104 protein-coding genes and 1 pseudogene (2 of these 105 only partly in view) are annotated in these 114611 nt (G+C 63.9%); 70 read left to right on the top strand and 35 right to left on the bottom strand.

From position 1 onward, the window contains the following. A protein-coding gene (gene aceE, locus GJV18_RS04785) for a pyruvate dehydrogenase (acetyl-transferring), homodimeric type (protein WP_160343565.1) crosses the window boundary here: on the top strand, positions 1–457 show its end. The gene continues 2189 nt to the left of window position 1, outside the view; only the last 457 of its 2646 coding nucleotides appear in the window; its start codon lies beyond the left edge, outside the window; it ends in the stop codon at positions 455–457. An 11-nt stretch (positions 458–468) separates the two neighbouring features. Continuing rightward, positions 469–2133, top strand: coding sequence for a dihydrolipoyllysine-residue acetyltransferase (gene aceF / locus GJV18_RS04780; protein ID WP_160343564.1), 1665 nt, complete (start codon positions 469–471; stop codon positions 2131–2133). Positions 2134–2599: 466 nt separating this feature from the next. Here aceF and GJV18_RS04775 read toward each other — a convergent pair whose 3' ends face one another. Then, positions 2600–3127 carry a hypothetical protein gene (locus tag GJV18_RS04775; protein WP_160343563.1) on the bottom strand — a complete coding sequence of 176 codons (528 nt, stop codon included), beginning with the start codon at positions 3125–3127 and terminating at the stop codon, positions 2600–2602. Positions 3128–3205: 78 nt separating this feature from the next. Here GJV18_RS04775 and GJV18_RS04770 point away from each other — a divergent pair, with 78 nt between their 5' ends. From GJV18_RS04770 to GJV18_RS04755, 4 genes are all read left to right on the top strand, one after another. Next, positions 3206–5860, top strand: a complete 2655-nt coding sequence (locus GJV18_RS04770; protein WP_160343562.1) for a putative bifunctional diguanylate cyclase/phosphodiesterase — start codon at positions 3206–3208, stop codon at positions 5858–5860. Between the two features lie 117 nt (positions 5861–5977). Further along, complete coding sequence (gene msrA / locus GJV18_RS04765) at positions 5978–6625, top strand: peptide-methionine (S)-S-oxide reductase MsrA (protein ID WP_160343561.1); 648 nt, start codon at positions 5978–5980, stop codon at positions 6623–6625. 25 nt (positions 6626–6650) lie between these two features. Continuing rightward, positions 6651–6848, top strand: a complete 198-nt coding sequence (locus GJV18_RS04760) for a putative motility protein (protein WP_160343560.1) — start codon at positions 6651–6653, stop codon at positions 6846–6848. Positions 6849–6936: 88 nt separating this feature from the next. Next, positions 6937–8193, top strand: coding sequence for an HD-GYP domain-containing protein (locus tag GJV18_RS04755; protein WP_160343559.1), 1257 nt, complete (start codon positions 6937–6939; stop codon positions 8191–8193). Between the two features lie 104 nt (positions 8194–8297). Here the strand turns inward: GJV18_RS04755 and GJV18_RS04750 are convergent, their stop codons facing one another. Then, positions 8298–9146 (bottom strand): 23S rRNA (adenine(2030)-N(6))-methyltransferase RlmJ, encoded by an 849-nt coding sequence (locus GJV18_RS04750; protein ID WP_160343558.1) that lies wholly within the window; start codon positions 9144–9146, stop codon positions 8298–8300. A 112-nt stretch (positions 9147–9258) separates the two neighbouring features. Between GJV18_RS04750 and GJV18_RS04745 the strand changes: the two genes are divergently transcribed. The 12 genes from GJV18_RS04745 to GJV18_RS04690 all read left to right on the top strand — a co-directional run bounded on the left by GJV18_RS04745 (position 9259) and on the right by GJV18_RS04690 (position 26817). Then, positions 9259–10302 (top strand): NAD(P)H-dependent flavin oxidoreductase, encoded by a 1044-nt coding sequence (locus GJV18_RS04745; protein WP_160343557.1) that lies wholly within the window; start codon positions 9259–9261, stop codon positions 10300–10302. Positions 10303–10486: 184 nt separating this feature from the next. Continuing rightward, positions 10487–12289 (top strand): acyl-CoA dehydrogenase, encoded by a 1803-nt coding sequence (locus GJV18_RS04740; protein ID WP_160343556.1) that lies wholly within the window; start codon positions 10487–10489, stop codon positions 12287–12289. A 130-nt stretch (positions 12290–12419) separates the two neighbouring features. Beyond that, on the top strand, positions 12420–14165 hold the full coding sequence (locus tag GJV18_RS04735) for a potassium/proton antiporter (protein ID WP_160343555.1): 1746 nt from the start codon (positions 12420–12422) through the stop codon (positions 14163–14165). A gap of 40 nt (positions 14166–14205) precedes the next feature. Then, on the top strand, positions 14206–17559 hold the full coding sequence (gene mscK, locus GJV18_RS04730; RefSeq protein ID WP_160343554.1) for a mechanosensitive channel MscK: 3354 nt from the start codon (positions 14206–14208) through the stop codon (positions 17557–17559). A 70-nt stretch (positions 17560–17629) separates the two neighbouring features. Then, positions 17630–19090 (top strand): protein adenylyltransferase SelO, encoded by a 1461-nt coding sequence (gene selO, locus GJV18_RS04725; protein ID WP_160343553.1) that lies wholly within the window; start codon positions 17630–17632, stop codon positions 19088–19090. Between the two features lie 316 nt (positions 19091–19406). After that, positions 19407–20345, top strand: coding sequence for an esterase/lipase family protein (locus GJV18_RS04720; RefSeq protein ID WP_160343552.1), 939 nt, complete (start codon positions 19407–19409; stop codon positions 20343–20345). A gap of 117 nt (positions 20346–20462) precedes the next feature. Further along, positions 20463–21488, top strand: coding sequence for a lipase secretion chaperone (locus GJV18_RS04715; RefSeq protein ID WP_160343551.1), 1026 nt, complete (start codon positions 20463–20465; stop codon positions 21486–21488). A 156-nt stretch (positions 21489–21644) separates the two neighbouring features. Then, complete coding sequence (locus GJV18_RS04710) at positions 21645–23441, top strand: SLC13 family permease (RefSeq protein WP_160343550.1); 1797 nt, start codon at positions 21645–21647, stop codon at positions 23439–23441. Positions 23442–23562: 121 nt separating this feature from the next. Next, positions 23563–24840 (top strand): bifunctional O-acetylhomoserine aminocarboxypropyltransferase/cysteine synthase, encoded by a 1278-nt coding sequence (locus GJV18_RS04705; RefSeq protein WP_160343549.1) that lies wholly within the window; start codon positions 23563–23565, stop codon positions 24838–24840. A gap of 116 nt (positions 24841–24956) precedes the next feature. Beyond that, positions 24957–25391 (top strand): thioredoxin TrxC, encoded by a 435-nt coding sequence (trxC, locus tag GJV18_RS04700; protein WP_160343548.1) that lies wholly within the window; start codon positions 24957–24959, stop codon positions 25389–25391. Between the two features lie 93 nt (positions 25392–25484). Beyond that, a complete protein-coding gene (locus GJV18_RS04695; protein ID WP_160343547.1) occupies positions 25485–25928 on the top strand; it encodes a YiiD C-terminal domain-containing protein in 444 nt (147 codons plus the stop codon). Between the two features lie 88 nt (positions 25929–26016). Further along, entirely contained in the window at positions 26017–26817 is an 801-nt protein-coding gene (locus tag GJV18_RS04690; protein ID WP_160343546.1) for a universal stress protein, read from the top strand. 65 nt (positions 26818–26882) lie between these two features. Here the strand turns inward: GJV18_RS04690 and GJV18_RS04685 are convergent, their stop codons facing one another. After that, entirely contained in the window at positions 26883–27653 is a 771-nt protein-coding gene (locus tag GJV18_RS04685) for a ParA family protein (protein ID WP_160343545.1), read from the bottom strand. 412 nt (positions 27654–28065) lie between these two features. Between GJV18_RS04685 and GJV18_RS04680 the strand changes: the two genes are divergently transcribed. From GJV18_RS04680 to GJV18_RS04585, 20 genes are all read left to right on the top strand, one after another. Continuing rightward, positions 28066–28818: a beta-ketoacyl synthase chain length factor gene (locus GJV18_RS04680; RefSeq protein ID WP_160343544.1), complete on the top strand. Its 753-nt coding sequence runs from the start codon at positions 28066–28068 to the stop codon at positions 28816–28818. Continuing rightward, positions 28791–29606 (top strand): lysophospholipid acyltransferase family protein, encoded by an 816-nt coding sequence (locus tag GJV18_RS04675; protein WP_178113414.1) that lies wholly within the window; start codon positions 28791–28793, stop codon positions 29604–29606. Before GJV18_RS04680 ends, GJV18_RS04675 begins: the two co-directional genes overlap by 28 nt. Next, complete coding sequence (locus tag GJV18_RS04670) at positions 29581–29841, top strand: phosphopantetheine-binding protein (protein ID WP_160343543.1); 261 nt, start codon at positions 29581–29583, stop codon at positions 29839–29841. Before GJV18_RS04675 ends, GJV18_RS04670 begins: the two co-directional genes overlap by 26 nt. 12 nt (positions 29842–29853) lie before the next feature. Further along, entirely contained in the window at positions 29854–30114 is a 261-nt protein-coding gene (locus GJV18_RS04665; protein WP_160343542.1) for an acyl carrier protein, read from the top strand. Next, positions 30114–30659, top strand: a complete 546-nt coding sequence (locus GJV18_RS04660; RefSeq protein WP_160343541.1) for a COG4648 family protein — start codon at positions 30114–30116, stop codon at positions 30657–30659. Before GJV18_RS04665 ends, GJV18_RS04660 begins: the two co-directional genes overlap by 1 nt. Further along, positions 30656–32323: an acyl-CoA synthetase family protein gene (locus tag GJV18_RS04655; protein ID WP_160343540.1), complete on the top strand. Its 1668-nt coding sequence runs from the start codon at positions 30656–30658 to the stop codon at positions 32321–32323. Before GJV18_RS04660 ends, GJV18_RS04655 begins: the two co-directional genes overlap by 4 nt. Before the next feature lie 93 nt (positions 32324–32416). After that, the gene (locus GJV18_RS04650) at positions 32417–33151 is read left to right on the top strand and encodes a glycosyltransferase family 2 protein (protein ID WP_160343539.1); all 735 of its coding nucleotides are present in this window, start codon (positions 32417–32419) and stop codon (positions 33149–33151) included. Beyond that, positions 33148–34092 carry an LpxL/LpxP family acyltransferase gene (locus GJV18_RS04645; protein ID WP_160343538.1) on the top strand — a complete coding sequence of 315 codons (945 nt, stop codon included), beginning with the start codon at positions 33148–33150 and terminating at the stop codon, positions 34090–34092. The genes GJV18_RS04650 and GJV18_RS04645 overlap by 4 nt, the downstream gene beginning before the upstream one ends. Beyond that, a complete protein-coding gene (locus GJV18_RS04640; RefSeq protein ID WP_160343537.1) occupies positions 34073–35614 on the top strand; it encodes an HAL/PAL/TAL family ammonia-lyase in 1542 nt (513 codons plus the stop codon). Before GJV18_RS04645 ends, GJV18_RS04640 begins: the two co-directional genes overlap by 20 nt. A gap of 89 nt (positions 35615–35703) precedes the next feature. Continuing rightward, complete coding sequence (locus tag GJV18_RS04635; protein ID WP_160343536.1) at positions 35704–36129, top strand: acyl-CoA thioesterase; 426 nt, start codon at positions 35704–35706, stop codon at positions 36127–36129. A gap of 617 nt (positions 36130–36746) precedes the next feature. Next, positions 36747–37331: an outer membrane lipoprotein carrier protein LolA gene (locus GJV18_RS04630; RefSeq protein WP_325065254.1), complete on the top strand. Its 585-nt coding sequence runs from the start codon at positions 36747–36749 to the stop codon at positions 37329–37331. Next, positions 37315–39714, top strand: coding sequence for an MMPL family transporter (locus GJV18_RS04625; protein WP_325065240.1), 2400 nt, complete (start codon positions 37315–37317; stop codon positions 39712–39714). Before GJV18_RS04630 ends, GJV18_RS04625 begins: the two co-directional genes overlap by 17 nt. Before the next feature lie 14 nt (positions 39715–39728). Further along, entirely contained in the window at positions 39729–40973 is a 1245-nt protein-coding gene (locus GJV18_RS04620; protein WP_160343535.1) for an NAD(P)/FAD-dependent oxidoreductase, read from the top strand. 2 nt (positions 40974–40975) lie between these two features. Next, a complete protein-coding gene (locus GJV18_RS04615; protein WP_160345979.1) occupies positions 40976–41476 on the top strand; it encodes a DUF3261 domain-containing protein in 501 nt (166 codons plus the stop codon). Continuing rightward, a complete protein-coding gene (locus GJV18_RS04610; protein ID WP_160343534.1) occupies positions 41476–42675 on the top strand; it encodes a beta-ketoacyl-[acyl-carrier-protein] synthase family protein in 1200 nt (399 codons plus the stop codon). Before GJV18_RS04615 ends, GJV18_RS04610 begins: the two co-directional genes overlap by 1 nt. Then, positions 42672–43136 carry a hotdog family protein gene (locus GJV18_RS04605; protein WP_160343533.1) on the top strand — a complete coding sequence of 155 codons (465 nt, stop codon included), beginning with the start codon at positions 42672–42674 and terminating at the stop codon, positions 43134–43136. The genes GJV18_RS04610 and GJV18_RS04605 overlap by 4 nt, the downstream gene beginning before the upstream one ends. Further along, the gene (gene fabG, locus GJV18_RS04600; protein WP_160343532.1) at positions 43133–43861 is read left to right on the top strand and encodes a 3-oxoacyl-ACP reductase FabG; all 729 of its coding nucleotides are present in this window, start codon (positions 43133–43135) and stop codon (positions 43859–43861) included. Before GJV18_RS04605 ends, fabG begins: the two co-directional genes overlap by 4 nt. Continuing rightward, the gene (locus GJV18_RS04595) at positions 43861–45096 is read left to right on the top strand and encodes a beta-ketoacyl-ACP synthase (RefSeq protein WP_160343531.1); all 1236 of its coding nucleotides are present in this window, start codon (positions 43861–43863) and stop codon (positions 45094–45096) included. Before fabG ends, GJV18_RS04595 begins: the two co-directional genes overlap by 1 nt. Positions 45097–45168: 72 nt before the next feature. Then, a complete protein-coding gene (locus tag GJV18_RS04590; RefSeq protein ID WP_160343530.1) occupies positions 45169–45612 on the top strand; it encodes an excinuclease in 444 nt (147 codons plus the stop codon). After that, positions 45602–45931: a c-type cytochrome gene (locus GJV18_RS04585; protein WP_160343529.1), complete on the top strand. Its 330-nt coding sequence runs from the start codon at positions 45602–45604 to the stop codon at positions 45929–45931. Before GJV18_RS04590 ends, GJV18_RS04585 begins: the two co-directional genes overlap by 11 nt. A gap of 122 nt (positions 45932–46053) precedes the next feature. Here the strand turns inward: GJV18_RS04585 and hemE are convergent, their stop codons facing one another. The 11 genes from hemE to GJV18_RS04530 form a co-directional block, all read right to left on the bottom strand. Then, positions 46054–47121: a uroporphyrinogen decarboxylase gene (hemE, locus tag GJV18_RS04580; RefSeq protein ID WP_160343528.1), complete on the bottom strand. Its 1068-nt coding sequence runs from the start codon at positions 47119–47121 to the stop codon at positions 46054–46056. A gap of 231 nt (positions 47122–47352) precedes the next feature. Next, positions 47353–48771: an FAD-dependent oxidoreductase gene (locus tag GJV18_RS04575; RefSeq protein ID WP_160343527.1), complete on the bottom strand. Its 1419-nt coding sequence runs from the start codon at positions 48769–48771 to the stop codon at positions 47353–47355. Between the two features lie 106 nt (positions 48772–48877). Beyond that, positions 48878–53326, bottom strand: a complete 4449-nt coding sequence (gene gltB / locus GJV18_RS04570; protein ID WP_160343526.1) for a glutamate synthase large subunit — start codon at positions 53324–53326, stop codon at positions 48878–48880. A 229-nt stretch (positions 53327–53555) separates the two neighbouring features. Continuing rightward, positions 53556–55121, bottom strand: coding sequence for an AAA family ATPase (locus GJV18_RS04565; RefSeq protein ID WP_160343525.1), 1566 nt, complete (start codon positions 55119–55121; stop codon positions 53556–53558). Between the two features lie 10 nt (positions 55122–55131). Further along, the gene (gene aroB / locus GJV18_RS04560; RefSeq protein WP_160343524.1) at positions 55132–56235 is read right to left on the bottom strand and encodes a 3-dehydroquinate synthase; all 1104 of its coding nucleotides are present in this window, start codon (positions 56233–56235) and stop codon (positions 55132–55134) included. A gap of 50 nt (positions 56236–56285) precedes the next feature. Then, the gene (gene aroK, locus GJV18_RS04555; RefSeq protein ID WP_160343523.1) at positions 56286–56804 is read right to left on the bottom strand and encodes a shikimate kinase AroK; all 519 of its coding nucleotides are present in this window, start codon (positions 56802–56804) and stop codon (positions 56286–56288) included. A gap of 4 nt (positions 56805–56808) precedes the next feature. Continuing rightward, a complete protein-coding gene (gene pilQ, locus GJV18_RS04550) occupies positions 56809–58908 on the bottom strand; it encodes a type IV pilus secretin PilQ (protein WP_160345977.1) in 2100 nt (699 codons plus the stop codon). Between the two features lie 52 nt (positions 58909–58960). Next, entirely contained in the window at positions 58961–59488 is a 528-nt protein-coding gene (pilP, locus tag GJV18_RS04545; RefSeq protein ID WP_160343522.1) for a type 4a pilus biogenesis lipoprotein PilP, read from the bottom strand. Beyond that, a complete protein-coding gene (gene pilO, locus GJV18_RS04540; RefSeq protein ID WP_160343521.1) occupies positions 59485–60111 on the bottom strand; it encodes a type 4a pilus biogenesis protein PilO in 627 nt (208 codons plus the stop codon). Before pilO ends, pilP begins: the two co-directional genes overlap by 4 nt. Beyond that, on the bottom strand, positions 60108–60680 hold the full coding sequence (locus tag GJV18_RS04535; protein WP_160343520.1) for a PilN domain-containing protein: 573 nt from the start codon (positions 60678–60680) through the stop codon (positions 60108–60110). Before GJV18_RS04535 ends, pilO begins: the two co-directional genes overlap by 4 nt. Then, positions 60680–61744: a pilus assembly protein PilM gene (locus GJV18_RS04530; protein ID WP_160343519.1), complete on the bottom strand. Its 1065-nt coding sequence runs from the start codon at positions 61742–61744 to the stop codon at positions 60680–60682. The genes GJV18_RS04535 and GJV18_RS04530 overlap by 1 nt, the downstream gene beginning before the upstream one ends. A 182-nt stretch (positions 61745–61926) precedes the next feature. Here GJV18_RS04530 and GJV18_RS04525 point away from each other — a divergent pair, with 182 nt between their 5' ends. Continuing rightward, entirely contained in the window at positions 61927–64320 is a 2394-nt protein-coding gene (locus GJV18_RS04525; RefSeq protein WP_160343518.1) for a penicillin-binding protein 1A, read from the top strand. Between the two features lie 86 nt (positions 64321–64406). Here GJV18_RS04525 and GJV18_RS04520 read toward each other — a convergent pair whose 3' ends face one another. The 4 genes from GJV18_RS04520 to rpmE all read right to left on the bottom strand — a co-directional run bounded on the left by GJV18_RS04520 (position 64407) and on the right by rpmE (position 68389). Continuing rightward, positions 64407–65675: a malic enzyme-like NAD(P)-binding protein gene (locus tag GJV18_RS04520; RefSeq protein WP_160343517.1), complete on the bottom strand. Its 1269-nt coding sequence runs from the start codon at positions 65673–65675 to the stop codon at positions 64407–64409. A gap of 241 nt (positions 65676–65916) precedes the next feature. Beyond that, positions 65917–67350 (bottom strand): M48 family metalloprotease, encoded by a 1434-nt coding sequence (locus GJV18_RS04515; RefSeq protein WP_160343516.1) that lies wholly within the window; start codon positions 67348–67350, stop codon positions 65917–65919. Beyond that, positions 67347–68147: a thermonuclease family protein gene (locus GJV18_RS04510; protein WP_178113413.1), complete on the bottom strand. Its 801-nt coding sequence runs from the start codon at positions 68145–68147 to the stop codon at positions 67347–67349. Before GJV18_RS04510 ends, GJV18_RS04515 begins: the two co-directional genes overlap by 4 nt. 26 nt (positions 68148–68173) lie before the next feature. Beyond that, positions 68174–68389, bottom strand: coding sequence for a 50S ribosomal protein L31 (gene rpmE, locus GJV18_RS04505; RefSeq protein WP_160343515.1), 216 nt, complete (start codon positions 68387–68389; stop codon positions 68174–68176). Positions 68390–68554: 165 nt separating this feature from the next. Here rpmE and GJV18_RS04500 point away from each other — a divergent pair, with 165 nt between their 5' ends. The 10 genes from GJV18_RS04500 to GJV18_RS04455 all read left to right on the top strand — a co-directional run bounded on the left by GJV18_RS04500 (position 68555) and on the right by GJV18_RS04455 (position 81419). Further along, the gene (locus tag GJV18_RS04500; protein WP_160343514.1) at positions 68555–70774 is read left to right on the top strand and encodes a primosomal protein N'; all 2220 of its coding nucleotides are present in this window, start codon (positions 68555–68557) and stop codon (positions 70772–70774) included. A 138-nt stretch (positions 70775–70912) separates the two neighbouring features. After that, the gene (gene argS, locus GJV18_RS04495; protein ID WP_160343513.1) at positions 70913–72652 is read left to right on the top strand and encodes an arginine--tRNA ligase; all 1740 of its coding nucleotides are present in this window, start codon (positions 70913–70915) and stop codon (positions 72650–72652) included. Then, a complete protein-coding gene (locus GJV18_RS04490) occupies positions 72653–73318 on the top strand; it encodes an SPOR domain-containing protein (RefSeq protein WP_160343512.1) in 666 nt (221 codons plus the stop codon). Between the two features lie 140 nt (positions 73319–73458). Then, positions 73459–73989 carry an ATP-dependent protease subunit HslV gene (gene hslV, locus GJV18_RS04485; protein WP_160343511.1) on the top strand — a complete coding sequence of 177 codons (531 nt, stop codon included), beginning with the start codon at positions 73459–73461 and terminating at the stop codon, positions 73987–73989. A 28-nt stretch (positions 73990–74017) separates the two neighbouring features. Continuing rightward, on the top strand, positions 74018–75358 hold the full coding sequence (gene hslU / locus GJV18_RS04480) for an ATP-dependent protease ATPase subunit HslU (protein WP_160343510.1): 1341 nt from the start codon (positions 74018–74020) through the stop codon (positions 75356–75358). Between the two features lie 48 nt (positions 75359–75406). Then, positions 75407–75778, top strand: coding sequence for a gamma-butyrobetaine hydroxylase-like domain-containing protein (locus GJV18_RS04475; RefSeq protein WP_160343509.1), 372 nt, complete (start codon positions 75407–75409; stop codon positions 75776–75778). Positions 75779–76175: 397 nt separating this feature from the next. After that, positions 76176–77855, top strand: a complete 1680-nt coding sequence (phaC, locus tag GJV18_RS04470; protein WP_160343508.1) for a class II poly(R)-hydroxyalkanoic acid synthase — start codon at positions 76176–76178, stop codon at positions 77853–77855. 159 nt (positions 77856–78014) lie between these two features. Continuing rightward, positions 78015–78872 (top strand): poly(3-hydroxyalkanoate) depolymerase, encoded by an 858-nt coding sequence (gene phaZ, locus GJV18_RS04465; RefSeq protein ID WP_160343507.1) that lies wholly within the window; start codon positions 78015–78017, stop codon positions 78870–78872. Between the two features lie 198 nt (positions 78873–79070). Beyond that, positions 79071–80747, top strand: a complete 1677-nt coding sequence (phaC, locus tag GJV18_RS04460; RefSeq protein ID WP_160343506.1) for a class II poly(R)-hydroxyalkanoic acid synthase — start codon at positions 79071–79073, stop codon at positions 80745–80747. A 57-nt stretch (positions 80748–80804) separates the two neighbouring features. Beyond that, positions 80805–81419, top strand: coding sequence for a TetR/AcrR family transcriptional regulator (locus GJV18_RS04455; RefSeq protein ID WP_160343505.1), 615 nt, complete (start codon positions 80805–80807; stop codon positions 81417–81419). Between the two features lie 74 nt (positions 81420–81493). Here the strand turns inward: GJV18_RS04455 and GJV18_RS04450 are convergent. From GJV18_RS04450 to GJV18_RS04440, 3 genes and pseudogenes are all read right to left on the bottom strand, one after another. Then, positions 81494–82216: pseudogene (locus tag GJV18_RS04450) on the bottom strand (phasin family protein); the annotation flags it as partial. Positions 82217–82227: 11 nt separating this feature from the next. Continuing rightward, the gene (locus GJV18_RS04445) at positions 82228–82662 is read right to left on the bottom strand and encodes a phasin family protein (RefSeq protein WP_160343503.1); all 435 of its coding nucleotides are present in this window, start codon (positions 82660–82662) and stop codon (positions 82228–82230) included. Positions 82663–83132: 470 nt separating this feature from the next. After that, entirely contained in the window at positions 83133–83411 is a 279-nt protein-coding gene (locus GJV18_RS04440) for a polyhydroxyalkanoic acid system family protein (RefSeq protein ID WP_160343502.1), read from the bottom strand. Between the two features lie 174 nt (positions 83412–83585). Between GJV18_RS04440 and ubiE the strand changes: the two genes are divergently transcribed. The 10 genes from ubiE (at position 83586) to GJV18_RS04390 (ending at position 91384) form a co-directional block, all read left to right on the top strand. Further along, positions 83586–84356: a bifunctional demethylmenaquinone methyltransferase/2-methoxy-6-polyprenyl-1,4-benzoquinol methylase UbiE gene (gene ubiE, locus GJV18_RS04435; protein WP_160343501.1), complete on the top strand. Its 771-nt coding sequence runs from the start codon at positions 83586–83588 to the stop codon at positions 84354–84356. Then, positions 84356–84973, top strand: coding sequence for a ubiquinone biosynthesis accessory factor UbiJ (locus GJV18_RS04430; RefSeq protein WP_160343500.1), 618 nt, complete (start codon positions 84356–84358; stop codon positions 84971–84973). The genes ubiE and GJV18_RS04430 overlap by 1 nt, the downstream gene beginning before the upstream one ends. Continuing rightward, positions 84970–86556 carry a ubiquinone biosynthesis regulatory protein kinase UbiB gene (gene ubiB / locus GJV18_RS04425; protein WP_160343499.1) on the top strand — a complete coding sequence of 529 codons (1587 nt, stop codon included), beginning with the start codon at positions 84970–84972 and terminating at the stop codon, positions 86554–86556. The genes GJV18_RS04430 and ubiB overlap by 4 nt, the downstream gene beginning before the upstream one ends. Positions 86557–86623: 67 nt before the next feature. Then, positions 86624–87025 (top strand): phosphoribosyl-AMP cyclohydrolase, encoded by a 402-nt coding sequence (gene hisI, locus GJV18_RS04420; RefSeq protein ID WP_160343498.1) that lies wholly within the window; start codon positions 86624–86626, stop codon positions 87023–87025. Positions 87026–87032: 7 nt separating this feature from the next. Beyond that, positions 87033–87365: a phosphoribosyl-ATP diphosphatase gene (locus GJV18_RS04415; protein WP_160345973.1), complete on the top strand. Its 333-nt coding sequence runs from the start codon at positions 87033–87035 to the stop codon at positions 87363–87365. Between the two features lie 27 nt (positions 87366–87392). After that, positions 87393–87623 (top strand): twin-arginine translocase TatA/TatE family subunit, encoded by a 231-nt coding sequence (gene tatA / locus GJV18_RS04410; protein ID WP_160343497.1) that lies wholly within the window; start codon positions 87393–87395, stop codon positions 87621–87623. 3 nt (positions 87624–87626) lie between these two features. Beyond that, on the top strand, positions 87627–87962 hold the full coding sequence (gene tatB / locus GJV18_RS04405) for a Sec-independent protein translocase protein TatB (RefSeq protein WP_160343496.1): 336 nt from the start codon (positions 87627–87629) through the stop codon (positions 87960–87962). Continuing rightward, positions 87959–88750 (top strand): twin-arginine translocase subunit TatC, encoded by a 792-nt coding sequence (gene tatC / locus GJV18_RS04400; RefSeq protein ID WP_160343495.1) that lies wholly within the window; start codon positions 87959–87961, stop codon positions 88748–88750. Before tatB ends, tatC begins: the two co-directional genes overlap by 4 nt. Further along, positions 88747–89454 (top strand): 16S rRNA (uracil(1498)-N(3))-methyltransferase, encoded by a 708-nt coding sequence (locus GJV18_RS04395; protein ID WP_160343494.1) that lies wholly within the window; start codon positions 88747–88749, stop codon positions 89452–89454. Before tatC ends, GJV18_RS04395 begins: the two co-directional genes overlap by 4 nt. A gap of 133 nt (positions 89455–89587) precedes the next feature. Further along, the gene (locus GJV18_RS04390) at positions 89588–91384 is read left to right on the top strand and encodes a GGDEF domain-containing protein (RefSeq protein WP_160343493.1); all 1797 of its coding nucleotides are present in this window, start codon (positions 89588–89590) and stop codon (positions 91382–91384) included. Here GJV18_RS04390 and dtd read toward each other — a convergent pair. Both dtd and pip read right to left on the bottom strand, forming a co-directional pair. After that, on the bottom strand, positions 91373–91810 hold the full coding sequence (gene dtd, locus GJV18_RS04385) for a D-aminoacyl-tRNA deacylase (protein WP_160343492.1): 438 nt from the start codon (positions 91808–91810) through the stop codon (positions 91373–91375). The two genes, GJV18_RS04390 and dtd, sit on opposite strands and share 12 nt — an antisense overlap. Beyond that, on the bottom strand, positions 91807–92778 hold the full coding sequence (gene pip, locus GJV18_RS04380; RefSeq protein ID WP_160343491.1) for a prolyl aminopeptidase: 972 nt from the start codon (positions 92776–92778) through the stop codon (positions 91807–91809). The genes dtd and pip overlap by 4 nt, the downstream gene beginning before the upstream one ends. Before the next feature lie 98 nt (positions 92779–92876). Here pip and GJV18_RS04375 point away from each other — a divergent pair, with 98 nt between their 5' ends. After that, complete coding sequence (locus tag GJV18_RS04375; RefSeq protein WP_160343490.1) at positions 92877–93308, top strand: hypothetical protein; 432 nt, start codon at positions 92877–92879, stop codon at positions 93306–93308. 3 nt (positions 93309–93311) lie between these two features. On the opposite strand, the gene GJV18_RS04370 is transcribed toward GJV18_RS04375, so the two are convergent. Further along, positions 93312–93866, bottom strand: coding sequence for a methyltransferase family protein (locus tag GJV18_RS04370; protein ID WP_160345972.1), 555 nt, complete (start codon positions 93864–93866; stop codon positions 93312–93314). Positions 93867–93965: 99 nt separating this feature from the next. On the opposite strand from GJV18_RS04370, the gene GJV18_RS04365 reads away from it, so the two are divergent. The 6 genes from GJV18_RS04365 (at position 93966) to GJV18_RS04340 (ending at position 98491) form a co-directional block, all read left to right on the top strand. Then, the gene (locus GJV18_RS04365; RefSeq protein ID WP_160343489.1) at positions 93966–94373 is read left to right on the top strand and encodes a hotdog family protein; all 408 of its coding nucleotides are present in this window, start codon (positions 93966–93968) and stop codon (positions 94371–94373) included. After that, positions 94366–95250: an ABC transporter ATP-binding protein gene (locus GJV18_RS04360; protein WP_160343488.1), complete on the top strand. Its 885-nt coding sequence runs from the start codon at positions 94366–94368 to the stop codon at positions 95248–95250. Before GJV18_RS04365 ends, GJV18_RS04360 begins: the two co-directional genes overlap by 8 nt. Beyond that, positions 95247–96431, top strand: coding sequence for an ABC transporter permease (locus GJV18_RS04355; protein WP_160343487.1), 1185 nt, complete (start codon positions 95247–95249; stop codon positions 96429–96431). Before GJV18_RS04360 ends, GJV18_RS04355 begins: the two co-directional genes overlap by 4 nt. Then, the gene (locus tag GJV18_RS04350; protein WP_233280070.1) at positions 96413–96745 is read left to right on the top strand and encodes an acyl carrier protein; all 333 of its coding nucleotides are present in this window, start codon (positions 96413–96415) and stop codon (positions 96743–96745) included. Before GJV18_RS04355 ends, GJV18_RS04350 begins: the two co-directional genes overlap by 19 nt. Before the next feature lie 73 nt (positions 96746–96818). After that, complete coding sequence (locus tag GJV18_RS04345) at positions 96819–97937, top strand: beta-ketoacyl synthase N-terminal-like domain-containing protein (RefSeq protein ID WP_160343486.1); 1119 nt, start codon at positions 96819–96821, stop codon at positions 97935–97937. After that, positions 97934–98491 carry a hypothetical protein gene (locus GJV18_RS04340; protein WP_160343485.1) on the top strand — a complete coding sequence of 186 codons (558 nt, stop codon included), beginning with the start codon at positions 97934–97936 and terminating at the stop codon, positions 98489–98491. Before GJV18_RS04345 ends, GJV18_RS04340 begins: the two co-directional genes overlap by 4 nt. 65 nt (positions 98492–98556) lie before the next feature. Here the strand turns inward: GJV18_RS04340 and GJV18_RS04335 are convergent, their stop codons facing one another. The 4 genes from GJV18_RS04335 to GJV18_RS04320 are packed head-to-tail and all read right to left on the bottom strand — an operon-like array spanning position 98557 to position 102056. Then, complete coding sequence (locus GJV18_RS04335; RefSeq protein ID WP_160343484.1) at positions 98557–99564, bottom strand: BtrH N-terminal domain-containing protein; 1008 nt, start codon at positions 99562–99564, stop codon at positions 98557–98559. Continuing rightward, the gene (locus GJV18_RS04330; RefSeq protein WP_160343483.1) at positions 99561–99968 is read right to left on the bottom strand and encodes a hypothetical protein; all 408 of its coding nucleotides are present in this window, start codon (positions 99966–99968) and stop codon (positions 99561–99563) included. The genes GJV18_RS04335 and GJV18_RS04330 overlap by 4 nt, the downstream gene beginning before the upstream one ends. Beyond that, positions 99965–101131, bottom strand: a complete 1167-nt coding sequence (locus GJV18_RS04325) for a beta-ketoacyl-ACP synthase III (protein WP_160343482.1) — start codon at positions 101129–101131, stop codon at positions 99965–99967. The genes GJV18_RS04330 and GJV18_RS04325 overlap by 4 nt, the downstream gene beginning before the upstream one ends. Positions 101132–101150: 19 nt before the next feature. Beyond that, the gene (locus tag GJV18_RS04320; RefSeq protein WP_233280069.1) at positions 101151–102056 is read right to left on the bottom strand and encodes a dialkylrecorsinol condensing enzyme; all 906 of its coding nucleotides are present in this window, start codon (positions 102054–102056) and stop codon (positions 101151–101153) included. A 44-nt stretch (positions 102057–102100) separates the two neighbouring features. Between GJV18_RS04320 and GJV18_RS04315 the strand changes: the two genes are divergently transcribed. After that, positions 102101–102547 (top strand): DUF2141 domain-containing protein, encoded by a 447-nt coding sequence (locus GJV18_RS04315; RefSeq protein ID WP_160343480.1) that lies wholly within the window; start codon positions 102101–102103, stop codon positions 102545–102547. A gap of 6 nt (positions 102548–102553) precedes the next feature. Here GJV18_RS04315 and GJV18_RS04310 read toward each other — a convergent pair whose 3' ends face one another. The 7 genes from GJV18_RS04310 to GJV18_RS04280 form a co-directional block, all read right to left on the bottom strand. Continuing rightward, positions 102554–103117: a lipocalin family protein gene (locus tag GJV18_RS04310; RefSeq protein WP_160343479.1), complete on the bottom strand. Its 564-nt coding sequence runs from the start codon at positions 103115–103117 to the stop codon at positions 102554–102556. Beyond that, positions 103117–103371: an outer membrane protein assembly factor BamE domain-containing protein gene (bamE, locus tag GJV18_RS04305; RefSeq protein ID WP_160343478.1), complete on the bottom strand. Its 255-nt coding sequence runs from the start codon at positions 103369–103371 to the stop codon at positions 103117–103119. The genes GJV18_RS04310 and bamE overlap by 1 nt, the downstream gene beginning before the upstream one ends. A gap of 65 nt (positions 103372–103436) precedes the next feature. Next, the gene (locus GJV18_RS04300) at positions 103437–104036 is read right to left on the bottom strand and encodes a DUF924 family protein (RefSeq protein WP_160343477.1); all 600 of its coding nucleotides are present in this window, start codon (positions 104034–104036) and stop codon (positions 103437–103439) included. Positions 104037–104039: 3 nt separating this feature from the next. Continuing rightward, positions 104040–105047, bottom strand: coding sequence for a class 1 fructose-bisphosphatase (locus GJV18_RS04295; protein WP_160343476.1), 1008 nt, complete (start codon positions 105045–105047; stop codon positions 104040–104042). An 87-nt stretch (positions 105048–105134) separates the two neighbouring features. Then, positions 105135–106778, bottom strand: coding sequence for a histidine kinase N-terminal 7TM domain-containing diguanylate cyclase (locus tag GJV18_RS04290; RefSeq protein WP_160343475.1), 1644 nt, complete (start codon positions 106776–106778; stop codon positions 105135–105137). 184 nt (positions 106779–106962) lie between these two features. Next, a complete protein-coding gene (locus tag GJV18_RS04285; RefSeq protein ID WP_160343474.1) occupies positions 106963–108306 on the bottom strand; it encodes a DUF3999 domain-containing protein in 1344 nt (447 codons plus the stop codon). Continuing rightward, on the bottom strand, positions 108303–111884 hold the full coding sequence (locus GJV18_RS04280; RefSeq protein WP_160343473.1) for a DUF2339 domain-containing protein: 3582 nt from the start codon (positions 111882–111884) through the stop codon (positions 108303–108305). The genes GJV18_RS04285 and GJV18_RS04280 overlap by 4 nt, the downstream gene beginning before the upstream one ends. Positions 111885–112084: 200 nt before the next feature. Here GJV18_RS04280 and GJV18_RS04275 point away from each other — a divergent pair, with 200 nt between their 5' ends. The 3 genes from GJV18_RS04275 to GJV18_RS04265 form a co-directional block, all read left to right on the top strand. Beyond that, positions 112085–112480 carry a YkgJ family cysteine cluster protein gene (locus tag GJV18_RS04275; protein WP_108486224.1) on the top strand — a complete coding sequence of 132 codons (396 nt, stop codon included), beginning with the start codon at positions 112085–112087 and terminating at the stop codon, positions 112478–112480. Between the two features lie 93 nt (positions 112481–112573). Further along, positions 112574–113893, top strand: a complete 1320-nt coding sequence (locus tag GJV18_RS04270; RefSeq protein ID WP_160343472.1) for a DUF3422 family protein — start codon at positions 112574–112576, stop codon at positions 113891–113893. Positions 113894–113951: 58 nt separating this feature from the next. Next, positions 113952–114611, top strand: the 5' portion of a protein-coding gene (locus GJV18_RS04265; RefSeq protein ID WP_160343471.1) for an AraC family transcriptional regulator. 174 nt of this gene lie beyond the right edge of the window; only the first 660 of its 834 coding nucleotides appear in the window; the start codon lies at positions 113952–113954; its stop codon lies off the right edge, out of view.

The following is a 114611-nucleotide window of genomic DNA, read 5'->3' as shown; positions in this document are numbered from 1 at the left end:
AGTGCGCGAGGCGGCGAAGATCCTCCGCGAGGAGTTCAATATCGGCGCCGACGTATGGAGCGTCACCAGCTTCAACGAGCTGCGTCGCGACGGCCTGGCCGTGGAGCGGCACAACCGCCTGCACCCGGAGCAGAAGCCCAAGCAGAGCTATGTCGAGCAGTGCCTCAGCGGCCGCCAGGGCCCGGTGGTGGCCAGCACCGACTACATGAAGCTGTTCGCCGACCAGATCCGCCAGTGGGTACCGAGCAAGGAATACAAGGTGCTGGGCACCGACGGCTTCGGCCGCAGTGACAGCCGCAAGAAACTGCGTCACTTCTTCGAAGTGGATCGCTACTGGGTCGCCCTGGCCGCCCTGGAAGCCCTTGCCGACCGCGGTGATATCGAAGCGAAAGTGGTGGCCGAGGCCATCGCCAAGTTCGGTATCAACCCGGAAAAACTCAACCCCCTGGACTGCTAAGGAGCGAAACGATGAGTGAATTGATTCGCGTACCCGACATCGGCAGCGGTGAGGGTGAAGTGATTGAACTGTTCGTCAAGGTCGGCGACCGCATCGAAGCCGACCAGAGCCTGCTGACCCTGGAGTCGGACAAGGCCAGCATGGAAATCCCCGCGCCCAAGGCCGGGGTGATCAAGGCGCTGAAAGTGAAGCTGGGCGACAAGCTCAAGGAAGGCGACGAACTGCTGGAGCTGGAAGTCGAAGGTGCCGCCGAGGCCGCGCCCGCGCCGGCCGCTGCGGAGCCCGCCCCGGCACCTGCAGCCGCCGCACCGGCAGCCCCTGCTCAGGCGCAGGCTCCCGCCGCGGCACCTGCCACCAGCAGCGTGCAGGATGTGTTTGTGCCGGATATCGGCACCGACGCCAAGGTCAAGGTCATCGAAGTGCTGGTCCAGGCCGGCGACAGCATTGAGGCCGACCAGTCGCTGATCACCCTGGAGTCGGACAAGGCCAGCATGGAGATCCCCGCGCCGGCTGCCGGCATCGTGGAAGAAGTGCTGGTCAAGCTGGATGCCGAGATTGGCACCGGCGACCTGATCCTCAAGCTCAAGGTGGCCGGTAGTGCGCCTGCCGCTGCGCCGGTAGCCCCCGCCGCTCCGGCCAGCCAGGAAGTGCACCGTGTGCCGGCTGGCGCCGCCCCGGAAGTGGCCGCCGAAGTGCGCGCCATCGCCGCCCTCTCGGCCGCCGCGGCCGAAGCGGCCAATGCGCCCAAGCGTGATCGCGCCAAGGTGCATGCCGGCCCTGCCGTGCGCATGACCGCCCGCGATTTCGGCGTGGACCTGGCCGACATCACCGGCACCGGACCCAGGGGCCGCATCCTCAAGGAGGACGTGCAGGCTTACGTCAAGGCCATGATGCACAAGGCCAAGGCCGCCCCAGAGGCGGGTGCCGCCACTGGCGGCGCCGGCATCCCGCCGATTCCGAGTGTGGACTTCAGCAAGTTCGGCGAAGTGGAAGAAGTGGCCATGACCCGCCTGATGCAGGTCGGCGCCGCCAACCTGCATCGCAGCTGGCTCAACGTGCCGCACGTGACCCAGTTCGAGTCGGCCGATATCACCGAGCTGGAAGCCTTCCGTGTGGCACAGAAGGCCGTGGCCGAAAAGGCCGGGGTCAAACTCACCGTGCTGCCGCTGCTGCTCAAGGCCTGTGCCCATTTGCTCAAGGAACTGCCGGACTTCAACAGCTCCCTGGCCCCCAGCGGCAAGACAATCATCCGCAAGAAGTACGTGCACATCGGCTTCGCCGTGGACACCCCGGATGGCCTGCTGGTACCGGTGATCAAGAACGTCGATCAGAAGAGCCTGCTGCAACTGGCCGGCGAAGCCGCCGCCCTGGCGGAGAAGGCACGCAGCAAGAAGCTCTCGGCCGACGATATGCAGGGCGCCTGCTTCACCATCTCCAGCCTCGGCCATATTGGCGGCACCGGCTTTACGCCGATCGTCAACGCGCCGGAAGTGGCCATCCTAGGCGTGAGCAAGGCCACCATCCAGCCGGTCTGGGACGGCAAGGCCTTCCAGCCCAAGCTGATGCTGCCGCTGTCGCTGTCCTACGACCACCGGGTGATCAACGGCGCCGCCGCGGCCCGCTTCACCCAGCGCCTGTCGCAGCTGCTGGGGGATATCCGCACGATGCTGCTGTAACGCGCACAACCTGTTTCGAGCACGCCACGCTCGTACCCTCAACCCCGCCATTGGCGGGGTTTTTTTGCTCCATCGGAAACTTAGGGCATGGCTGGTAGACGCCGGACTGGCAAATGTGTGTGTGGCCGATGGTTGGGCACTATCCATTAACGCACCGCCTGATCTGGTGGGTTTCGCCCCTTACGGGCGACTCACTTGATTCGCTGCGCTCACCCTTCGGGCCAGCCTGCGGCTGTTACTCCGCTTCGCTTCGTAGCTTTTGCTTGTGCAAAGAAAGTAAGCAAAGAAACACACCCCGCCATCCGGCCCCGGCTGCGCCGCGGCATGAGTAGTGCCACACACAAACTTGCCAGTCCGGCGCCCAAAACAGTCTCCCGCGAACATGTGAGAACCCTGTTTTGCATGCAAGCCCAGCGCACGATCTCAACAAACTTGCAGCACACCCGCCCTACAACTATTCGGCGCCTTAGCCGCGCTGCAGATTACGGATCAGAAAGCTCAGGGCCTTGGCCAGCTCGGCGGCGCCCTGGTGATCGCGCACGATGCTGAGCAACGGGCTACCGTCCTGAGGGTTGCGCAGCACGCAGCGGATGCCGGTCTGCGGGCAGTCATAACGGATATAGGGATCGGCGCCATAAACATTCAGGCGCTGGTTGCTGACGCGGATTTCGCCGTTCTGGCTGCGCACTTCCTCGCGTAGCAACAGCTCACCCGGGGCGGCCACCTGCAGCTGGTACACACGATCCTCACGCTGCTGCTGACCCACCTGATAGGCGGCACGCAAGGCATAGCTGTCCAGCAGGCTGTTGCTGTGCGCCAGCAGCGCCTGACGCTCGCTGTCGGTCAGGTACAGGGCCTTGAGTTCGGCCAGGTAATTGGCCTGTTCGCTGCCACTCAGGCTGGCAGTGGACTCCTCGGCTTGCGTCACAGGTGCAGCAAAACCGAGGCCGAGCAATGCGGCAATTATTAGTTTTCTTGTCAGTGGCAATTGCATGATGCACCCTTGGCCGTCGCTGTAGATGAAGTGGGCCGAGCCCAAGCCTCGGCCAGCATACTGGAACCCCGCCACCGAATGAAAAGCCATCCCGATGCCGCACGTCGTCTCGCGGCCGAGGTTGTGACGCAGTTGCCAGTGCCTGCGCGCCTGGGCATGTTGCGTTTCGAGCGGTTGAATGAAGCCAGCTGGCCCCTGCTGTTTCTCGATGCCGCCTGCCAGCAGCAACTGGGCCTCGCCGCCCACGAACTCTGCGACCTGCTGGAAGCCCCCTTCGCCAGCCTGATGGAGCCACTGGCACGCCAGGCACTGCATGAGGACATCCAGCAACAACTGCTGCAGCACCAGCACTATGTGGTGCAGTACCGCCTGCATACACCCAACGGCCCCCTGACCCTGATGGAACTGGGCGAGGCCTTCAAGCAACGCGAACGGCAACTGCTGGCCGGTTACCTGCTGGTGGTGGACAGCCACCCCGACCAGGCCCCCAATCACCTGCGCATGGCCGAGGAGCTGTACCAGCGCAGCCGCGAAGAACTGCGCCAGCAGCAACAGCGAGCCCGCGCCCAGCAGGAGCTGATCGTTCGCCTGGCGCGCCATCATTACGGTCACGATCCCCTGCGCGAAGCCGCCGAGCTGATCAGCAAAAGCGCCAGCGAGCTGTATCAGGTGGCCCGGGTCGGCATCTGGCACTTCAAGGATTCGCGCCTGGAACCCGTCGCCGTCTATATGCAGGCCAGCGGGCGCCATGAGCCCAGTGCAAGCATCGACCTCGCGGCATACCCCAATTATCTGCAAGCCCTGCACAGCGGCCGAGCCCTGGATGCCCACGACGCGCTGCATGACAAGCGCACCCGTGAACTGGGGGCTGACTACCTGCAACCCATGGGGATCAATGCCCTGCTCGATGCCAGCATCCGTGTCGACGGCCAGGTCATCGGCGTGCTGTGCCTGGAACACAGCGGCTCGGCGCGGATCTGGCAGGCCGACGAAATCGCCTTTGCCGGCGAGCTGGCCGACCATTACGCCCAGGTCCTGAGCAACCAGCAGATCCGCCGCGCCACCCGCGCCCTGCACCTGTTCCAGCGCGCCGTCGAGCAGAGCGCCAGCGCCTTTATCCTGCTCGACCGCGACGGCCTGGTGGAGTACGTCAACCCCAGTTTTACCGCCATCACCCTGTACAGTGCCGAGGAAGTCCAGGGGCGCCGGGTATCCGACATCCCGGCCCTGGAAAACCTCAGCGACATCCTGTTCGACGCCCGCACCGGCCTGGCCGAGCAGAACAGCTGGCAGGGCGAGTTCAAGAATCGGCGCAAGAACCTGGAGCCCTACTGGGGCCACCTGTCGTTGTCCAAGGTGCACGACGATGCCGGCCAGCTGACCCACTATATCGGCATCTACGAAGACATCACCGCCAGCAAGCAGGCCCAGCAGCATATCGAGCGCCTGGCCTTTCGCGACAACCTCACGGGCCTGGGCAATCGCTACGCCTTTATCCGCGCCCTGGAACAGCACTTCGCCGCACCGGACGGGCGACCGGTCAGCCTGCTGCTGGTGGACATCGACAATTTCAAGCGGATCAACGACAGCCTCGGCCATCAGACCGGCGACAAACTGCTCAGCGCCCTGGCCCGGCGCCTGCGCAACAGCCTGCAGGAGCGGCCGCTGCTGGCCCGCTTCGCCAGCAACGAGTTCGCCATCCTGCTCGACGGCAAGGGGGCCGATGAAGCCCAGCGGATCGCCCAGCAGGTGCTGCAGACCCTGGACAAGCCGCTGTTCGTCGACAATCAGCTGATCAACGTGACCGGTTCCATCGGCCTGGCCTGCGCGCCCGAGCACGGCCAGGACCCGCAAACCCTGATGAAGCACACGGGCCTGGCCCTGCACAAGGCCAAGGCCAACGGCAAGAACCAGTACCAGCTGTTCACCGCGGCGCTGAACGCCGAGGCCGAGTACAAGCTGTTTGTCGAGAGCAACCTGCGTCGGGCGCTAAGCCAGGATGAGCTGGAAGTCTTCTACCAGCCCAAACTGTGCCTCAAGAGCGGCCAACTGCTGGGCCTGGAGGCCTTGCTGCGCTGGCGCCACCCGGGAAAAGGCATGATCAGCCCGGACAGTTTTATTGGCGTGGCCGAGGAAACCGGCCTGATCATCCCCATTGGCAAATGGGTGCTGCGCCAGGCCTGCCGCATGACCCAGCAACTCAAGACCCAGGGCTTGGGCGCCTTGCAGATGGCCATCAACCTGTCGCCCAAGCAGTTCTCCGACCCGGATCTGGTGGGCGCGATCGCCGCCATCCTGGCCGAGGAGCGCTGCGACCCGGCCCTGCTGGAGCTGGAACTGACCGAGAGCCTGCTGCTGGAAGCCAGCGGCGATACCCGCCAGCAGCTGGCACGCCTGAAAGGCCTGGGCCTGAGCCTGGCCATGGATGACTTCGGCACCGGCTATTCCTCGCTCAGCTATCTGAAGAAGTTTCCCATCGACGTGATCAAGATCGACCGCAGCTTTATCCAGGACATCCCCCAGGATCAGGACGATATGGAAATCACCGCCGCGGTGATCGCCATGGCTCACAAGCTCAAACTCAAGGTGGTGGCCGAGGGCATCGAGAGCACGGCCCAGCTCGCGTTCCTGCGCCGTCAGCACTGCGACATCGGCCAGGGTTATCTATTCGACCGCCCCATCGCCGGCAGCGAGCTGGTGACGCGCCTTAAACGCTACCTGAGGCGCAGCTAGCTGCTGCTCCAGCGCTGCTCGGATATGCCCTGCAGGCGCCCGCTTGCTGGCGAGGCTTTTAAACTGCGAAGATCGCCAGCAAGCTGGCTCCCATAGCTCACTCGAACCGGAGGCCCCATGGTGCTGCGTTCTCAGATTCTCGCCCATAAACTGGAACTGCCGACGCCCGAGCAGGCCCTGCCCGGGCGCGCCGAAGCCATGGCGGTACCCGCTGCCCATTTCGTCAACGGCAATCCGTTGCAAGGCCCATTCCCCGAAGGGTTTGAACAGGCGGTATTCGCCCTGGGCTGTTTCTGGGGCGCCGAGCGGCGCTTCTGGCAACAACCAGGCGTCTGGACCACGGCCGTCGGCTATGCCGGCGGCCATACGCCCAACCCGACCTATGAAGAGACCTGCTCGGGTCTGACCGGCCATACCGAGGTGGTGCTGGTGGTCTTCGACCCGCAGCAGACCAGCTTTGAAGCCCTGCTCAAGGTGTTCTGGGAGGCCCATAACCCGACCCAGGGCATGCGCCAGGGCAATGACACCGGCACCCAGTACCGCTCGGCCATTTACTGCGATGGTGAGCAACAGCTGAGCGCGGCCCTGGCCAGCCAGGCGCGCTTCCAGGCCGAACTGGACAAGGCCGGCCTGGGCACCATCACCACGGAAATCCGCCCGGCGCCGCCCTTCTACTATGCTGAGGCCTATCACCAGCAATACCTGGCCAAGAACCCCGGCGGCTATTGCGGCCTGGGTGGCACCGGTGTCTGCCTGCCAGCCTGACACCCCATAACGGGAGATCCCTGACATGCAACTGAGCAGCCTGACCAGTCAGGTGTCCACCCAGGCAGCGGCGCAGGCCTCTGCCCTGGCGTCCCTGCTGTTGCTGCGCAAGACCCTGGAACTTCAGGCCAGCGGCATCGGCAGCCTGGTACAGGCCGCCACGCCCGCCAGCATACCGAGCAACCCCAGCAACCTGGGCAACACCATCGACCTGATGGTTTGACCGGCGGTTCGCAAGTAGCGCGCCAGATGCCAGGCCTCCGGCAAAGGGCTAGACTGCAAGCCATTAGCCAGTACGCCCGTGAGTCGACATGCCCGCAACGCCCACCTATATCTCGCCCGACCAGCTCTGCGTCGGCCTGTATATCCAGCTGGAACTGGCCTGGTGGGAGCACAACTTCGCCTTCAACAACTTCAAGATCAAGGATGAGGCGCAGATCAAGGCGCTGCGTGCACTGGGATTGCAGCGCCTGCGCTATGACCCGGCACGCAGTGACTGTGCCCCACTGGCCGAACCGGCACCGGCCAGCGCGCCAGAAGCGCCCACCCCCGCGGCGCCCAGTCCACAGGAACAGGCGCGCCAGGCCCGGGCGGAAAAACTCAAGGCCCTGCGCAAGCGCCTGGCCGAGGTGGACCGCAAGTTCATCCAGGCCAGCCAGCAGGTCAAGACGCTCAACCAGACCCTGCGCAGCCGCCCGGAAGACGCCATCAAGCAGGCCGGCGAAATCGTCGGCGCCATGGTCGAAACCCTTCTCGGTGACAGCGGTGTGGTGCTGCACAGCATCAACAGCAAGGCCGCCGAAGACAGCTATTACCACGCCCTCAACGTCACCGTGCTGAGCCTCCTGCTGGGGCGTCAGCTGGGCCTGGACAGCGAGGCCTGCCACACCCTGGGCCTGGGTGCGCTGCTGCACGATATCGGCAAGCTGGAAGTCCCTAGCAAGGTGCTGCTGAAAAGCGAGCCGCTGACCCGCCCCGAGCAGCAACTGCTGCAACTGCATTGCGAATTCGGCCTGCGCATGGGGCAGAAGCTGATGCTCGATGACGAGGTGCTGCGCATCATCCACGAGCACCACGAACACTGCGACGGCAGCGGCTACCCGCGCGGCCTGAGCGAAGCGGCCATTGGCCGGCTAAGTCGCCTGGTGTGCCTGGTCAATGCCTTCGACAACCTGTGCAACCCGCTCAACCCCAAGGACGCCCTCAATCCCCACGAAGCCCTGGCGCTGCTGTTCAAGCAACAGAGCGCGCGTTTCGATGCGGTGGCGCTCAAGGCCTTTATCCGGGTCATGGGGGTCTACCCGCCGGGCAGCCTGGTGCAGCTCAGTGACCAGCGTTACGGTCTGGTGCTGGGCATGAATCCCAACCAGCCGCTGAAACCCACGCTGATCGTGCATGACGCGGCGGTGCCCAAGCAGGAGGCACTGATTGTCGACCTGGAGCAGGAAGCGCAGCTGAGTATCGACAAGTGCCTGCGCCCCAGTCAGCTGCCCCTGGAAACCCTGGAATACCTGAGCCCGCGCCAGCAGCTGAGCTATTTTGTCGAGCCGGGCCAGGGGCGCCGTTAGCCGCGAGCAGGGTGCGCCGTGCGCACCGGCCATTAGCCCACCAGCGGGTGCGCGCGGCGCACCCTACAAACCTAGGCCAGCTATGGCAGCACACACAGCCCTGGCTAGGCCCCGCTGTTTTCCTCGATCAGCCAGTCCAACCGCCAGCCACCCTGGCTCTGACCCAGCAACTGGGCCAGCCAGGGCAGGGTCTGCCTGAGTTCATCTTCCAGCCCCCAGGGCGGGTTGCTGATCACCAGGCCGGAACCATTGAGCCGCGCCGCTTCATCGGTGGGGTGCACATAGAGTTCCACTCGCAGCAGCTTGGGCGCCTTGCTCTTTTGCAGGTCGCTGTAGAAGCGCTTGAGCTGACGCAGGTCCTTGATCGGGTACCAGATCGCCACCACCGCCTGGCGCATGCGTGCAATGGCCTCGCTCAGGGACTGGGCACAGCGTTCCATTTCATCGCTTTTCTCGAAAGGTGGGTCGATCAGCAGCAGCGCGCGCTTCTCCCGGGTCGGCAGCAGGGCCCGCGGCACATACCAGCCTTCGCCCAGATGCACCGCCACGCGGCGATCGCCATGCATGTTTTCCTTGAGCAGACGACCGTCTTCCGGGTGCTTCTCGTTCAGGTGCAGACGGTCCTGCTCGCGGGTCAGCAGCCGTGCCAGCTCGGGCGAGCCAGGGTAGTGACGCAGCTCGCCCTCGGGGTTCATGGCCCGCACCACTTCCAGATAGTCCTGCAGGGCATCCGGCACATCCGTGGCCTGCCACAGACGGGCGATACCCTCCAGGTACTCGCCGGTGCGACTGGCCTGGTCACCCTGCAGGTCATACAGACCAACACCGGCATGGCTGTCGAGGTAGGCGAAGGGCGCCTCCTTGCGTGACAGCAGGCCGATCAGGCGGCTGAGGACATAGTGTTTCAACGCATCGGCATGGTTGCCGGCGTGGAAGGCGTGACGGTAGTTCATCGGGCGGGCTCCTGTGGCCCGGCAGTTTAACAGGGCCACAGAGTGGCGGCATTTGCCTTGCGCCAAATGGATCAGTAGGGTGGCGCAGTCCCATCTGGCCAAGGAGAACGGCATGTCACTGTCAGCACTACTGGGTATCGAATTGCCCCTGATCCAGGCCCCCATGGCCGGGGTACAGGATCACCGCCTGGCCGCTGCGGTCAGCAATAGCGGCGCCCTCGGTTCCTTGCCCTGCGCCATGCTCGATGCCGCCGGACTGCGCCGCGAACTCACCGCGCTCACCGAGAAAACCTGCAAGCCCTTTAACCTCAACTTCTTCTGCCACACCCCGCCAGCCCCTCAGACGCAGCAGGAAGCCGCCTGGCGTGAGGCTCTAGGCCCTTACTACGCCGAACTGGGCATCGACCCGGCCAGTATCGCCACGGGCCCCGGCCGCCAGCCCTTTAGCGCCGAGCTGGCCGACCTGCTCGATGAGTTTCGCCCGGCCGTGGTCAGCTTTCATTTCGGCCTGCCCGAGGCTGCGCTGCTGGCGCGGGTCAAGGCCTGCGGGGCGAAGGTACTCAGCTCGGCCACCACGGTGGAGGAGGCCCTCTGGCTCGAAGCCCATGGCGCCGACGCAATTATCGCCCAGGGCCTGGAGGCCGGCGGCCATCGCGGGCACTTTCTCGATATGGATCTGAGCCGCCAGCTCGGCACCTTCGCCCTGCTGCCCCAACTGGTTCAGGCCGTGAGCGTGCCGGTGATCGCCGCCGGAGGCATCGCCGATGCCGCCGGGGTGCGCGCGGCCATGGCCCTGGGCGCCGCCGGAGTGCAGATCGGCACCGCCTACCTGTGCTGCGATGAGGCCAGCACCAGCGCCGTGCACCGCGCCGCCCTGCACAGCCCGGCGGCGCAGCATACGGCCCTGACCAACCTGTTTAGCGGTCGCCCGGCCCGCGGCATCGTCAACCGGCTGATGCGCGAACTGGGGCCGATCACGCCGCTGGCACCGGCCTTTCCCCTGGCCACATCCGCCATTGCCCCCCTGCGCAGCGCGGCGGAAAGCCAGGGCAGCGGCGACTTCTCACCGCTCTGGGCCGGGCAGAATGCCAGCGGCTGCAAGGCCATCGGCGCCAGTGAGCTGACCCGCGAGCTGGCTCAGGGCTTTAGCCACTAAGCGCGACCGTACCGCACAATCTCGTAGGGTGGATGACGTATTTTTCATCCACCAGTGCGATCGGGTGGATGGATAAAGCGCCATCCACCCTACAGCCAACGGCCGGTTATCACGCTAATTGATAGTGCTGGGAGCTGCCTCCGTGCCTGCTTAGACTCGCTGCATTGCCACCGGAGGTATCCCCATGTCCGAGTCCCTGCTCAGTTCCCGCAACCTGGCCTTCGAGCTCTACGAGGTGCTGGATGCCGAAGCCCTGACCCAGCGCGAGCGCTTTGCCGAGCACAACCGCGAAACCTTCGATGCCGCCATCGGCACCGCCCGCAGTATCGCGGAAAACCTCTTCGCCCCGCATAACCGCAAGAACGACGAGCACGAGCCACAGTATGTGGATGGTGCCGCGGTGCTGATCCCCGAGGTCGAGCCGGCCCTGCGCGCCTTCCATGAAGCGGGCTTTCTCAACGCCACCCGCGACTTCGAGCATGGCGGCATGCAGTTGCCCAACCTGCTGTCCCAGGCCTGCTTCGCCCACTTCCAGTCGGCCAATATCGCCACCAGCTCCTATTCGATGCTGACCATGGGCGTGGCCAACCTGATCGAAGCCTTCGGCAATGACGAGCAGAAGCGCAAATACCTGCAACCGATCATCGACGGCCGCTTCTTCGGCACCATGGCCCTGACCGAGCCCCATGCCGGCTCCTCGCTGTCGGATATCCGTACAAAAGCCGAACCCCATGCCGACGGCAGCTACCGGATCAAGGGCAACAAGATCTTTATCTCCGGCGGCGACCAGCCGATCTCGGAGAACATCGTGCACATGGTGCTGGCCAAGCTGCCGGACGCACCGCCCGGCGTGAAGGGCATCAGCCTGTTTATCGTGCCCAAGTTTCTGGTCAACGACGATGGCAGCCTGGGCAAGCGCAACGACGCCCTACTGGCCGGCCTGTTCCACAAGATGGGCTGGCGCGGCACCACCTCCACCGCACTGAACTTCGGCGATAACGACGATTGTGTCGGCTATCTGGTGGGCAAGCCGCACCATGGCCTGGCCTATATGTTCCAGATGATGAACGAGGCGCGCATCGGCGTCGGCATGGGCGCCATCATGCTCGGCTATGCCGGCTACCTGTATTCCCTGGACTACGCGCGCAATCGCCCCCAGGGCCGCCAGCCCGATGGCAAGGACCCGACCAGCCCGCAGGTGGCGATCATCGAACACACCGATGTACGGCGCATGCTGCTGACCCAGAAGGCCTACGTGGAAGGGGCCTTCGATCTGGGCCTGTACGCTGCCCGCCTGTTCGACGACACCCAGACCCTGGCGACCGCCGAGGAGCGCCAGAGTGCCCTGGAGCTGCTGGATCTGCTCACCCCCATCGTCAAGTCCTGGCCGTCGGAGTTCTGCCTCAAGGCCAACGAGCTGGCCATCCAGATCCTCGGTGGCCACGGCTACACCCGCGAATACCCGGTGGAGCAGTACTATCGCGACAACCGCCTGAACCCCATCCACGAGGGCACCCACGGTATCCAGTCCCTCGACCTGCTCGGGCGCAAGGTGTCGATGAATGGCGGCGCGGCGCTCAAGCAACTGCTCAAGCTGATCCACGGCACCTGCCAGCGCGCCAGCGAATACGAGTCGCTCAGCGCCCTGCGTCAGCCCCTGGAACAACTGCTGGCACGCCTGCAGGCGGTGACCCTGGCCCTGCTCGGCGATCTGATGGCCGGCAAGGTCAATCAGGGCCTGGCCAACTCGGCGCTGTACCTCAAGGTGTTCGGCCATACGGTGATCGGCTGGCGCTGGCTGGAGCAGGCGATTCGCGCCGAAGAAGGGCTGGCCCGGGCTGTGGCCGCAGATATGGATTTCTACAGGGGCAAGCTGCAGGCCGCCCGCTACTTCCTGACCTGGGAAGTTCCAAGCTGCCACCACGACCTGGCCATCCTCGAAGCCCGCGACGATACCTGTCTAAGCATGCAGGGCGACTGGTTCTAACGCTTTCGCCTCACCCACCGTCACTGCGCCCCGCCCTGTGCGGGGCGTTTTTTTGACAGGCCTTCCAGCGCAACGGTTAGAATCCAGAGCATGCGCCCGCCCACAAGCGCGCCCCTGCCTGGAGCCCCCGTTGGACGCCACCACCATCAACAACCTGTTCCTGATCGGAGCCATGCTGGTGGCCATGAGCATTCTGGTCAGTGCCTTTGGCTCGCGTTTCGGCATCCCCATTCTGGTGATATTCCTCGCCGTGGGCATGCTGGCCGGCACCGACGGCCCCGGCGGCATCGTCTTCGACAACTACCCCCTGGCCTATCTGGTGGGCAACCTGGCCCTGGCCATCATTCTCCTCGACGGCGGCATGCGCACCCGGGTCGCGAGTTTTCGCGTGGCGCTATGGCCGTCCCTGTCCCTGGCCACGGTGGGGGTGCTGATCACCGCCGGACTGACGGGCGTGGCGGCCGCCTGGCTGTTCGAGCTGAGCTGGATGGAAGGTCTGCTGATCGGCGCCATCGTCGGTTCCACCGATGCCGCCGCGGTGTTTTCCCTGCTCGGCGGGCGCGGCCTGAACGAGCGGGTCAGTGCCACCCTGGAGATCGAGTCCGGTAGCAACGACCCGATGGCGGTGTTCCTCACCGTCACACTGATTGCCATGCTCGCCAGCGGTCAGGATGGCCTGAGCTGGGGGCTGCTGCTGCAACTGCTGTTGCAGTTCGGCATCGGCGCCCTGTTTGGCCTGGGCGGTGGCTGGCTGCTGCTCAACCTGGTCAACCGCATGGAGCTGCCCGGTGGGCTATACCCGCTGCTGGTGGTCAGCGGTGGCCTGATCATCTTCGCCATCACCAACGCGGTGGGCGGCAGCGGCATCCTGGCCATCTACCTGTGCGGCCTGCTGCTGGGCTACAAACCGATCCGCTCGCGCCACGGCATCCTGCATATGCTCGACGGCCTGGCCTGGCTGGCGCAGATCGGCATGTTCCTGGTCCTCGGCCTGCTGGTCACCCCCCACGAGCTGCTGCCCATCGCCCTGCCGGCTCTGGGCCTGGCACTGTGGATGATCCTGTTCGCCCGGCCGCTGTCGGTGTTTATCGGCTTGCTGCCGTTTCGCGCCTTCCATGACCGTGAACGCGGCTTTATCGCCTGGGTCGGCCTGCGCGGCGCGGTGCCGATCATCCTGGCGGTATTCCCGCTGATGGCCGGGCTGGAAAATGCCCAGCTGTTCTTCAACCTGGCCTTCTTTATCGTGCTGGTGTCGTTGCTGCTGCAGGGCACCAGCCTGCCCTGGGCGGCCAAGCTGCTGCGCGTCACCGTACCGCCGGAGCCGGCGCCGGTCTCGCGGGCCGGCCTGGATGTGCACCCGACCAGCCAGTGGGAACTGTTTATCTACCGCCTGGGCGCGGAAAAATGGTGCATCGGCGCCGCCCTGCGCGAGCTGAAGATGCCCGAAGGCACCCGTATCGCCGCGCTGTTTCGCGGCAAGGAACTGCTCCACCCCTCCGGCAGCACCCGCCTGGAAGCCGGCGACCTGCTCTGTGTGGTTGGCCACGAGCAGGATCTGCCGGCCCTCGGCAAACTGTTCAGCCAGGCGCCCAAGCGCGGCCAGGACCTGCGCTTCTTCGGCGACTTCGTGCTGGAAGGCGACGCCCAGCTCAGCGCCGTGGCGGCCCTCTACGGCCTGCAACTGGAAGGTGCCGAAGGCCAACTGCATCTGGGCCGCTTTATCGCCCACAAGATCGGCGGTGAACCGGTGATCGGCGATCAGGTCGAATGGCAGGGCCTGACCTGGACGGTCGCGGCCATGGACGGCAACAAGATCCGCAAGGTGGGGGTCAAATTCCCCGAAGGCGCGCGTCCCGGCCCGGGACTCTTCCTCTAAACTCAGCACACTTTTCTTCACGAGCTGCATAAAGGCCACCATGCCCTATCCCCTTCGTCGTCTTCTGCCCCTGATCCTGCTCGGCCTGTGCCTGGCCAGCCCCCTGAGCCAGGCCGAGCAGGCGCCTACAGCGGCCGCTGTGCAACAGAGCCTGGATAACCTGAGCGAACGCCAGCTGCCGGAGGCCGAACAGCTGGCGCTCAAGCAGACCCTGGAACGCACCCTGGCGTTTCTCCGCGAAGCCGAGGACAGCCAGCAACGCCAACTGGAATTGCAAAAACAGCTGGAACAGGCGCCGCGCCTGATCGGCGAGGCCCAGCGCGATGTCGAACGGCTCAAGGCCAGCGCTGTCGCGCCAATTGCCCAGCGCTATGGCAACAACTCCCTGCCTCAGCTTGAGCAGTTGCTGGCCGAGCGCAACAACCAGCTGGGCGAGTGGCAGCGCCAGATCATCGCCGCCAACAGCCTGATCATCACCGCCCAGACCCGCCCCGAACGGGCCCAGGCCGAAATCAGCAGCAACCAGACGCGCAGCCAGGAAATTCGCAATATCCTCAAGAGCGGCCGTGAGGCGAACAAGCCCCTGAGCCTGGAACGTCGCGACCTGCTCAATGCCGAACTGCTCAAACTCGGTGCCCAGACTCAGTTGCGCCGCCAGGAACTGGCCGGCAACAGCCTGCTGCAGGACCTGGGCAACAGCCGCCGCAGCCTGTTCGAGGAGCGGATCAAACGGATCGAACAGGAGCTGCTGGAATTGCAGACCCTGATCAATGACAAGCGCCGCGCCTCCTCGGAAAAGACCCTGGAAGAGCAGTCCCTGGAAGCACAGAAGCTCGGTTCCGACAGCCTGCTGGCCAGCGAAAGCACCCTCAATCTTAAGCTGTCCGACTATTTGTTGCGTGCCACCGACCGCCTCAATGTCCTGACCCGGCAGAACCTGGAGACCAAACAGAAACTCGACAGCCTGAGCCAGGCCGACCAGGCCCTGGATGAGCAAATCAGTGTGCTGCAAGGCAGCCTATTGCTGTCACGCATTCTCTATCAGCAGAAACAGACCCTGCCGACCCTGCAAATCGACAGCAATCTGGCCGACCAGATCGCCGACCTGCGCCTGTATCAGTTCGAGCTCAACCAGCAACGTGACGCCATCAGCAACGCCGAGACCTATGTTGAGCAATTGCTGGCCGAGCAGGCCAGCGACACCCCCAGCGCGCAGACCCGCACCGCCCTGCTGGAACTGGTCAACACCCGCCGCGAGCTGATCGACCGCCTCAACCGCGAGCTCAATGCCCTGCTCAATGAGTCGATCACCCTGCAGCTCAACCAGAAGCAGTTGCAAAGCACCGCCCAGACGCTGCGTGCCACCCTGGACGAGCAGATGTTCTGGATCCCCAGCAACAAACCGCTGGATCTGGACTGGTTCAAGGCCGCACCGCGCATGCTCGAACGCCAGCTCACCGAGATGCCCTGGGGCGCGACCCTGCGCCAGCTGGGCGCCGGCCTGACCGAGCGACCGCTGCTGTTTTTGCCCCTGCTGCTGCTGATTGCCGTGCTGCTGTGGCGGCGCGGCTATCTGTACCGCAAGCTCGGCGAGCTGCATCAGGATATTGGCCACTTCAAGCGTGACAGCCAGCTGCACACCCCCATGGCGATCCTGCTCAACCTGCTGCTGGCGCTGCCCGGCACCCTGTTCCTGGCGCTCTGTGGTTTCGCCCTGCAGATGGATGCCCGTGGGCAGAATCTCTATATGGCCGATGCCTTCTTCCAGATGGCCCAGGCCTGGCTGGTGTTCTACACCCTCTATCGCATCCTCGCCGCCGGAGGGGTGGCCGAGCTGCATTTTCGCTGGCAGCAGGATCAGGTGGCCTTCCTGCATAAACAGATACGCCGCCTTGGCCTGGTGGTCATGGCTCTGGTGGCGGTGGTCAGCATCGCCGAGCATCAGCCCTCCAGCCTGGCCGAGGACGTGATCGGCATCAGCGTGGTGCTGATCTGTTTCGCCCTGATGGCCTGGCTGCTTAACCGCCTGCTGCTCAGTGGCCCGGCCCGTGAACACGCCTCGGCACTGCGCAAGCTGCTCGGCCTGCTGTTTATGCTGCTGCCCCTGGCCCTGATCCTGGCCATGGCCTTCGGTTACTACTACACCGCCCTCAAGCTCAGCGACCAGCTGATCAAGACGCTCTATCTGCTGGCTATCTGGCTGATCGTCGAGGCCACCTTTGTCCGCGGCCTGGCCGTGGCGGCCCGACGCCTGGCCTACCAGCGCGCCCTGAGCAAGCGCCAGGCGCAGAGCAAGGAAGGTGCCGACGGCAATGAGTCCACGGTGGAAGAACCCACCCTGGATATCGAGCAGGTCAACCAGCAGTCCCTGCGCCTGATTCGGCTGATCCTGCTCGGCACCTTCCTGCTCGGTCTGTACTGGGTCTGGGCCGATCTGATCTCGGTGTTCGCCTATCTGGACAACATCACCCTCTACGAATACAGCAGCGGCACGGGCGAGACGGCCAGCCTGGTGCCCATCAGCCTCAGCGATGTGCTCGGCGCCCTGATTATCGTCGGCATCACCGTGGCCCTGGCGCGCAACCTGCCGGGCCTGCTCGAAGTGCTGGTGCTGTCGCGCCTGAAACTGGCCCAGGGCAGCGCCTACGCCACCACCACCCTGCTCTCCTACCTGCTGGTGGCCATCGGCTTCGTGGTCACCCTGTCCACCCTGGGCGTCAGCTGGGACAAGCTGCAGTGGCTGGTGGCGGCCCTATCGGTGGGCCTGGGATTTGGCCTGCAGGAAATCTTCGCCAATTTCATCTCCGGCCTGATCATCCTGTTCGAGCGCCCGGTGCGTATTGGCGACGTGGTCACCATCGGCAACCTGTCCGGCACGGTGAGCAAGATCCGCATCCGCGCCACCACCATCACCGATTTCGACCGCAAGGAAATCATCGTCCCGAACAAGACCTTCGTCACCGACCAGCTGATCAACTGGTCACTCAACGACACCATTACCCGGGTCACCCTGCGCATTGGCGTGGCCTACGGCTCCGATCTTGAACAGGTGCGCAAACTGCTCCTGCAGGCGGCCCAGGACAACCCAAGGGTATTGCGCGATCCGGCACCGCTGGTGTTCTTCCTGACCTTTGGCGAAAGCACCCTGGATCACGAACTGCGCGTGCATGTGCGCGAACTGGCCGACCGCAATGCCGCCACCGATGAGATCAACCGCGCCATCGATTGCATGTTCCGTGAGCACGGCATCGAAATCGCCTTCCGCCAGGTGGACGTCTATGTGAAGAACCTGCAGCAGGCCGAACAGCAACTGGAGCATGGTGTGATCATTCAGGCTGCGGCCGCGGCGGCCGCCAGCGAGTCCAACCCACCCGCGCCCGGTGGCGTGGCCTGACGCTGGCGCCCACGAGCCTTCCCACGCCCTGCAATTCCGAGCAAAATGCTCGGAATTGCAGGAGCCGCCCTTGAAAACCCTAACCGAGCTGACCTTCGATAACCGCTTTGCCCGCCTGGGTGAAGCCTTCTCCAGCCCCGTATTGCCCGAGCCCATTGCCGAGCCACGCCTGGTGCTGGCCAGCCCGGCCGCCATGGCCCTGCTCGACCTGGCCCCGAGCGAAGCCGACAGCGAAGTGTTCGCCCAGCTGTTCGCCGGCCACAAGCTGTGGGGCGAAGCCGAGCCCCGCGCCATGGTCTATGCCGGGCATCAGTTCGGCGGCTATACCCCACGCCTGGGCGACGGCCGCGGCCTGCTACTGGGCGAGGTGGTCAACCAGGCCGGCCAGTACTGGGACCTGCACCTCAAAGGCGCCGGGCAGACGCCCTATTCGCGCATGGGCGACGGCCGCGCGGTGCTGCGCTCATCCATTCGCGAGTTTCTCGCCAGCGAACACCTGGATGCCCTGGGCATCCCCAGTTCGCGGGCACTGTGCGTCACTGCGTCCAGCACCCCGGTGTGGCGCGAACAGCGGGAAACGGCGGCCATGGTTCTGCGCCTGGCCCAGAGCCATGTGCGCTTCGGCCATTTCGAGTATTTCTATTACACCCAGCAGCACGAACAGCTCAGGCAACTGGCCGAGCATGTGCTGGACTGCCACTACCCTGAGTGCCGAGACCAGGCGCAGCCCTATCTGGCGCTGTTTCGTGAGGTACTGGAACGTACCGCCGGGATGATCGCTTACTGGCAGGCCTACGGTTTCTGCCACGGCGTGATGAACACCGACAATATGTCGATCCTCGGCATCACCTTCGACTTCGGCCCCTACGCCTTTCTCGACGACTTCGACGCCCGGCATATCTGCAACCACTCCGACGATACGGGCCGCTACAGCTTCAGCAATCAGGTGCCCATCGCCCACTGGAACCTGGCCGCCCTGGCCCAGGCGCTGACGCCGCTGATCGAACCACAGGCCTTGCGGGAAAGCCTCGATCTGTTTCTGCCGCTGTACCAGGCCCACTACCTGGACCTGATGCGCAAGCGCCTGGGCCTGCACAGCGCCGATGACCGTGACGAGGCCCTGGTGCAGTGCCTGCTGCAGCTGATGCAGGGCAGCGCGGTGGATTACACGCTGTTCTTCCGCGAACTGGGTGACAGTGCCCCCGCGCAGGCTCTGGCGCGCCTGCGCGAGGACTTCGTCGACCTGGCCGGCTTCGATGCCTGGGCCAGCGACTACCTTCAGCGCACAGCGGCCGAAGCCGGCTCACAGGACGATCGACGCGCCCGCATGCACGCCGCCAACCCCAAATACATCCTGCGCAACTACCTGGCCCAGCAGGTGATCGAGGCGGCCGAAGCCGGCGACTACGGCCCGGTGCGCGAGCTGCACCAGGTGCTGGCACGGCCCTTCGACGAGCAGCCGGGCTTCGAGCGCTACGCCCAGCGCCCGCCGGAATGGGGCAAGCATCTGGAAATCAGCTGCTCGTCCTGAGCCACCCATCCGGGGGAGTTACGCCACAAGCCCTCCCCCCTAGAATCATCGCGCCTGCTGGCTGTTGCAAAATGTCGGCGAGGCAGCCAGCGCAAGGCAAAAACAGGCGAAAAAGCGCAGTTTACGAGTGGTAAATGAGCACTTGATTCGCTTCGCTCACCCCTTCGGGGCCGTGCTAAAGCACGTTCAGCCGTTGGCTGTGAGCCTGTTTTTAACGCCGCGATGGCAACGCAGGTAGTTTTTCAACGGCCTGCTACAGGGATCGCAGTGGTTGTCATGCAGGGTCCCATTACCGATAACAATAATGAGGACACCCATGAAACACTCACTACTCGCGCTTCTGAGCGGCCTGCTGCTGAGCTTCTCAGCGGCCAGCAACGCCACCACCAAACACCCGGTGGTACTGGTGCCCGGCATCTTCGCCTTCGACAACATTGCCATGATCGACTACTGGTACCAGATCCCGGCCACCCTGCAGTCCCAGGGGGTGAGGGTCTTTATCCCCAAGATCAATGCCTTTGAAAGCTCCACCGAACGCGGCAAGCAGCTGATCAAGCAACTCGACAGCTACAAGGCCGCCTCCAACGGTACCATCAAGAAGTTCAACCTGATGGCCCACAGCCAGGGCGGCATGACCTCGCGCTATGTGATGAACACCCGCCCTGACCTGGTGGCTTCGGTGACCACCATGGCCACCCCGCATACCGGCTCGCCCCTGGCCGACATCACCACCGGTATCGCCCCAGCAGGCACCCTGCAGGGCGTGAGCTTTGCGGTATTCGCCAATGCCGTGGGCAATCTGGTGAACATCCTCTCCGGCAACTCGGCCAGCCAGTCGAATATCAACGCCATGCTCAGCGAGTTCACCAAACCCGGTGCCGCGGCCTTCAACAGCAAGTTTCCCCGCGGCCTGCCAAGCAGCAAGTGCGGCGTCGGCCCGAGCAGCGTCAGCATCAACGGCCACAGCATTCGCCTGTACTCCTGGGGCGGCAATGGCCCGCTGACCCATGTACTCGATCCCTCCGATGCCCTGTTCGGCATCACCAGCCTGGCCTTTATCGGCCAGGGTGAGCCGGGTAACGACGGGGTCACCGGGGTTTGCGCCAACCACTTTGGCCAGGTGATCAACGATCGCTACTTTATGAACCACCTGGATATCAACAATCAGGTGTTCGGCCTGGTGTCCTGGTTTGAAACCAATCCCAAGACCCTGTTCCGCAACCATGCCACGCGCCTGAAAAACGTCGGCCTCTGATAGATTGCTGAAAAACCGCTGCCCAGGCCTGCCTGGGCAGCGGCATTTTTGTAGGGTGCGCCATGCGCACCAGGGCCACGACCTCTGCATCGTCAACTGCCATAGGCCATAGCACTCGTGATCAAGACCCGCCATCTGTTACTGCTCGTCGCCCTCTGCCTGGGCGGCAGCCTCGCCGTCGTGTTGCTCTTACCCGAGCAGAGCGCGCCTGCCGACACCACAGCGCTCATCTCCAGCGTCACGCCCAGCGAGCCCCAGCAGGCGCGCCAGACCAACCTGCAGATTCAGCAGCAGAGCATCCACAGTCTGCCGGCCCTGCCACCCCTGCCGCGCTCCCTGCGGGGCACCCAGCACGGTGTACGCCTGAGCAGCGACGAGCAGGGCAACCTGCGTCTGAGCGCCGATATCCCGCACCTGTTCGATTTCTACCTCTCGGCCCTCAGCGAGGAGCCCCTGGAGGTCAGCCTTAATCGCATCAGCCAGGATCTGGCCGCACAACTGCAGGGCCAGGCCCTGGAGCAGGCCCGTGACCTGCTGCGCCGCTACCTGGACTTCAAGATTGCCCTGGGTGATCTGCACAGCCTGCCGGCCATTCTGGATAGCCAGGGGCACTATGCACTGGATGCCATAACCCTGCGCCAGCAGCAGGTGCAGGCCCTGCGCCAGCAGCACTTTTCCAGCGCCGAATACTCGCTGTTCTTCCAGGAGCAGGACGCCTACGACGCCTTTATGCTGGAGCAATTGCAACTGGCGCAGAATCCGGCGCTGGACGACAGCCAGCGCCAGCAGGCCATCGACAGCCTGGAGCAGCAACTGCCCGAGCCCATGCGCCAGGCCCGGGAGCAGGCCATGCGCGAAACCCAGGTGTTCGAACAGGCCGAGCAGCTGAAGCAGCAGGGCGCCAGCGCCGCGGAGCTGTTCCAGCTGCGCGCCCAGGCCCTGGGTGCCGAGGCCGCCCAGGCCCTGGCCGAACTGGACCAGCGCCAGGCCCAGTGGGAGCAACGCCTGAGCCGTTTCGAGCAGGAACGGGACAGCATTCGCCAGTCCGGCCTGAGCCCCCAGGATCAACAACAGGCCATTGCCCAACTGATCGAGCAGCGTTTCGAGCCCGATGAACGTCTACAGGTGCAGGCCCTGGACTAGGAAAGTCCGGGCCTTATCTATTAAATCGAAAAAGCATATAAACCTTCTCAAACATTCTTAGACTATCTAAGCAGCAAGCCTTATCTTCTTCGCCTTGCGTGCCCGCCTCGACGGCGCACCAACCGCTTTAACGAGATTCGTTGGCCAAGGCGCTTTATGTTCTGGGACACCCTGCCCCTTCCCCTGCTGTTCGTCGCCGCCCTGCTGATCTGGGTGCTGTACGCCTTCGTGCGCGAGAAGTGGAGCCCGGACATAGTCGCGGCGATTGCCGTGGCGGCGCTGCTGGTCAGCCAGTTGCTGACCCCAGGCGAAGTGCTCAGCGTGCTGAGCAACTCGGCGCCGGTGACCATCGCCTGCATGTTCGTGCTGTCCGCCGCCCTGGAGCGCACCGGCTGCATCGACGCCCTGGGCAACTGGCTGGGTGACCTGGTCGGCACCAGCCCGATCCGCGTGCTCACCGGCCTGACCCTCACCGCCCTGGTGATTTCCGCCTGTCTGAACAACACCCCGGTGGTGGCCATCCTCACCCCGGTGGCCATCGCCCTGGCGCGACGCGCCGGCACCCTGCCGTCCAAGCTGCTGATCCCGCTGTCCTACGCCACCATCCTCGGTGGCACCCTGACCATGATCGGCACCTCGACCAACATCCTGGTCGACGGCGTGGCGCGCAAGGCCGGCCTGGCGCCCTTCGGCATCTTCGAGATCACCGGCGCCGGGCTGATCCTCGCCAGCGTCGGCATGCTCTACCTGCTGACCATCGGCCGCCACCTGCTGCCCAACCGCGAAACCCTGTCCAAACAGCTGCGTCCTGATCTGGACCGCACCTTTATGACCGAGCTGCTGGTGCCCCACGACTCACCGGTAATCGGCAAGACCCTGCACGAGGCCAACCTCAATGGCGGCAGCGGCCTGCAGGTGCTCAAGCTGTTTCGCGAGGATGCCGAGCTGACCGAGCCCGGCGCCGACACCCTGCTCAGCAGCGGCGACCGCCTGGTGCTGCATGGCCAGGTCAAGAATGTGGTGGAGCTGCGCGAAAGCGGCCATCTGGTGTTCAACCGCAGCGACGCCTTCGAGACCATCAGCAGCCATGACGTGGTGCTGGCCGAGGCCATAGTCGGGCGCAACTCGCGCTACAGCCACCGACCCATGCGCGACCTCGACCTGACCGCGCGCTATGGCATCGCCGTGCTCGCCGTGCACCGCCAGGACGAGAATATCCAGGGCAACCTGGATGACTTCGAACTGCAGTTCGGCGACGTGATGCTGGTGGAAGGCACCCCCGCGCAGATCAAGCGTTTTGCCGACAACGGCGAGCTGATCAGCCTCAACGCCGTACAGGAGCGCGCCTTCCGCCGCGACAAGGCACCGATTGCAATCATCGCCACCCTGGCGGTGATGCTGCTGGCCGCCTTCGGCCTGATGCCCATCGAGGGCCTGGCGATTATCGGCGCGGTCACCGTACTGGCCACCCGCTGCCTGGATGTGGAGGATGCCTACAAGGCGGTGGACTGGAAAATTCTCAGCCTGATCTTCGGCATGCTGGCCATCAGCATCGCCATGGACAAGGTCGGCCTGGTCAGCCTGCTGGTGCAGAACGTGATGGGCTGGCTGCCCTGGGCCGGGCCGCTGCTGATGCTGAGCTTTATCTACCTGTTCACCTCGATCCTTACCGAGATGCTGTCGAACAACGCCGTGGCGGTGCTGGTCACCCCCATCGCCATCGGCGTGGCCCAACACCTGGGCGTCGATCCGCGCGCCTTTGTGGTGGCGGTGATGTTCGCCGCCAGCGCCAGCTTCGCCACGCCCATCGGCTATCAGACCAACACCTTCGTCTATAACGCCGGCGGCTACCGCTTTACCGATTTCATGAAGGTGGGCATTCCACTCAACCTGCTGCTCTGGGTAGTGGCCAGCTTTGTCATCCCCTGGTTCTTCCCGCTGACACCGATTTGACGACATAAGCTGCGAACATATCGATCTAACTCAAGGCCTGTTTCATTGCTCCAGCGCATTGACCGGGCCTTGCGGTTTTCTCCATGCTGCGTGTCTTTCCACCTGCCTGAAGGAACGCCGCATGAAACTGGAAACCCTGGCCATCCACGCCGGTTACAGCCCCGACCCGACCACCAAGGCGGTGGCGGTACCGATCTACCAGACCACCTCCTACGCCTTCGATGACACCCAGCACGGCGCCGACCTGTTCGACCTCAAGGTGGCCGGCAATATCTATACGCGGATCATGAACCCCACTACCGACGTGCTGGAAAAGCGCGTGGCGGCCCTGGAAGGCGGTGTCGGTGCCCTGGCCGTGGCATCGGGCATGGCGGCCATCACCTATGCGATCCAGACCATCGCCGAGGTGGGCGACAATATCGTCTCGGTGGCCAAGCTGTATGGCGGCACCTACAACCTGTTCGCCCATACCCTGCCGCGCCAGGGCATCGAGGTGCGCTTCGCCGCCCATGACGACATTGCCGCCCTGGAAGCCCTGATCGACGACAAGACCAAGGCCGTGTTCTGCGAATCCATCGGCAACCCGGCCGGCAATATCATCGACCTCAAGGCCCTGGCCGACGCGGCCCACCGTCATGGTGTGCCGCTGATCGTCGACAACACCGTGGCCACGCCGATGCTCTGCCGGCCCTTCGAGCACGGCGCCGATATCGTGGTGCACTCGCTGACCAAATATATGGGCGGCCACGGCACCAGCATCGGCGGCATCGTGGTCGACTCCGGGCAATTTCCCTGGGCCCAGCACAAGCAGCGCTTCGCCCTGCTCAACACCCCTGACCAGTCCTACCACGGCGTGACCTACACCGAGGCCTTCGGCCCGGCGGCCTTTATCGGCCGCTGCCGGGTGGTGCCGCTGCGCAATATGGGTGCGGCAATTTCGCCCTTTAATGCCTTCTTGATTCTGCAGGGACTGGAAACCCTGGCCCTGCGTATGGAGCGCCACTGCGAGAACGCCCTCAAGGTGGCCCACTACCTGCAGAATCATCCCCAGGTGGCCTGGGTGAAATACGCCGGCCTGCCGGATCACCCCGAGCATGAACTGGCACAGCGTTACTGCGCCGGCAAGCCGGCCTCGATCCTTTCCTTCGGCATTGTCGGCGGGCAGGAAGCCGGGGCGCGCTTTATCGACGCGCTCAAGCTGGTGGTGCGCCTGGTCAATATCGGCGACGCCAAGTCCCTGGCCTGCCACCCGGCCTCGACGACCCACCGCCAGCTCAATGACGAGGAACTGGAAAAGGCCGGCGTGCCGCGGGATATGATCCGCCTGTCCATCGGCATCGAGCATAGCGAGGATATCCTTGCCGACCTGGCACAGGCCCTGGATGCCGCCAAGGGCTGAAAGGCCGCTGAAAAACTACCTGCGTGGGCAATACTGCGTTAGAAACGGCCTTCTAATCACCCTTGATTTAAGGCTAAAACGGCTCCAGATAGGGATTACCCCTTCTGGAGCCGCCCATGACCGACCCTCTGCTGATTCCCTGCCCCCACTGCAACGGCCTCAACCGCATCCCCGCCGCACGTCTGCAGGACAGCCCGCGCTGCGGCCGCTGCAAGGCCGAAGTGCTGCCCAGCACGCCCTTCGAGCTGACCCAGGCCAGCTTCGACGCACAGAACCGTGGCGACCTGCCGCTGCTGATCGACGTCTGGGCCAGTTGGTGCGGCCCCTGCCGCAGCTTCGCGCCCATCTATGAACAGGCTGCGGCCCACCTACAGGGCCGCTGTCGCCTGGCCAAGCTGGACAGCGAAGCCAACCCGCAACTGGCAGGGGAAATGGGCATCCGCTCGATTCCCAGCCTGATCCTGCTCAGGGGCGGCGTCGAGGTGGCCCGGCAAAGCGGCGCCCTGCCCCTCCCCCAGCTACTGGGCTGGCTACGTCAGCAGGGCATCTGAGCGAATCGGTCAATCGGCACGGGGCACCGCGGTCATTACCCGAGGCCGGGCTAATCTTTAGGCTGGCTTGATCCCATGCCCCGGAGCCAGACAATGCCGATGCCCGCCGAATTGATTCGCCAGCTCACCGAAGAGCAGATCGCTTTCGTCAAACGCAGTGGCCTCAAGGCCGAGTTGCTGGAGCCCGGCCATGTGCGCCTGTGCATGCCGCTGGCCGGCAATCAGAACCATATCGGCAGCATGTACGCCGGCGCCCTGTTCACTCTGGCGGAAATCCCCGGTGGCGCGCTGTTCCTCACCAGCTTCGACGCCCAGCGCTTCTACCCCATCATCAAGGAGATGAACCTGCGCTTTCGCCGCCCGGCCACTGGCGATATTCGGGTCGAGGCACGCCTGGATGCAGATGAAGTTCTCCGCTTGCAAAAACAGGTCACAGAACAGGGCAAAGCGGAGTATGTTTTACAGTTGCAGCTGACCGATGACAGTGGTGAAGTAGTGGCCGAGAGCCACGGGTTGTACCAATTACGCGCACGCTGACACCCGACCTTGCGCTGGATCAATTCTCCAGCTATGACTCGGAGTCACAATAAATTTGCCGACATGTATCGGCAGGAGAATGCCGACCATGCCCAGTCACATCCTGATCGCCCACGATCTGCGCGACACCGCCGACATTGCCCTGTGCCGCGCCACCCAGCTGGCCAAACAACACAACGCCAAGCTGACCATGCTGCATGTACTCGATCCAAGCAAAAGCGGTCAGGAACATGAGCAGGCGCGCAAGGCTCTGGATCGCAGCCTGACCCAGTACGCTCCCAGCGGCACGGAGTTGCTGGTGCGCAGCGGGCAGAAGCCCTCGGAAGTGGTGCTGCAGGTACTCGACGAACTGGGCTGCGACCTGCTGGTACTGGGCGCCCATCACCAGCGCCATGACTTCTTCTCCGGCACCAGCCTGGATCGCATCGCCCGCAACTGCCCGGTACCCCTGCTGCTGGTGGCGCGCAACGACAACAAGCCTTATCAGCGGGCCCTGTCGGCCATCGACTTCTCCCTCTGCGCCTGCAGTGCCCTGGGCCATGCCTACCGCTTGCTGCCGGCCGAGGCCAACCTGCACGCCCTGCACGTGTTCGTGCCGGACAAGGGCACCGCCAAGCAGGTGGAGGCGCAGCTGGCCACGCAAACGGCGCTGATCGATCAGCTGATCAAGGATGAGCAGCAGAACCTGCCCAGCGCAGGCCCGAGCCTCAGCCACTCGATCCAGCAGGGCGGTATTCTCAACAGCCTGCAAACCAAGCTGCGGGCCGACAATATCGAACTGCTGGTGCTCGGTAGCCATGGCCGCAGTGCCTTCTCCCAGGCCCTGCTCGGCAGCCTGGCGCAGCACTTCCTGCACCGCGCGCCCTGCGATGTGTTCGTGGTGCGCTAAGACCTAGATGTCAGCCAACAAAAAAGCTGCCTCGGCAGCTTTTTTGTTATTCGGTATCGCCGTGCTCAGGCGTTATTCAGCAAATCATGCAATTCGACAAACTGCTGGGTCAGCTTGTGGCTGCGATCCAGATGGATCAGCGGCATGCAGGCCTGGTGCGACTCGCGCATCTTCACCGAACTCATCAGGTTGACCGGCAACACCGGCAGCCCCTCGGCAATCAGTTCATCGAGCAGCTGCTGGGGCAGGGTGGCGCGCGGCTGGAACTGGTTGACCACAATGCCTTCAACTTCCAGACCTTCGTTGTGGTCCTCGCGCAACTCCTCGATCTCGCGTAGCAGGCCATACAGGGCCTGACGGGAGAAGCTGTCGCAATCGAAGGGAATCAGCACGCGATCAGCGGCGATCAATGCGGAAACCGTGTAGAAATTCAGGGCCGGCGGGGTATCCAGATAGATCCGCTCGTAATCCTCGCTCAGCTCTTCCAGCAGTTTGCGCAGCTTGTTGATCTTGTGCTTCTGCTCAAGCTTGGGCTGCAGATCGGCCAGTTCGGCAGTGGCGGTGACCACATGCAGGTTGTCGAAGGGGGTTTCGTAGATATCTACGCTGCCCTTTTTCCCGAAAGGGCCACTGCTCAGGGTGTTCTTGAAGAACTCGGCGATACCCATGGGAATATCGTCGCCGGCCAGGCCGGTGAGGTAGTGGGTGGAGTTGGCCTGGGTGTCCAGGTCCACCAGCAGGGTGCGATAGCCCTGGGAGGCACTGACTGCTGCCAGGTTGCAGGCGATGCTGGACTTACCCACCCCGCCCTTCTGATTGAAGATCACGCGCCGCATGGAACAATCCCCCTAACCCAAATAAGCCCCGAAGTGGTTGTGGATTCTATGCAAACTGCATGACAAGAGGGAGATTTTCGGCAAAAGCGCGGCAAAACAGCTGGAGAATCTTCTGTTACAACCCGCTCAAAGGCTCGCGAGCTAGAGCCATGCAAGGAAAAAGCAGGCGAGGCGCGGAGTGTAAAAGTTGTACATGAGCATTACTCGCTTCGCTCGCCCCTTCGGGGCCGTACTGAAGTGCGTTAGCCACAAGCGGCTTTCGAGCCTGCTTCTGACGCAGCAGGGCCGACGCGCAGCAGACTTTGAGCAGATTGTTACAAGATTTGCCTAGCCCCGCCCTTGACGGGATAATGCCGGCACCTCGCCATACCCACGGTCGCCTGCTGGCCGCCCGGGTCTGGCCGCAGCCGACATGGACGCCCCTACGGGGCCGGAAAGAGCCTTCCGCGTGACCGACTTCAGGATCGAACAATGGCGTGCCTGGGCCCCTGGCCTGGACAGCACGGCTGACTGGTGCGCCTGGCACCAGGCCCCCGTGCGCCTGGACGATCAGGGCCAGCAGCCGGATGTCGGCTTTCTCCCCGCCATGCAGCGCCGCCGTCTGAGTCGCCTGGCGCGCATGGCCTTTCATGTCGCCTGGCCCCTGGCCGACGCCCACGGGCCGATGCCCATGGTGTTTGCCAGCCGTCACGGGGAAACCCCGCGCACCCTGGCCATCCTCGAAGACCTGGGCCGTGGCGAGCCGCTGTCGCCCACCCAGTTCAGCCTCTCGGTACATAACGCGATTATCGGCCTGTGGTCGATCCAGCGCGGCGATCACAGCGAAATGACCGCCCTGGCCGCCGAAGGCGACGGCCTGGAGCATGCCGTGCTGGAGGCATGCGGCCTGCTCGCCGAAGGTGCACCGGCGGTACTGCTGGTGATTGCCGAGGAGCGCCCGCCGGCGCTGTACCAGCCCTTTATTGACGATGTGCCGTTCTCCTACGCCGTTGCCCTGCTGCTGACCCCGGGCCGCGACTGGACGCTGCAACTGGCCAGCGCCAGCGGCCCGCGCAGCGAATGGCCCCACGCCCTCAATCTGGTGCGCGCCCTGTGCAGCGACCAGCCCCACCTTCAGCATCACTGGAAGAAACGCCAATGGACATGGTCTCGCAACGGGGCCTGAGCCCGCACAGCGCGCCCTATGCCTGGCGCCTGCTGGCTACAGCCCTGAGCTTCAGCCTGTTCGGCATCGGCGGCGTACTGCTGCGGGTGCTGGTGTTCCCGCTGCTCAGCCTGCTGCCGGGCGACGCCCTGCTGCACCGCCGCCGGGCCCGCGCCGTGGTCAGCTGGACCTTCTACAAGTTCGTGCGCTTTATGTACCACATGGGCGTGCTGACCTATGAGGTGGAAGGCATCGAGCGCCTGGGCCAGCCGGGGCAACTGGTGATCGCCAACCACCCCTCGCTGATCGATGTGGTGGTGCTGATCGCCTTTATTCGCGATGCCAATTGCGTGGTCAAACAGAGCCTGTGGGACAACCCGAGCATGCGCGGGCCGATTCGCGCCGCCGGCTATATCAGCAACAGCGGCAGCCTGGACATGCTCGACGAAGCCGCCGGCGCCCTGCAGGGCGGCCAGACCCTGATCGTCTTCCCCGAAGGCACCCGCACCACTCCGGGGCAGGCGCCGGACTTTCACCGCGGCGCGGCGGCCATCGCCATCCGCGGCGCGCGTATCGTCACCCCGGTGGTGATCAGCGTCAGCCCCACCACCCTGACCAAGGCCGAGCCCTGGTACAGCATTCCGTCGCGTCGTTTCCACTTTCGCCTGCGCGTGGGCGAGGATATCGACCCGCAGGCCTTCAATGCCCTGGGCCCGGCGCCGCTTGCCTCGCGTAAACTCAACGACCATCTGCACCAACACTTTATTAAGGAGCTCGCCAAAGATGAGCGATTTACAGCTGGAGATTAAGCACCTGATCATCGAGGCCCTGGGCCTGGAAGACATGGCCGCCGAGGATATCGCCGCCGATCTGACCCTGTTCGGCGAGGGCCTGGGCCTGGATTCGGTGGACGCCCTGGAGCTCGGCCTGGCCATCCAGAAGCGTTTCGGCATCAAGATCGACGCCGAAGCCAAGGACACCCGCAAGCACTTTGCCAACGTGGCCAGCCTGGCGGCATTCGTGTCATCGCAACAGACCGCCTGAGGAACCGCGCCGATGCAAACCCGTGAAGAAATCTTCGACACCCTGCGTGACGCCCTGGTCGAGCTGTTCGAGCTGGAAGCCGAGCGCATCACCCTGGACGCCAATCTGTATCAGGACCTGGAAATCGACAGCATCGATGCGGTGGACCTGATCGACCATATCAAGCGCCAGACCGGCAAGAAGCTGGCCGCCGAGGAATTCAAGGCGGTGCGCAGCGTCGGCGATGTGGTCGAGGCCGTGTTCCAGCTGGTCAACGCTCCCGCCGCCGAATAATGCGCCGCCTGTTCGCCCTGCTCGTGCTGCTGGCCGGGCTGCTCTACCCCTTTGCCGTGTACTACGGCATGGAGCACCTGTCGCCGCGCCTGTTCGCCCTGCTGCTCGGCAGCCTGTGGCTGGCCCGCGCCCTGACCCAGCCCAGCAAGCCCGGCAGCCGCTGGATGGCCGGTAGCGCCCTGGCCTTCTGCCTGCTGCTGGGCCTGGCGGATACCCCGGAGCTGCTGCGCTGGTATCCGGTGCTGCTCAATGCCCTGCTGCTGGCGCTGTTCGGCCTCAGCCTGAAATTCGGCCCACCGCTGATCGAGCGCCTGGCGCGCCTGAGCGAGCCGGACCTGCCCGAGCGCGCGGTGCGCTATACCCGCAGCGTGACCCAGGTCTGGGCCGGCTTCTTTCTGCTCAACGGCCTGGTGGTGGTGGCGCTGAATCTCTGGGCGCCGCTGAGCTGGTGGACCCTGTATACCGGGCTCATCGCCTACGGCCTGATGGGCCTGCTGTTTGCCGGCGAATGGCTGGTGCGCCAGCGTGTAAGGAGAGATGCATGACCTGGCTGAGCCTTGAGCGGCAGCTGCTGGACGCCCACCCCGGTCGCGCCGTGTGCGCCGATCTGGATCACGCCGCCCTGCGCCAACAGGCCCTGCACCTGGCGGGTGCCCTCAAGGCGCGCAACATCCAGCGCCTGGCCCTGTATCTGGAAGATGCCGGCGAACTGGCCATCGCCCTACTGGGCGCCTGGCGTGCCGGGGTCAGCGTGCTGCTGCCGGCCGACGCCCAGCCCCAGACCCGCCAGCGCCTGGCAGGCCAATGCGACCTGTGGCTGGATAGCCTGGCCGATCTGGATCTGGCTGACGCCCTGCCCCTGGCTGGCGCGGCGCTGGATCTCGACCACTGCCAACTGACCCTGTGCACCTCGGGCTCCAGCGGCGAGGCCAAGCTGATCGACAAGTCCCTGCGCCAGCTGAGCAACGAGATCACTTCCCTGGAGCAGCTATGGGGCAAGCAACTGGGCCAGGCGACCCTCCTCGGCAGCGTCGCCACCCAGCATATCTACGGCCTGCTGTTTCGCCTGCTCTGGCCACTGTGCGCCGGCAGAGTCTTTGCCCGCCGCGCCCAGCCCTTTCCCGAGGATCTACAGCGGGAAAGCTTGGCCAGTGGCAAGGATTTCGCCTGGGTCGCCAGCCCAGCCTTATTAAAAAGAATGGGCGATAACCTTGACTGGAATGCACTCCGGGCGGTGCGCCAGGTCTTTTCCTCCGGCGGAGCCCTGCCCGCCGAGACCGCCGCCGAACTGCAGGCCTTGCTCGGCCAGTGGCCCACGGAAATCTACGGCAGCTCGGAAACCGGCGGCATCGCCTGGCGCCAGGGTGGCGAGCTGTGGACGCCCTTTGCCGGCATCGAACTGGGCCAGGATGACAGCGGCGCGCTGAAACTGACCTCGCCCTACCTACCGGCCGGGCATAGCGAACAGACCGCCGATGCGGTGGAGCTGCAGGCCGATGGCCGCTTTGCCCTGCGCGGGCGCCTGGACCGGATTATCAAGCTGGAAGAAAAGCGTATTTCCCTGCCCATGCTGGAACAGGCGCTACTCAGCCATGAGTGGGTCAGCGATGTGCGCCTGGGGGTTATCCAGCAGGGCCGCGCCTATCTGGGCGCGCTGCTGGCCCCGAGCCCGGCCGGCCTGCATGCCCTGCGCAACCAGGGGCGCAAGACCCTGATCGAAACCCTGCGTCGCCACCTGGGCGAGCATTGCGAAGCCATCGCCCTGCCGCGCCGTTGGCGCCTGCTGGCCCAGCTGCCCTACAACAGCCAGGGCAAGCTGGCCCAGGCTGAGGTGGAGCGCCTGCTGGCAGAGCCACGCCCCACCGCAGTGGCGCCGCTGTCGGCGGTGGAGCAGAACAGCGAATGGCAGCTGGAGCTGGAGGTGCCGCTGGATCTGGCCCACTTTACCGGGCACTTCCCGCAGACCCCGGTGCTGCCCGGTGTGGTTCAGGTGGACTGGGCCCAGCAACTGGCGCGCCAGCTGATCGAGGATCTGCCACCGCGCTTCTGCGGTATGGAAGTGCTGAAATTCCAGCAACTGGTACGCCCCGGCGACCGCCTGCAGCTGAGCCTGCGTTTCGACGCCGAGCGCGGCAAGCTGTACTTCGCCTACCGCAATGGCGAGGCCGCCTGTTCGTCCGGGCGCATCCTTCTGGGAGCGCGGCAATGAAGCACCACGCACTCGACGTAGGGTGGATGGCCGCAGCCATCCACCATGGTGGGCAAGCCTGCGGCGTTGCCCACCCTACGCAGGTACTGGCGCATGCATAAGCCCTGCGCCGTGATCCCGGTGTACAACCACGAACACGCGCTGCCCACCGTGGTCGCCGCCCTGCGCGGCGCTGGCCTGCCTTGCGTGCTGGTGGACGATGCCTCCAGCCCGGCCTGCGCGGCGGTGATGGACGAGCTGGCGAAACAGGACAGCACCCATCTCGTTCGCCTGCCGGTCAACCAGGGCAAGGGCGGCGCGGTCATGGCCGGCCTGCGCGAGGCGCAGCGCCTGGGCTTTAGCCATGCCCTGCAGGTGGACGCCGACGGCCAGCACGACCTGGGCGATGTGGCGCGTTTTCTCGACGCCTCCCGCGCCGCCCCCGAGGCGCTGATCTGCGGCTACCCGGTATACGACGACAGCGTGCCGAAAAGCCGCCTCTATGCCCGCTATCTGACCCATGTCTGGGTGTGGATCAACAGCCTGTCGCTGAGCATTCGCGACGCCATGTGCGGCTTTCGCGTCTATCCCCTGGAGCCCAGCGTGGCCCTGATCGACTCGGCCGGCCTGGGCAAGCGCATGGACTTCGACCCGGAAATCCTCGTGCGCCTGGCCTGGCGCAACCAGCCCATGCACTGGCTGCCGACCCGAGTGCACTACCCCCTGGACGGCCTGTCGCATTTTCGCCTGTGGCACGACAACGCGCTGATCTCGAAGATGCACGCCAAGCTGTTCTTCGCCATGCTGCTGCGCGCGCCATGGATCCTCTGGCGCAGGTGGCGCCGATGAGCGCGCAGCACAACGCCCACTGGGCCCGCCAGGGCGAGCGCGGCAGCTATGCCCTGATGAAGCTCACCGCCGTACTCGCCCGCCTGCTCGGCCGGCGCCTGATCAGCCCGCTGATCCATGCCATCGTGCTGTACTTCTTCGTCTTCGGTGCCCGGGCGCGGCGCAGCATCTGGCAGTACCAGGCAAACCTGGCGGCCTGGAGCGGGCGCACCGAACTGCAGCCCAGTCGGCGCTCGGTGTTCCGCCAATTTATGGCCTTCGCCGACAGCCTGCTGGACAAGCTCGATGTGTGGAACGGCAAGCTCGGCCTGGAGCAGATCAGCCTGATCGACCCGCACGACCTGCGTGGCCAGCTGCATCGCCAGGAACCCGGGCAGCTGCTGGTCGGCGCCCACCTGGGCAATCTGGAAGTCTGCCGCGCCCTGGCCGAACTGGGCGAGCATGTGCAGATGAATGTGCTGGTGCACACCAAGCACGCCGAACAGTTCAACCGCCTGCTCGGTGAGTCCGGCGCCAGCCATGTGCGGCTGATCCAGGTCAGCGAACTGGACCCGGCGCTTATGTTGCAATTATCCAACCGTCTGGAGCGCGGCGAGTGGCTGGCGATTGCCGGCGACCGCGTGCCCCTGCATGGTGGGCGCACTATCAGCGTGGACTTTCTCGGCAAGCCGGCTGCTTTCCCCCAGGGTCCCTGGCTGCTGGCCGGCCTGCTGCAATGCCCGGTCAACCTGCTCAGCTGTCTGAAGGTCGACGGCCGCTATCAAGTTCGCATCCAGCCCTTCGCCCAGCGCATCGAATGGACACGCCGCGAACGCGAGCAGGTGATCCACCGCTGGGCCCAACGCTACGCCGACCAGCTCGCCCAACAGTGCCTGGACGCCCCCCTGCAATGGTTCAATTTTTACCCGTTCTGGAATGAAGATGACGACACATCAGCCTGATCCCATCGTATTTGGCGAGCGCCCCTTGAGCATCGAACAGGTTGTCGCCCTGGCCAACCGCAGCGCCCCGCCCCGCCTGCAAAGCGATGCCGCCTACCGCGAGAAGATCGCCAAGGGCGCGCGCTTTCTCGACAGCCTGCTGGACAAGGAAGGCGTGATATACGGCGTCACTACCGGCTACGGCGACTCCTGCGTGGTGGCCGTGCCGCTGCATCAGGTCGAGGCGCTACCGCGTCATCTGTACACCTTCCACGGCTGCGGCCTGGGCCAGCTGCTGGATGAGGCCAGTACCCGCGCCGTGCTGGCCGCGCGCTTGCAGTCGCTGTGCCAGGGCGTCTCCGGGGTACGGGTGGAGCTGCTGGAACGCCTGCAGGCCTTCCTCGAATACGACGTGCTGCCGCTAATCCCGGAAGAAGGCTCGGTGGGCGCCAGTGGCGACCTCACCCCGCTGTCCTATGTGGCCGCCACCCTGTCCGGTGAACGCGAAGTGATGTTCAAGGGCGAACGCCGCAGCGCCGCCGATGTGCACAAGGAACTCGGCTGGACGCCGCTGACCCTGCGCCCCAAGGAAGCCCTGGCTCTGATGAACGGCACCGCAGTGATGACCGCCCTGGCCTGCCAGGCGTATGCCCGTGCCGACTACCTGCTGAGATTAGCCACCCGCATCACCGCACTCAACGTGGTGGCGCTGGAAGGCAACCCGGAGCATTTCGACGAACGCCTGTTCGCCGCCAAGCCGCACCCGGGCCAGACCCAGGTGGCCGCCTGGCTGCGCCAGGACCTGGCCATCGACGCGCCGACCGCGCCACTGCATCGCCTGCAGGATCGCTACTCGCTGCGCTGCGCGCCCCATGTGCTCGGGGTGCTGGCCGACAGCCTGGGCCTGCTGCGCCAGTTCATCGAAACCGAGCTGAACAGCGCCAACGACAACCCGCTGATCGACGCCGAAGCCGAGCGCGTGCTGCACGGCGGGCACTTCTACGGCGGGCATATCGCCTTCGCCATGGACAGCCTGAAAAACCTGGTGGGCAATGTCGCCGACCTGCTCGACCGCCAGCTCGCCCTGCTGGTGGACACCCGCTACAACCACGGCCTGCCGAGCAACCTGTCCGGCGCGCCGAGCGTCAACGCCATGATCAACCACGGTTTCAAGGCGGTGCAGATCGGCGCCAGCGCCTGGACCGCCGAAGCCCTGAAAAACACCCTCCCGGCCAGCGTGTTCTCGCGCTCCACCGAGTGCCACAACCAGGACAAGGTGAGCATGGGCACCATCGCCGCCCGCGACGCCCTGCGCAGCCTGGAGCTGACCGAGCAGGTCGCCGCCGCCACCCTGCTGGCCGCCAACCAGGGCGTGTGGCTGCGCCAGCGCGACGGCAAGGTGCATATCCCCGCCCCGGTGGCCGCCATGCGCGAAACGCTGGCCGCTGACTTCCCCCCGGTGATCGAAGACCGCGCCCTGGAAGCCGAGCTGCGCCTGTGCCTGGTGCGTATCCGCGAACAGCACTGGAGCCTGTATGCGTAAGCCGGCTCTGGTGCGCGCGGCGCACCCTACGACCAGCACCGCACACCGCGCAGGGTGCGCCGTGCGCACCACCCGCCAAGGAGCCGCCCATGCGTAGCAAAGGCGTATTACAAGCCGAGATCGAGTTGCAGGTGCCCTTCTTCGACGTCGACATGATGGAAGTGGTCTGGCATGGCCACTACGTCAAATACTTCGAACAAGCGCGCTGCGCCCTGCTCGACAAGCTTGGCCACAACTACCGGCAGATGCGCGACGCCGGCTACGCCTGGCCGGTGATCGACCTGCAGGTGCGCTATATCCGTGGCGCCCAGTTCGGCCAGCGCATCCGCGTGCGCGCCGATCTGGTGGAGTGGGAAAACCGTCTGAAGATCAACTACCTGATCATGGACGCCGAAAGCGGTGAGCGCATGACCCGTGGCAGCAGCGTGCAGGTGGCGGTGGAAATCGCCACCCGCGAGATGCAGTTTGCGTCGCCCAAGGTGCTGATCGACGCCGTTGAAAAGGTGCTGGCGTGAACACTTTTGGAGCGGCGTTAGGAAACAGGTTTCGTCCTGTCGGACGAGTTACTTTCTCTTTGCTTGTGCAAAGAGAAAGTAACCAAAGAGAAAGCACACCCCGCATACGGCCCTGGCTGCGCCAGGGTTCCCTCGCACCATCCCTGCTCCAGGGGCACGCTGCGAAGGGCCATCCCTGGCCCATCGCAGCTCTCGCAGCATCCATGCCGCTCAACCCCTTACACAGGGATTCCACTCGGCCTCCTGAGGGGGCCCCGGATCCTGGCCCTACTGGCATCTTTCAAGCTTTAGTTATGCGCTGGCTCGAAAAAAGAGAAATCAAAAGCAACTGCACCAACTCCGGCCTAGCGGCGATGTTGGAGCGGGGAAAGCCCCCGTCAGAAGGCCGAGCGCAATCACCACGCAAGGGGATGAGCCGCATGGATGCGGCGAAAGGCGTAAAGGGCCAGGGACGGCCCTTGTACGCCGGCCCCTGGAGTGGTGATGGAGCGAGGGAAGTCTCGCGCAGCGAGACCCGGATGTCGGGGTGCCCTTCTTTTTGGTTACTTTTTCTTGGGCAAGCAAGAAAAAGTGACGCGCCCGAGGGGGCGCAACCCAAACGCAAACTCACCGCGACAATAGGTCTAACGCTAAGCCTGCTGTTCTTAACCACCCATGCCCATGCCTTCGATTTAGACCAACTCAGCGCCCAGCTGGCCAAACCCGCCGTGGTACGCGGCCCGCTGATCCAGGAAAAGCACCTGCGCGCCCTGCCGCAGCCGCTGACCAGTCGCGGCCAGTTCGTGTTGAGCCGCGACCTCGGCCTGCTCTGGCAGCTGCAAAGCCCGCTCCAGCAGGATTACCGCATCGACGGCCAGGGCATCGCCAAGCGCACGCCCAGCGGCTGGCAGCAACAGCCTGGCCAGGACGTCGCGGCCCAGCAGAGCCGACTGTTTCTCGCAGTGCTTAAGGGCGACCACAGCGGCCTGGCCAAAGACTTCCTGCTGCAACTGAGCGGCACGGCCGAGGCCTGGCAACTGCACCTCACACCCCGCTCGCAGCTACTTAAGCAGATTTTCAGCCGCATCCAGATCGATGGCGGCGCCCTGGTACAGCGCATTGAGCTGCATGAAACCCAGGGCGACCGCAGCGTGCTGCGCCTGCCCGAAAGCCAGGCCGGCGACGCACTGACTGAGCAGGAGCAACGTGACTTTGCCCAGTGAACGCTGGCTGCCGCGCGGCTTTCTGCTGCTGCTCGCTGCCCTGCTGATCCTCGCCGCCTGGCAGTGGCGGGACGGCCCGCCCGTGGCGGCGGATATGCTCGCGCTATTGCCCGAAGGCAGCGGTGATGAACTGGTGCAGCAGGCCGAACAGCGTATGCAGGAGCCGCTCAATCGCGATCTGCTGCTATTGATCGGCCACCCGCAGCGCGACCGGGCGATTGCCCTGGTGCAGCAGGTTGGCGAGCAGTGGCGCGGCAGTGGGCGCTTTGCCCAGGTTCAATGGAGTGTCGACAGCGACCTCGCAGCGCTACGTGACTATCTGCGCAGCAACCGCCTGGCCCTGTTGCCGGCGGCCGATCGCCAGCTGTTGCTGGAGCAGCCGCAGCAGTTGATCGAACAACGCGCCGCCCAGCTGTTCGACACCTTCGCCGGCTTTAGCCTGTTGCCCATCGAACAGGACTGGCTGGGCCTGGGCGCACGCGCGCAGCAGTCGCTGAATCCCGGCAGCCGCATCCAGGCCGACCTGCGCAGTGGCGCACTATTGCTGGAAGACCAGGGCATGACCTGGGCCATGCTGCGCGCCAGCGCCCGGGGTAGCGCCTTCGATATGCAGGAACCGCCGTTGATTGCCGCACAGGTCGCCGCTACCCGTGCACAGATCGAAACAGCCGGCGGCCAACTGCTGGCAGCTGGTGGCGTGTTGTATGCCGCCGCTGGCCAGGCCAAAGCCACCCGCGAGATCAGCCTGATTGGCGGCGGCGCCACCCTCGGTACGCTGCTGCTGTTGCTGCTGGCCTTCCGCCGCGTGCGGGTGCTGGTCAGCCTGCTGCCCATCGGTATGGCCCTGCTCGCTGGCTGCACCGCTTGCGTGCTGGTATTCGGCCAGATCAACGCCCTGACCCTGGTGCTGGGGGCCAGCCTGATCGGGGTCGCCGCCGACTATCCGCAGCACTATTTGAGTAAAAGCTGGAGCAACGCCGCAGGCGCAGACGGCTGGAGCAGCTGGGGCGCATTGCGCGCCACCTTACCGGGTCTGAGCCTGAGCCTGGGGACCAACCTGATCGGCTACCTGGCGCTGGCCTTTACCCCCTTTCCGGCGCTGACCCAGGTCGCGCTGTTCTCCGCCGCCGGACTGATCGCCGCTTATCTGTGCTCGGTCTGCCTGCTGCCCGCCTGGCTGCGTGGCTTGCGCCTTAGCCCATCGCTCAGCCTGCTAAGCCTTAGCCAAGCTCTGCTCAATGGGCGGGCACGTCTGCTGGCCAAGACCTGCAGCGCGCCGCTGCTGGCGCTGTTGCTGCTGTTCTGTGCCGGCGGGCTATGGCAGCTGCATACGCAGAATGATCTGCGCCAGTGGCTGGGCCAGGAACCAGAGCTGCTGGCCGAGGCCCAGCGCATCGCCGAGCTGACCGGCCAGCAGCCCACCAGCCAGTTCTTTCTGGTGAGCGCCGCGAACCCACAGCAGCTGCTGGAACGTCAGGTCGCATTGAGTCAGCGCCTGGATCAGGCGGTGCAGAACGGTCAGCTGCGTGACTACCGCACCCTCAGCCAGCTGGTCGCCCCCGACAGCCAATTGCAGGAATTGCGTGCCGCACTGAGTGAACTGCCGCAGCACTGGCAGCCCCTGCTCGACCTGGGCATCCCGCCGGCTGCGCTGCATAACGAACTGCTGGAACTGCAACAGAACAACCAGGCGAGCCTGGAGCAAGCCCTGGCCAGCCCCCTGGGCGAGGCCTGGCGGCCGTTATGGCTGGGCGCTTATAGCAAAGACGGGGCCGAGGGCGTCGCCGGGCTGGTCAGTCTGCAGGGGCTCGGTGACAGCAGCGCGCTGGCCAGGCTTACAGCCGACCTGCCGGGGGTGCAGCTGGTCGATCGGATCAGCGAACTCAATGCACTATTCAGCGCCACCCAGCTTAGCGCCGCACAGCTGAAGCTGATCTCCAGCGTGGCAATTCTGTTGCTGCTGTGCCTGCCCTTCGGTCTCGGCGGCGCATTGCGGGTGGTCTGCCTGCCGCTGTTGGCGGCGCTGGCAGCGCTGGCCTGCCTGGGTTGGCTGGGCCAGCCGTTGACCCTGTTCAGCCTGTTCGGCCTGCTGTTGATCACCGCCATCGGTGTCGATTACGCCATCCTGATGCGTGAAAATATCGGCGGCCCGGCGGTCAGCCTGCTCGGCACCCTGCTCTCGGCCCTGACCAGCTGGCTGTCGTTCGGCCTGCTGCTGATCAGCGACACCCCGGCGATTGCCAACTTCGGCCTGGCGATCAGCCTGGGCCTGCTGTTCTGTTTTCTCCTGGCGCCCTGGGCTACCGCTCCAACGGACGGCCAGCCGCCTGCGTCAATACAACCTGATGCCGGCCCCGACCGGCGCCCATATGACCATCCCTGAGGCAAAACGCTGCCATGAAGTCTCTTGAAATCGAACAACGCCAAGTCGTAGTCATAGGTGCTGGCCCATCCGGGGCGATTGCCGGGGCGCTGCTCAAGCGTAACGGCCACGATGTGCTGGTGCTGGAGCGCCAGCGCTTCCCGCGCTTCTCGATCGGCGAGAGCCTGCTGTCGCACTGCCTGGACTTCGTCGAGGAAGCCGGGATGCTCGATGCGGTGCGCGCGGCGGGTTTCCAGACCAAGCATGGCGCGGCCTTCGGCTGGGGCGAGCGTTATACCGAATTCGATTTCCGCGACACCTTCACCAAGGGCCAGGGCTCGACCTACCAGGTGCTGCGCGCCGACTTCGACAAGCTGCTGGCCGACCAGGCCGAGTTGCAGGGCGTAGAGATCCGCTATGAAGAGGAAATCTTCGCCGTGGACTTCAGCGGCGACTGCCCGCGCCTGTCGGTACGGCGTCTGGCCGATGGTCACGAGTATCAGGTGGAATGCGCCTTCGTCCTTGACGGCAGCGGCTATGGCCGGGTGCTGCCGCGCCTGCTCGATCTGGATACACCATCGAGCTTCCCGGTGCGCCAGGCGGTGTTTACCCACGTCGAAGACCGCAGCGAAGGCACAGATTTCGACCGCGAGAAGATCCTGATCACCACCCATCCAACACTGAGGGATGTGTGGTTCTGGACCATTCCCTTCAGCAACGGTCGCTGTTCGCTGGGCGTTGTGGCCGATGCCAGCCGTTACGAAGGTCGCCCGGAGGATCTGGACGCCTGCCTCAAGCAGTTCGTCGAGGAAACCCCGTCACTGCACAAGGTATTGAAGAACGCCGTCTGGGACACCCCAGCGCGGCGCATCGGCGGCTACTCGGCCAACGTCAAAACCCTGCACGGCCCGGGCTTCGCCCTGCTGGGCAACGCCGCCGAGTTCCTCGACCCGGTGTTCAGCTCCGGGGTGACCATCGCCATGCGCTCGGCGAGCATGGCGGCTGGCGTTCTGCACCGCCAGCTCAGTGGCGAGACGGTGGACTGGGAGCAGGAATTCGCCATCCCCCTCAAGCGCGGCGTCGACACCTTCCGCGTGTATGTCGAAGGCTGGTACGACGGCAGCTTCCAGGACGTGATCTATTTCGAGAAGGCCCAGCCGGAAATCCGCCGCATGATCAGCTCGATCCTCGCCGGCTACGCCTGGGACGAGAAAAACCCCTATGTGGCCGAGCCGCGCCGCCGCCTGCGGGTGTTGGCCGAGCTATGCGCGGCAACCTGAAGGTGACGCGCCTGCTGCTGGCCGGGCTCTGCCTGCTGCTGAGCGCCTGCGCCGCGCGCACACCGCTGCCGGCCCAGCTGCCGACACTGACCGCACCACTGCCCCTGGCCCTGCAGGTGCAGCGCGAACAGGCCGGTACACGGCAAGACGCCTGGCTGGTGCTGCAGGCCGAGCAGCACGGGCTGCGCGCGTCGCTGTTCGACCCCCTGGGCGTGCCCCTGGCGCGCCAGTCGCTGCGTGATGGGCACTGGCATAACGATGGCCTGCTGCCGCCCAATGCCGAGGCCCGAGAGCTGTTCAGCGCCCTGCTGTTTGCCCTGACCCCGGCAGCGGCCCTGCCCGCGCACTATCCGACCGAGCAGTGGCGCGCGCTGGCCGCCGGGCAGCGCTGGCTTAACCCGGGCTGGCGAATCGGTTACCTTGCGCCCCTGGAATTCACCCTGTACAGCGCGGCCGGCCCGACCTACCGGATCAGCCCGCTACCTGACGACAAGGCACCCTGATGGCGGTTTATCTCAATGCCCTGGGCCTCAACTGCGCCCTCGGCCAAGGCAAGGCCGCCGTGGCCAAGGCGCTGTTTGCCGGCGATGCCAGCGGCATGCGCGCGCAAGGCGGCTGGGTGGCCGAGCGGGCGCTGACGGTGGGCGCCGTGCCGGGCGAACTGCCCGCGCTGCCCGCCTTGCCCGGCCATCCAGCCAGCCGCAATAACCAGCTGCTGCTGGCCGCTGCCCTGGAAATCGAAAGCGAGATCCGCGCCGCCATCGCCCAGTTCGGTGCCGGGCGCATCGGCGTGATTCTCGGCACCAGCACCTCGGGCATCGAAGAAGCCAGCCAGGGCATTGCCCAGCACCAGCAGCACGGCGAGCTGCCGGCCAGCTATGACTATGCCCAGCAGGAGCTGACGGCGCCGGCCGCCTTTCTCAGCGACTGGCTGGGATTGGGCGGCCCCAGCTACGTGATCTCCACCGCCTGCACATCCGGGGCGCGGGCCCTGCTTAGTGCCCAGCGCCTGATCAATCTGGGGCTTTGCGATGCGGTACTCTGTGGCGGCGTGGACAGCCTGTGCCGCCTGACCCTCAATGGGTTTTCCGCCCTGGAGGCCGTTTCGGCCGAACCTTGCCAGCCCTTCTCGGCCAACCGCCAGGGCATCAATATCGGTGAAGGCGCGGCGCTGTTTCTGATGAGCAAGGAAGCGCTGCCCGGCAGCGAGCCGATCAGCCTGCTGGGCGGCGGCGCCAGCTGCGACGCCCACCATATCTCCGCGCCGCAGCCCGATGGCCTTGGTGCCCAGGCGGCCATGGAAAAAGCCCTGACTGCGGCCGGGATCAGCGCCGAGCAGGTCGATTACCTGAACCTGCATGGCACCGCCACCCTGCATAACGACGCCATGGAAAGCCATGCCGTGCAGGCCATATTCCCCAACGGGGTGCCCTGCTCCTCCAGCAAGGCCATGGTCGGCCACACCCTGGGCGCGGCCGGTGCCCTGGAAGCGGCCTTCTGCTGGCTGACCCTGAGCCCATACAACCCGGAGCATTGCCTACCGCCACACCTGTGGGATGGTCAGGCCGACCCGGCTTTGCCGACACTGAATCTGGTCAATACCGGCACGCAACTGAGCACTAAGCACCCGCGCCGTCTGATGAGCAACTCCTTTGCCTTTGGCGGCAACAATATCAGCCTGCTGCTGGGGGACGCGCCATGAGCCAGTGGCCGATCGCCGAGCTGATCCCCCACGCCGCCGATATGATCCTGATCGACCGGCTGCTGCGCTGCGGCGACGAGGATATCGAAACCCAGCTCACTGTCCGCGCTGGCGGCCTGTTTAGCCAGGCCGATGGCAGCCTGCCGGCCTGGGTCGGCATCGAGCTGATGGCCCAGAGCATCGCCGCCTACGCCGGCTACCAGGCACGCCTGGCCGGTGCGCCGGTGGAGCTGGGCTTTCTCCTCGGTACGCGCAAATATGAGTGCAATGTCGAGCGCTTCCCCTTGGGCGCCGAGCTGCATATTCATGCGACCCGCTCGCTGCAGGACGACAACGGCATGGGCGTGTTCGAGTGCCAGCTGCGCGGCCCGGGCATCGAGGCCATGGCCCGTCTCAACGTATTCCGTCCACCCCAGGTGGCCAGCTATCTTCAGGAAGACTTTCAGGAACAGCCTTTATGAGCGAAACCATTCTGGTCACCGGTTCCAGCCGTGGTATCGGCCGCGCCATTGCCCTGCGTCTGGCCAAGAGCGGCTATGACATCGTGCTGCACTGCCGCGCCCGCCGCGAGGAAGCCGAAGCGGTGCAGGCGCAGATTCTTGAGCTGGGCCAACAGGCGCGCATCCTGCAATTCGATGTGTCCGACCGCGTGGCCTGCCGCGCGGCGCTGGAGACCGATGTGGAGCAACATGGCGCCTATTATGGGGTCGTCTGTAATGCAGGGTTGACCCGCGACGGCGCCTTCCCGGCACTGTCCGAGGATGACTGGGACAGCGTGCTACGCACCAATCTGGACGGCTTCTACAATGTGCTGCATCCGCTGACCATGCCCATGATCCGCCGCCGCAAGGCCGGGCGCATCGTCTGCATCACTTCGGTGTCCGGGCTGATCGGCAACCGTGGCCAGGTCAACTACAGCGCCTCCAAGGCCGGCATTATCGGCGCGGCCAAAGCCCTGGCCATCGAGCTGGGCAAGCGCAAGATCACGGTCAACTGCGTGGCCCCGGGGCTGATCGATACCGAGATCCTCGATGCCGATGTGCCCATCGAGGACATCCTCAAGATGGTTCCGGCTGCGCGCATGGGCACCCCGGAAGAGGTGGCCGGCGCGGTGAATTTTCTGATGAGCGAGGAGGCGGCCTATATCACCCGCCAGGTCCTCGCAGTAAACGGTGGGCTGTGCTGATGAACGGATGCAAACGGGTTGTAGTCACCGGCATGGCCGGGGTGACCTCGCTGGGCAGCGACTGGCCGACCATTGCGGCGGCCTTCAAGGCCGGCAAGAGCGGCATCCGCTATATGCACGAGTGGGACAGGTTCAGCGAGCTGAACACCCGCCTCGGCGGTCCGGTGGACGACTTCGTCCAGCCCAAACACTGGAACCGCAAGCAGACCCGCAGCATGGGCCGCGTCTCCAAGCTGGCCGTGTATGCCGCCGAACGCGCCCTGGAGCACGCCGGCCTGCTCGGCGACGAACGCATCCAGGACGGGCGCATGGGCGTGGCCTGCGGTTCCTCCACCGGCAGCACCGACGAGATCAAGGCCTTCGGCAATATGCTGCTCAATTCCGTGGCGGACGGCCTCAACGCCAACTCCTATATCCGCATGATGCCGCACACCACGGCGGCCAATATCAGCATCTTCTTCGGCCTCAAGGGCCGCCTGATCCCCACCTCCAGCGCCTGCACCAGCGGCAGCCAGGGCATCGGCTATGCCTATGAAGCGATCAAGTTCGGCCGCCTGCCGATGATGCTGGCCGGTGGCGCCGAGGAACTCTGCCCCACCGAGGCCATGGTCTTCGATGCGCTGTACGCCACCAGCCTGAAGAACGACGCCCCGCACAGCTCGCCGCGTCCCTATGACAGCGGCCGCGACGGCCTGGTGATCGGCGAAGGGGCCGGCATCCTGGTGCTCGAAGAGCTGGAACACGCCCTGGCCCGGGGCGCCACCATCCACGCCGAGATCGTCGGTTTTGGCTGCAACGCCGATGGCCAGCACGCGACCAAGCCGGTGCAGGCGACCATGCGCGGGGCCATGGAGCTGGCGCTGCAGGATGCCGGCCTGGCGCCCGCCGCCATCGGCTATGTCAACGGCCACGGCACCGCCACCGAGCAGGGCGACGTGGCCGAGACCCTGGCTACCCAGGAACTGTTCGGCAGCCAGATGCCGATCAGCTCGCAGAAAAGCTACCTGGGCCACACCCTGGGAGCCTGCGGCGCGCTGGAGTCCTGGTTCAGTATCGAAATGATGAATTCAGACCGTTATGTGCCGACCCTGAACCTGGACGAGATCGACCCGGCCTGCGGCGAGCTGGACTACCTGCGCGGCGAGTTCCGGGCGATGCAGCATGAGTATGTGATGAACAACAACTTTGCCTTTGGTGGAGTCAATACTTCGCTGATCTTCAAGCGCTGGGCTTGAGCGCGAGCTGGATTACACTGACTTTTTTGCGCAACACCCTGACCTGAAAACCCACAAGAAAGGAGTCACCCCATGAAAGCCAAGCACTGGATCCTTGCCGCCGCCTGCTTCAGCCTGTTGCCGGCGGTCAGCCAGGCCCGCGACACCACCCACTTTCTGCCGTTCGACACAGCGATGCAGGAAGCCCTGAACGCCGGGCGCCTCGACGGCAGCGTGAAGTTCTACCTGGCAGGCAACAAGCCGGCCGGCAAGGTGAGCGTGGTACGCGCCGGGGTGACCACCAGCAAGAAGACCAACGCCTTCAACAAGACTGACGAAGCCGCCTGCAGCTGGGCCCTGCAATCGGCTCTGATCCACCTGCAGAAGGCTGCCAAGGCCGCCGGCGCCAATGCAGTGGTGGATATCGCCAGCAACTACAAGCATGTCGAGTACAAGGACAGCCAGAAGTACGAATGCCATGCCGGCGCAGTGATGGCAGGCGTGGCCCTCAAAGGCAGCCTGGCCAATGTCAAATAAGCCGGCCCTGGCCCTGCTGCTGGGCCTTCTCGGCCTGAGCAACAGCCTGCCGGCCATGGCCGAGCCTGACGGTGCCCAGCTGTATCGTCAGCACTGTGGCAAATGCCATGGCAGCGATGGCCGCGCCAATACCCTGCGCGGCTGGCTGTACTTCGCGCAGAATCTGAGCAAGGCCAAGTGGCAGGACAGCAACAGCGACCGCGATATCCTCGACGCCATTGCCAAGGGCCCGGGCGCCATGCCCGCCTACGCGGGCAAGCTCAGCGAGGCCGAGCAGCAGGCGCTGGTCAAGGCCGTGCGCGACTTGCGCAAGCCCTGAGCAATACGTAGACAACGCAAAGGCCGCATTAGCGGCCTTTGTTTTATGTTTCTTCCCGTAGGAGCGGGCCATGCCCGCGATAGCGCTTTCGCGGGCATGGCCCGCTCCTACAGCTTCGCCGACTAGTTGTGGTACTGCGCCGACAGCTCATGCACCGCCTCGAAGAAGGCGCGAGCATGCTCCGGGTTCACTTCTGGGGTGATGCCGTGGCCAAGGTTGAAGACATGGCCACTGCCCTGGCCATAGGCCGCCAGGATACGTCCTACCTCGGCGCGTATCGCCGCCGGGTTGGCGTACAGCACGCTCGGGTCCATATTGCCCTGCAGCGCCACCTTGGCGCCGACACGGGCGCGGGCACTGCCGATATCGCAGGTCCAGTCCAGGCCCAGGGCTTCGGCGCCGCTGTCAGCCATGGATTCCAGCCACAGGCCACCACCCTTGGTAAACAGAATCACCGGCACGCGACGTCCGTCGTGTTCGCGGATCAGGCCGTCAATGATCTGCTGCATATAGCGCAGGGAGAACTCCTGGTAAGCCGCCGCCGACAGCGCCCCGCCCCAGGAGTCGAAGATCTGCACCGCCTGGGCGCCTGCCTTGATCTGGCCATTGAGGTAGGCGGTGATCGACCGCGCCAGTTTATCCAGCAGCGCGTGCATGGCCTGGGGGTTGTCGTAGAGCATGGCCTTGGACTTGCGGAAATCCTTGCTGGAGCCGCCTTCGACCATATAGGTGGCCAGGGTCCAGGGGCTGCCGGTAAAGCCGATCAGCGGCACACGGCCGTTCAGCTCGCGGCGGATGGTGCGCACCGCGTCCATCACATAGCCCAGGTCCTGCTCCGCATCGGGAATCGGCAGGGCCTCGATATCGGCCATGCTGCTGATCACCTTCTTGAAGCGCGGGCCTTCGCCAGTCTCGAAGTACAGGCCCTGACCCATGGCATCGGGGATGGTCAGGATATCGGAGAACAGAATCGCGGCGTCGATCTGCGGGTAGCGATCCAGGGGCTGGATGGTGACCTCGCAAGCCAGCTCGGGGTTCTTCATCAGGCTGACAAAATCACCGGCCTTGGCCCGGGTCGCGCGGTACTCAGGCAGATACCGACCAGCCTGACGCATCATCCACACCGGGGTGACATCAACGGGTTGCTTGAGCAGGGCGCGAAGGAAGCGATCGTTCTTCAGGGCGGTCATGGCAGCATCCAACAAAAAAAGTGCGGGCATTTTCGCAGACCGCAAAACAAAAGGCACGGCGAGTGCCGTGCCTTTTGTCCATCGCGACGATTTGTCTCGGGCAAATACCTAATTGCTAAGCGTAACGAGCGGAGGTCAGTGCGATGCCCGCTCCTGCGGGCCAACCGCATTCCCCACATCCATGTGGGTCACAAGGGGCAACGCAGCATGGCGCGCGAAGCCCGCAGTAGCTTAGACGCCCAGGTAGTCGAGGATACCTTCGGCGGCGTTCCGCCCCTCGAAGATCGCCGTCACCACCAGGTCGGAACCGCGCACCATATCGCCACCAGCGAAGATCTTCGGGTTGCTGGTCTGGTGCTTGAACTGGCTCTGCTCCGGGGCCACCACGCGGCCCTGGCTGTCGGTGTCGATCTTGAAATCGCTGAACCAGGGCGCCGGGCTCGGGCGGAAGCCGAAGGCGATCAGCACGGCATCGGCCGGGATGATCTCCTCGGAACCGGGAATCGGCTCGGGGCTGCGGCGGCCACGGGCATCCGGCTCGCCGAGGCGGGTTTCCACCACCTTGACGCCTTCGACCTTGTCCTCACCGACGATGGCGATGGGCTGGCGGTTGAAGAGGAATTTCACCCCCTCTTCCTTGGCGTTCTTCACTTCCTTGCGCGAGCCCGGCATGTTTTCCTGGTCGCGACGGTAGGCGCAGGTCACGCTCTTGGCACCCTGGCGGATGGAGGTGCGGTTGCAGTCCATGGCGGTGTCACCACCACCGAGCACCACCACACGCTTGCCCTTCATGTCGATAAAGTCCTCAGGGGACTTCTCGAAACCCAGGTTGCGGTTGACGTTGGCGATCAGGAAGTCCAGGGCATCGGTGACGCCCGGCAGGTCTTCACCGGGGAAGCCGCCCTTCATATAGGTGTAGGTGCCCATGCCCATAAACACGGCATCGTACTCATCCAGCAGCTGCTGCATGGTGATGTCCTTGCCGATCTCGGTGTTCAGGCGGAACTCGATGCCCATGCCGGTAAAGACTTCGCGGCGATTGCTCAGCACGGTCTTTTCCAGCTTGAACTCGGGAATGCCGAAGGTCAGCAGACCGCCGATTTCCGGGTTCTTGTCGAACACCACCGGGGTCACGCCATTGCGCACCAGTACGTCGGCGCAGCCCAGGCCCGCCGGACCGGCACCGATCACGGCAACGCGCTTGCCGGTCGGTTTGACCTTGGACATATCCGGGCGCCAGCCCATGGCGAAGGCCGTGTCGGTGATGTACTTCTCCACCGAGCCGATGGTCACCGCACCGAAGCCGTCATTCAGGGTGCAGGCGCCCTCGCACAGACGATCCTGCGGGCACACCCGGCCGCAGACTTCTGGCAGGGTGTTGGTCTGGTGGCTCAGCTCGGCGGCGGCGAGGATATTGCCCTCGGACACCAGCTTGAGCCAGTTGGGAATGAAGTTGTGCACCGGGCACTTCCATTCGCAATAGGGGTTGCCGCAACCCAGGCAACGGTGGGCCTGGTCGGCCGCCTGGGCCGGCTTGAAGTTGTCGTAGATCTCGACGAATTCCTTCTTGCGCTGGCGCAGCAGTTTCTTCTTCGGGTCTTTGCGCCCGACTTCGATGAACTGGAAGTCGTTATTCAGACGTTCAGTCATAGCAAACCTCTTTACAGCAGCCTCAGGCATCACGCTTCAGGCGGCAAGACAATCTGGGGTTTCGGCAAGCCCGGCGCCTGGCGCTCGGGCTTGCCGCACAGCGGCTTTATTGCGGGTTGGCCCGGGTGCTGGACAGCAGCGACTTCAAGCTGGCGGCCTTGGGCTTGACCAGCCAGAACTTGCGCAGGTAGTCGTCCAGGTTCTCCAGCAGATGGCTGCCCCACTCGCTGGCCGTCTCCGCCACGTACTCGGCGAGCACGTTGTGCAGATGGTTGCGGTAGGCCTCCATCGCTTCGTTGTTGATCCGCTGGATCTCCACCAGTTCGTGGTTGACCCGATCATAGAAGCTGTTATCCAGGTCCAGCACGTAGGCGAAACCGCCGGTCATGCCGGAACCGAAGTTGTAGCCGGTCTTGCCCAGTACGCAGACGAAGCCGCCGGTCATGTACTCGCAGCAGTGGTCGCCAGTGCCTTCCACCACGGCGTGAGCGCCGGAGTTGCGCACGGCGAAACGCTCACCTGCGGTGCCGGCGGCGAACAGCTTGCCGCCAGTGGCGCCGTACAGGCAGGTGTTGCCGATGATGGCGCTGTCCTGGGTCTTGAACGGGCTGCCCTTGGGCGGGGTGATGATCAGCTTGCCGCCGGTCATGCCCTTGCCCACGTAGTCGTTGGCGTCGCCTTCCAGGTACAGGTTCAGACCTCCGGCGTTCCACACGCCGAAGCTCTGCCCGGCAGTGCCCTTGAAGCGGAAGGTCAGCGGCGCCTTGGCCATGCCCTGGTTGCCATGTACCCGGGCGATTTCGCCGGACACGCGGGCACCGATGGAGCGGTCGCAGTTGCAGATATCCAGTTCGAACTCGCCACCGCTGGCTGCAGCGATGGCCGGCTTGGCCATCTCCACCATCTTCTCGGCCAGCAGACCCTGGTCGAACGGTGGGTTCTTCTCCACCAGGCAAAACTGCGGCTTGTCCGCCGGGATATGGTCGCTGCCCAGTAGCGGAGTCAGATCCAGGTGCTGCTGCTTGTCGGTTTCACCGGGCAGGATGTCGAGCAGGTCGGTACGCCCGATCAACTCTTCCAGACTACTAACGCCCAGCTTGGCCAGCCACTCGCGGGTTTCCTCGGCGACATAGGTGAAGAAGTTCATCACCATCTCGACAGTGCCGATAAAGTGATCCTTGCGCAGCTTGTCGTTCTGCGTGGCCACGCCGGTGGCGCAGTTGTTCAGGTGGCAGATGCGCAGGTATTTGCAGCCCAGGGCGATCATCGGCGCGGTGCCGAAGCCGAAGCTCTCGGCGCCGAGGATGGCGGCCTTGACCACATCCAGGCCGGTTTTCAGGCCGCCGTCGGTCTGCACCCGCACCTTGCCGCGCAGGTCATTGCCGCGCAGGGTCTGGTGGGTTTCGGCCAGGCCCAGCTCCCACGGTGCGCCGGCGTACTTGATCGAGGTCAAGGGCGATGCTCCGGTGCCGCCATCGTAGCCGGAGATGGTGATCAGGTCGGCATAGGCCTTGGCCACACCGGCGGCGATGGTGCCGACACCGGCCTCGGCCACCAGTTTGACCGACACCAGGGCGGCCGGGTTGACCTGCTTGAGGTCATAGATCAGCTGCGCCAGGTCTTCGATGGAATAGATGTCGTGGTGCGGCGGTGGCGAAATCAGGGTCACGCCCGGCACTGCATAACGCAGCTTGGCGATCAGACCGTTGACCTTGCCGCCCGGCAGCTGGCCGCCCTCGCCGGGCTTGGCGCCTTGGGCCACCTTGATCTGCAGCACTTCGGCGTTGACCAGGTACTCGGGGGTCACACCAAAGCGGCCGGTAGCCACCTGCTTGATCTTCGAGCTGCGCATGGTGCCGTAACGGGCCGGGTCTTCACCGCCCTCACCGGAGTTGGAGCGCGCGCCCAGACGGTTCATCGCCTCGGCGATGGCCTCGTGGGCTTCCGGCGACAGGGCGCCGAGGGAGATGCCGGCGGAGTCGAAGCGCTTGAGGATCTCGCCCATCGGCTCGACCTGATCCAGCGCCAGCGGCTGCTCAGCCAGCTTCAGCTGCAGCAGGTCGCGCAGCATCGACACCGGGCGGGTATCGACCAGGGCGCTGTATTCCTTGTACTTCTCGTAGCTACCTTGCTGCACGGCAGCCTGCAGGGTGTTGACCACATCCGGGTTGTAGGCGTGGTACTCGCCGCCGTAGACGAACTTGAGCAGGCCGCCCTGCTGGATGGCCTTGCGGTTGTTCCAGGCCTCGAAGGCCAGCAGCTTCTGCTCGGCCTCGATATCGACGAAACGCGCGCCCTTGATGCGGCTGGCCACACCACGGAAGCACAGTTCGGTCACTTCGTCGGCCAGACCGACCGCCTCGAACAGCTGGGCGCCACGGTAGGAGGCGACGGTGGAGATGCCCATCTTGGACAGGATCTTCAACAGGCCCTTGGCGATACCCTTGCGGTAGTACTTGAACACCTCATACAGATCGCCCAGCACTTCGCCGGTGCGGATCAGGTCGCCCAGTACTTCGTAGGCCAGGAACGGATAGACCGCCGAGGCGCCGAAGCCGAGCAGCACCGCATAATGATGCGGGTCGCGGGCGGTGGCGGTTTCCACCAGGATATTGCAGTCGCAACGCAGCCCCTTCTCGGTCAGGCGATGGTGCACCGCACCGGTCACCAGCGCGGCATGGGCCGGCAGCTTGCCCGGGGCGATATGCCGGTCGGAGAGCACCAGCAGCGACTTGCCGGCGCGCACCGCTTCTTCAGCCTGATCGGCCATATTGCGCACGGCGGCTTCCAGACCGATCGACTCGTCATAGTTCATGTCGATCAGCTGGCGCTCGAAGCCCGGGCGATCGAGGTTCATCAGCGAACGCCACTTGGCCGGGGAGATCACCGGACTGCTGAGGATGATGCGGGTGGCGTGCTCCGGCGACTCCTGGAAGATATTGCGCTCGGCACCGAGGCAGATTTCCAGGGACATGACGATGGCTTCGCGCAGCGGGTCGATCGGCGGATTGGTCACCTGGGCGAACTGCTGACGGAAGTAGTCGTAGGGCGAGCGCACGCGCTGGCTGAGCACGGCCATCGGCGTGTCGTCACCCATGGAACCAACCGCTTCCTGGCCCTGCTCACCGAGCGGACGCAGCACCTGGTCACGCTCCTCGAAGGTGACCTGGAACATCTTCATGTACTGCTTGAGCTGGTCGACGTCATAGAACGCCGAACCATGGTCGCGGTCTTCCAGGGTGGCCTGGATGCGCAGGGCATTCTTGCGCAGCCACTGCTTGTAAGGGTGACGCGACTTCAGGCGATTGTCCACGGCATCGGTGTCGAGCACCTGGCCGGTCTCGGTGTCCACGGCGAGGATCTGCCCCGGACCCACACGGCCCTTGGCGATGACGTCCTCGGGCTGGTAATCCCACACGCCGATTTCCGACGCCAGGGTGATATAGCCATTCTTGGTGGTCACCCAACGTGCCGGACGCAGGCCGTTGCGGTCGAGCAGACAGACCGCATAGCGACCATCGGTCATCACCACGCCGGCCGGGCCATCCCAGGGTTCCATATGCATGGAGTTGTATTCGTAGAACGCGCGCAGGTCGGCGTCCATGGTCTCGACGTTCTGCCAGGCTGGCGGAATGATCATGCGCACGCCGCGGAACAGGTCGATGCCACCGGTGACCATCAGCTCAAGCATGTTGTCCATGCTGGAGGAGTCGGAGCCGACGCGGTTGACCAGCGGGCCCAGCTCTTCCAGATCGGGAATCAGGTCGTTGGCAAACTTCAGGCGCCGCGCCTGGGCCCAGTTGCGGTTGCCGGTGATGGTGTTGATTTCACCGTTGTGCGCCAGGAAGCGGAACGGCTGCGCCAGTGGCCACTTCGGCAGGGTGTTGGTGGAGAAGCGCTGGTGGAACACGCAAATGGCGGTCTGCAGGCGCTCATCACCCAGGTCCGGGTAGAACTGCTGCAGATCGGCGGGCATCATCAGGCCCTTATAGATGATGGTCTTGTGCGAGAAGCTGCAGATGTAGTGATCGCTGTCGGCGGCATTGGCCACCGAGGAACGGCGACGGGCGCTGAACAGCTTGATGGCGAACTCCTGATCGGAGAGGCCTTCACCGCCAACGAACACCTGCTCGATGATCGGCAGGCGCTGCAGAGCCAGCTGACCGAGCACGCCGGTGTCGATCGGCACCTTGCGCCAGCCGATCAGCTGCAGGCCGGCGGCCAGAATCTCGCGGTTCATGTTCTCGCGAGCGGCCTCGGCTTTCACCGGGTCCTGATTGAAGAACACCATGCCCACGGCGTATTGCGCCGGCAGGGCAACGCCGAAGCTTTCCTGGGCCACGGCACGCAGGAACAGGTCAGGTTTCTGAATCAGCAGACCGCAACCGTCACCGGTCTTGCCGTCGGCGTTGATCCCGCCACGGTGGGTCATGCAGGTCAGCGCCTCAATGGCGGTCTGCAGCAGATGATGACTCGCTTCACCTTGCATGTGGGCAATCAAGCCGAAGCCGCAGTTATCCTTGAACTCATCAGGACGGTACAAACCTGCTTTCATAAGGGAGACTCTCACCAGGCTGCCTAAACATCAGGCAAATTACTTTCTAATTCATTTACTTAGCGAGCGCGCAGGACTAGGCCCCAGCTTTGCGCAGGCGAAAGGGAGGGTATTGTACATACCGACCCAGGCCGCCACAAATCCAAGCGTCGAAAAAACGAAAGGCAATGTCGCTAAAGCGAAGGAAGGGACTAGCAGGTCGTGCTATCGACCCGCCAGTCACCCACTGTTACAGCATTTCCTGCTGAATACTGGCCAGAGTCCGCGGCCAGGGCTTACCCGCCTGTACCTTGGCCGGCAGCCGCCTGAGGGCAGCCTGGGCCTGGTCGCGGGTAGCAAAGCTGCCGTAGGTCACCACATACAGTGGCTGGCCCTGATGCTGCTTCTTGAAATAGTGGTACTCGCTGCCCTGCTCACGGACAAAAGCCCGGGCACTGGATTCCGAACGGGTGCCAAGTATCTGCAGCGTATAGCGCGAACCTGCCTGCGCGGCATACCAATTGCCCCCACTGGCAACAGCAGGAGCAGGCACGGCCTTGGGCGTGACCACTGGAGCAGGAGCAGGAGCAGGAGAAGCAGGGGCAGGCTTGGCCGGTGCAACGACCGCAGGCGCCACCTTGACCGGAGCGGTGGCAACTAAGGGCGCGGGCGCCGCTACAACCGGAGCGGCGACAGGCGCAGCAACTGGCGCCACAGGCTGCACGGGCTCTGGTGCAGTGCCCCCCGCAAGCGGGGCAACCTCGGCAAGCTGCTCATCAGCACCACCGGCTGCCAGGGCCAGAGGCTCACGCATCACCGGCTGCGCCTCCCCTACCAATGGCAGAGGCACCGGCTTGGCATTACCGGCAAACTCGACCGCAGGCGCAACTGGCACCTCGACAGGCTCTGCAGCCGGCGCCTCCAATGGCAACACCGCAAGCGCCGGATCAGAAGTCGACGACCCCGGCTGGCCCTGCATAAAAAAGGCCGCCACCACACCCAGCACCACCACGGCCGAGGCCAACATATGCTTGCCGGGCAGTTTCAGCCCTCCACCAGCACGCCCGGCCCTGGCACGCTGCGCCAGCATGGCCTCGCCCAATACCTCGCGCGCCACCTGATTGATCGCTCCAGGCCAACCACCAGAGCGCTCGTGAATAGCCTCGATCTGCTCCTCGCCAAGTAACTCCAGCCCCTGCCCTGCCCCTTCCAGACGCTGCCCCAGGTATTCACGCGTTTCCTCAAGCTCATACGGCTGCAGCTCGATGACATGAAAACACTCATCCCCCCGCGCCAGCTCATCCAGACGCGGCAATAGCTCGGGCCCGGCAAACAGGAAAACATGGGCACGACCATCGGCATTACCGGTCGCCAATAGCAACAGGGCATTGATAGCCTCATCGCTCAGCAATTCAGCATCATCAACCAGCAGATAGACTTCTTGGCCCGTCATCGACAACTGAGCGATCTGGGCCATGATGGCATGCAGGTCGCCACCCTCGATCTGCACGCCCTGCGCAACCTGACGCAACAGGCCGTATTCATCGGCAGCCCCTCGCGCCGAAATGACCAGCGCATGCACCGCCTGCTTGTTGCTACTGGCCACCAGCGCCTGCCGCAAGAGGGTCTTGCCAGCCCCTTGCGGCGCACTGACCACCAGCAACAGCTGGCTGTAGCGCGCCAGGTGATGTAACTGCCCCAGCACGGGCTTGCGCTGGGCCGGGAAAAACTTGAAGCCCGGCACGCGTGCGGCGAAGGGGTCATGGCTGAAGCCGTAAAACTCTAAATAGGCCTCATCGGCATGCAAACTGGTCATAGATCACTCATCAATTAACAAGCCGTTCCAGCTGCGCGGCATAATCTGCGTTCAGCGTGGCATTCAGGATCTCGGGGGCAAAGTCAGCGGTCACCACGGCTTCGCCCAACTGACGCAGCAAGACCAAACGCAGCTGGCCATCGAGGACTTTCTTATCGACAGCCATATGCTGCAAAAAGTCATTGGCTGACATCTCAGCAGGCGGCACCACCGGCAGGCCGGCAGCTAAAAACAGACGCACCGCACGATCGCGCTCGGACGCGGAAATCCAGCCCAAGCGATGTGACATCTCCAGCGCCATGACCGTACCCGCCGCCACGGCCTCGCCATGCAGCCACACGCCATAACCCTGCTCAGTCTCAATGGCATGGCCGAAGGTATGCCCCAGGTTAAGCGTGGCCCGTATCCCGGACTCGCGCTCATCAGCACTCACCACTCGCGCCTTGGCCGCACAGGAACGCGCAATAGCCGCTGTCAGCGCCTGAGAGTCCAGGTCAAGCAGGGCCTGCATATGCCCTTCCAGCCAAGCCAGGAAGGGCTCATCGCAGATAAGCCCATACTTGATAACCTCCGCCAGACCGGCGGACAGCTCGCGCGCAGGCAGGGTATTCAATGTCGAAGTGTCGATCAGCACGGCCTGCGGCTGATAGAAAGCCCCCACCATGTTTTTGCCAAGTGGATGGTTGATGCCCGTCTTGCCACCAACAGAGGAGTCGACCTGAGACAGCAAAGTGGTAGGAATCTGAATAAAATTCACCCCACGCTGATAACAGGCTGCAGCAAAGCCAGCCATGTCACCGATCACCCCCCCACCCAGGGCGACAACAGTGGTGCGGCGATCATGCCGCGCACCAAGCAGCCCATCGAAAATCAACTGCAGGGTTTCCCAGTTCTTGAACGCCTCACCATCGGGCAAAACGACCGATGTCAGCTCATAGCCTTGCAAGGCCGCCTCAAGCTGGCTCAGATACAGGGGGGCAACGGTTTCATTGGTGACAATCGCCACCTGCCGCCCGACGATATGCGGAGTCAATAGATCCGCACGCCCCAGAAGGCCTGAACCGATATAGATGGGATAACTGCGCTCACCCAGGTCGACATGAAGAGTTTGCATGGAGCCCCCTGCTGAAAAGGGCTCTAGGATAGCGCAGATCACACCACGCTTTAACGGGTGGAAAGCGCCTGAATGCGCTCAATGATCTGCTGCACCACCATACGTGGAGGGCGCTCATCGGTTTCCACTATGACATCCGCCACTTCACGATACAGAGGGTCACGCAAAGCCAATAAATCAGCCAGCACCTTGGCCGGGTCAGTCGTACGCAGCAGCGGCCTGTTACGATCCTTTGCTGTACGATGTATTTGCTGTTCAACCGAGGCATGCAAATACACTACGCAACCGCCAGATCTGAGTGCCGCGCGGTTTTCCGGCCGCATGACAACACCACCACCAGTGGCCAGGACCATATCGCCCTGATCGCAAAGCTCAGCAATAACCGCCTGCTCGCGCTCACGAAAACCCTGCTCCCCCTCGACATCAAATATCCAAGGGATATCAGCGCCCGTACGCGCCTCAATTTCCTTATCGGAGTCCTTGAAGGGCAAACGCAGTTCTTTAGCAAGAAGACGCCCGATGGTGCTTTTACCAGCACCCATCGGGCCCACAAGAATCACACTGGTCACTTAATCAACGACTCACCGCGATCGCCTGGTTATTCATGATGCGCGGAGTGAGGAAGATCAGCAGCTCGGACTTAGCATCTCGCACAACGTCACGACGGAACAACCGACCAACAAAGGGAACATCTCCTAAGAAAGGAACCTTATCAACGGCCTTAGACTGGGTATTGCTGAATACACCGCCGATCACGATAGTTTCACCATCATTTACCAGTACTTTGGCATTGACCTCGTTGGTCAAGATAGAAGGCGTCCCATTCACCTGATTAGAGAAGTCAGCAGCATCTTTATTGACCTTCACTTCAATGATCACACGATTGTCAGGCGTGATCTGCGGTGTCACTTCCAAAGACAGGTTTGCATCTGCAAAAGCAGTAGTAGCCGCACCGCTTGAAGAGGCCTCTGGGTACGGAATCTTTGCCCCTTTCAGAATTTTGGCGGTCTCTTTATCTGAGGTGACAACTTTTGGCTGAGAGATAATCTCGCCATTGCCAGTTTTTTCCATCGCACTCAACTGCAGGTCAAGCATTGTATTGTTTGTGACAAAACCAATGCCAATTCCTGTTGTTGCACCTGCCGCCCCTAAGTCAACAAAAGGTGTATTGACCGGTACTTCCCTCACACCAGGAAAACGCCCAACCTGCCCAGGTAATGAGTCATCCACACCCAAGTCACCATCCTTACCCCACGCATTCCATTTGTCGCCAGTCCAGAAGTTCCCCCCCCAGCGAACGCCAAGTGCCTTGTCGTAGTCGACATTAGCCTCAACAATGCGGGCTTCAATCATGACCTGCCTAACTGCAACGTCAAGCTGCGCAACAATACGCCGCAACTCGTCCAGGCGTTCCTGGGTCTGATAAGCAATGATGCTGTTGGTTCGATCGTCAACCGTAATGGAACCACGGTCATCCGACGTGCCGTCGGCACTGGTAACCGACTGGAACAACTTGGCCATATCGGCGGCCTTGGCATAGTTGACCTGAATCAATTCACGACGCAGAGGGGCAAGTTCAGCAATCTGCTTTTGCGACTCCAGCTCCTGGCGCTCGCGGGCTGCAATCTCATCGGCAGGAGCAACCAGCAACACGTTACCCACCTTGCGCTTGTCCAGGCCCTTGGTCTTCAGCACCAGATCCAGGGCCTGGTCCCATGGCACATTCTGCAAACGCAAAGTGATATTGCCGCGCACAGTGTCACTGGCCACAAGATTGAGGTCGGTAAAATCTGCGATCAGCTGCAGAACCGAACGCACATCGATATCCTGGAAATTCAGGGACAGCTTTTCCCCGCTGTAGGCAAAACGCTCAGCCTTGCGCTTTTCAACATCATCTTCAGTGAGCGGCTTGATGCTCAGCGTAAGCTTGTTATCCGTCTGATAAGCCAGGTAATCGTAAAAGCCAGTAGGCTCGATCACTATGCTGGCCTTATCACCTGAACCAGTAGCGCTGACAAACTGCACTGGAGTAGCGAAGTCTTTAACATCAAGGCGCACACGCAGCGACTCAGGCAACTGGGTCTTGGCAAAATCAAGACGGATCTTGCCACCCTGATCCTGAATATCCGGACTGACCGAAGCATCGGAAAGGGAGATCACGACATTACCTTCGCCCTGCTCCCCACGCTGGAAGTCGATATTGCTGATCGCCCGACTGGGCTGACCGTAAGCCTTGGCGGGAGCAGCAACAGCAGGGGTAGCAGCGGGAGCTGGAGAGGCAGTAGCGCCGCCCGCGGAACCACCCACCACCACATACAGATTGTTACCCTCAACACGAGTGCTGTAGGGAGCCAAGGTGGTCAAGTTGACGATCAAACGAGTGCGGTCCTTCGCCTCGACTACCGTCACACTGCGCGCATTGCCTACACCCAGGTCATGATTCTTGCTGGCCAACTTACTGGAAACCCCAGGCAAGTCCAGCGCGATACGAGCAGGCTGCTCAATGGTATAGCCGCGGGGAGCAGTTACGGGCTCGTCAAATGACAGCTTGAGCTCGACCCTGTCACCGGGTAACGACGCGACATCCAGAGTCTGCAGATTCGCAGCCAGTAGCGCGGGAGAGACCAAGAAAGCCAACACAGAGAGCGCAAAGCGCGAACGCGAGATAGTCATCATAGGATTTCGCTGGGCAGTCCGATTATTCTTTTTCATATTCACTCCGCTCTTAAGAGCGCTCCTTCAGAGAGATACTGCGCGGCCGCTCCAGCCATCCACCTTCGCCATCCGGAACGATTTCGATTACCTCAACGCTTGATTCTTCGATCGAAACGATGCGCCCGTGGTTGCGCCCCAGATAATCGCCCACCTTCACCCGGTGAACCCCCCCAGCACCACTGACCAGAGCGAATACACCGCCTTGGTTTGAAAGGGTGCCAACCATCTGAAACACCTCGATATTGAAGTCTTCCAGATACTGGCGAACACGCGACTCATCCGGCTTCACATCTTTCGAGCCCTTCTCACGACTGGCCATATCCACCTTGACCGGGGGCTGGAACGGACTACGCATGGATGCGGCCATATAGGTGAAGCTTTCGTACGGCTGAAACTTCGGCAAAGGCTCAATCGAACCTTTAGGCTTGGCGCGAACCTCATCCATATAGGCTCGCAGGTCAGCGAAATCACCGCTTTCACCACACCCACCAAGCAGGCTGCCAGCCAACAATACCGTTATTAAACGGGAGCACTTCATGGCTGCTCTCCTTTATCGTTATAACGATAAGTCTTCGCCAAAATGCTCATCTGCAAAGTCGAAGATCCCTCGCCCCCTTTAGCGGGAACCAGCTCAAAATCATGCAGCGTCACAATACGCGGCAAACTGGCCACACCACTCACGAACGTGGCCAAGTCGTGATAGGCCCCAACCACTTTAATTTGGATTGGCAGCTCGATATAGAATTGCTGGGCAGCCTCCGGCAGCAATTTGATTTCTTCAAACTCCAGCCCGCTCCCCAGACCGGTACGAGTAATATCCTCAAGCAACCCCGGCACCTCGGTGTCACTTGGCAGCTGCTTAAGCAGCGCACCAAAGGACAATTCCATTTCCTGCATCTGCTCTTTATAGGCTTCCAGGTTGGCGGCCTCGAATGCCTTCTTGGAGAACTGCCCCTTTAGCGTGACTTCCTCTCCCTGCTTGCGCTCCAACTCAGCCTGCAAATCCTTGAGATGGAAGTTATAGCCAAGCGCGAGAACCACAACGAGCAATAACGTACCGGCAATAACCTTTACCGCACCAGGCCACGAGCCGATGTTATTGAAGTCAATATCGTTGAAATCAATTTCCTGCAGGCTTTTCAGCGAGTCATTCAGGCTCATTTTTTCGCCTCCCCCTCATCCTGCTTGGGCTGCGTCTGCTGCACGCTGAGCTGGAATACATTCGCTTGATCCACCGCCCCTGCCGTCACCGACTTCACCTCGGTCAGATTGGGCGAAGTCAGCCATTCGGAACCATCCAGATTGCGCATCAAGGCAGATACGCGATTATTCGACTCAGCTGCTCCGACGATGGCAATGTTCTTGTCCGTCTTTTTCAATCGCGTGAAAAAGACACCATCCGGCAAGGTTCTGACCAGCTGATCAAAAACCCGACCAATGATCGGCCGATTACCCTGCAGATCCTGAATGATCTTCATCCGCTCCAGCAGTTGCTCACGGCGCTTTTTCAGCTCACTGATCTCCTTGATACGCGCATCAAGAACTGCAATTTCCTTGCGAATAAACTGGTTGCGCGCATCCTGACGCTCAATGGCATTGCTCAGGTACTGATCACCCAGAAATACCGCGCCCGCTGCAGCAATAAGCACACCCGCCAAGGACACCAAAAACCGCTGCTTGCGCTCTTCGCGCAGTTGCTCACGCCATGGAAGTAAGTTGATCCGCGCCATTAGTCAAAACTCCTCATAGCCAGACCGCAGGCAATCATCAGCGCGGGAGCGTCGCTAGCCAGTGCACCGGCATTGACCTTGCCGCTCAGAGCCATATCGGCAAAGGGGTTGGCCACCAGTGTCGGCGTACCAATTTTCTGCTGAATCAGGCGATCGAGGTCTGGAATGGAGGCAGTGCCGCCAGCCAGCAGGATGTAGTCCACATCATTGAACTGCCCCGCGGCAAAGAAGAACTGCAGCGATCTTGAAACCTGCTGCACGACAGCTTCTTTAAATGGTTGCAGCACTTCAGACTCATAATCATCGGGCAGCCCGCCCTGTTTCTTGGCCAACCCAGCCTCTTCAACCGACAGGCCATATCGGCGCTGAATCTCTTCGGTCAGCTGCTTGCCACCGAAAAGCTGTTCGCGGGTATAAATGGTGCGACCGTTATGCAGGACGCTGAGGGTTGTCATGGTGGCGCCAATATCGACTACGGCCACGGTCAGTTCATCACGTTCGCCACCCAGCTGATCGACCAGCAGACCATAGGCACGCTCAAGAGCATAAGCCTCGACATCCACCACCTTGGCGGTCAAACCAGCCAAAGCCAGCGCAGCTTCGCGAACCTCGACGTTCTCCTTGCGGCACGCCGCCAAAAGCACTTCGACTCGTTCAGGGTTGCGCGGAGACGGCCCCTGGGACTCGAAGTCGATTGCCACTTCTTCCAAGGGGTAGGGAATGTACTGATCTGCCTCAATCTTGAGCTGATTCTCCAGCTCATCATCGGACAAACCGGCTTCCATCTCGATGGTCTTGGTGATCACCGCCGAGCCGGCTACGGCTACGGCCGCAGTCTTCACACCGCTCTTGGCCTTGGCCAGCACACGGGAAATGGCCTGCCCGACCCCTTCAAGCTCGGCGATATTCTTTTCAACCACGGCATTTGGTGGGAGCGGCTCGACAGCATAAGCCTCTACTTTGTAGCGGCTTCCCGAGCGACTCAATTCAAGGAGCTTGACCGAGGTCGAACTGATATCGATCCCGAGCAGCGTGTTCGCTTTCTTATTGAAGAGCCCTAGCACGACCGATTTCCTATTGGCATCCGCGACTTACGGACTATTTATGTTTTTTCACATTAAATAACAGTCTTGACAGAAGCGCAAATGGCTACCCCGCAAAAAAACCGCTTATAATGTGAACAGTTTTACCCTTTTCGCCTTGGCTTTGACTTAACTCATTCTTTCTACTTGGAAATCCGAAAACCTTGATGCGTCTTCTGCGTTTTTTAAGCTGGTCATGCCTTGCCGCCTTTTGTGGTCTGTTACTCAGTTTCAGTGGCGCCTTTCTTTATCTTAGCCCCAGCCTGCCATCCGTCGAATCGCTGCGCAGCATTCAGCTGCAGATCCCCCTGCGGGTCTACAGCAACGACGCCAAACTGATCGCCGAATTCGGCGAAATGCGCCGTTCACCCATTGCCTTTGCCGACATCCCCAAGGATTTCATCAACGCCTTGCTGGCGGCAGAGGACGACAACTTTGCCAATCATCATGGCGTCGATTTCACCAGCCTGGTGCGCGCTGCAACACAATTATTGAAAAGCGGGCAAATCCAAACCGGCGGCAGTACCATCACCATGCAGGTGGCGAAGAACTTCTTTCTCACCAGCGAACGCAGCTTCTCGCGCAAGATCAATGAAATCCTCCTGGCCCTGCAGATTGAACGCGAGCTGAACAAGGACGAGATCCTTGAGCTCTACGTCAACAAGATCTATCTGGGTAACCGCGCCTACGGCATTGAAGCCGCCTCGCATGTTTACTATGGCAAACCCATGCAAGAAATCAGCCTAGCGCAAATGGCCATGATTGCAGGCCTGCCGAAAGCACCCTCACGCTTCAACCCTCTGGTCAACCCGACCCGCGCCTTGGAGCGCCGTGACTGGATTCTAGGCCGCATGTTCAACCTGGGCCGCATTGATCGCGAGCGCTATGAACAAGCTTTGGCCGAGCCGATCAATGCCAGTTATCACGTTCCCAGCCCAGAGGTCAGCGCCCCTTATGTTGCCGAAATGGCCAGAGCCGAAATGGTCGGCCTGTATGGCAGCGACGCCTACACCGAGGGTTTTAATGTCACCACTACGGTTCCCAGCCACCTGCAGAACGCCGCCAACATCGCCCTGCGCGAAGGCCTGATCAGTTACGACCAGCGCCACGGCTATCGCGGCCCCGAGGCACGCCTCGGCGATGCCCGGCCGACCTGGCTCGACGAGCTGCGCAAGATTCGCCCCATCGGCGGATTGGAACCGGCCGTAGTCAGCAGCGTAGAAAACAGCGGCATTCTGGTCACCCTGCGCAACGGCGAAGAACACAGCGTGGCATGGGACAGCATGAAGTGGGCGCGCCCTTTCCTGAGCACCAACAGCCAGGGACCACGCCCGCAAAAACCGGCCGACGTGGTCAAGCTCGGTGATGTAATACGCGTGATGCCCCAGGATGATGGCAGCTGGCGCTTCCTGCAGGTACCGGCAGCGCAGAGCGCGCTGGTATCACTGGACCCGAGCAATGGGGCCATTCGCGCCCTAGTAGGCGGTTTCTCTTTCGAACAAAGCAACTACAACCGCGCAGCCCAGGCCAAACGCCAGCCAGGCTCCAGCTTCAAGCCCTTTATCTATAGCGCGGCCCTCGACAGTGGCTATACCGCCGCCACCCTGGTCAATGACGCCCCCATTGTGTTTGTCGACGAATATCAGGATCAGGAGTGGCGCCCAAAGAACGACAACAACACCTTCCTTGGCCCCATTCGCCTGCGCGAGGCCCTCTACAAGTCGCGTAACCTGGTGTCCATCCGCGTACTCCAGGCCATCGGTGTCGACTATGCGCGCGATTACATCACTCAGTTCGGCTTCAACAAGGACGACCTGCCACCCAACCTATCCATTGCCCTGGGTACGGCGAACCTGACGCCTCTGGAAGTGGCCAACGGCTGGAGCGCATTTGCCAATGGCGGCTACCGGACTCCCGCCTACCTTATCGAACGCATCGAAAACCGTGACGGCGAGGCGCTTTTTGTCGCCAACCCCGCGACTATCCCATCGCGCATCAAACCTGCAGCCCCCCAGCCTGATGCCAGCGCACCGGCCGTCGAGCCCGTGGTCGCAGAACGCATTATCGATGAGCGCACCGCCTACATCATGACCAGCATGCTGCAGGACGTGATCAAGCGCGGCACTGGCCGTCGCGCCATGGCCCTGGGACGCGATGACCTGGCGGGCAAGACGGGGACTACCAACGACTCCAAGGACAGCTGGTTCTCCGGCTATAACGCCGACTATGTAACGGCCGTCTGGGCCGGTTTCGATCAGCCGGAAAGCCTGGGCCGTAACGAATACGGCGGTACCGTAGCCCTGCCAATCTGGATGAGCTATATGGCCGAAGCCCTCAAGGACAAGCCCAGCCACCTGCCGCCAGAACCGGAGGGGCTGCTGACCCTGCGCATCGACCCCTATAGCGGCCGCCTGGCCAGCCCCGGCACGCCGGATGCATACTATGAGCTGTTCAAAAGCGAAGATGCCCCACCGCCCATGAGCGAACTGGAACCCGGCATGAGCATACCGGGCAGCCCCCTGCCTGCAGACGAAGTCGCGCCATTTGATCTGTTCTAATGCATGACTGGCGACTGCCGATATCCAGCCGCAAGCAGCCAACAAAAAACCCGCCGTAGCGGGTTTTTTGTTATTCAGGCAAAGCCTTAGCCGTTAAACACGTCATCCACCGACTGCAGCGGATAGTGCTTCGGATAAGGCAGGGTTGCCACGCCGCTCTCGATGGCGGCCTTGGCCACGGCGTCGCACACCAGGGTGATCAGGCGCGGGTCCATCGGCTTGGGAATGATGTACTCACGACCAAACTCCAGGGCGATGCCACCGTAGGCGTCACATACTTCCTGGGGTACCGGCAGCTTGGCCAGGTCACGCAGGGCCAGGGCCGCAGCGATCTTCATCTCTTCGTTGATACGGGTGGCGCGAACGTCCAGGGCACCACGGAAGATGAAGGGGAAACCGAGTACGTTATTGACCTGGTTCGGGTAGTCGGAACGACCGGTGGCCATGATCACATCAGGGCGGGCTTCGCGGGCCAGTTCTGGCTTGATTTCCGGATCCGGATTGGAGCAGGCAAAGATGATCGGGTTCGGCGCCATCAGCTTCAGGTCATCCTGGCTCAGCAGGTTGGCGCCCGACAGGCCGACGAACACATCGGCGCCATCCAGGGCATCCTTGAGGGTGCGCTTGGGCGTTTCGCTGGCGAAGACCGCCTTGTACTGGTTCAGGTCATCACGCCCCGCATGGATCACGCCCTTGCGGTCGAGCATAAAGATATTCTCGACCTTGGCCCCCATGCTCACCAGCAGCTTCATGCAGGAAATGGCGGCGGCGCCGGCGCCCAGGCAGACGATCTTGGCTTCCGGCAGAGTCTTGCCTGCGATCTCCAGGGCGTTGAGCATGCCGGCGGCAGTCACAATCGCGGTGCCGTGCTGGTCATCGTGGAATACTGGAATGTCGCACTGTTCGATCAGCGTGCGTTCGATCTCAAAGCACTCGGGCGCCTTGATGTCTTCCAGGTTGATTCCGCCGAAGGTAATGGAGATGCGGCGCACGGTATCGATAAAGGCCTGCGGGCTCTCGGCCTCGACTTCGATATCAAACACGTCGATACCGGCAAAGCGCTTGAACAGCACACCCTTGCCTTCCATCACCGGCTTGGAAGCCAGCGGACCGAGGTCGCCGAGGCCGAGGATCGCGGTGCCATCGGAAATCACAGCCACCAGGTTGCCCTTACCGGTATAGCGGTAAGCCAGCTCGGGATCGCGGGCGATTTCACGCACAGGCTCGGCCACACCTGGGCTGTAGGCCAGGGACAGATCACGGGCAGTGGCGGTGGGTTTGGTCAACTCGACGCTCAGCTTACCCGGGCGGGGATTGGCGTGATATTCGAGAGCGGCGGTTTTCAAATCAGACATAGTGGCATTTCCGCTTTGGGCTGTTGAACAGGCAGGCGGCCGAGGATACGCAAGTTGCCCGCCCCCGCACAAGACCGCTGCCACCGCCCCGGACAAACAGCCCGCAGGCCCGGACGGAGCCATCACAAATTCGACAGGACAGAAAATCAGGCTTATTTGCCAGGACTTTTCAGTCAAAAAACCTGTAAATCACGCGAAAACAGCAGAAATACAGGACTACGGTACTCGCTCGTACGGGGCCTTAGCGCACCAACTTGATCCAGTCGCCAGGCCTGGGTTCGCCATGCGGATACAGGCCATTAAGCAGACGCAAGGTAGCCAGGGCGCCATCCGGCAAGCGGCTGCGGCGCGCCAGCCCTGCCAGGCTTTCACCAGCCTTGAACCGATGCAGACGGATACGCAGCGGCTCGGCCTCTTGTCGCTCCCTGGCAGACAGTGGGCGGAAGCTTCGGATTACCTGCAGGAAATGTCGGTCTTCGACCTCAAGAGAGGCCCGACCACGCACCGTGGCGACAAACAGATAGCTCTGCCCACCTAGCTGGATAAGGGCCAGACGCTTGGCTGCGCTACCTGGCAAGACAGCGGTATGGCCCTGCAGGCCTTTTAGCTGCAGATCTTGCCCCGCCAGCAGACGCCGGCCACCCACCCGCTGACGCAGGAGTTCGGCCGGTGTCAGACCCTGGGGATTGTCTTCCAGGGTCATGGCAATAAAGGCCTGCTGATCGGCGCTGTGACCGACCAGTACATCCGGCCGATTAACCAGCCCCCAGCCTTCGGGATAGCTCAGGGCAAAGCCCAGGGGGCCATGGTAGAAATGCCGACCACGACGAACGCCGGTTTCGGCCGAATCCCCGAAGGGCAGACCATCGAGCTGGCGCAGAAACGCCTCGCGATTGACCTCCTGCTGCCCGCCGACCAGCGCCTGCGCAGGCCCGATCACCTGCTGCAGACGACGATCATTGTCCGGATGGGTATCGAACAGACCGTGGTAACCGCCCGCCGCTTGTGCCTCACCGCGCCTGGCCGCCTGATCCCGGGCGAACACTTCCTGATTCTTCAGCACCTTGACCACTTCGATCATGGCCTGCGGGTCATAGCCGCTGCGGGCCAGGTATTGAGCACCCAGACCATCGGCTTCAAGCTCCATATCACGGCCATAACCGCGTACCACCGCACCGCCCAGTACATTGGTCAGATCACCGGCGGCACCGACCCCGGTACCAATGGCCACGGCCTGCCCGAGGATATTCCAGGCGCTGGCCTGGCTCTGCTGCTGCACGCTGTGGCGGGCGGTGACATGCCCCACCTCATGGCCCAGCACGGCGGCCAGCTCGGCCTCGGAGTTGAGATAGGCCAGCAGTCCGCGGTGGATATAGATATAGCCGCCGGGCAAGGCGAAGGCGTTGATATCCGGGCTGTCCACCACACGAAACTCATAGATCAGCTGGTTGCGATGGCTATGCCGCGCCACCCGCTCGCCGACCTGCTGCACATAGGCCTGCAAGCCTGCATCGCTATAAAGCGGGTTCTGCTTGAGGATTTCCTGGTTATAGCGGCGCCCTAGCTCAAGCTCCTGGCGCTCACTCATCAGCACGAAATCATTGCGCCCGGTGGCCGGGTTTAGTGCACAGCCTGCCAGCGATATCAGCACCAGAGCGAGCAGAAGCCACTTCATGGCAACATCTCCAGCATGCTGGGATGGGTCAGCGGCAGCAGCCAGCGCGCCTGGCCAGGGCGCTGGCTGCTGCGGCGCGAGCGATCCACCACCCAGCCACGCACCTCCAGCTGCCGCCCGGTCAAAGCCTGCAGCTGCGCCAGATCAAACTCAGCCAACGCGCGTGAAGGCACCTGCAGCACCAGCGAGCCCTGCATTTCCAGCCAGAGGCCGCCCCGGTTGCGCTCAACCCGTTGCACCTCGCCTCGCACCAGGGCAAAGCCTCCGCGCTGCAACTGACCGGCCTGCACGACCTGCGCCTGCCGCCAAAGCCCGAGCCGCCCGCGCCGGGCCTGGGCTTCGGCGCCGCGATGGCAGTCGGCCAGGGCCACATTGGGGGCGATAGCCACGAACATGCCGAGGCCCTCGGCCAGCAACTGCGCTTCCAGATTACGCCCCTGGCGATCATAGGCATGGGCCAGGGTGCGGCCGTAACGATCCCGGCGCTGCTCCCCAAGGCGCAATTGCACGCGTTCTCCAGAGGCGGCAACCAGTGCCTGCAGGCGTTGGCGCGCGGCCTGGGCAAAGGGTTCGGCGGGCTTGCCGTCACGGCCCAACTCCGGCGCATTGAGGCCGATCAGGCGCACGCTGCGGCCATCGACCAGGCGCAGGGTGTCGCCATCCACCACCCGCTGCACCTGCTGCGCAGGCAAGCCGCCGAGCGCCGGGCACAAGGCCTGGGCGGTGCCCAGCGAAAAGACGGAAACGAAAAAGGCGCCCACCAGGGACGCCTTTTTCAGTCGCTCGGGATAACCCATCGGGGTTTCCGTTGCTGAACGCCAGCTTACTGCTTGGCGCCGAACATGCCGAAACGCTGCTTGAAGCGGTCAACACGGCCGCCGGTATCCAGCATCTTCTGCTTACCGGTGTAGAACGGGTGGCACTCGTTGCACACGTCCAGGGCCAGCGGCTTGCCCAGGGTGGAGCGAGTTTCGATCACGTTGCCACAGCTGCAGGTAGCGGTGATTGCTTCGTAAGTCGGGTGGATATCGGCTTTCATGGTGTATTCCTCGGTAGTGTGTGCCGCCACCCGACCCAACGTCAGGTACCGCACGGAAATAGGCCGCGGATCATACCAGACCCCTGATCCGATGCAAGCCACGCACTGCGCCGGCCGTCGCGTGGTGCGTGCTACTATCGCGCCCTGCAATCAGGAGCCCCTCGCGTGCCCGACGCCATTCTGCGCCTCGCCCTGCCCTCGCCACTGCGCCGCCTGTTCGACTACCGCGCCCCGCCCGGTGTGCCGCGTAGTGCCCTGCAGCCGGGCATGCGCCTGCGAGTGCCCTTTGGCCGGCGCGAGTTGATCGGTATTCTGATCGAAGTAACCGAGCACAGCGAGGTACCGGCGGACAAGCTCAAGCCAGCCCTGCAGCTGCTGGACGCCCAGTCGCCCCTGCCGCCTGCGCTGTTCAAGCTGTGCCTGTGGACCGCGCAGTATTACCAGCACAGCCTCGGCGATACCCTGAGCTGGGCGCTGCCGGTGCTGCTGCGTCAGGGTGAACCGGCGGAAGTGCGCCAGGAGCGCTTCTGGTCGGCCGTCCCCGGCGCCCAGCTCGATGACCCGCGCCTGAGCCGCGCGCCGCGCCAGCGCGAGGCGCTGAAAGTGCTCGCCCAACATCCCCACGGCATCGCCCACAGCCTGCTCAGCACCCTGCAACTGAACAAGGACAGCCTCGACCTGCTGCTGGAAAAAGGCCTGGCGCAGATCGAGGTGCGCCGCCATGCACCACGGGAGCGCCACGCCAGCTGGCTGGCCCAGCCGGAACTGCCACTGAATGCCGAACAGCGCGCCGCCAGCGAGGCCATCCGCGCAGGCGCAGGCCAGTTCAACGCCTTTCTCCTGGCTGGGGTCACCGGCAGCGGCAAGACCGAGGTCTACCTGCAACTGATCCGCGAAACCCTGGAGGCCGGCAAGCAGGCCCTGGTGCTGATCCCGGAGATCAATCTCGGCCCGCAGACCCTGGTGCGTTTCGAGCAGCGCTTCAACGCGCGCATCGCCCTGCTGCATTCGGCGGTGAATGACCGCGAACGCCTGGACGCCTGGCTGGCCGCCCGCGATGGCGAGGCCGATATCATCATCGGCACCCGCTCGGCACTGTTCACCCCGATGCAGCGGCCGGGGCTGATCATCATCGACGAGGAGCACGACGCCTCCTATAAACAGCAGGAAGGCCTGCGCTACCACGCCCGCGACCTGGCGGTGGTACGTGCCCATCAGGAAAATATTCCGATCGTGCTGGGCTCGGCCACGCCCTCGCTGGAGAGCCTGCACAACGCCCACAATGGCCGCTACACCCTGCTGCAGCTGCGCGAACGGGCCGGCGGCGCCAAGCAGCCGCGCTTTCTACGCCTGGATGTAAAAAGCCGACCGCTGGATTCCGGCATCTCAGGGCCCATGCAGCAGGCCATCGCCCAGACTTTGCAAGCCGGCCAGCAGGTGCTGGTGTTTCTCAACCGACGCGGTTTCGCCCCGACCCTGCTCTGTCACGACTGCGGCTGGCTATCGGAATGCCCGCGTTGTGACGCGAGGATGACCGTGCACCAGCGCTCACGCGAGCTGCGCTGCCACCATTGCGGCCACGTCGAACGCCAGCCGAGCAACTGCCCGAAATGTAACAACGTCGACCTACGCCCGGTTGGTGCCGGCACCGAGCGCGCTGAAGAACGCCTGGAAATTCTCTTCCCCGATGTCCCCGTGCTGCGCGTGGACCGTGACAGCACCTCGCGCAAGGAGGCCATGACCAGCCTGTTCAACCGGGTGCAGCGCGGCGAGCCGTGCATCCTGGTCGGCACCCAGATGTTGGCCAAGGGTCATCACTTCCCCCGCGTGACCCTGGTGGCGATTCTGGATGCCGATGGCGGGCTGTTTTCCGCCGACTTTCGCGCCAGCGAGCGCATGGCCCAACTGATCGTCCAGGTCGCCGGCCGCGCCGGACGGGCCGAAGAACCGGGCCGCGTGATTATCCAGAGCCACCTGGCCGACCATCCTTTATTGGTGCAACTGACCGAACAAGGCTACTTCGCCTTTGCCGAGCAGGCCCTGAGCGAGCGACGCAGCGCCGGCCTGCCGCCCTTCTGTCACCTCGCCCTGCTGCGCGCCGAAGCACATAAACCGGGGCAGGCTGAAGCCTTTCTCGACCAGGCCTGCGGCGAGGCGGAACTGTTGCTGGAAGAGTTGGGGCTTGGCGGTATCGAATTGCTCGGCCCGGTACCGGCGCCCATGGAACGCCGCGCCGGGCGCTACCGGGCCCAACTGCTGGTGCAGGCCAATGCCCGCGCGCCCCTGCATCGCCTGCTCAGCCGCTGGACCCAGAGCCTGGAGCAGATGCCCAGCGGCCGCGCAGTGCGCTGGTCGCTGGATGTGGACCCGATTGATCTGTTCTAAGCGACCAACATGTGGACACGGCGTCGCTGTGGCGGACAAGCCTGCGGCATGTCCGCCCTACAAGTTATGGCCTGCCGCTTATGGCTGCTTCTATAATGCGCAGTTTTCGACCAGAGCCCACGGGCGACCCGAGAGACCATGAAAGACACTATTCGCCACCTGATCCAGCAAGCCCTGACCCGCCTCATCGCCGAAGGCGTGCTGCCCGAGGGCCTGGCCCCGGCCATTCAGGTGGAGAACACCAAGGACAAGAGCCACGGCGACTTCGCCAGCAATATCGCCATGATGCTGGCCAAGCCGGCCGGGCTTAAGCCCCGCGATCTGGCGGAAAAGCTGATCGCCGCCCTGCCCGCCGACAGCCAGGTGAGCAAGGTGGAAATCGCCGGCCCCGGCTTTCTCAACTTCTTCCAGAACAGCGATGCCCTGGCCCAGCGCCTGGAAGCGGCCCTGGCCGACCCACAACTGGGCGCGCGCAAGGCCGGCAGCGCGCAGACCGTGGTGATCGACCTGTCTTCGCCCAACCTGGCCAAGGAAATGCACGTCGGCCACCTGCGCTCCACCATCATCGGCGATGCCGTGGCGCGGGTGCTGGAGTTTCTCGGTGACCGGGTGATCCGGCAGAACCATGTGGGCGACTGGGGCACCCAGTTCGGCATGCTACTGGCCTTTATGGAGGAGAATCCGGAGGCGGCGGAAAGCGAGCTGGCTGACCTGGAAAGCTTCTACCGCGCAGCCAAGAAGCGCTTCGACGATTCGCCCGAGTTTGCCGAACGCGCCCGCCAGCTGGTGGTCCAGCTGCAGGCCGGGGAAGCCGAGTGCATGCGCCTGTGGCACCGTTTCAACGATATTTCCCTGTCCCACTGCCAGAAAGCCTACGACCGCCTGGGGGTGAAGCTGGGCATGGCCGACGTCAAGGGCGAGAGCGCCTACAACGACGAGCTGCCGGGCATTATCGAAGCCCTGCGGGCCAAGGGCCTGCTGACCGAGGACAACGGCGCCCAGTGCGTGTTTCTCGACGACTACAAGAACGCCGAAGGCAACCCGCTGCCGGTGATCGTGCAGAAAGCCGGCGGCGGCTATCTCTACGCCACCACCGACCTGGCCGCCATGCGTTACCGCAGCCAGGTGCTCAAGGCCGACCGCGCCCTGTACTTCGTCGACCAGCGCCAGGCCCTGCACTTCCAGATGGCCTTCGAGGTGGCGCGCCGCGCCGGCTTCGTGCATGAAAGCATGCAACTGGAGCATATGGGCTTCGGCACCATGAACGGCGCCGACGGCCGCCCGTTCAAGACCCGCGACGGCGGCACGGTCAAACTGATCGAGCTGCTGGATGAGGCCGAGGAACGCGCCTACAGCCTGGTCAAGGAGAAGAACCCGGACCTGGCCGAGGACGAACTGCGCACTATTGCCCGCGCCGTGGGCATCGGTGCGGTGAAGTACGCCGACCTGTCCAAGCACCGCACCAGCGACTACCGCTTCAACTTCGAACTGATGCTCAGCTTCGAAGGCAACACCGCCCCTTACCTGCTGTACGCCTACACCCGCGTGGCCAGCATCTTCCGCAAACTGGGTCAGGGTTTCGAGCAGGTCGAAGGCCAGATCAACCTGCAGGCGCCCCAGGAAATCGACCTGGCCGGCAAGCTGGCACAGTTTGCCGAAGTGCTCAACAGCGTGGCCGACAAGGGCGAGCCGCACCTGCTGTGCGCCTACCTGTACGACCTGGCCGGGCTGTTCTCCAGCTTCTATGAGCATTGCCCGATTCTCAGCAGCGAAGATGCAGCCGTGCAGAACAGCCGTCTGCGCCTGGCCGCCCTGACCGGACGCACCCTGCAGCAGGGCCTGCAGCTGCTCGGCCTGGACACCCTGGAGCGCATGTAAGTGGCAGCGCGCAAGAAACCCGCCCCGAAACGCGGCGCCAGCCGCTATCAGGCACCGGCCAAGAAGCCGGTGCCGGGCTGGTTCTGGCTGGTCTGCGGCCTGGTGGTCGGCGGTTTTATGGTGTTCCTGTTCAGCCTGGAACCCGGTCGCGACGAGATCAAACGCAACAAGGCCGAGCAGGCGCGCCCCACTCAGCCGGCCAAACCGAGCCAGCCGGAGCCGATCAAGCCCAAGTACGACTTCTACACCCTGCTGCCGGAATCGGAAGTGCAATTGCCGCCCAAGGCCATCGAGCCAGCGCCGGCACCTGCGCCCAAACCGGTCAGTGCCGAAGAGGCTGCAAAAATCGACGCCGCACGCGCCGAAGCGGCGCTGCGGGGTGAGACACCACCACCACCGCCGGTGATCGCCCAGGCGCCCGCCAGCACCCAGTTCTACCTCCAGGCCGGCTCCTTCCGCCGCAAGGAAGACGCCGACAGCCTGCGCGCGCGCATCATCCTGCTCGGCCAGGACGTGCAGGTGGAGGCCGGCAAGGTACGCGAGGAAACCTGGCACCGGGTGCTGATCGGCCCTTATGCCACCCGCGAGCAACTCGGCCAGGCGCAGAAAAGCCTCGCGGCCAACGGCTTTAGCAATCTGCTGTTACAGCAGCGTCCGGCCCGTTAAGCCCGGCACGCTCTGGCCCCGGGGCGCGGCCTGAAGACATTTTGTCGGTCAGCCCGCCCCCGGCACTTGAAGCGGGCCACCGCTGCCCCCACTTCATTCGGCATTGGGCACTTTCGCCCCGCTGCGTGGAGACTCTCCCCTTGACCACCATCGTTTCAGTGCGCCGCAACGGCAAAGTCGTCATGGGCGGCGACGGCCAGGTATCCCTCGGCAACACCGTGATGAAAGGCAACGCCAAAAAGGTGCGGCGCCTTTACCACGGCCAGGTACTGGCCGGCTTCGCCGGCGCCACCGCCGATGCCTTTACCCTGTTCGAACGTTTCGAAGGCCAGCTGGAGAAGCATCAGGGCCATCTGGTGCGCGCCGCTGTCGAACTGGCCAAGGACTGGCGCACCGACCGCTCGCTGAGCCGCCTGGAAGCCATGCTGGCGGTGGCCAACAAGGACGCCTCCTTGATCATCACCGGCAACGGTGATGTGGTCGAACCCGAACACGGCCTGATCGCCATGGGCTCCGGCGGCGGTTTCGCCCAGGCCGCGGCCATGGCCATGCTGCAGAAAACCGATTTGAGCGCCCGTGAAATCACCGAAACCGCGCTGAACATTGCCGGCTCCATCTGTGTCTTCACCAATCAGAATCTCACCATCGAAGAGCAAGACTGCGCTGAGTAAGCGCGGTTTTCCGCTGGAGCAAGCCCGCATGTCCATGACACCCCGCGAGATCGTTTCCGAACTCAACCGCCATATCATCGGCCAGGACGACGCCAAGCGCGCCGTGGCCATCGCCCTGCGCAACCGCTGGCGGCGCATGCAGCTGCCGGCCGAGCTGCGCCAGGAAGTCACGCCGAAGAACATCCTGATGATCGGCCCCACCGGCGTCGGCAAGACCGAAATCGCCCGGCGCCTGGCGAAACTCGCCAACGCCCCATTCCTTAAAGTGGAAGCCACCAAGTTCACCGAGGTCGGCTATGTCGGCCGTGACGTCGAGTCGATCATCCGTGACCTGGCTGATGCCGCGATCAAGATGCTGCGCGAGCAGGAGATCATCAAGGTTCGCCACCGCGCCGAAGACGCCGCCGAGGAGCGCATCCTCGACGCCTTGCTGCCACCACCGCGCGCCGGTTTCAACGAAGACCCGGCCCCCAGCAGCGACTCCAACACCCGCCAGCTGTTCCGCAAGCGCCTGCGCGAAGGCCAGCTGGACGACAAGGAAATCGACATCGAAGTGGCCGAAGCCCCAATGGGCGTCGAGATCATGACCCCGCCGGGCATGGAAGAGATGACCAACCAGCTGCAGAACCTGTTCTCCAGCATGGGCAAGGGCAAGAAGAAGAGCCGCAAGCTCAAGGTGGCCGACGCCCTCAAGATGATCCGCGACGAGGAAGCCGCGCGCCTGGTCAACGAGGACGAACTCAAGGCCAAGGCCCTGGAAGCGGTGGAGCAGAACGGCATCGTGTTTATCGACGAGATCGACAAGGTGGCCAAGCGCGGCAATGTCGGCGGCGCCGACGTCTCCCGCGAGGGCGTGCAACGCGACCTGCTGCCGCTGATCGAAGGCTGCACGGTCAATACCAAGCTGGGCATGGTCAAGACCGACCATATCCTGTTTATCGCCTCCGGCGCCTTCCACCTGAGCAAGCCAAGCGATCTGGTGCCCGAACTGCAGGGCCGTCTGCCGATTCGCGTCGAGCTCAAGGCCCTGTCGCCCGAGGACTTCGAGCGCATTCTCAGCGAACCCCACGCCTCCCTGACCGAGCAGTACGCTGCCCTGCTGGAGACCGAAGGGCTGAAGATCGAATTCGCCGCCGAGGGCATCAAGCGCATCGCCGAGATCGCCTGGCAGGTCAACGAGAAGACCGAGAACATCGGCGCGCGGCGCCTGCACACCCTGCTTGAGCGCCTGCTGGAGGAAGTCTCCTTCAGCGCCGGTGATCTGGCCGGCCAGCAGAACGGCACGCCCATCGTGATCGACGCCGCCTACGTCAACAGCCACCTCGGCGAACTGGCCCAGGACGAAGACCTGTCGCGCTATATTCTGTAAACCGCCCGCAGCCCGGATACTCTCCGGGCTGCGCTGCTGGAGCCGCCGATGCCCATCCCCTCCGCCATCAAACTGCACAAGGCCTCCAGGACCCTGGAGCTGCGCTACGGCGAGCAGAGTTATAGCCTCAGCGCCGAGTACCTGCGCGTACACTCACCCTCGGCCGAAGTGCGCGGCCACGGTAAACCGGTGCTGCAAAGCGGCAAACTGCATGTCGGCCTGCTCAAGGTCGAACCCGCCGGCAACTACGCCCTCAAGCTGGTCTTCGACGATGGCCACGACAGCGGCCTGTATAGCTGGGACTACCTCCACCAACTGGCCACTCAGCAGGACAGCCTGTGGGCAGACTACTTAGCCGCCCTGGCCGCCGCCGGGCAATCGCGCGACCCCGACGAGTCGGTGGTCAAACTGCTGCTCTGACAGAAGCTGAAAACCACCGGCCACGCCGCTGGCCGACCAACCACCCGCTGACCGTTCGGCGCCTGATGCACTCAGTAATTCCCTGATCCGGCGCGACAATCCACCGCACCCAAGCAAGCCCTCTACAGCGCCAGCTCCCGTGGGTTAGAACGCATTTTCTAATCCTTATCGGCATACTGCCGCTGCATTCGGTCGATATCGCGACCAGCTTGCACAAATTCACAAACTCGGGTAACCAAGGATCTGGAAGTTTTCTTGCTTGGGTTCAATCCTGTGGCAAGAAAACGTGCGGAGCCCATCCGCCCTCGGCAACCCGGGCAATACCTGGCCCTTCGCCCTGTGTCGCCGTGCACAGCAGTACGCCGGTATTTCGTCTCAGGACAATGGAGCGTTGTAGATGACTGACAAGAATAACGATGACCTGAAGCACCAGGCCTCCGAGAACACCCTCGGCCTCAATCCGGTGATCGGCATCCGCGGTAAGGATTTGCTGTCCTCGGCCCGTACGGTGCTGAAGCAGGCCATCAAACAACCCTTCCATAGCGCCAAGCACGTTGCCCACTTCGGCATGGAGCTGAAAAACGTACTGCTCGGCCAGTCCGAACTGACCCCCTCCGAGGGCGATCGCCGCTTCAGCGATCCGGCCTGGAGCCAGAACCCGCTGTACAAGCGTTACCTGCAGACCTACCTGGCCTGGCGCAAGGAACTGCACGACTGGATCGAGCACAGCAACCTGCCCGAGCAGGACGTCAGCCGTGGCCATTTCGTCATCAACCTGATGACCGAAGCCATGGCCCCGACCAACAGCATGGCCAACCCGGCAGCGGTCAAGCGCTTCTTCGAAACCGGCGGCAAGAGCCTGCTCGACGGCCTGTCGCACCTGGCCAAGGACATCGTCAACAATGGCGGCATGCCCAGCCAGGTCAATATGAATGCCTTTGAAGTAGGCAAGAACCTGGCGACCACCGAAGGCGCGGTGATCTTCCGTAATGACCTGCTGGAGTTGATCCAGTACCGCCCCATGACCGAACAGGTGCTGGAGCGGCCACTGCTGGTGGTGCCACCGCAGATCAACAAGTTCTATGTCTTCGACCTCTCGCCGGAAAAGAGCGTGGCGCGTTTCCTCCTGCGCAATGGCATCCAGACCTTCGTGGTCAGCTGGCGCAACCCGACCAAGGCCCACCGCGAGTGGGGCCTCTCGACCTATATCGAGGCGCTGAAAGAAGCCATCGACGTGGTTACCGCAGTGACCGGCAGCAAGGACGTCAACATGCTCGGCGCCTGCTCCGGCGGCCTGACCACCACCTCGCTGCTGGGTCACTATGCCGCGCTCGGCCAACACAAGGTGAACGCCCTGACCCTGCTGGTCAGCGTGCTGGATAACCGCCTGGAGACCGATGTCGCCCTGTTCGCCGACGAGAAGAGCCTGGAGATCGCCAAGCGCCGTTCCTACCAGGCCGGCGTGCTGGAAGGCAGCGACATGGCCAAGGTCTTCGCCTGGATGCGCCCGAACGATCTGATCTGGAACTACTGGGTCAACAACTACCTGCTGGGCAACGAGCCGCCGGTGTTCGATATCCTCTACTGGAACAACGACACCACCCGCCTGCCGGCTGCCCTGCACGGCGAGTTTATCGAGATGTTCAAGTCCAACCCGCTGATCCGTCCCGGTGCCCTGGAAGTCTGCGGCACGCCGATCGACCTCAAGCAGGTGACCTGTGACCTGTACTGCGTGGCCGGCACAACCGACCACATCACCCCGTGGGAGTCCTGCTACAAGTCGGCCAAGCTGTTCGGCGGCAAGGTGGATTTCGTGCTGTCCAACAGCGGCCATATCCAGAGCATTCTCAACCCGCCGGGCAATCCCAAGGCACGCTACATGACCAACACCGAGCTGCCGGCCGATCCGAAGGAATGGCAGGCCAGCTCGACCAAGCATGCCGATTCCTGGTGGCTGAACTGGCAAACCTGGCTGGCCGAGCGCTCCGGCGCGCAGAAGAAGGCGCCCACCAGCCTGGGCAACAAGAAATATGCTGCGGGCGAAGCCGCACCGGGTACCTACGTTCACGAACGCTGATTCACTGCGCATTGCGCAACACTGCCCGCGACACCGGAGGTGTCGCTCGCCAGCCCGGCCGCTGAATGGTCGGAGCTGGCGAACCAGGCTTTGCCCTGGCGGTTCTGGGAAAGACCGGGAAGGTCCGCCCCAGTGATTTATTTGATAGGGCCTTTGCGCATGTCGCTACCTTTCGTATTCCGCACCATCGAACTGGACGGCCAGACCTTGCGAACCGCCGTTCGCCCGGGCAACGGCAAACTGACGCCGCTGCTGATCTTCAATGGCATCGGCGCCAACCTCGAACTGGTGATGCCCTTTGTCCGCGCCCTCGACCCGGATCTGGAGGTGATCGCCTTCGACGTGCCCGGCGTGGGCGGCTCGTCCACCCCGGCTACACCCTATCGCTTCCCGGGCCTGGCCAAACTGGCCGCGCGCATGCTCGACTACCTGGACTACGGCCAGGTCAACGCCATCGGCGTGTCCTGGGGCGGCGCCCTGGCCCAGCAGTTTGCCCATGACTACCCGGAGCGCTGCAAGAAGCTGATCCTCGCTGCCACCTCGGCCGGCGCGGTGATGATCCCCGGCAAGCCCAAGGTGCTCTGGTGCATGGCCAGCCCGCGGCGCTATGTGCAACCGTCCTACGGCGTGCAGATCGCTCCGGAAATCTATGGCGGCGCCTTTCGCCGCGACCCCAAGCTGGCCCTGGCCCATGCCAGCAAGGTGCGTTCGGGCGGCAAGATGGGCTACTACTGGCAGCTGTTTGCTGGCCTCGGCTGGACCAGCATCCATTGGCTGCACAAGATCCGCCAACCCACCCTGGTGATGGCCGGCGATGACGATCCGCTGATCCCGCTGGTGAATATGCGCCTGCTGGCCTGGCGTATCCCCAACTCCGAGCTGCATGTGATCGACGATGGCCACCTGTTTCTGGTGACCCGTGCCGAAGCCGTGGCGCCGATCATCATGAAATTCCTCGAAGAGGAGCGTCAGCGCGCGGTGATGCACCCCCACCCCACCAGCGCCCGCAGCCATTGAAACGGCGCACCAACACCACTTGACGTGCGGCACCACTAAGGTGCGGGCAATCGCTGCTTGACCCCACTCAGGGCACAGGCTATTACCTGTACTTCGCCGCGCGGCGCTTTGGAATGCGTCGCGACCTGTATTGGTATAAGCCTTGCTGCTTATTGCTCGACCTTGAACTCTCATGGTTTGACGACGGAGTGTTGCCCAATGCGAGACCAGCCAGCCGCCCTGCCCCGCAGCAAAAGCCCGATGAATGCGCAGAATGCCATTGTCGGCCTGCGTGGCCGGGATCTGTTTTCCACCCTGCGCAGCCTGGCCCTGCAGGGCCTCAGGCAACCGGTACACAGCGCTCGCCATGCCCTGGCCCTGGGCGGTCAACTGGGCCGCATCCTGCTCGGCGACACGCCCTATAACGCCCCCGTTCAAGACCCCCGCTTCAACGATCCGACCTGGCAGCACAATCCCTTCTACCGGCGCAGCCTGCAGGGCTATCTGGCTTGCCAGCAGCAACTCAATCGCTGGATCGAAGAGAGCAACCTGGATCACGACGACCGCGCCCGCGCCCGCTTCGTCCTCAGCCAGCTGGGCGATGCCCTGGCGCCCTCCAATACCCCGCTCAACCCACTGGTGATCAAGGAGCTGTTCAACACCGGCGGCAGCAGCCTGCTCAAGGGCCTGAGCCACCTGCTCGATGACCTGATCAATAACGACGGCATGCCCAGCCAGGTCAGCAAGAAGGCCTTCGAGGTCGGCCGCAATCTGGCCACCACAGCCGGCGCCGTGGTGTTTCGCAACGACATGCTGGAGCTGATCCAGTACAAGCCCATGAGCGAGAAGCAGTACGCCAAGCCGCTCCTGATCGTGCCGCCGCAGATCAACAAGTACTACATCTTCGATCTCTCCAGCGAAAAGAGCTTTGTCCAGTACGCCCTGAAAAACGGCCTGCAGGTCTTCGTGATCAGCTGGCGCAACCCTGATCCGCGGCACCGCGAATGGGGCCTGTCCAGCTATGTACAGGCTGCGGAAGAAGCAATGGATGTATGCCGGGCCATCACCGCCAGCAAGGACGTCAACCTGCTTGGCGCCTGTGCCGGCGGTCTGACCATCGCCGCCCTGCAGGGTCATCTGCAGGCCAAGCGCCAGCTGCGCAAGGTGGCCAGCGCCACCTACCTGGTGAGCCTGCTGGACAGCCAGATCGACAGCCCGGCCATGCTGTTTGCCGACGAACAGACCCTGGAAGCGGCCAAACGCCGCTCCTATCAGCAAGGCGTGCTCAATGGCCGCGACATGGCCCGGGTGTTCGCCTGGATGCGCCCCAACGACCTGGTATGGAACTACTGGATCAACAACTACCTGTTGGGCAAACAGCCGCCGGCCTTCGACATCCTCTACTGGAACAACGACAACACCCGTCTGCCGGCCGCCCTGCACGGCGACCTGCTGGACTTTTTCAAATACAACCCACTGAGTCGCGCCCAGGGCCTGGAAGTCTGTGGCACCCCGGTCGACCTGAAGAAGGTCACGGTGGACAGCTTCAGCGTGGCCGGGATCAACGACCACATCACCCCCTGGGACGCGGTCTATCGCTCGACCCTGCTGCTAGGCGGCAAGCGCCGCTTTATCCTGTCCAACAGCGGCCATATCCAGAGCATTCTCAACCCGCCCGGCAATCCCAAGGCCACCTACCAGGAAGCCGAGAATCTCACGGGCGATCCACGGGCCTGGTACCACGAAGCCGCACGCAGCCAGGGCAGCTGGTGGCCGCAATGGCTGGAATGGCTGCAGGCCCACTCCGGGGAAACCCGTGAAACCCTGCCGGCCCTGGGCAATCAGAACTACCCGGCCATGGAGGCCGCTCCCGGCACCTATGTGCATGTACGCTAAGCACCGCCCGGGCGCCAAAGGCAACCGGGCCTTCCCCGCGGCCACCAAGAAGAATCCATGAAGACCCGCGACCGAATCCTCGAATGCGCCCTGCAGCTGTTTAACCAGAAGGGCGAGCCCAATGTCTCCACCCTGGAAATCGCCAACGAACTGGGCATCAGCCCGGGCAATCTGTACTACCACTTCCACGGCAAGGAGCCACTGATCCTCGGCCTGTTTGAACGCTTCCAGGCCGAGCTGGCTCCACTGCTGGCGCCCCCCGAAGACGTGCAGCTGGATGTCGAGGACTACTGGCTGTTTCTGCACCTGATCGTCGAGCGCCTGGCCCACTACCGCTTTCTGTTCCAGGACCTGTCCAACCTGGCCAGCCGGGTGCCCAAGCTGGAGCGTGGCATACGCCAGTGGCTGAATAGCCTCAAGCGCGCCCTGGCCGAACTGCTGGCCCGCCTGCAGGCCGATGGCCTGCTGCAGAGCGATACCCAGGCCCTGGGCCAGCTGGTGGAGCAGATCACCCTGACCCTGCTGTTCTCCCTGGACTACCAGCGCATCATGGGCCGTGAAGGCGAAAGCCGCCTGGTGGTCTATCAGGTGATGATGCTGGCCGCGCCACACCTGGCCAACGAGGCGCGCTTCGCCGCCGAACACCTGGCTCAGCGTTATCTGGAAGACTGAGTCGTTACTGGTTCACAACGCAAAACGCCCGGCTGATGCCGGGCGTTTTGTTTGAACGGCCAACCGTCTTACGACTGGCTGGCAGGTGCAGCAGGTGCCGCGGCTGGCGCAGCCGAGGCCGCAGGTGCTGGCGCAGCGGCTGCAGGGGCAGCCGGCTTGGCCGCTACTGCAGGCTTGGCCGCGGCCTTCGCAGCTGGCTTGGCGGCCGGCTTGGCAGCGGGTTTGGCCGCTGGCTTGGCTGCTGCCTTGGCCGCAGGTTTTGCGGCGGGCTTGGCGGCCGGCTTGGCTGCTGCTTTTGCCGCCGGCTTGGCCGCGGGTTTGGCTGCAGGCTTGGCCGCCACCTTCTTGGCTGCGGGCTTGACCGACTTCACCGATACACCGGTGAGCTGTTCGATCTGCTTGGTCAGGCTTTCGACCTTGGCGTTGAGTGCCTTTACTTCATTGCGGCTCGGCACGCCGAGACGCGAGATGGCATTGTTCAAACGCTTATCGAAGGCTTCTTCCAGCTCGCTCCACTTGCCCAGCGCCTTGTCCTTGACTTCGTCGACTTTCGACTTGGCGGTATCCACCTTGGTAGTGACGGTGGTCTTTACCGCGCCAACCTGCTTGTCGACTTCGGTCTTGGCCAGTTTTTCAGCTTTTTCGCCATCCTTGACCAGCGTATCGAACAGCTTGTTGCCGTCCTTGCTGACCTTGGAATAGGCACCCAGCCCGGCCAGCCAGATCTGACGCGAATACTTCTCGACTTCGCCGATCCAGGAACTGGACTGTTTTTCAGTTTTCTTTTTGACAGCCATCCCGCTCTCCTTTACTTGGTCTTCGCGACTTGCTCAAGCAACGCGCTCAGCTCATCCAGCTTAGCAGACAGAACTTCGATGTCCTGCTTGGACGGGATACCAATGCGGTTCAGGGCGCTGGCAACACGGGTGTCGAAAGCCTTCTCGATCTTGTCGAGCTGCACTTCAACCTTGCCTTTAACGCTGTTGACGTTGGTGGTCACAGTGCTCTTGACGCTTTCGATCTGGGTGTTGGCCGCTTCAACCTGTTCGTTGACCAGCTTCTTGCCCTGCTTCTCGACGCCTTCGCCGCTCTTGACCAGCTCTTTGAAATACTCAGCGCCTTCCTGACCGGCCTTGGCGTAGGCACCCAGGCCAGCCAGCCAGATCTTGCGAGCGTAGACTTTAACGTCGCTCAGCACGGTAACGCTTTCTTCGGCTTCTACTTTCTTGGCAACTTTGGACATGGTGCACCTCACTCTTAATGTTTCGAGGAAACGCCCACGGAATGCAGGCTTGAGTGCACGGTACCGAGGAAAATTAGAAACCACATACTAAGCGTAAGAAAAAACTGCTTGGAGCAGTTTTTAACGTTGCGCAGCAACGGCCCGAAGGGTGGCTGCCAGGGATGGCAAGCCATCAAAAACTGCATGGAACAATTTCCAACGTTGCGCAGCAACGGCCCGCAGGGTGGTCGCCAGGGATGGCAGACCATCAAAAACTGCCTGGAGCCATTTCCAACGTTGCGCAGCAACGGCCCACAGGGTGGTCTCCAGGGATGGCAGACCATCAAAAACTGCCTGGAGCCATTTCCAACGTTGCACAGCAACGCTGGGTAGGGTGCGCCATGCGCACCAGGGACGGTCCCAGGCTTTTGGTGCGCATGGCGCACTCTACAAAAGCAGATCACCTCACCCTCAAGCGCCGACGCAAAACCTCAAGCCTTGAGATTCTTATCCAGCACGTCCTCGATTTCGCGCTTGATGCTGCCGCTCATGGCCGACAGCAACAGGCCCAGATTGAGCTGCACCTTCACGGAGTCCTCGGCCACATCGATGCGCCCATCGGCACCGCTGCGCTTGAACTCCAGGCAGTCGCCATTCCAGCGATAGCGCACGTCGTATTCCCGGGCCAGGCGCTCGGCCAGCTGCTCGGCCTTTTCCCGCGCAGCCTCACGGCCAAGGTTATGGGAACGTTCAACTTTGATTCTGGCCATGGCCTTCTCCTCGCCAATTAACTGCGACCTTAGGTCGCGAGACTATAGCAAGCAGCCGCCCCATAAAGCCCTCGCACTTTTACGCCAAGCGTGCGGTTTGAAGCCTAGGACTGCATTTCGGTTTAGAATGGCCGCCACTTTGATTTCGCCTCTCGGTATATGGGACAGGGCACGATGAACGACCCGCGCAAGAGCAACGACAGCGAACCCACCACCCACTTCGGTTTCCAGAGCGTGCCGGAAAGCCAGAAGGCGGAGAAAGTCGCCGAGGTTTTCCATTCGGTAGCGGCCAAGTACGACCTGATGAACGACGTGCTGTCCGGTGGCATGCACCGCCTGTGGAAGCGCTTCACCATCGAACTGTCCGGTGTACGCCCCGGCAACCGGGTGCTGGATATCGCCGGCGGCACGGGCGACCTGACCCGCAAGTTCTCGACTCTGGTCGGCCCGAGCGGTGAAGTGGTCTTGGCCGATATCAACGAGTCGATGCTGCGCGTCGGCCGTGACCGCCTGCTGGACAAGGGCGTGGCCGGCAATGTCAGTTTCGTTCAGGCCGATGCCGAGAAGCTGCCCTTCCCCGACAACCATTTCGACGTGGTCACCATTGCCTTCGGCCTGCGCAACGTCACCCACAAGGAAGACGCCCTGCGTTCCATGCTGCGCGTGCTCAAGCCCGGCGGCCGCCTGCTGGTACTGGAGTTCTCCAAGCCCTCCAACGAGCTGCTGTCGAAATTCTACGATGCCTACTCGTTCCGCTTTATGCCCCTGGCCGGCAAGCTGATCACCAATGACGCCGACAGCTACCGCTACCTGGCCGAGTCGATCCGCATGCATCCAAACCAGGAGACCCTCAAGGCGATGATGGTCGAGGCCGGATTCGAGCGTGTCACCTACCACAACATGACTGGCGGCATCGTCGCCCTGCACCGCGGCATCAAACCCTGATGTTACTCACCGGGCTGTATGCCGGGGTCGAGCTCGGCCTCAACCGCGTGCTGGCCATGGACAGCACCGCACTGCCACGCCTGGCGCGTCTGAGCGGCAAGGTCATTGCCGTTGAATGCAGCGCGCCCAATCTGCAGCTGTTTATCCTGCCCAGCAACAGCGGCCTGCAACTGGCGTCGCAATGGGCCGGTGCAGCCGACTGCCGCCTGCGCGCCCCCGCTGCCAGCCTGTTGCGCCTGGCCAGCAGCCAGGACAAAACCCGCATCCTGCACAGCCCCGAAGTGGAGCTGGACGGTGACAGCGCCGCCCTGATGGAACTTGCCGCCATCCTCCAGGATCTGGAGCTGGACTGGGAATACGAACTGTCGCGCTGGCTCGGCCCGGTAGGCAGCCAGCTGCTTAGTGGCCATCTGCGCAGCCGAGTAAGCTGGAGCGCCCAGGCACTCGATAGTCTGCGGCTTAATCTGGCCGACTACCTCAGCGAAGAATCCCGCAGCCTGGTGGGCCAGCGCGAAGCCGACAGCCGCTTCGCCGAACTGGATCGCCTCAAGCTCGACCTCGACCGTCTCGACGCGCGCATCGAGCGCCTCGCCCAACTGCATAAGCCCAGCGCATGAAACTGCTTGCCGTTCGCCGCCTGTTCCGTATTAAACGCGTGGTTATCCGCTATCAACTGGACGACCTGCTCCTGGCCCTGCCGGTGCCTGTCTGGCTGCACGTACTCAGTGCCCTGCTGCCCTGGCGCTGGCTGCCAAGGCGCACGCTGAATCTTTCCCGAGGCGCACGCCTGCGCCTGGCCCTGGAAGAACTGGGGCCGATCTTTATCAAGTTCGGCCAGTTGCTCTCCACCCGCCGCGACCTGCTGCCGCCGGATATTGCCGATGAGCTGGCCAAGCTGCAGGACCAGGTGCCGCCCTTTGATCCGGCCAAGGCCCAGGCCCTGATCGAAAGCCAGTTGGGCGCCCGTGTCAGCGAGGTGTTTGCCCGCTTCGACGCCCAGCCCCTGGCCTCGGCTTCGGTGGCCCAAGTCCACGCCGCGCAGCTGAACAGTGGTGAAGAGGTGGTGGTCAAGGTGATCCGCCCGGGCCTGGCGCCTGTGATCGAACAGGACATGGCCTGGCTGTTCCTGCTCGCCCGCCTGGCCGAGAAGGCCTCACCGGACGCTCGCCGCCTGCGTCCGGTGGAGGTGGTCAGCGATTACGAGAAGACCATCTTCGACGAACTCGACCTACTGCGCGAGGCGGCCAACGCCAGCCAGCTGCGGCGCAACTTCGAAGGCTCCGAGCTGCTCTATGTGCCCCAGGTGTACTGGGATCTGTGCCGGCCCAAGGTGCTGGTGATGGAGCGCATCTACGGCATCCAGGTCACCGACCTGGCCACCCTGGCCGACCAGCGCACCGATATGAAGCTACTCGCCGAGCGCGGCGTGGAGATTTTCTTCACCCAGGTGTTCCGCGACAGCTTCTTCCACGCCGACATGCACCCCGGCAATATCTTCGTCAGCACTCGCACGCCCTGGAACCCGCAGTACATCGCCATCGACTGCGGCATTATCGGCAGCCTCACCCCCGAGGATCAGGACTACCTGGCGCGCAACCTGATCGCCTTCTTCAAGCGCGACTACCGCCGCGTGGCGCAGCTGCATATCGACTCGGGCTGGGTGCCGGCCGACACCAAGGTCAATGATTTCGAGGCGGCGATCCGCACCGTGTGCGAGCCGATCTTCGAAAAGCCGCTGAAGGACATTTCCTTCGGCCAGCTGCTGCTGCGCCTGTTCCAGACCGCGCGGCGCTTCAATATGGAAGTGCAGCCACAGCTGGTGCTGCTGCAGAAGACCCTGCTGAATATCGAAGGCCTGGGCCGCCAGCTGTACCCGGACCTGGACCTGTGGAGCACCGCCCAGCCCTTCCTCGAACGCTGGATGCGTGAACGGGTCAGCCCCCTGCACCTGCTGCGCAACCTGCAGCTGCAGGCCGAGCAGGTGCCACATCTGTCGCAGATCGCCCGTGATGCCCTGGAACGCCTTAACCAACCGGCCGCGATTCAGGCAGCACCTGCGGCCAGCCATCAATGGCCGGCACGCCTGCTCGGAGCCGCCCTGATTGGTGGCGCCGCCAGCCAGGGCCTGCTGCTGACCCTGGCCACCTGGCCGGCCTGGCTGATGCTGGCCGGCGGCGTCTACCTGGTGCTGCGCCGATAGCCACACCGGGCGCGCACTGGCACACTAGGTTTATCAATCAAGCAGCCCGAGATGGGCGGATAGAGCAATGACTGACTGGCTCGACGAAATCAACTGGAACGCGGACGGCCTGGTGCCGGCCATCGCCCAAGACCACAAGACCGGCCGCGTGCTGATGATGGCCTGGATGAACCGTGAAGCCCTGGCCCTGACCGCCGCCGAGCAGCGCGCCATCTACTGGTCGCGCTCACGCGGCAAGCTGTGGCGCAAGGGCGAGGAATCCGGCTATGTGCAGAAGCTGCACGAGCTGCGCCTGGACTGCGATGCGGACGTGATCATCCTGCTGGTCGAGCAATTGGGCGGCATCGCCTGCCATACCGGGCGCGAAAGTTGCTTCTATCGGGTATTCGACAACGGCGCCTGGAAGACCGTCGATGCCGTGCTGAAAGACCCCCACGCCATCTACAACCCGGGACACAACCATGAGTGACACGGCCATGACCGACACCCTGAGCCGCCTGGCCGAAGTACTGGAATCGCGCAAAGGCGCCGAGGCCGACAGCTCCTACGTGGCCAGCCTGTACCACAAGGGCCTGAACAAGATTCTGGAAAAGGTCGGCGAGGAATCGGTGGAAACCATCCTCGCTGCCAAGGATGCCGCCGTCAGCGGTGATTGCAGCGATGTGATCTATGAAACCGCCGACCTGTGGTTCCACAGCCTGGTCATGCTCGCTGCCCTCGGCCAGCATCCCCAGGCGGTGCTGGACGAACTGGATCGCCGTTTCGGCTTATCCGGGCACGCAGAAAAAGCCGCACGCTCGCAAAACTGATCAATCTATTACTACGGAGTACGCACTATGGGATTCGGTGGCATTAGCATCTGGCAACTCCTGATCATCCTGCTGATCGTGGTCATGCTGTTCGGCACCAAGCGCCTCAAGGGCCTGGGCTCGGATCTGGGCGACGCGATCAAGGGCTTCCGCAAATCCATGGGCAATGAAGACGACAAGCCGGCGGTGGACGAGCCCAAGGGCCAGACCATCGACGCCCAGGCGCGCAAGGTCGAAGAGCCGGCGAAAAAAGACTAAGCCATGTTCGATATCGGCTTTAGCGAACTGCTGCTGATCGCCCTGGTAGCCCTGGTGGTGCTGGGGCCGGAACGGCTGCCCGGCGCGGTGCGCACCGCCAGCCTGTGGATCGGCCGGCTGAAACGCAGCTTCAGCGCGATCAAGGCCGAGGTCGAGCGCGAAATCGGCGCCGATGAAATCCGCCGCCAACTGCACAACGAGCAGATTCTCGAACTGGAACGCGAGATGAAGGCCATGCAACAGAGCGTCAGCAGCCTGGTGGAACCCGAGCCGAGCACACCGTCCGCGAACACCAACAACAGCGCCTCCGCCAGCCCGGATAAAAACCCGCAGCCATGAGCCCACGCCCCGACAGTGACCAGGAAATGCCCCTGGTTTCCCACCTGACCGAGTTGCGCACGCGCCTGCTGCGCAGCGTCTGTGCGGTCTTTCTGCTGTTTGCCGGGCTGTTCTACTTCTCCCAGGACATCTACGCCCTGGTAGCCGCCCCGCTGCGCGCCTACCTGCCGGAAGGCGCGACGATGATCGCCACCGGCGTGGCGTCGCCCTTCCTCACCCCGTTCAAGCTGACCCTGATGGTCGCCCTGTTCCTGTCCATGCCGATCATCCTGCATCAGGTCTGGGGTTTTATCGCACCGGGGCTGTACAAGCACGAGAAGCGCATCGCCATTCCCCTGCTGATTTCCAGCATCCTGCTGTTCTACGCCGGCATGGCCTTCGCCTACTTTGTGGTGTTCCCGATCATGTTCGGCTTCTTCGCCAGCGTGACCCCGGAAGGGGTGGCGATGATGACCGATATCGGCCAGTACCTGGACTTTGTCCTCACCCTGTTCTTCGCCTTCGGCGTGGCCTTCGAGATTCCGGTGGCCACCTTCCTGCTGATCTGGGCCGGCATCGTCAGTGTCGAGGCGCTGCGCAAGGGCCGCCCCTATGTGATCGTCGGCTGCTTCGCCGTGGGCATGGTGCTGACCCCGCCGGACGTGTTCTCGCAAACCCTGCTGGCCGTACCCATGTGGCTGCTGTTCGAGGCCGGCCTGCTGTTTGGAAGCCTGGTCAAACGCCGCGACGAGCATGAGCAGGACGAGGCCGGCGAATCCGACGACCAACCGCCCGCCGCCCAGCCATGAACCTGCTGCTGCTGGAAGACGGCGACTTTATCGCCGAGGATCGGGTCCGCCTGAGCGGCCGACGCCTCAAGCATATGCTGGAGGTGCAGCAGGTGGCGCCTGGCGACAGTCTGCGGGTCGGCCGCCTGAATGGCCTGATGGGCAGCGGTCAGGTCCTGCAGCTGGACACCGAGCAGGCCGAGCTGAGCATCAGCCTGGATCAGGCGCCACCGGCCAAACTGCCCCTGACCCTGCTACTGGCCCTGCCCCGCCCGAAGATGCTCAAGCGGGTGCTGCAAACCGTCAGCAGCATGGGCGTGCAGCGGCTGATTCTGCTGAACAGTTACCGGGTGGAAAAAAGCTTCTGGCAGACGCCTTTCCTCACGCCTGAAGCCATTCGCGAACAGCTGATCCTTGGCCTGGAACAGGCCCGCGATACGGTGCTGCCGGAAGTCATTATCGAAAAGCGCTTCAAGCCCTTTGTCGAAGACCGCCTGCCCGCGCTAGCTGCCGGCACCCTGGGGCTGGTCGGCCACCCTGGCGACTATCCATCCTGCCCCCGCGTAGTGGAGCAGGCGGTGACCCTGGCCATCGGCCCGGAAGGCGGCTGGATTCCCTATGAGGTGGAAAAGCTTGCCGAAGCCGGCCTGCAACCGGTGCAGCTGGGCGCGCGCATTCTGCGGGTGGAAACGGCAGTCACCGCCCTGCTGGCGCGGCTGTTCTAGGATTTCCCCCAGCAGGGTGCACCGCACCATGCAACCCCTCGCCTGCCCGGCGCAGCCCTGCTAGGCTGCAGAACAGGCTGCACCTGTTGCGATACCCGCAGCGCTGTTGGCGGCCAACAGACGAATAATAAAAATGCCCAAACTCGTCGCCTTTCTGCCGCGCAGCCTGTGGCTGCTATTTCTGCTCTGCGCCTCGGCCCTGGCCGCGCCGCTGGATCTGTCGCGCTCAGCTTCCAGCCTGACGGTGCCGGTCAACAGCGACTTTCTCTTTGTCGATCAGCCCCTGTCCGATCCTCAGCAGCTGCCCGGGCATGCCTGGCAGCCCTGGTCCGGCCGGACCCTGCACCTGATCGGCGAAACCCGTCAGCTATGGCTACGGGTGCCCTTGCAGTTAAGCACTGAGGTCGACTGGCGACTGCTTAGCGAATGGCCGCAGATGGGCCAGATCCAGGCCTGGTTGCGCCAGGGCGAACAGTTTCAGCCCCTACCCCGCCTGGAGCGCCAGCGTTACCCGACCTTTGCCCTGCCCCCCGGCAGTGGTGCGGTCGAGCTGCTGATCGCCGTGCAATACCCGGACATTTCCCTGGTGCCCCTGCGCCTGCTGCCCGAAGCCGAGCTACAGGGCTGGCGCGAGCAGACCAACCTGTGGCTGGGCGCCTTCTTCGGCCTGGGCCTGGCGGTGATCCTGTTCAACCTGCTGCTGTGGCTGGCCACCCGCGGCGCCGAATTTCTCTGGTATGTGCTGTTCCAGCTGGCGGTGTATAGCTTCGAGGCAATTCGTTTCGGCCTGCTGGTGCCCTACCTGGGTGAAAGCGAGCATGGCCGCGCCTTCGTCTTCAGCGCCGGGCTGGCCTTTCTGCTGGGCAATATGTTCGCCGCCCGCCTGCTGCAGATCCCCGAATTGCACCCAGGCCACTGGCGCTGGTATCGCGCCCTGTTCGCCGTTCTCAGCCTGTATGTCGCGCTGCTGGCCACGCCCTGGTCGCAGCCGCTGCTGTGGAGCGCCATGCCGGTGGCCTGTTTCGGCGCTGTGGTGCCGGTACTGATGGCCCTGCTCTACGCCCGCCAGGCGCGGGTCTATCTGCGTTTTTACAGCCTGGCCTGGGGCCTGCTGATCCTCGGCACACTGGTGCTCAACCTGAATCTGGTGGGCCTGCTGCCGATGAGCTGGCTGAGCACCTACGGCCAGCTTATCGGCCTGTCCATCGAGGCGGTGCTGTTGTCCTTCGTCCTCGGCGCGCGAATGAACGACCTGCAGCGCGAGCGGGCGCAGATCGCCGCCGAGCTGATCAGCCTCAAACAGGAAGCCAACCAGCGCCTGCAACAGGAAGTCGAGGAGAAAACCCGAGCCCTGAATCAGGCCCTGGCCGAGCTGCAGCGGGTCAATGTCGGCCTGGCCGAGCGGGCCATCACCGACCAGCTGACCGGCCTGTACAACCGCCGCCATTTCGACGAAATGCTGGTCAAGGCCCTGAACCGGGCCAGCCGCGAAGGCTCCTGGCTGAGCCTGGCGCTGCTGGATATCGACCACTTCAAGTCCTTCAACGACCGCTACGGCCATCTGGTCGGCGACGCCTGCCTGCAGCAGGTCGCCGCCGCCCTGCGCCCGGCGCAGCAGCGCCCGGATGACCTGCTGGCGCGCTATGGCGGCGAGGAATTTGCCCTGCTCCTGCCCCTGAGCCAGCCCGAGGGCGCCGCCCAGGTGCTGGAGCAGGTACGCCTGGCGGTGCAGGCCCTGGATTTTCGCGTGGACGGCGCAGCGGTGCCGGTACGCATCAGCGTCGGCATCGCCAGCTGGCAGGGCAATGCCGCAGGCCTGAACCCCCAGGCCCTGATCGAGCAGGCCGACCAGCAGCTGTACAAGGCCAAAGAGACCGGGCGTAACCGGGTCCGCGCCATTCGCCTGGACGCAGAGGCCTCAGACCTCTAGGAGAAAGGTCACCGGGCCGTCATTGATCAGATGCACCTGCATATCGGCGCCAAAGCGGCCAGTGGCCACCTGCGGGTGAGCGTCGCGCGCCTGGCTGACCAGCAGTTCGAACAGCTCCGCGCCCAGGGCTGGCGGTGCGGCGGTGGAAAAGCTCGGACGCAGACCGCTCTTGGTATCGGCGGCCAGGGTGAACTGGGAGACCAGCAGCAGCCCGCCCTGCACATCGCTCAGGGACAGGTTCATCTTGCCCTCGGCATCACTGAATACCCGGTACTTGAGCAGCCGCTGCAGCATCCTGGCGACGCTGGCAGGCGTGTCCTGGGGCTCGACACCCACCAGCGCCAGCAGGCCCTGGTCGATGGCGCCGACCACCTCACCCGCCACTTCCACCCGGGCGCTGCGCACCCGTTGAATCAGTGCCTTCATGCTTCGTCCGGACTCAGGTTGAGCAGACGATGGGCCAGCTCGTCGGCGGCCCGCACCAGGGCATCGGTGATGCCCGTTTCCGCTGCCGAATGGCCGGCATCGCGAATAATCTGCAGCTCGCTGTTGGGCCAGGCCTGATGCAACGCCCAGGCGTTGTCCAGCGGGCAGATCACGTCGTAGCGGCCATGCACGATCACCCCCGGCAGGTGGGCAATCTTCGGCATATCACGGAGCAACTGGTTGGGCTCCAGGAAGGCATTGTTGACGAAGTAGTGGCACTCGATACGGGCAATCGACAGGGCCCGGTGGCTGTCGCTGAAACGGTCCACTACCTGCGGATTGGGGCGCAGGGTGGCGGTGCGCCCTTCCCAGGTGGACCAGGCCTTGGCCGCATGCATCTGGGCGATCTGGTCGGGCCCGGTCAGGCGCTTGTAGAAGGCCTGCATCAGCCCACCACGCTCCTCGGGCGGAATCGGCGCCAGGTAGTCCTCCCAGTAATCGGGGAACAGGCGGCTGGCGCCCTCCTGATAGAACCAGTGGAACTCCTCGGGGCGGCACAGGAAGATGCCGCGCAGGATCAAACCATGCACCCGCTGCGGATGGGCCTGGGCATAGGCCAGGGCCAGGGTCGAGCCCCAGCTGCCGCCGAACAGCACCCACTTGTCAATGCCCAGCTGTTCGCGGATCTGTTCCATATCGGCGATCAGCGCCTGGGTGGTGTTGTGTTCCAGGCTGGCATGGGGCGTGGAGCGCCCGCAGCCACGCTGGTCGAAGGTGACGATGCGATACAGATTGGGATCGAAATAGCGGCGGCTGGCGGCGTCGCAACCGGCGCCCGGGCCGCCATGGATAAACACCACCGGCAAGCCATCTGGCGATCCGCTTTCGTCCACGTAGAGCACGTGCGGTTCCTGCACCGCCATCTCGTGACGGGCGTAGGGTTTGATCTCCGGATACAGGCTATGCATGACAGGCTCCTGGATTTAGGCCTAGGCTTGACCCGCAGGGAAGGGGCGGCCACTAAGATGCTCTGCCCGGCATCATAACCATGAAACAGGAGTTCGGCATGCCACAGCGCTTATTTCCCCTGCTTTTCCTGCTGCTGGCCCTGCTCGCTGGCTGTGGTGCCAAGGACGAACCCCTGGCCGCCCTGGAGGCCGCCGTGCAAGAACTGCAGGACAACCTCCAGGCCAAGCGCAGCAACTCGGTGCTGGAACAGCTGCACCCGCAGTTCCGCGCCCAGCAGCAATTCGACCGCGAATGGGCTCAGCGCACCATGCTGCTGATGTTTCTGCGGCACAAGAAGGTCGAGGTGCTGGCTCTGAGCAAGGCCAGCTACCTGAATGAAACCTATAGCGAGAAGGGCCATACCGAGGCCCAGGTCGCCCTGATCGGTGCCGAAGGCCTGATTCCCGACAGCGCCCGCCACTTCACCGTTGAGATGGAGTGGTGGCGGGAAGGTGAAGAATGGAAACTGGCGCGGCTCAGCTGGCAGTAGCGATCAGAACACCCAGGGAATAAACATCCGGCTGCGCCCCATATAGTCCCGATAGGCCTCACCGAAATAGGCCAGGCATTCGGCCTCGTCACAGCGGGCAGTCAGCCACAGCATCAGGCTGGCCAGCAGCGCCAGGGCCCAGCTCAGCATGCCCGGCTGCTTGCAGGCCAGGCCCCAGGCCAGCAGCAGCAACGAGGCGTACAGCGGGTGGCGGATATAGCGATAGATGCCAGTGGTCACCAGCTGCGAGGTACGCTCGAAGGCGAACAGTTCGGCGTCCTGACGCTGCCCATCCGCACGCCCCATGCGCTGCAGCTGATACACCCCGGGGAACAGCACCAGCAGGGAAGCGAACAACAGCGCCCAGGAGGCCAGCTGGTGCGGCGCGAAACGGTCCACAAACCACAGCGGGCCATTGAGTACCAACAGGGCGAGAATCGCCTCCCAGGCAAAAAAGCGATAGAAACCGTGGGACTGTGGCCGCCCCAGCGCACGCCAGGACAACGCCAGCAGAACCCATGTCCCCAGGCCAAACAGCCCTGCCTGCCACCACGCCATCACGCTCTCCTGTTTCATTCACCAATCCGGCAAAGCCAAGCGCTGCCTGAGCTGTAGCCCTCTGTTACACTGCCGGCCTGTTTATTCCGGCCGCCCGCAATGGACCGCACTCAACTGCACAGCCTGCTGCCCCATCAAGGCCCGGCCCTCTGGCTGGATGGCCTGCTGGCGCACGATCCACTGAGCATCCAGGGCCTCACCGACTGGCACTACCTGGATGCCTTTGGCAGCGCTGCCTCGCCCTGCCTGCTGTTCGAGGCGGCCGCGCAATTATGCGCCGCGCATGGTGCCCTATATGGCGACAGCAGTGCCATTGAAATGGCCCTGGTGGGCAAACTCTCCCAGCTGCAGCTGCACCATGAGCCAACCCGGCGCAGCGGCGCCCTGCAGGTCAGCGCCACCCAGGAGGCCCTGAGCCCAGCCGGCGCCCTCTATGCCTTTTGCATCCACAGCGAAGAACAGCTGCTGCTGGACGGCAAGCTGTTGCTGGTGCTGATCCATGCTTGAGCTCAGCCAGGTCAGTCACCAGTACCCAGGCAGCACCCGCGCCGCCCTGCAGGGTATCAACCTGCAGCTGCAGGCCGGCGAATGCCTGGGCCTGCTGGGCAGCAATGGTGCCGGCAAGACCACCCTGCTATCGCTGCTCAGTGGCGTACTGCCCCTGCAGCAGGGCGAGATCCGGAAGGATAGCCATCTGCGCCTGGGGCTGGTGCCACAGCAGATGGCCTTCTATGCCAGGCTCAAGGTGGGCGAGAACCTTGAGCTGTTTGCCGACCTCTATCGCCTGCGCGGCGCCGAGCGGCGCCAGCGACTGCAACAGTGCATCGAGACTTGCGCCCTGGCGGACAAGCTGACGCGGCGCAGCGAACGACTCTCCGGCGGCGAACAACGGCGGCTGAATTTTGCCATCGGCCTGCTGCAGCCGGCCGATCTCTACCTGTTCGATGAAGCCACCGTGGGCGTCGATGCCGCCAGCCGCCAGCAGCTACTGGTCGCGGTCGAGCAGCTGAGCGCCGAGGGTAAGGCGGTGATCTACACCAGCCATTACCTGGAAGAAGTGGAGCGGGTGGCGCAGCGCATTCTGCTGCTGCACGAGGGCCAGGTGCGCCTGGATCTGGACAAGCGCCAGCTGCTCGGCGACGACCATGGCCTGCTGCTGGAATGGCCGGATGCCCCGCCCGCCGGCCTGGGCGAACTGCTTGCACGCCTGCAACTGAGCGCGGAAACACTGCCCAAGGGCCTGCGTATTGCCACCCTGAATGGCCAGCAGTTGCTGGCCATCACGAAATTTGTCACCGCCCAGGATGGCCTGCCCAACCTGCTGCGCTTCGGCCGACCGTCCCTGGAGCAGCTCTACCTGCGTCTGAACGGAGGCCGGCTATGAGGCTCTGGGCGCTGGTGCGCAAGGAAGTGCTGTTGCTGCTGCGCGACCCCCATGCCCTGGCCGTGCTGTTTATCATGCCGACCCTGTTTCTGCTGCTGATGGCCGGGGCCATGTCCAGCTATATGCAGGACAAGCCGCCGGCCCTGCGCCTGATTATCGAGGCGCCGCAGGACGATGCCAGCCAGTTCTTCCACGCCGCCCTGCAGGCGCAACTGCCAGGCAGCCAGCTGCTCGCAGACAGCGACGAACGCCTGGCCCGGGTGCGTCTGCCCGCCGACTTTGCCGCCACGCTGCTGGACAGCCCACACCAGGGGCCGAGCCTGAGCTTCCCGGCACAGTTCGACAAACTCTCGCGCCAGCGCCTGCACAGCGCCGTGAGCATCGCCCTGGCGCAGACCCGGCTGCTGGCCTATCTGGAGGACAGCGGCGTGGTCGATGCCGAACTCAGCCGCGGCGAGCGCCTGCAACTGGTGCAGCAGCGCACCCAAAGCCACATCGACGAACAGGAACAACTGGCCAGCGGCGACCTCAGTGGCCGGGCCAATGCCAGCCAGCTGAGCGTGCCGGCCTGGCTGATTTTCGGCATGTTCTTCGTCGTGCTGCCCATGGCCGGTGGTTTTCAGCGCGAGCAACAGAGCGGCGCGCTGCTGCGTCTGCGCTGCCTGGGCCTGAACCTCGGCACTCTGGTGCTAAGCAAGCTGCTGCCCTACCTGGCGATCAACCTGCTGCAATTTGTGTTGCTGCTGAGTATCGGCCTCCATGGCCTGCCGCTACTGGGCCTGCCGGCGCTCAGCCTGCCCGGCAGCGCAGCCGCCTATCCACTGCTGGCACTCAGTATCGCCCTGGCCACCTGCAGCCTGGGTCTGCTGCTGGCCGCATTGGCCCGCAGCAGCGAACAGGCGTTGCTGCTGGGCGGCGGCATCAATATCCTGCTGGCCGCCATCGGCGGGATCATGGTGCCCAAAAGCGTGATGCCGGCGGCCATGGCCGGACTTGCGGAAATCTCCCCCATGAGCTGGGCGCTGGACGCCTTTCTCAGCCTGCTGGTGGGCCACGGCTCACTGGCCGACATCGCCCCCTACTGCGCGCGCCTGCTGCTGTTTGCTGCAATCTGCGGCGTTGCGGGGCTGTTTCTGTTCACCCGACGAGTACAGCAAAGCCAATGGACCACCCATTACTAGAAGAACAACTCAAGCAACTGCTGATCCGCGAGTGCGACAAGGAAGACGATATCGACTGGCAAAGCATCAGCGACGACGAGCCACTGTTCGGCGGCAAGAGCCGTATCGCCATGGACAGCCTGGATGCCCTGCAGGTGTCCCTGGCCCTGCAGCAGCACTACGGCGTGCGCATTGAAGGCGCCAAGGACGGCCGACGTATCCTCGCCACGATCGCCAGCATTGCCGCCTATATCCGAAGCGGCTCGGTGGCCGGCGAGCTAGAGCCAGGCAAGGCGAAAGCGGGCGAGAAAGCGCAGTTTACGGATGCTAAATGAGCATTTTGAGCCCGCTTTCAACGCCGCTTGGCCGAAGCGCAGCCGCCAACGAAACGCTTCGGAGGCAGCAGCAGTGACCCCGGTGTATCTGCAGCGCAGCGCCCTGGACTGCGCCCTTGGCGCCAGCCTGGAGGAAGCCGCCAGCAACCTGCTGGCCGGCCAGCAGCCCCAGGGCGACGTGTTCAAGTTGCATGAAGTGCAGGAGCCGCGCCGCTACCTGAACGCCACCGGCCCTGCCGGCAGCCTGGACGAGCGCCTGGATCGCTGCCTTGCCGCCGTTCTCGGCCCGCAACCCCAGGCACTCGATGACTGCCTGCTGATCGTCGCCAGCACCAGCCTGGATATCAGTGAACTGGAAGCCCTGACCCGCACGCAGCAGGGCTTTGCCCCGGGCGATTCGACGTCCCTCGACCTGCTGGCCAGCCAACTGTGCCAGCGCTGGGGTTTTGCCGCCGCCTTCACCCTGAACACCGCCTGCACCAGCGCCGCCAATGGCCTGCTGTACGGCGCCCGACTGATCAATTCCGATCAGTACGCCCGCGCCCTGGTGTTGAGTTTCGAAACGCCCAGCGCCATCGCCATGCAGGGTTTCGGCGCGCTGATGTTGACCAGCCCAAGCGGCCAGTACCGGCCCTTCCACCCCGAACGTGATGGCCTGCTCCTGGGCGAGGCCTATGCCGCCGTGCTGCTCGGCCGCGAAGCAGGGGACGCTCCACTGGCGCGCCTGCTCGGCGGCTTTAGCGCCTGCGACACCAGCAGCCTGACCACCACCCGCGAAGATGGCAGCCATATCCACTGGGTGATGCGACAGGCGCTGAAAAGCGCCGGCTGCAGCGCCGAACAGATCGACTTGGTGAAACTGCACGGCACCGCCACCAGCGCCAACGATGAAGCCGAAAGCAACGGTATGCGCCTGCTGTATGGCGAGCAGATGCCCGCCCTGAGCCTGCTCAAACCCTGGCTCGGCCACACCCTGGGCGCCTGCGGCCTGAGTGAAAGCCTGCTGCTGCTCAAGGCCCTGCAACTGGGCCCGTTGCCCGGCGTGAGCTACGCCAGCGAGGCCCTGCTACCCTTTAGCGCCGAACTGCAGAGGCTGGCGGCCGATAGCCTGCTGCTGGCCAACTTCTTTGGTTTTGGCGGCAATAATGCCAGTCTTATTTTGCAGGGCTGCGCCCAGGGAGACAGCGCATGACGGTAATTGCCGCCAGTGAAGTCCACGGCCTGGCCAGCATCAGCGATAAAGACTTAAAAACGGCTCTAAGCCAGTGGCTGGATAACCCGCCGCGGCGCATCGACCGCCTGATCCTGCAATGCCTGCTGGCGGCTGCGCCCTTGAAAGCAAAAGTGCGCAGCCACTGCGGCCTGTATCTGGCCTCTGCCCACCCGGCACGGGCCACCATGGGCGCGCTGTTGGAGGCGGTGTGCGTGCAGCACAAACAGCCCAAACCCTTCGAGTTTGTGAATAGCGTCAGCAATGCCGCAGGCTTTTATATCGCTCAGCAACTGGGCATCGACGGGCCGAATCTGTTTATCGGTGCAGGGCAGCAGGTCTGGCCGCAATTGCAGGCCCTGGCCAATCTGGATCTGCGCGACGGCCTGATCGAGCAGGCGCTGTTGCTGGTTTGCGATGAGCGCGGGGATTTTTCGGTGCAGGCGGTGCTGCTGGAGGGCGCGATAACCGGCGCCTATGCCAACAGCTTTAGCGAACTGAGCGCAGGCACCGAGGTACAGCGAATCAAGCTGTAGGGTGGATGACGCCGTTTTCATCCACCGGGGGCGTTGATCGGTGGATCAATAAAGCGCGATCCACCCTACCGCTTGCTCCAAGCCGCCAGTTCCTTCATCAGCGCGCGCTCCTGCAGGGCAATGCCGCGCAGGCTTTCGGCGATAGGCGCAAAGTTTGGCGTCTCACCCTTGTTGCGACTGGCGCGCACGCAGGCCGAGGCAAACTGGCGCCAGTTGTCGCCGATGGCCGTGAGTTGCACCGAAGCCTCCTGCAGGTTGCGATCGCCGAGCTTCTCGCCCGCCTCCTGCAGGAAGCTCGCGTACATAAAGCGGAAACCCGCGCCGCCGGTGCCGATCTCTTCCTGCATACGCACGATATGGGTCAGGTACAGGCGGTTGTACTTGGCCTGGGTCGGGTCGAGTCGTTCGATCTGCCCCGCCAGATGCTGAATGCCGCGAATGCCGATCCAGGGCAGCGGCATACCATCGATAATCCGTGTGGTGGACAGCACGCTCTGGCGAATCAGCTTGTTCCAGTCCTGCTCCAGGGGCACGTCCTCCAGCCAGTACATCAGGCCCTTGGCGGCCAGGGCTCCCTTGGCAAAACGCGCCTTCTGCAAGTCTTCGGCGGCGCAGCGCACCGGTTCTTCGAACACCGGATCGCTGATCAGGTATTCATTGCCCTCGCGGCCATAGGCCAGCAGGTTGTGCGCATTGAAGTGAAAACGCATCTCCGGCGGAAAGTACGGCAGCCAGAACACCGAACTCTGCAGCCCAGCCAGGCGACCGCTGTCCAACGCCGCATCCAGCTCACGACGGCCCTGCTCGGGATCGCCGAAGGTGCGGGTATGCAGCTTCGCACCGAGGCGTTTGCTCAGGGTCTTGATCAGGTGCTTGGGCGGCATGCGGTAGGCGATCAGGGGCATACCGCTGAGCTTGACGATCGGCAGGTAGGCAAAGGCCAGCCCCGAGGCCAGGCCAAAGGCCATCGGCTCGCTCATCGGCAGGCCGGCGTGGGTCAGCAGGCTGGCCATCACCCCGCTTTCGCAATGGGCACTCTGCTGATGCTGAAAGGGCTGCTGGAAACTGCTCATGCCATGTCCTTCTGGTAAGCGATCAACTGTGCAACGGGCAGGCCAAAGGCCTCGGCATAACGGGCCAGAATGGCCGCCGACAGCTTCTTATAAATAGTCAGGCGAAAGTGCCGGCGAATGCGCCACTGCCACAGCCCGGTGATCTGCGCCAGCGCCGGCTCATCCAGGCGGTAGCGGTACATCAGGCATTTGAGCGGCGACAGCTCGCCGCGCTGCCAGGCCGCTTCGGCTTCGGCTTCCTGCTCCTGCAGTTCGGCTACGGCCAGCTGGGTGGCAAAGGCTTCCGGCTCCCAGCCATCGCTCTGGGCGCCCTGATAATGACCGCTGGCATCCACCGCATAGACCAGTTTGCGGTGCCCGCCGTAGGTGGAGCTGTGATCCTGGGGGACTTCATCGAGCTTCATGTGTTGTCATCCTCCTGGCCAACCACGGTCAGCTGCATAAAGGCGCTGGAGAAACGCCCGCTTTCCGGCACATAGCAGAGCAGGCGCTGGCCGCTGCGCAGCCGGCCGGAGTTGAACAGTTCTTCGAGCATGATAAAGATCGACGCCGCGCCGGTATTGCCCTTGCGAGTCAGGTTGGTAAACCAGCGCTCCTGCGGGATCGCCAGGTTCACGTTGGCCAGCCCCACGGCCAGGCGTTCGCGGAAGAACTCCGAGCTGTAGTGTGGGAGGAAATAATCGAACTGCTCAGCACGCAGTTCACGCCGCGCCATAATGCGCCTGAGCGTCTCTTCCACCGTGTACTTGACGATATTGTCGTTGAGCAGTTTGACGTCCTGCTTGATCGCCATCAGCGAGCGACGATTGCGTTCGGCGCCGTCGTAACGGCTCCAGCCCTGCAACTGGCCATCGACCATCTCGGCGCCGGCGTACATGCACGGCGGCATCTGGTCGGCGAAGGAGAAGATGTCGATCCAGTCGACACGCAGGCTCAAACCTGTGCGGTTCGGCTGACCCTGCAGCAGCACGGCGCCGGCCCCATCGGAGAGCATCCAGCGCAGAAAGTCCTTCTCGAAGGCGATTTCCGGGTGGTTTTCCAGCTCGGCCAGGCGGCTTTCATATTCGCCCTCGAAATTGCGCGCCTGCATCAGGGTCGAGGCCACCTCCGAGCCACAGGCCACCGCATTGCGGCTCTCGCCACTGGCCACGCTCATCCAGGCGTATTTCAGCGCGGTCATGCCGCACAGGCAGATGCCGGCGGTGCTCACCACCTCGGCGGGCGGATTGCCCAGCTCGCCCTGCACCATCACCGCGTGACCGGGCATGACCTGATCCGGCGAGGCGCTGCTGGCCACCAGGCAGTCGAGGTCATCCAGCTGGACATCGCCGCCAAGCAGACCACGAATCGCCGCAGCGCTGATCTGCGCATTGTTCATGCTCGGCTCACCGGTCTGCGGGTCGATCACATAGTGGCGCTGCTGGATGCCATTGCTGCGCAGGATCAGCTTGCGCGCCCGCGACGGCTTGCCGCCGACCAGGCCCAGGCGCGCTTCCATCTGCTCGTTGTCGACCGGCGCATGGGGCAGAAAGGCGCTGATGCGATTGATAAATACGGGTTGTACCACGGGACTTCCTCGGGTCACTTCACTCGCCGGACGGGCCGGCGAAGTAGGCCTTTTCACGTTCAGTGCGCGCCTTGGTCAGCGGCGCCAACAGTTTTTTCACCAAAGCACTGAGCGGCACCACGGTGACGATCAGGCACAGCAGAAACAGGATATAGATCACCAGGCCGGCGGCGCGGCGACGGCTTTGCTGCGGGCCTAGGGCAGCCAGCAGGCGGCTCCAGAGCTGGAAACTGCGGTTGCCGACCTTCTCGCTGGCGATCAGCTTTTCATCGATGCGCACCGCACCAAGGCCGGTCAACATGGGCTGCTCGATCGGTTGATCATCGGCGGTCAGGCGCTGCGCCATGGCCTCACCGAAGCGGCTGGCGGCGGCAATCTCGGCCTCGTCTATACCGGCGCGAGGCACCCAGCTGTAGGGCTTCTGCCGGCCGGTAAACAGCCATAGCGGCGTGGCCAGAAAGCTCGCCGCCGTGCCGCAGGCATCGGTCAGGGCGATATTGTCCACCAGGCGCGCGCCCAGCTGGTCGAGGCGCGCCTTGACCTTCTCCTGGGCCATCAGCCACATATTGCGGCAGCCGATCAGGGTCACCACCGGGGTGCCCTTGAGTAGGTGCGCCGCCTCGGGTGAAGCAAGAAAGGCAGTCATCGGCTGCGACGGCGAAAGAAACCACACCTGATAGGCGAGGATCACCAGGTCATAGCGGGTACTGGCATCCACCGCCAGCGGCCGCAGCGGTTGCGGGCGCATCAGCACGGTTTCCGGGAAAATGCGGAAAAAATCGAGAAAGGGCCAGGGAAAGGGGTAAGGTTGCACCGGCTGCAGCTGCAGATAATCCAGCTGGGTATCGCCGTGCTGCTGCAACGGCCCGCAAACGGACTGCGCCAGCCTGTCTAGCTGGCCGGTTTGCGAAAAATGAACGATCAAAACCCGACGCATCGCCTGCCAATTCCCTGCAAAATGCCCGGATTATGCCACAGAGAATTCTTCAAACCGTAAAGAAGGTCGGCTACCAGACCGGGCTTGGCCTGCTATTGCTCGCTTCCTCCGCTTACGCCGGCGATATCCTGGTGCAGGTTGAACAATGGCAGGAAGGCGCCCCGCTGTTTCTCGCACTGGCGCCGGGTGAGTCGCAGCGCTGGCCGCAGCTGCCTCTGCAACAGCGCCTGAGCCACGATGGCCAGGCCCGCTTTAGCGAGCTGCCAGCGGGGCGCTATGCCATCCAGTTGTTTCAGGACCTGAACGGCAATGGCCAGCTCGATCACAGCCCGCGGGGCATACCGCTGGAGCCGGTGGGTTTCTCCGGCAACCCGCCACTGCTCAACGGCAAGCCAAAACCGGAGCAGGCCAGTTTCGTCCATGGCGAGGGCGATACCCGGCTGACGATCCGTCTGCAGAGCCCCAAGGCCAAACGCTGAAGCACATTAGCGTGGCAGGGCCATCTCGGCATCGCTGCGGCGCCAGATCAGCTTCCCGGTGTCGTAACCCCGATTGCCAGCCTCCTGCAGCAGGCGCTCACGCATTTCGGTCGATACCTCAGGGGTACGCGCCAGCAGCCACAGGTAATCGCGATTGGGGTGGCCGACCAGGGCATGCTGATAGCCCTCATCCAGGTAGAGCACCCAGTATTCGCCGCGGGTCAGGTCAGGCAGCAGACGGCTGACCCAGTTGTCGAAGCGCACCCACAGCTTGCTGGTCTGCCCAGGCACCTGGGCCACGGCCTGGCCCTGCACCTGCTGCATCTCACCGTCAAAGGTGCGGCAGCGGTTGGTCACGCCAATAGTGCCGCCGTCCTGCAGCTCATAAAGTGCCTCGGACTGGGCGCAGTGCCGCTGGAAGAACATCGGCAGCCGCGCCAGCTCGTACCAGGTGCCCTGGTAACGCTGCAGATCGACCTGTTCCACGGTTTTCGGCGGCACCACCCCCGTGCCGGAGTTGGCGCAGCCAACCAGCACCGACACCACGGCCAACATTGCCAGCCGACGCATTACTTGAGCCCTTTACCGGAAAACATCAGCACCTTGTCGCCGGCGTACTGCACGCTTATAAAGCGCTGCTCGTCGCCCCAGGTGCAACTGGACATGCCCAAGGCGCCGGCGCACTCGGTCGGGCCGCCCAGCAGCCCCTCCACTTCGGTCTTGGTCATGCCGGGCTTGAGCTTGGAATAGTTCTCCTGGTTGACCTTGCTGCAGGCGACCAGCGCCAGGCAGCACAACAACAGAGCAGGGGTGCGCAGGGACATTAGAAAACTCCTCACAGGGATGTGACGATCAGCTTGGCACAGGCTGACGGCCTGTGCGCGACGAATCAGAACCGCGAGCCGGGCTGTTGCAGAAACTGCAACTCCTCGTCCGTAGACTCGCGGCCAAGAATAAGGTTGCGGTGGGGAAAGCGCGCAAAGCGGGCGATCACCCGCTGATGCTGCTCGGCGTAGTCGAGAAAGCCGGCGAACAGCTCACGCTCGCCGGCATCGGCCTGGGCCAGCAGCTGCTCGAAACGGGCCACGGCCTGATCCTGTAGGGCCAGGTCTTCGGCATGTTCCAGCACCAGATAGACGAACACCTGCTGGATCGGCGCCAGCTGCCGCTCCCAGCCCTGGGCCAGGCCCTGCTGCACCAGCACCTGCGCCCGGGCATCGCCGGCAAAGGCTCGCGGTGTGTCGCGAAAGATCATGCGCGGCAGCTGGTCGAGCAGCAGGATATGCCCCAGCCAGCCCTCCGCCTCGGTCTGCCAGCTGGGCAGCTGACCGGCCAGGGCCTGCTCCACCAGCGGCGCGAACCGCTCGCGGGCCTCACGATCCTGGCTGTCGCGCTTGCCGAACCACAGGCCATGGCGCGCCGCGGCCACCTCGGCGGCCGCAGTCTCGGGGCCGAACCACCAGTCGAGCAACGGCTGCCAGGGCTGCATGGCTCAGCTCCGGTGGTAGGCGGTGATGCGCAGCACTTCTTCCTTGGAACCCAGGAACACCGGCACACGCTGGTGCAGGGACTCGGGCTGGATATCGAGAATGCGCTGCACGCCATTGGTGGCCACGCCGCCGGCCTGCTCGATGATCATCGACATCGGGTTGGCCTCGTACATCAGGCGCAGCTTGCCAGCCTTGTCCGGCTCGCGGGCATCGCGCGGATACATGAAGATGCCGCCACGGGTGAGGATGCGGTGCACGTCGGCGACCATGGAGGCGATCCAGCGCATGTTGTAGTTCTTGCCCAGCGGCCCGGTTTCGCCGGCCAGCAACTCGGACACATAGCGTTGCACCGGCGCTTCCCAGTGGCGCTGGTTGGACATGTTGATGGCGAATTCCTTGGTCGCCTCCGGCACGCGGATATTGTCATGGGTCATGACAAAGGAGCCCAGCTCGCGATCCAGGGTAAAGCCGATCACGCCCTGGCCCAGAGTCAGCATCAGCATGGTCTGCGGGCCGTAGATGGCGTAGCCAGCGGCGACCTGTTCGGTACCCGGCTGCAGGAAGGCCTCTTCGCCCAGGTCACCGGTTTCACCATTGCGATCCGGGCAGCGCAGCACCGAGAAGATGGTGCCGACCGAGACGTTGACGTCGATATTGCTGGAGCCGTCCAGCGGGTCGAACACCAGCAGGTAGGCACCCTTGGGGTACTGACCGGGAATCTGGTAGGCGTTGTCCATTTCCTCGGAGGCCATGCCGGCCAGGTGGCCGCCCCACTCGTTGGCTTCCAGGAGGATCTCGTTGGACAGTACGTCGAGCTTCTTCTGCACCTCACCCTGCACGTTCTCGCTGTCCAGGCTGCCGAGCACGCCGCCCAGGGCGCCCTTGGATACCTGATGACTGATCGCCTTGCAGGCACGGGCCACCACTTCGATCAAAAAGCGCAAATCGGCCGGGGTGTTGTGGCTGCGGGTCTGTTCGATCAGGTAGCGACTGAGGGTAACGCGGGACATGGACGGCTCCGGGCAGGAAGAGAAAATCGCGCGCAGTTTAACCCGTTATGCCGCAGAACGCCTTAGCCGCGGATAGGCGGAGGCGCTTCAGGTCAGACCACAGATACGGTTACGCCCTTCGTCCTTGGCCCGATAAAGCGCGCTATCGGCAATCTGCAGCAGACGATCCAGTTCGACGCCCTGATAGGGCCACAAGGCCAGGCCGGCCGACAAGGTGACATAACGCGCACCGCCCCGGGTAGGCAGCGGCTGCTCGGCCAGACTGCGGCAGATGGTCTGCAGACGCGCTCGCGCCTCGGCGGCGTCGGCGCCGGGCAGGATCAGCAGAAATTCCTCGCCGCCGATACGGAACACGGCATCCGAGGTGCGCAGGTTGTCCAGCAGGTGCTGGGCCACGCCCTTGAGCACATCGTCGCCTTCCAGGTGACCGTGTTCATCATTGAGCTGCTTGAAGTGATCCAGATCGATCAGGGCCAGGGCGATGGGCACCTGTTCGCGCTGGGCACGGGCCACCTCGCGGCTAAAGAATTCATCCAGGTAGCGGCGGTTATAAAGTCCGGTCAGGGGATCGCACAAGGCCTGCTCCTGCAACTGCTCATGCAGGCTGGAAATGGTGCGCAGCCGCTCCTCGCTCACCGCCAGGGCCTCGGCTAGCTTGAGTTCGCTGAGGTGGCGCAGGGTGACATCACGCAGATAGAGCATCTGCCCCAGCAACAGGGTGCCGCGATGGGCCTCGCGCTGGATGGCGCGGATGCGCACCTCGAAATAGCGTGCAGCGCTGGTCAGCGTCAGCGACTGCTCGGCCTCACCCTGGCCGTGCTGCTCCAGCAGACTCTGCAGGTCACGGCCCAGCACCGGCCAGTCGACCAGGGCACGCCCCTGCCAGCCACTGCGCAGCCCCGCCAGCTTGAGCGCCGCAGGATTGGCTTCGATCACCCGCAACTGGCTGTCGACCACCAGCACCGGATCGGGCAACTCATCCAGCAGCAGATGACGCGCCACCGGCAGCAGATCGAACAGGCGCACTCCGACGATCAGCCAAGCGAAGGCGGCCAGGGTAAAGGCGAAACTGAAAGGCGTCGGATCGAAACCGAAGAGCATCCAGCCGAACACCACATAACTGACATTCGCCGCCCAGGGCACACAGGTGACCAGGACGAAGGCCAGGTAGTGGCGACGGTGTACACCCTGGCTGGTCAGTGCGGCACGCACCACCGACGCCACGCTGAACAGCATAAACAGGTAGACATATACCGCCGCGGCATAGAACAGCGGGCCATGCACATAGCGGATCGGCGCCCCCGCCTCGGCCGACAGAGGCGCGGTACCGGCGGCATAGAACAGGCCGTGCCAGGGATTGCTCAGGGCCAGTAGCCAGAACAGTACCGGCGTCACGCTCAGCCCCAGGGTCAGGCGTCTGGGCAAGGGGCGACTGCTGCTGTTGACGTACTGCCAGAGGAACACCGCCCAGAACGTCGGCACCGCGAGAATGCCCGGCCAGGCCATGCTGGCCCAGAACACCTTGCAACCAGGGTCCTGGGCCGCCATTTCCAGGGCAGCCGCGACCATCCACCAGATACTGCCCAGGTGCATCAGGACAAAGCTTTCACGCCCGGGGAAATAGCGCTGACGCTTGACCCAGCGAGCCAGCAACAGGACCCCGACGGCCACTGCGCAGGTCAGTAGTACGGGGCCATCGAGCGCCCAGGCGGAAGCGCTGCAGGCGTTCATGGAAGCCTCACAGCACGGGGCAGCGGAGAGTACGCCACAGCGACGGCAATCGACGCGGGCGAGGGGTCGCCACCGGTAGCCGGTGGCCTTGCGCAGCGGAATGAATCACGGGCCGTCCTGACCTCAAATTCAAATAAATCCGAAGGTGCCAACAATACTGCAAAAACTGTAACGCGATCATGCTTTATTGGCTGCGCCGCAACAGACTCAGGGCCATCAGCGCCAGCAGGCCGACCCCCGCCAGCAGCACGGCCCACAGCCCCCAACGCCTCCAGTCCTGAGCCACCACCTCGCCCGGCGGCTGCAGCACTTCGGCCTGCAGTTCAATCCGGGCCTGCCCCAGCTGCGCCAGGCGCTGCGGCTGGTAACCGGGGATCAGCGTATTCAGCGGCAGCGCCGCCGACTGCGCACCCGTGCGCCCCACCGCCAGGTGATAAGGTGGTTCACCGCGTAGGAGAAACACCAGCTGACTGGCCCGCACCGCCACCTGCAGGCTCGGCGCAGCACTGCCCAAACCGCCACCACGCTGATCCACCTGCACGCGCAGCTGGCGCACCGACCAGCCCGGCAGTTGCAGCTCGTCCTGGCGCAGTTCCTGGCCATTTTCCGGCAGGCGGTAGAGCAGACCGCTGGTCAGGCTGCGCCAGGCACTCTGGTTATCGCCACGGCCGCTGACCCGCAGCGGCACCAGGCTGTTCTCCTGTTCCAGCGCCAGACGCAGGCGCTCGATAGGCAGGGCCAGAGGCAGCTGCCACTGATACTGACCGTCCGGGCTGACGCTGGCCACCAATGGCTGCGACCAGACCAGGGGCGCCAGCGCCTGTTCGCGGCGTCGGCTACTCAGCTGCACCTCGGTCAACTGCGGCGCCTGCTGCGGGCTCTGCCAGAGCAGGCGCAGGTAACGCGCCGTGCGCCCCGGCAGCTCCACCTGACGCTGTTCGATACGCTCATCGGCGAAGGACAGCCGCGCCAGCTGTCCGCTACCCCAGGCCTGCCAATGCTGCAGATCGTCGCTGGCCTCGATGCTGAAACGCTGGAAACCGTCCTCGCCGCCCACCCAGTTCAGCTGCAACTGCACCAGCTCGTCGTCGATGGCGCTGGCATCCAGCACCCAGCCGCGCAAGCGGGTGGCCGGCATCTGCTCGTTCGCCTCATCCAGCACTTCGATCAGAGTGCCACTGCTGCTGCGCTGCACCCGCAGGTTCGACACAGCCAGCCCCTCCCCGGCCCCCGCATGCACGGGGAACCAGCGCACCTGATGCTGTCGCAGACTGTCCTGGCTCGGCGCCTGCCCCGGAGTCAGGGCATAGGCCAGGGGCTGGCCAGCGCCATTGAACACCCGCAGGTCGCGTAGATCGCCGTAGCGAGCGGCGAAGTGCAGGGCCATGGGCACCTCCAGGCGATACCAGGGCCCTTCGCCGGACAGTTCGATGGGCCATTGGCTGGCGTAGTCGTCGAGGCGTTCCGCTGCCATGGCTGGAGAAAGTACGAAGGCCATCAGGAGGGTGGCCTGGATGATGCTTTTCATGCGCTCTCCTGGGCTTGCGCAGGCTCGGCCTGGCGCGGCGGCAGCGGGGCGAAATAGCCCACCACCAGCAGCAACAGACCAACACCGATAAAGGACACGATACGCTCCAGGCCACCGCGGTTGCCCAGCTCGACAAAGAACAGCTTGGCCACCACCACGGCAATCAGCGCCGCGCCCAGCAACCACAGCTGGCGCTGGCCACGGCGGTGGCCGACAAGCATCAGCGGCAGGGCGATCAGGGTCCAGACGATGGACAGCCCGGCCTGCACCAGCATCGAATCGAGCAGGGCATCCAGCCGATAGGGCACAGTCCCCCAATGGTGGGCGGTGCGCATCACCATGGCGGTGAGCAGGGCAAACAGCGAAGCGCCAGCCACGGCCTGGACCAGCCACTGGCTGCGCCCAGCGTCCATCCCCAGCTCGGGCAGCACCGTGCGCGCCCAGGCCAACAAGGCACCAAGGGTCAGCAGCAGGCCCAGCTCCAGCGGATTGAGCAACGGCAGGTAGGGCAAGGGCTCGGCATTGCCGGCGCTCAGCAGATTGGCCAGCCAGAACCAGCCGAGCATCAGCAGCGCCAGGGGCGCGGCGGCCAGCAGGCGATAGGCCCGATCATGCTGCACCAGGGGCCAGGGACGCTGCCGGGGCCGCGCCATCAGCCACAGGTAGGCGGCCGGCAGCACGGCCCAGCCCAGCCAGCGCCAGGCGTTGTAATGCTCGGACAGGCTCAGCAGCAGGTAGCGCAGCTCCAGCGCCAACACCCCCAGCAGCAACCAGCAGCCCAGCACATGGGCAGCGCTGCGGGCACCGGCCGGCAGCAGGGCGTCCAGGCGCCGCAGTGACCAGAAGTGCACGGCAAACAGCAGCGCCCAGGCCAGCCAGCCGAAACCCGCCGCCGGCTGGTAATGCAGGTGCCAGGCATGCAGCAACACCACCGCCGCCACAGGCGTGAGCAGGCAGGTCAGCAGGGCCAGTTCCGGCCAGCGGGTACGCGGCGCCAGCCAACCGGCCATGGTCATACTCAGGGCAAGCAGGCCAAGCAAGGCCGCCGTCTGCCAATCAACCGGAACAAAGCGCAGCACTTCGCTGGCCAAAGCCAGGCCCCACCAGGCCGCGCCCCACACCAGGAGCAGCTGGGCCAGGCCCGGCAGGCTGCGTGCCGCCAACACCCCGGTCGTATCACTACGGCCCAGGCGCTGCAGGCGCCAGGCCCCAACCAGCGCGGCAATGCCCAGCAGCAGCGGCGTCCAGAAATCGATATGGGCCAGGGGCCGCCCCCCCTCGCGGGTCAGCCCGCTGAGCAACAGCGGGCTGACCGCAAGAAACACCAACCCCGCCAGCACCTGCAGGCCCAGGCCAAAGAAGAAGCCGGCGCGCTGCTGCAGGTGCAGGCTGAGCCAGAGGATCAGCAGACCGCTGCCGGCCCAGACCGCACTGGCCGTGGCCAGGGGCAGGACAAACAGCACCGCCAGGTTGACGAACACCAGGCCCACCAGCAGCACCAGCGACAGCCCGGCCAGCAAACGACGATCACTGGCCACCTGAGGATCGCGGGCCGCCATCAGCATGCCGGCCACCAGGCCGAAACCGATCAACAGTGACGTGAGCAGGCCCGGCCAGCCGGCGGCAAAGCCCTGGCCCAGGCTCTGACCGCTCATCTGCAGCATAAACAGCAAGCCGCCGAGCAACTGCACGGCAAAGGCGCAGCCGATAAAGCTGCGCGCCTGCACACGCAGGCCCAGCCACAGGCTGGCCAGGCCGGCCAGGGCCCAACAGATGGCCGTACCCTGCACGGCAAACAGCAGCGGCGCCATCAGGTAGAGGAAAGCCAGCCCCGCACACGCCAGCAGCGGCAAGCCACGACGCTCCCAGGCATGGCTGGCCTCAAGCGGGCTGCGGCGTAGCTGCCAGTAGCTGAACAGCAACGCCGCGCCGAGCATCAGCGCGCCCAGGGGCGCTCCCACCAGCAGGGTGGTATCGCCCGCCTGCAGGCTGAGTAGAAAGGCCAGCGCCGCGCCGAACTGCAACAGCAGAGCAAAGCCCCGGGCCAGGCCACGGCCCTGGCGCAGACCCAGCCAGTAGATACCGGCACCTTCCACCGCCCAAGCCGCCGAGGTCCAGCGCGCATCCAGGCCCAGGGGAATGGCCAGGCTGGCGAACACCACGCCCAGGGCCAGGCAGGTTTCCACCAGCAGCTGCACCCGCGTGCCCAGGCGCCCAACCAGAAGCCGCGCCAGCAGCAGATAGAACAGGCCCAGGCCCAGGGCGCTAAAGGCGGCGGCAAACTCGATATGACGGATCAGGGCGAACTGCAGGCCAAAACCCACCAGCGGCGGGCCGAACAGCACCGTGGCGTCGATATAGTCGCCCTTGCGCGCCGCCCAGCGCAGCATGTCGCCCCGAGTTTCAGGCGCATCCTCGGCGCCCATCAGCTTGCGTCGGGCAAACAGCAGGCCGATGGCCACGTACATCAGAAAGAACAACAGCAGAAACGGCTGGGTGCTCCACAGCAGCTCCGGGGTGTAGGAGCGCAAGCCCCAGGCAAAGCCGATGCCGAAGGTGCCGACAAAGCCGATCAGATTGAGCAGACGCCAGGCCTTGAACCAGGCGATGGCAAAGATACCGGCGTTGAGCAGGGCGAAATAGCTGAACAGCGCCACATGGTCGCCACTGCCGGTAGAGGTCAGGATCGGCGCGGCAAAGCCGCCCAGGGCTGCCGCTGCGGCCAGGCCCAGGGCATCCTGCTGCACCGCGAGAATGGCCGAGAAGATTGTCACCAGCACCAGCAGGCCCAGGGCCAGGGTCGGGTCGAGCAAGGGGTGCAGGCGCATGGCGGCAAACACCGTCAGATACAGCACCGCCACCCCGGTGCCCTGCAGCATCAGGGCGTAGCCGGGGTTGCGTCCACGCAGCCACCAGCCCAAACCCAGCAGCCCCATGGCGCTGGCCGCCACCCCGGCATAGCGCAGCTCCAGCGGCACCACCACGCCTTCGGTGGCGTAGCGCAGCAAAAAGGCCAGGCCGAGAAACAGCAGCACCACACCGACCCGCAGCAGCGTATTGCCGCCCAGCAGCCAGTCTTTGGCCATACCGAACAGGCGCGCGATGGGCGAAGGTTCACGGGGCGTATCCGCCACCCAGGGCGATGCCTGGGCCACAGCCGGCTCGGGCTGTGGTGCCACCTGCCGTGCCGCAACAGGTTCGGCAACGGCTTCAGGCAGCTCGATATCCAGGGTCCAGTCCAGCTCCGCCGCAACGTCCTCGGCAGCGGCAACGTTTGGCGTCGGCGTTTCTTGCGGCTGAGGGGGCGGCGCTTCAGGCTCGGCGACGGGCTCGGCCTGGGGCGCAGCACCCTGTTCCAGCTTGACCAGCCGCTCATAGAGCGCCGTGGTGCCCTGCTCGAAGCGCTGGGCAAAGCCCTTGAGCTCGGCCTTGAGCGCCGCATTCTCCTGGGCCAGGCCATGCAGCCTGAGGGCCTGACCCAAGCCCAGGCCGATCAGGGCGCCGAGAATGGCTCCGGTCAGGGACTCGTCGGCCACCGCCCCCAGCACCAGCCCGACCAGCATAAAGATCCATTGCATGCACGCCTTCCTTCCCCAGTGATCCGGCCATTTGCCACTCCGCCGACTGGCAGCAGTATAGGAGCCAGCCCGAGGTCTACACAGAGAGACGCCTGTGGCCTGGGTCACAGACACAGGCGATAACCGGCCGGCAGATTCTGATTCACAAAACCGCCAGTCCCGCTATCATCGCCCGCCGCCCAGCCAGCCCTGCCCAGCCGATGAAAAACAACCTGATTGCCGCCGCCGAACTCGACCGCCTGGAAACCTGGGCCAAGTACACCGCCGATATGTGCCACAGCTGCATGTCCAGCTGCTGCACCCTGCCGGTTGAGGCGCGCCTGAACGACCTGATCCGCATCGGCGTGGTGGATGAATTCGAGCGCAGCGAGCCACTGAAGAACATCGCCAAGCGCCTGCAGAAGGACGGCATCGTCGAACGCTTTCACCAGAAGTCGGGCATCTTCACCCTGACCCGCATGAGCAACAACGACTGCTACTACCTGGATCGCAAGACCCGCCTGTGCACCATCTACGACAAGCGCCCGGATACCTGCCGCAACCACCCCAGGATCGGCCCACGCCCCGGTTACTGCGCCTATAAGCCCAAGAGCTGACAAGCTGCCCGACTGATCGCGGCAAAACGACACATGCCACTGCGCGCCGCGCCTGGCTAGACTGCCCGGTCAGCCCAGCCAGCCGTGCGTCCTATGTCCCTGTCCGCCAACACCCAGCCCCTGCAGTTCCACCCCGAGCGCCAGGCGCTGTTCAACGAGCTGCATACCCGCCCCTTCCCGGTGCTGGAAACGCCCAGCCATCTGGTGCACTGGGTGCTGCTGCCCGATCCCATGCAACCAGGCGCCGAGTACCAGCATCTGTTGCAGCTATGCCAGCGCCATGCGGTGCTGCCGCCGGCAGCGGACTCGTCCTGCTACTACCAGAGTTTTGGCGGCTTCGAGCTGCGCTGGGAACGCCACACCGAGTTTTCCACCTACACCCTGATCGGCCAGCAGGCGGCAGGTGCGCCCTTTAGCCAGGACCTGCTCGCCCTGCTGCCGGAGCACTGGCTGCAATCGCTGCCCGGCCAGCTGATCAGCTGCAACCAGCTGGAGCTGCTGGCGGCGCCGGACAGCGAGCCGAGCCCGGATCAGATGCGCGCTCACTTCGAGGGTCAGCGCCTGATCAGCTCGCGGGTCGGCGACGGCCAGGCTCGCCTGTGGAGTGCCTACCGCATCCACAGCGACGGCTGCGGCCGCCTGCTGATCCACAACCGCGGCCTCAATCCCTGTCAGAGCGGGCGCCTGGTGCGCAGCCTGCTGGAGATGGCAACCTATCGCATGATGCTGCTCCTGGCCCTGCCCCAGGCCAAGGCCATCGCCCCGCAGATCAAGGCCATGGAGCAGCAACTGGGTACCGCCATCCAGCAGATCAACCAGATCCGCGACCTGGCTGACGAGCGCCGCCTGCTCGACGAACTGGGGCGCCTGGCGGCGGCCATCGAACAGCTGATCGCCACCCACAACTACCGTTTCTCCGCCACCCGCGCCTACCACGAACTGGTCAGCAACCGCCTGGCCGAACTGCGTGAGGAGGAATGCCAGGGCCTGCAGACCTTCAGCGAATTCCTCCAGCGTCGTCTGACCCCGGCCTGGCGCACCAGCGAAGCGGCGGAACAGCGCCTGCACGACCTGGCCCGCCGCGTTCAGCGCGCCAGCGAGCTGCTGCGCGCGCGCATCGACCTGACCATCGAAACCCAGAACCAGCAACTGATGCAGGCCATGGACAAGCGCGGTCACCTGCAGCTGCGCCTGCAGCAGACGGTGGAAGGCCTGTCGGTGGCGGCCATCAGTTACTACCTGGTGGGCTTGTGCAAGTACCTGGCGGAGTCGGCCAAGGCCCTCGGCCTGATCGGCAGCAGCGCCCTGGCCACCGGCATCGCCGTGCCGCTGTGTGTCGGCCTGGTGTGGTACGGCACGCGCCGTCTCAAGCGCAGCCTGCACCTGCACGAGAGCAAGGCGCCGCAGCCTTGAGTGCCTGGCCTGGCTCGGGCACTCTGGTCGCCACCCGAGCCTGAGCCTGCGCCCACCCATGCAGCCCGACGACATTCCCGATGATGCCGCCCAGAGCGCCCGCACCCTGGCCGTGGTGCAGCGCTATCACCAGAGCTGGCGCGCCCGCGACCTGGAGGCGGTGCTGGCCCTGTACCACCCTGACATCCAGTACCACGACTTCTACCAGCAGCGCTGCCTGGGCCTCGGCGAGCTGCGCGCCTACGTCGCCGCCAACCTGCCGCGCCAGGCCGAGGAACGTCTGGAGCACAGCGACCGCATCCGCGTCGATGGCCATACGGCCTTTATCCAGTACCGCCTGCAACTGCAGGGCAGCGCCGGCCTGGTGGCCTTTCGCAGCAGCGAGGCGATCAGCGTGCGCGACGACCTGATCTGGCGCGTGCACGAGTACGCCACCCTGGTCAACGAGGCGCGTCCCCAGGCGCAAGCCGCGACGCAGCGCCCGGCCAGTAGTCGCCTGGGTCTGTCGCCCCGGCAGATCGGCCAGATGGCCGCCGACCTGCAGAGCTATATGCAGCACCAGCAGCCCTACCTCGACCCGGATCTGGACCTGCAACAGCTGGCCGACGCCACCGGCTACAGCCGCAATCAACTGTCCTTTCTGTTCAATCAGGTGCTGGGGCAAAGCTTCTACCGCCAGATCAGCCAGCTGCGCCTGGAGCATCTGCTGGCCCAGCTC

Origin of the sequence: Pseudomonas xionganensis, assembly GCF_009763245.1 — a bacterium.
GTDB classification, from domain to species: Bacteria; Pseudomonadota; Gammaproteobacteria; order Pseudomonadales; family Pseudomonadaceae; genus Aquipseudomonas; species Aquipseudomonas xionganensis.
Note: the sequence above shows the minus strand (reverse complement) of the source record. Positions and strands in the feature narration are given on the sequence as shown.

What these genes read in the sequence shown, in the direction of transcription:
- pilO (WP_160343521.1), bottom strand. Translation starts at nt 60,111, where the DNA reads ATGAGCCTGAATGACTCGCTGAAAAGCCTGCAGGAAATTGATTTCAAC.
- GJV18_RS04565 (WP_160343525.1), bottom strand. Translation starts at nt 55,121, where the DNA reads ATGACCAGTTTGCATGCCGATGAGGCCTATTTAGAGTTTTACGGCTTC.
- GJV18_RS04285 (WP_160343474.1), bottom strand. Translation starts at nt 108,306, where the DNA reads ATGAAAAGCATCATCCAGGCCACCCTCCTGATGGCCTTCGTACTTTCT.
- GJV18_RS04585 (WP_160343529.1), top strand. Translation starts at nt 45,602, where the DNA reads ATGTCAAATAAGCCGGCCCTGGCCCTGCTGCTGGGCCTTCTCGGCCTG.
- GJV18_RS04775 (WP_160343563.1), bottom strand. Translation starts at nt 3,127, where the DNA reads ATGCAATTGCCACTGACAAGAAAACTAATAATTGCCGCATTGCTCGGC.
- GJV18_RS04350 (WP_233280070.1), top strand. Translation starts at nt 96,413, where the DNA reads ATGGACCACCCATTACTAGAAGAACAACTCAAGCAACTGCTGATCCGC.
- GJV18_RS04770 (WP_160343562.1), top strand. Translation starts at nt 3,206, where the DNA reads ATGAAAAGCCATCCCGATGCCGCACGTCGTCTCGCGGCCGAGGTTGTG.
- GJV18_RS04595 (WP_160343531.1), top strand. Translation starts at nt 43,861, where the DNA reads ATGAACGGATGCAAACGGGTTGTAGTCACCGGCATGGCCGGGGTGACC.
- argS (WP_160343513.1), top strand. Translation starts at nt 70,913, where the DNA reads ATGAAAGACACTATTCGCCACCTGATCCAGCAAGCCCTGACCCGCCTC.
- dtd (WP_160343492.1), bottom strand. Translation starts at nt 91,810, where the DNA reads ATGAAGGCACTGATTCAACGGGTGCGCAGCGCCCGGGTGGAAGTGGCG.
- GJV18_RS04330 (WP_160343483.1), bottom strand. Translation starts at nt 99,968, where the DNA reads ATGAAGCTCGATGAAGTCCCCCAGGATCACAGCTCCACCTACGGCGGG.
- GJV18_RS04690 (WP_160343546.1), top strand. Translation starts at nt 26,017, where the DNA reads ATGCCCAGTCACATCCTGATCGCCCACGATCTGCGCGACACCGCCGAC.
- GJV18_RS04755 (WP_160343559.1), top strand. Translation starts at nt 6,937, where the DNA reads ATGCCCGCAACGCCCACCTATATCTCGCCCGACCAGCTCTGCGTCGGC.
- GJV18_RS04365 (WP_160343489.1), top strand. Translation starts at nt 93,966, where the DNA reads ATGGACCGCACTCAACTGCACAGCCTGCTGCCCCATCAAGGCCCGGCC.
- GJV18_RS04535 (WP_160343520.1), bottom strand. Translation starts at nt 60,680, where the DNA reads ATGGCGCGGATCAACTTACTTCCATGGCGTGAGCAACTGCGCGAAGAG.
- GJV18_RS04640 (WP_160343537.1), top strand. Translation starts at nt 34,073, where the DNA reads ATGACGACACATCAGCCTGATCCCATCGTATTTGGCGAGCGCCCCTTG.
- GJV18_RS04675 (WP_178113414.1), top strand. Translation starts at nt 28,791, where the DNA reads ATGGACATGGTCTCGCAACGGGGCCTGAGCCCGCACAGCGCGCCCTAT.
- GJV18_RS04605 (WP_160343533.1), top strand. Translation starts at nt 42,672, where the DNA reads ATGAGCCAGTGGCCGATCGCCGAGCTGATCCCCCACGCCGCCGATATG.
- GJV18_RS04655 (WP_160343540.1), top strand. Translation starts at nt 30,656, where the DNA reads ATGACCTGGCTGAGCCTTGAGCGGCAGCTGCTGGACGCCCACCCCGGT.
- GJV18_RS04515 (WP_160343516.1), bottom strand. Translation starts at nt 67,350, where the DNA reads ATGAAGTGGCTTCTGCTCGCTCTGGTGCTGATATCGCTGGCAGGCTGT.
- GJV18_RS04275 (WP_108486224.1), top strand. Translation starts at nt 112,085, where the DNA reads ATGAAAAACAACCTGATTGCCGCCGCCGAACTCGACCGCCTGGAAACC.
- GJV18_RS04270 (WP_160343472.1), top strand. Translation starts at nt 112,574, where the DNA reads ATGTCCCTGTCCGCCAACACCCAGCCCCTGCAGTTCCACCCCGAGCGC.
- GJV18_RS04280 (WP_160343473.1), bottom strand. Translation starts at nt 111,884, where the DNA reads ATGCAATGGATCTTTATGCTGGTCGGGCTGGTGCTGGGGGCGGTGGCC.
- GJV18_RS04695 (WP_160343547.1), top strand. Translation starts at nt 25,485, where the DNA reads ATGCCGATGCCCGCCGAATTGATTCGCCAGCTCACCGAAGAGCAGATC.
- GJV18_RS04520 (WP_160343517.1), bottom strand. Translation starts at nt 65,675, where the DNA reads ATGTCTGATTTGAAAACCGCCGCTCTCGAATATCACGCCAATCCCCGC.
- GJV18_RS04590 (WP_160343530.1), top strand. Translation starts at nt 45,169, where the DNA reads ATGAAAGCCAAGCACTGGATCCTTGCCGCCGCCTGCTTCAGCCTGTTG.
- trxC (WP_160343548.1), top strand. Translation starts at nt 24,957, where the DNA reads ATGACCGACCCTCTGCTGATTCCCTGCCCCCACTGCAACGGCCTCAAC.
- bamE (WP_160343478.1), bottom strand. Translation starts at nt 103,371, where the DNA reads ATGTCCCTGCGCACCCCTGCTCTGTTGTTGTGCTGCCTGGCGCTGGTC.
- GJV18_RS04355 (WP_160343487.1), top strand. Translation starts at nt 95,247, where the DNA reads ATGAGGCTCTGGGCGCTGGTGCGCAAGGAAGTGCTGTTGCTGCTGCGC.
- rpmE (WP_160343515.1), bottom strand. Translation starts at nt 68,389, where the DNA reads ATGAAAGCCGATATCCACCCGACTTACGAAGCAATCACCGCTACCTGC.
- GJV18_RS04670 (WP_160343543.1), top strand. Translation starts at nt 29,581, where the DNA reads ATGAGCGATTTACAGCTGGAGATTAAGCACCTGATCATCGAGGCCCTG.
- GJV18_RS04455 (WP_160343505.1), top strand. Translation starts at nt 80,805, where the DNA reads ATGAAGACCCGCGACCGAATCCTCGAATGCGCCCTGCAGCTGTTTAAC.
- GJV18_RS04740 (WP_160343556.1), top strand. Translation starts at nt 10,487, where the DNA reads ATGTCCGAGTCCCTGCTCAGTTCCCGCAACCTGGCCTTCGAGCTCTAC.
- GJV18_RS04510 (WP_178113413.1), bottom strand. Translation starts at nt 68,147, where the DNA reads ATGGGTTATCCCGAGCGACTGAAAAAGGCGTCCCTGGTGGGCGCCTTT.
- GJV18_RS04650 (WP_160343539.1), top strand. Translation starts at nt 32,417, where the DNA reads ATGCATAAGCCCTGCGCCGTGATCCCGGTGTACAACCACGAACACGCG.
- aroB (WP_160343524.1), bottom strand. Translation starts at nt 56,235, where the DNA reads ATGCAAACTCTTCATGTCGACCTGGGTGAGCGCAGTTATCCCATCTAT.
- GJV18_RS04710 (WP_160343550.1), top strand. Translation starts at nt 21,645, where the DNA reads ATGTTCTGGGACACCCTGCCCCTTCCCCTGCTGTTCGTCGCCGCCCTG.
- GJV18_RS04575 (WP_160343527.1), bottom strand. Translation starts at nt 48,771, where the DNA reads ATGACTGAACGTCTGAATAACGACTTCCAGTTCATCGAAGTCGGGCGC.
- GJV18_RS04335 (WP_160343484.1), bottom strand. Translation starts at nt 99,564, where the DNA reads ATGAGCAGTTTCCAGCAGCCCTTTCAGCATCAGCAGAGTGCCCATTGC.
- GJV18_RS04720 (WP_160343552.1), top strand. Translation starts at nt 19,407, where the DNA reads ATGAAACACTCACTACTCGCGCTTCTGAGCGGCCTGCTGCTGAGCTTC.
- GJV18_RS04295 (WP_160343476.1), bottom strand. Translation starts at nt 105,047, where the DNA reads ATGTCCCGCGTTACCCTCAGTCGCTACCTGATCGAACAGACCCGCAGC.
- phaC (WP_160343508.1), top strand. Translation starts at nt 76,176, where the DNA reads ATGACTGACAAGAATAACGATGACCTGAAGCACCAGGCCTCCGAGAAC.
- phaC (WP_160343506.1), top strand. Translation starts at nt 79,071, where the DNA reads ATGCGAGACCAGCCAGCCGCCCTGCCCCGCAGCAAAAGCCCGATGAAT.
- msrA (WP_160343561.1), top strand. Translation starts at nt 5,978, where the DNA reads ATGGTGCTGCGTTCTCAGATTCTCGCCCATAAACTGGAACTGCCGACG.
- GJV18_RS04620 (WP_160343535.1), top strand. Translation starts at nt 39,729, where the DNA reads ATGAAGTCTCTTGAAATCGAACAACGCCAAGTCGTAGTCATAGGTGCT.
- pilP (WP_160343522.1), bottom strand. Translation starts at nt 59,488, where the DNA reads ATGAAGTGCTCCCGTTTAATAACGGTATTGTTGGCTGGCAGCCTGCTT.
- gltB (WP_160343526.1), bottom strand. Translation starts at nt 53,326, where the DNA reads ATGAAAGCAGGTTTGTACCGTCCTGATGAGTTCAAGGATAACTGCGGC.
- GJV18_RS04340 (WP_160343485.1), top strand. Translation starts at nt 97,934, where the DNA reads ATGACGGTAATTGCCGCCAGTGAAGTCCACGGCCTGGCCAGCATCAGC.
- GJV18_RS04475 (WP_160343509.1), top strand. Translation starts at nt 75,407, where the DNA reads ATGCCCATCCCCTCCGCCATCAAACTGCACAAGGCCTCCAGGACCCTG.
- aceF (WP_160343564.1), top strand. Translation starts at nt 469, where the DNA reads ATGAGTGAATTGATTCGCGTACCCGACATCGGCAGCGGTGAGGGTGAA.
- GJV18_RS04665 (WP_160343542.1), top strand. Translation starts at nt 29,854, where the DNA reads ATGCAAACCCGTGAAGAAATCTTCGACACCCTGCGTGACGCCCTGGTC.
- GJV18_RS04445 (WP_160343503.1), bottom strand. Translation starts at nt 82,662, where the DNA reads ATGTCCAAAGTTGCCAAGAAAGTAGAAGCCGAAGAAAGCGTTACCGTG.
- ubiE (WP_160343501.1), top strand. Translation starts at nt 83,586, where the DNA reads ATGAACGACCCGCGCAAGAGCAACGACAGCGAACCCACCACCCACTTC.
- GJV18_RS04750 (WP_160343558.1), bottom strand. Translation starts at nt 9,146, where the DNA reads ATGAACTACCGTCACGCCTTCCACGCCGGCAACCATGCCGATGCGTTG.
- GJV18_RS04685 (WP_160343545.1), bottom strand. Translation starts at nt 27,653, where the DNA reads ATGCGGCGCGTGATCTTCAATCAGAAGGGCGGGGTGGGTAAGTCCAGC.
- GJV18_RS04390 (WP_160343493.1), top strand. Translation starts at nt 89,588, where the DNA reads ATGCCCAAACTCGTCGCCTTTCTGCCGCGCAGCCTGTGGCTGCTATTT.
- GJV18_RS04415 (WP_160345973.1), top strand. Translation starts at nt 87,033, where the DNA reads ATGACCGACACCCTGAGCCGCCTGGCCGAAGTACTGGAATCGCGCAAA.
- tatA (WP_160343497.1), top strand. Translation starts at nt 87,393, where the DNA reads ATGGGATTCGGTGGCATTAGCATCTGGCAACTCCTGATCATCCTGCTG.
- GJV18_RS04315 (WP_160343480.1), top strand. Translation starts at nt 102,101, where the DNA reads ATGCCACAGAGAATTCTTCAAACCGTAAAGAAGGTCGGCTACCAGACC.
- GJV18_RS04360 (WP_160343488.1), top strand. Translation starts at nt 94,366, where the DNA reads ATGCTTGAGCTCAGCCAGGTCAGTCACCAGTACCCAGGCAGCACCCGC.
- GJV18_RS04760 (WP_160343560.1), top strand. Translation starts at nt 6,651, where the DNA reads ATGCAACTGAGCAGCCTGACCAGTCAGGTGTCCACCCAGGCAGCGGCG.
- GJV18_RS04430 (WP_160343500.1), top strand. Translation starts at nt 84,356, where the DNA reads ATGTTACTCACCGGGCTGTATGCCGGGGTCGAGCTCGGCCTCAACCGC.
- tatC (WP_160343495.1), top strand. Translation starts at nt 87,959, where the DNA reads ATGAGCCCACGCCCCGACAGTGACCAGGAAATGCCCCTGGTTTCCCAC.
- GJV18_RS04290 (WP_160343475.1), bottom strand. Translation starts at nt 106,778, where the DNA reads ATGAACGCCTGCAGCGCTTCCGCCTGGGCGCTCGATGGCCCCGTACTA.
- hslU (WP_160343510.1), top strand. Translation starts at nt 74,018, where the DNA reads ATGTCCATGACACCCCGCGAGATCGTTTCCGAACTCAACCGCCATATC.
- GJV18_RS04310 (WP_160343479.1), bottom strand. Translation starts at nt 103,117, where the DNA reads ATGCGTCGGCTGGCAATGTTGGCCGTGGTGTCGGTGCTGGTTGGCTGC.
- GJV18_RS04395 (WP_160343494.1), top strand. Translation starts at nt 88,747, where the DNA reads ATGAACCTGCTGCTGCTGGAAGACGGCGACTTTATCGCCGAGGATCGG.
- GJV18_RS04745 (WP_160343557.1), top strand. Translation starts at nt 9,259, where the DNA reads ATGTCACTGTCAGCACTACTGGGTATCGAATTGCCCCTGATCCAGGCC.
- GJV18_RS04610 (WP_160343534.1), top strand. Translation starts at nt 41,476, where the DNA reads ATGGCGGTTTATCTCAATGCCCTGGGCCTCAACTGCGCCCTCGGCCAA.
- GJV18_RS04645 (WP_160343538.1), top strand. Translation starts at nt 33,148, where the DNA reads ATGAGCGCGCAGCACAACGCCCACTGGGCCCGCCAGGGCGAGCGCGGC.
- ubiB (WP_160343499.1), top strand. Translation starts at nt 84,970, where the DNA reads ATGAAACTGCTTGCCGTTCGCCGCCTGTTCCGTATTAAACGCGTGGTT.
- phaZ (WP_160343507.1), top strand. Translation starts at nt 78,015, where the DNA reads ATGTCGCTACCTTTCGTATTCCGCACCATCGAACTGGACGGCCAGACC.
- GJV18_RS04705 (WP_160343549.1), top strand. Translation starts at nt 23,563, where the DNA reads ATGAAACTGGAAACCCTGGCCATCCACGCCGGTTACAGCCCCGACCCG.
- tatB (WP_160343496.1), top strand. Translation starts at nt 87,627, where the DNA reads ATGTTCGATATCGGCTTTAGCGAACTGCTGCTGATCGCCCTGGTAGCC.
- pilQ (WP_160345977.1), bottom strand. Translation starts at nt 58,908, where the DNA reads ATGACTATCTCGCGTTCGCGCTTTGCGCTCTCTGTGTTGGCTTTCTTG.
- GJV18_RS04635 (WP_160343536.1), top strand. Translation starts at nt 35,704, where the DNA reads ATGCGTAGCAAAGGCGTATTACAAGCCGAGATCGAGTTGCAGGTGCCC.
- GJV18_RS04440 (WP_160343502.1), bottom strand. Translation starts at nt 83,411, where the DNA reads ATGGCCAGAATCAAAGTTGAACGTTCCCATAACCTTGGCCGTGAGGCT.
- hemE (WP_160343528.1), bottom strand. Translation starts at nt 47,121, where the DNA reads ATGACCGCCCTGAAGAACGATCGCTTCCTTCGCGCCCTGCTCAAGCAA.
- pip (WP_160343491.1), bottom strand. Translation starts at nt 92,778, where the DNA reads ATGCATAGCCTGTATCCGGAGATCAAACCCTACGCCCGTCACGAGATG.
- GJV18_RS04660 (WP_160343541.1), top strand. Translation starts at nt 30,114, where the DNA reads ATGCGCCGCCTGTTCGCCCTGCTCGTGCTGCTGGCCGGGCTGCTCTAC.
- mscK (WP_160343554.1), top strand. Translation starts at nt 14,206, where the DNA reads ATGCCCTATCCCCTTCGTCGTCTTCTGCCCCTGATCCTGCTCGGCCTG.
- GJV18_RS04680 (WP_160343544.1), top strand. Translation starts at nt 28,066, where the DNA reads ATGGACGCCCCTACGGGGCCGGAAAGAGCCTTCCGCGTGACCGACTTC.
- GJV18_RS04375 (WP_160343490.1), top strand. Translation starts at nt 92,877, where the DNA reads ATGCCACAGCGCTTATTTCCCCTGCTTTTCCTGCTGCTGGCCCTGCTC.
- hisI (WP_160343498.1), top strand. Translation starts at nt 86,624, where the DNA reads ATGACTGACTGGCTCGACGAAATCAACTGGAACGCGGACGGCCTGGTG.
- GJV18_RS04300 (WP_160343477.1), bottom strand. Translation starts at nt 104,036, where the DNA reads ATGCAGCCCTGGCAGCCGTTGCTCGACTGGTGGTTCGGCCCCGAGACT.
- fabG (WP_160343532.1), top strand. Translation starts at nt 43,133, where the DNA reads ATGAGCGAAACCATTCTGGTCACCGGTTCCAGCCGTGGTATCGGCCGC.
- GJV18_RS04370 (WP_160345972.1), bottom strand. Translation starts at nt 93,866, where the DNA reads ATGGCGTGGTGGCAGGCAGGGCTGTTTGGCCTGGGGACATGGGTTCTG.